The organism is Haloarchaeobius amylolyticus, assembly GCF_042678045.1.
In the GTDB taxonomy this organism is placed as follows: domain Archaea; phylum Halobacteriota; class Halobacteria; order Halobacteriales; family Natrialbaceae; genus Natrinema; species Natrinema amylolyticus_A.
In genome coordinates, this window is record NZ_JBHUDI010000008.1 from 1 (window position 1) to 113,060 (window position 113,060).

Consider the following 113,060-nt stretch of genomic DNA (forward strand, 5'->3'; position numbering starts at 1 on the left):
CGACGGTTATACGAGTACGTCTCCTACAAGGCCCCTGAGAAGGGCGTCTCCGTGAAACAAGTCGAGCCGAATCACACGTCTCAACGCTGTTCTCGAACGGACTGTGGGTTCACGCACGACGGTAACCGACACGGAGAACACTTCTGTTGCCAGAAGTGTGGGTACGAGGTGAACGCGGATTACAACGCCGCGAAGAACATCGGGACGCGGTACGCTCGGAAGCGGACACACAGACTCCGTTCCTCGCCCAAGTCGGGGAGCGGAGACGCACCAGTAGACGTGCGTATAAATGGTGGGACGTTGAACGGCGAGAGTTACCAGCGTATTGCTGGGGACTGATTGCCGGGAGTCCACATCAAAGCCCCACCCTCAAGGACCGAGGCGCTGAGCGCCGAGGGAGTAGGGTGGGGTAGTTTACAAGTGAAGGACGTGAGCGGTCAATCCGGAGTACCCGTGCTCGTCGATCCCGAAAACGGCGTGACGGGAATGACAGAAAGCGCCGATATCGTTGCAGATCTCGAACGAACGTACGGCTGAACGTGCTCTATCGGACAACAGCGGTTTGACAGCCAGTGAGATCGACGGCGACTGCAACGAACGCGATCGAAGAGCCGACAAGGTCGGATTAGTGACCGTCGAGAGTGACGCCCGTTTTTCCGGTACGGTCTCTCGTATCAAACGGAAAGCGAGCAATAGGAGTCACTACTCGTCGGAGAGATCGACCACGCCGAAAATGCAGCGGCGATGGATCGGTTGCTTTCGTCAATAACTGTTCGCTTTTCGACCGTTCGTCGATGATACACGACCGAGAATCCGTTTTAACCCATCAAATTGGTGCCCTAGTGAGGATAGACTACATGACGAAACGGAATCTCTCTCGGATTGTCCGCGGTGTCTCGAGACGAACCGTGTTGACGACTGCAACTGCCATTAGCGTCGGAACCGTCGCAGGCTGTCTAGGCGGTACAAATGAAAAGGAAGATGAGGATATTGAGAACGATATCAGTGAGGTGGACAGGAGACTCGCTGCGGAGATGGCCGAAACCATCGACGATGACCTCTCGGTCACGGGGTGGGAGCTACCCGGAATGTTCATCCCGGAGTATACAGACAGCCGCGGAGTAGAAGTTGACGCCACGATCCTCGGAAACGCGTATGCTGATATCGTCGATCAGGGGTTCGATCGTCGAGCGATGCCGACCGCGCTTACCGACGATGGGGATGTGTATTTCATGGTTTTCATCGAACCCGAGTGGGCCAACGCGTATCTCGAGGGAGACTGGTCGCAAGAAGCGTACGACACGGAGATCGAAGACTCCGCACACTGATCTCGGATACGAGCTTCCGATACCACCACCGTGGTAATGGCGGCCACCCGAATCACTACTGAGCGACTCGATTCTCCCCTCGTTGATCGACCCCGGCTGATCACGCCATCGTGAGCGCGTCGATCCAGTCATCCGACTGAATCCAGGCGTCTTCCTCCTGTTCGTCGTAAACGATCAGCTGGTCGGTTTCCGTCTGGACAGCCGAGTAGCGCTCGAGCGGGGCGGCATCGACGCCGATCGTTGGCTGCTGGTTGGGGTGTGTCGTGTCTGTGGACATGGGATCTCTCCTCGAATACTTACCTTACACTACTAGGTAACACTTGGTAACGTATAAGCACTCGCGAACCACATCGTTAGGAGGTTACGTTGAAGAAAGTCAGTGGTCCATAGCCGTCGACTCTTCGGCCAGCGCCGAGTCGGAAATCGAGTAGAGAGATTGTCCCGCATCGCGAAAATACATGCGTTCACGAAGGATGTCGGCATCCCGAAGCGCATCGAGTGCAGACCGAACGGTCCGTTTGTTCAGTCGAGTTTCGGTTGCGATTTGGCTCTGCGTCAGCTCACCATTGATATCGAGAACTTTCAACACGAGTTTGCCACTCGGAGGAAGGTCGTAGATTCGGTCTGGGACGCGAGTCATGATCCCATCGTTGCTCGTGTCGTCACATACGTTTTCAGCGTCGATGCAACGACTATGCACGACCGTGACGATCACACCTAAGCAAGCACATAGTTTATTTGAAAATAATAGAACTTGATTGTTGGTCGGTTACTAAAATCAACTGAACCACACGGAACAACGCGTGTGAAAGTCGTCACCGGCACATTCAGGTGGGTCGTCCCGTTCCGGAGTGGCGACCCGAGTGTCTCGTTGTGGACGTGGGCGGTTACTCGAGGAAGTTCGAGAGGTTGTCGACGAACGCCGTCGAGCGATCCTCCGGAACCCAGTGATTCGCGTCGAGTCGGGCAATACCTGCGGTGTTCTCGAGGTCGTCGTTCAGCCGTTCTGCGAACTGGATCGGCTGGAACTCGTCGTTCTCGCCCCAGATGAAGTACGTCTCCGCTGTGATCGCGCCGTAGTCGATTTCAGTCGTGTGACTCGTGTTCGTCGCGATCGCGTTCCGGCTGAGGGAAATCCGACCCTCATCACTCCTGAAGCGAGAGACCATCGCCTCCACGAACTCGTCATCCGGATCGATGAGCGTCGTTTGGAACGTTTGAGTGAGTTGTTCGTCGACGTCATCGACGGACATGTCGTTGATTGTCGCAGGAAGCCCGAGATCGACGATGAACTGTATCGGCCACGAGTCGTACGCAATCGCGTTCGAAAGCACGAGTTTTCCGACCGCGTCCGAGTTGTGTGCCGCGTAGCGAAGCGCGACGCCACCACCGATGTCGTGGGCGACGAGGTCGATCTGGTCGACCTCGAGTCGCGCTAGTAGCCCGTCGAGGACCTGCTCCTGGGCGCGGATGGACCGATCGAAGCCATCGTGCATCGCGGAGTTCCCGTATCCGACGAAGTCCGGAGCGATCACCCGTCGATCGTCTTCAAAGGCCGGTGCGACACCACGCCAGAGGTACGACCACGTCGGAATCCCATGGAGGAACACGAGCGGGGTTTCGGCTGCATCGGTATTGCCCTCGTCGTAATACGACACGGTCAGGTCGTGTCTGTCGACCGAAATCGTTGTCTCTTCTTGTGCGTCCGTCCATTCCTGATGGGTCGGTTCGTTCGTCATCGAATGAGCAATCACCGCCCCGCTATTTGTAACTTTGTGTGTTACAATAGGCTGCTATCGACGCACACCCACATCGATAGCGCCACCGCTCTTCTCACCACTCATGGAAAAGGACAGCAGCCGTCGAGACGCGATCGAGGGATGAACCCGTTTTGTCCGGCAGTATCAGTCGCCGAGATCGGCGCTTTCGACGCTTTCGATCGGTGTCGATGACTGCTCGAGAATCTGCTGGCTGAGATCGGCGATAGTGATCGTTTTGAGTTCGTCTTTCAGAGCGGCCTCCGCCGGTTGCAGCGTCTCGGTGAGGACTGTCTGGATGTTCTCGCCAACGGGGCACGCTTCGTTCGGGTCGTTCGGATGGAACGTAAAGACCGACTCCACCTCGAGCGCTTCGTAGACATCGTACAGCGTCACGTCGTCCGGACTCCGGGCCAGTGCGAACCCCCCGTTCGGTCCCCGCTTGGACGTAACGAGGTCTGCATCCCGAAGCGATCCGAGTAAACGACGGACGACGACGGGGTTAGTATCGAGACTCCAGGCGAGCTTCTCCGAGGAGAGGCGTTCATCACGAACGACAGCGAGCACCGTTAGCACGTGCGTCGCGACGACGAGCCGACTACTCCCGTTCATATTCGAAACTAGACGATCTGGTGTGTAACGTCTTCCGATCTCTCACCCCGGAAAACAGTATCCGATCGTACGAGTAGGCTGCGAAAGAATCGGTTCTTTGGAAGTGTCCCCCGAGTCGATAGATCCTCGAAACGAGATCACATACAACAGTCACGATCTCGTTGCGTCGATTCTGATGGCAAACTTGTGATCGAACGGAGGCGTATACGGAATCTCGAGCGTCTCGTAAACGGCGGCGGGGACGCTAATATCTCCAAGAATCAACTTGCCCGCTGTTTCGAGTAATCCAGTTTTCGGAAGGGCGAGTGTGAACGTCCGTATTGGATGGATTGTGTCACCGGACGCGCCACCCGTCGTCGCATCGATACCAGACGGAACGTCCAGAGACAGAATCTTGGCCTCCGTGTTTTCGGCCCACCACACGAGCTCCCGGGGCGGGCCACGCAACGGTTCCTGAAGGCCGTATCCGACGAGTGCATCAACTACAACCGCCGGTATCTCGACGGTCGATACGTCGGTTCGGATCGAAATTCCCATGCGATCGAGCAGTTCGTACTGGCTCGCGACGACACCTGTGAGTTCTGTCGGTTGTCGATCGAGGACAACGGTAACTGGAATCTCGCGGTTAGCGAGGTGGCGGGCGCACGCGAGTCCGCCGCCTCCGTTCCCACCTCCACCGGCGAGGACGACGACCGGTCCGTCTCGGGAGAGATCCAGTACCTCGCAGGCGAGTCCACGACCGGCCTGCTCCATCATCTGGAGCAGGGACAACCCGTACTCCTCGACGGCAACCCGATCGACGTCGCGCATTTCCTCGGCAGTGACTGCAGTCACATTGTGGCCGGTCGCTGTTCGAAACGCGTCGAGATCCATATGCACCATACAGTGACACGGGCAAACAGCCTTCGGACAGGACTCTCTCCTTCGATACGAATCGACGTTACTGCTTGGTAATGCCATTACCTCTAGCTTATAATTATGTGGGGCGGCCGCAAACGAAGTTACTGAAGGTAACCTACACTGACGACTAGGGCGAGTAGCGTATGAGTGTGTTTGTGTCGTATCACACTTACTCGGGGAACGTACCGTGAGCAGGTCGTATCGACCGATAAAGGATAGTACTGACTAGTAACCTAGTTACAACACGTAACTATATACCGCTCCAGCACGAGTGGACAGATATGAGCGAGTCAACAGAGCAACTGGAAGTGTGGTGTGCAGGCGAAGACTGGTGTCCCGTCACCTCCACGGCGACGTTGATCGGCAAGAAATGGCATACCGTTATCCTCCATCGGTTGCTTGCCAACGGACCGCTTGGATTCAACGCACTGAAAAAAGAAGTCGGCGGGATCTCGAGCAAAGTCCTCTCGGACTCGCTCGAGGATCTCGAAGCCAAACAGCTGGTCGAACGGTCGATCATCAGCGAAAAACCGGTCCGGGTCGAGTATTCGTTGACCGAACACGGGAAATCGCTGGAGCCAGTGATTCAGGAGATGGCCAAGTGGGGACAGGAACACCTGACGGCTGCAGTGGACAAGGAAAGCTCGATCGCTTGATACGGTCTGCTGTAAGTCATTGCCGGTGCAACCGTAGCACGGTCGCGGTTGCACCGGTAAATCGTTACAGTAGACCATATGAGCGCCTGATAGCGTCGCAATCGTTCCAGTCGAGGTCACGTCGTTCGAGCGCTTTCGTCTCGCGTGCTTACCATCATCTCCGATTTTCGGACGACCTCGAGGCACTCGCCTTGCTGATCTATAAATCGAGAGAGGTATTGTGACTGACTTGCACTCCTGCCGAACTCATAAGAGACAATATCTATAATGTACGGGGAGTGAACTCCCATGACAAGCGCTTCTCACGACTCATCACGACCCGAGGGAACGAGAGAGACGGTTCGTTCTGCGAACGGCGGTCGTTCCCAGCCGGCTTCCGGAATGCAACGATTTGACGTCTCGAGCCCACATAGCACGGAATCTAACGCGATCCTGAACGGCGTTCAGGAACCAGTCTACGGACCAGACTGGAGCCGTGGCGGGAGTTACGTGAGGGGCCGTACGCGAGGTCAATTAGACTCGAGGAGGAGCCATTATGTGCAAGAGCCAATCTAAGCGGAGGGAACGAACTACTATTTCTTTCTCTGTGAACTCCATCGAGAGTGAACGGATGAGAACGTCCGTACAGCCCAACGTACCGCCACAGCCGGTGTGTACCGCGCTGCGAGCGTTATGGCAGTAACGAGACGAGAGGTACTCGAGCACCTCGCGACAGCCAGCGATGGCGAGACGCGAGAAACGACGATCGAAGCACTTGCAGCGGCACTCGAGGCCGACGAACGCACGATTGAATCCCACCTCCACGGGTTGGCGGACTGCGAACTGGCTCGAATACGATCGGATGGGAGCGCTCGAGTGACGATCACTGGTGAAGAACTGCTCGAACTCGAACTCGACGAGCTAGTGATCGTTGATCCAGAGACAATGAATCCGAACGAATGAGGGGAGTTAGTATTTAGCAAGAGCCTGTCTAACTGTGTACTATATGGAGGCATTGGAAGCGAATGTCTAATGGCGAGACAACTGACCCCGAAGGACCCCAAGAGATCCAGTACGATCCATCATCCAGCCAGTACGACCTCTTCGAGTGTCCCGACTGTGATAACGTCGTTCTCGTCCTCGGTCGCGACGATCCGCCGATGTCGTGTCACGACAAACCGATGGAACGCGTGACTGACCTGGAAATGAGCGTCAAGCCACCGGACGTCAGGCAGGTACTACTCCAGGCCTTCGGGCTCCCCAAGGCCGGACTGGATATCTGTCTATGCGTCATTGGCGAGGGGCCACTGTCGGCGAACGAAGTGGCCGAGACGCTCGGATACGACCGAAGTACGGTCACCCGGTATCTGAACAAACTGGTCGAACTCGGACTCCTGCGTCGGTCAGAACTGAACCGGGAAGCGGGTGGCGTCGTCAACGTCTATCACTCGGTCGATCTCGAGCGGATGCGCCGCGAGACGCTGATCGGCTTCTACGTCTGGGCTGGCGAGGCTGCTGCCCTCATCGAAGATGCGAACCTGACCAAACAGGACTATCTCGAAGAAAATCCCGATCAAAAGCTCCCAGACGTGTTCTGGGAATCGTTTCCGGAACGTGACGGCTGACAGAGACAGCACACGACGAACCGAGGATTATCGGTTGCCCTCGAGTACCTTCGCTGCGGTCAACACGGGATCCCAGGTCGTGTTGAACGGCGGCGCGTACGCGAGGTCGTAGTTGGAGAGTTCGCCGACGGTGATTCCTTCGGTAACCGGCCCGACGAGCGCGTGGCTTCGGTGGACAGCACCTTCGCCGTACTCGGAAACGAGACTGCCTCCCAGCACGCGTCCGGATGGACGGTCGGCAGTGAGCGTCACTCGCACTGTTCCACCCTCGGGGTAGTAGCCAGCGCGAGATTTCGCGTCGATCGTCTCCGTAATCGGGTCGAAGCCAGCCTCGCGGGCCTCGTGATCGAGTAGTCCGGTTCGAGCTGCCTCAACGTCGAAGGCTTTGACCGCAGCCGTCCCCGCGATACGGCCTCCCTCGGTCGGATCGCCAGCGACCGTCTGGCCGATCGCTCGGCCGTGTCGGTTGGCAGTCAACGCAAGGGGAACGTACACCGGCTCACCTGTAACGACATGCTCGGCCTCCGCGCAGTCGCCCGCTGCGTAGACGTCCGGCAGGTTCGTCTCCCGATATCGGTCGGTCGCGATCGCGCCCGTCTTGCCGAGTTCAATTCCAGCAGCTTCGGCTAGCGTCGTCCGTGGACGAACACCGGTTCCAACGAGCACCATCTCGACGGGGACTCGCTCGTCGGTCGTCACGACCGCCTCGACCGCCTCGTTGCCGTCGAGTGCTTGGACTTCCGTGTCGAGGTAGACCGCGACGTCTTGCTCCTCGAGATGTGCAAGCACGGTCTCGCTCGTGGCTTCGCTAAACTGTTTCAGAACGCGATCGCCACGCTGGAAGAGGTGGACCTCGAAATCGTTCGCAGCTAACGCTTCGGCCATCTCGACGCCGATGTATCCTCCGCCGACGATTCCGACGGGGCCAGTGCACGTTTCGAGGAACTGGCAGGCGGGCCCGCTGTCGGGCTGTTGGAGGTCCTCCTCGCGACGCGCCCGAGCGACGTATTCACGGATTTCCGTCCCGTCAGACATCGATCCGAGCGTGTAGACGCCCGGACGATCGACCCCATCGATCAGCGGCGTGACTGCGGTCGCGCCGGTCGCCACGAGCAAGTGGTCGTACTCCTGGACGATCTCGTCGCCGTCGGCGCGGGCCGTCACGGTTCGAGTCGTCGGATCGATATTGATGACATCGTGGCCGGTTCTGAGGTCGATATCACGCTGCTCGCGGAACTGCTCGGGCGTGACCGAGACGAGGTCGTCGAGCGACTGTATCTCGCCTTTGATGTAGTACGGGAGGCCACACGCCCCGTACGAGACCCATTGCCCTCGTTCGAACACGACGACGTCGAGGTCCGGGTCGTCGCGCTTTGCTTTGCTTGCTGCCGACATCCCTGCGGCGTCACCGCCAACGACAACGAACGTGCTCACGGATCGAACTTTGCGGGAAAGCGTATAAACTCGGCTCGAGTGTGCGCTTTGGTTCCCAACCCACCTCCATGGTCGTGCAACCGAACTGAACCGGCGCACGGGGTTCTTTACCACAGCTACTGTTCAGTACTGTACCTATGGCTGATTTCGACGTCATCGTCGTCGGCGGAGGAACCGGGAATAACGTCGCTGCGGCCGCCGCCGACGCTGGGCTCGACACCGCACTGGTCGAACCGGGACCGTTGGGCGGAACGTGTTTGAATCGGGGCTGTAACCCCTCGAAGATGCTGATTCAGGCGGCAAACGCTGTAAATAGCGTCCGGGACGCCGAACGGTTCCACGTCGATGCCACCCTCAATGGAATCGATCACGCCGCTGTCGTCGACGAGATGGACGACCTGCTCGGCGGGATTGCCGAGGACATGAAAGATCGGTACCACGAAAAGAACCACCTCACGCTGTTTACGGAGTACACCGAGTTCGTCGATGAGCGAACGCTCGAGCTGGAGGGCGAGACCGTCACCGCCGAGAAGGTCGTCGTGGCTACGGGAAGCCGACCGATCGTCCCACCGATCGACGGCCTCGACGAGATCGACTACCTCACCAGTCAGGAGGCACTCTATCTCCACAAGCCGCCCGAGAGCCTCGTTATACTCGGTGGCGGGTACATCGCAGTGGAACTGGGATACGTGTTCCAGTCGCTGGGTACCGAAGTCACGATCGTGGAGATGATGGACTCGCTCGTGCCGCGGGAAGACGCCGATGTCGCCACAGCGTTCACCGAGCTCGCCGCCGAGCGCCACAACGTCCACACCGGCCACCGCGTGACCGCCGTCGAAGAGCACGGTGATGGCCACGCTGTCCACGCAGAGACGGAGGACGGTGGAAAACTGACGGTCGAGGGCAGCGAGGTGCTCGTTGCACTCGGCCGACAGCCGAACAGCGACGAGCTGGGGCTCGAGGCGGTGGGCATCGAGATCGACGACCGCGGATTTATCGAGACGAACGAGTATCTCGAGACGACCGCCGAGAACGTGTGGGCACAGGGCGATGTCGCCGGGAACGCATTGTTCAAACACTCCGGCGACTACGAGACCCGCTACACAGTCGCGAACGTCGTCCACGAAGAGCGAACGGCAATCGACCTCTCGGCGATGCCCCATACAATCTTCACCAACCCCCAGATCGCCGGCGTCGGGGCGACCGAGGCGGACCTTCAGGACGACGATACGGAGTACGTCGTGGGCCGGGCCGACTACAGCGACTCGGCGATGGGACGGGCGAAGAAACTCGAGCACGGATTCGTGAAGGTGCTTGCCGCCCCGGACGGCGAGATTCTGGGCGCCCATGCCATCGGCTACGAGGCATCGACGCTGCTCCACGAGGCAGTTCTCGCGATGCGACACGATCTGTCGGTCGACGACGTGGCCGGGACGATCCACGCACATCCGACGCTGAGCAAGATCCTCGAGGCCGCATTTCGAGAGGTGACACGGCAATGAGCGAGGAATCGCCGTCTACGGAATACGAGGTGATCGTCGTTGGTGGTGGTCCTGCAGGGATGACGGCGGCGCTGTACAGCACGCGACTGGGTCATCGGACGGCGGTCGTCAGTCGTGGCGGCGGTCGGGCGGCGATGATGCAGGAAGTCCATAACCTGCTGGGCGTTCGTGAGGAAACCAGCGGCACCGAATTCCTCGGTATCGGGCGGGAACAACTCGAAGCGTACGGCTGTGACTTCTACCAGGATATGGTCACCTCGTGTTCCCGCGAGGAGAGGGAGGGGGAGGGTGAGGGGAGACTGATCCGACTATCGGGAAACAATGACGACTACGAAGCAGAGGTCGTGATCCTCGCGACGGGATTCAACGACGTCCGCCCGGAACCGCCGCTGCCGCGAACCGGTCGCGGCCTCCACTACTGTCTACACTGTGATGCACACATGTTCGTCGACAAGCCGGTCTACGTGATGGGCCACTCGGAGAGTGCGGCCCACGTCGCAGGAATTATGCTGAATTTCACCGACGAGGTCGACTTGCTCACCCGCGGCGACGATCCCGAGTGGAGCGACGAGACGACCGCCATGCTCGAGCGCCACCCCATCGACATCGTCCACGAAGATATCACAGGCGTTCAGAACGGGAACGATGGCTGGTTGAAAGCGCTCGAATTCGAGGATGGGGTCGTCCGGGAGTACAAGGGCGGGTTCGCCATGTACGGCGCCGAGTACAACAACGGACTGGCCCGGGAACTCGGCTGTGAGATCAACGACGACGGGACCATCGAGGTCGGCGATCACGGCCAGACCTCCGTCGAGGGCATCTACGCCGTTGGCGACTGCACGCCGGGCCACAACCAGCTTCCAATCGGAATGGGCCAAGGCGCGAAAGCGGGGGTCGACGTGCACTTCCAGTTGCGGGACTTCCCGCGTGACTCTGACATCCTCGACGAACAGGGCCCGGTCCGCTCGGAAGAAGTCCCGGGGATACCGGACGAACTGCTCGAGCAGGCGGTCGACTTCCACACCTACGAGTGATATGGTCCCCCTTACTGGTTTCCGGCACACCCGCATGGAGGGGTGCGAGCCCTCCGGTGCTGACTTGCAGGAGTCCGTATGAGGGGGAGACGAGTCGGCTCCGCGGCTCGAGCACCGCTATGATCCGTCTTCTTTCTCAGCTCGACGCGTTCGCGACGTCAACCTTCCCGGCGACGTACACCAGACTGGCAAGCATCAGCACCACTCCGAGCGGCAACAGCCAGGCGAACATCGTCAACAGGAGGCCGCTCGCCTGTATCCCGAGTGCGATCAGGACGACGGGTCCACAGCAGACCGTTCCGGACAGCAGGGCCGGCACCGACGCAAGCAACCCCGAGCCAGCTCCGATCCCGCAGGCCGCCGGTTGTACGACCGCGAGGTAGGTCAGTCCGAGGTTGAGGCCGACGAGGCCAGCTATCGCGAGCCCGATCGCGATGTCGATCGGCGACACCAGAAATCTGATGACACCAGTGTCGAGCAGCGCAACGGCCTCGAACGACGCGGGGCCGATCCGTTGGAACATCCGGACCAGCGGGTCGTCGACGACGATCAGGTTCGGGGCCGCGCCGGGTCGCATCGCGAGGTCGCCGATAGCCCAGAGGAAGGCCGCGAGGTAGCCGATCCCGACGAGGATGGCGACCGCCAGTGAATCGCGGCGTCTGACGACGAGTGTCGTTGCGGCGATCGTCTCGGCGATCCGCCGCCTCGGCGCCGGGTCGAACTGAGTCCAGGTGCTCATCCATGAACCTCCGTCGAGGGGTAGAAGCCGTACCAGGCGAACCACATCGCGTCGAATCCGATCACGCGTTCGAGGGGGAGCGCATCCGGTTCGTACTCGTCGTCGTCGACGGTGAGTGCACTGCTCTCGAACTCGACCGACCGGTCGTCGGGGTTGCGGTAGACGTAGCCCGTATCGAGTTCCTCGTCGTAGGCGGTCGCATAGGGAACGTCGCCCACTGAGCCGACGACGGCCCCACGCTCCCGGAGCGTCGACTTGGGGACGGCCAGCGCTCCGTCACCGGTCCGGGCCCCGACGACGGTTTTCTTCGGGGGGAATCGCTCATCGCTCGCCAGCGGGTCGAACAGCAAGCTCTCGTCGTCGTAGTAGCCGGTCCGAGGATTGTACTGCCCGTAGGGATCGCCACCGTAATCCCGGACGTGGCCGGTATTCTCGGTCAACACGGCCGTCTCCGGATGTCGCTCGCGCCACCGTCCCCACGTCGTCCACGTCACCTGAAACTCCGACAGGTACGCCCCTTCGTGTGGGCCGCGGATCCCCCGTGCGAGCACCTGCGACCACCACGTATCGCTCCCGCGGTCGTACATGATGAGATTACTGTTGACGAGGCGCCCGGAGACGCCGAGCTCGCTTGCTCCGCGGTAGAACCCCTGTGCCGTTCCGGTCAGCGGACAGTACGTTACCGCGACAGACTCCTCACCCACGACATCGTTGACGATTTCGTGCCACACGAGAACGTACCGGGGGTACGCCTTCGCGTCGCCGTTCAGTTCGACGCCGAAAACTAGATCGTTGGCCGACAGTCTCGAGGGCGGATCGTCGGCTGCGGCGAACTCTGGCTCGTCGATCGAGGGGATGCCGTCCTTGCCCGGGCCGCCGGAGAGACTCGCCTCGTCGAGTTCGTCGGTCGCGTACTCCTCGGGGAGCGACCGGTCGACCGTGGGCGGAGCGCTTGTGATCGCTCCCCCATCATCGCCCGCGATGGGCACGAAGGAGCCGTCCAGACAGCCAGCGAGCGCAGCGAGGCCGACACCGCTGGCCGCGCCGAGGAAACGCCGCCGGGAGACGCCCGCATTCTCGTGTCCATCAGGCATATCCGTCGGTTGGTTCGCGACACGCATAACCGAGCGTCAGTCGTGTGTGACTGACACACAGCAGCGTTCTCGCCGAACGGGACGTTCCGGGCGACCGCCTCGGCGGTGAAGGACGATTTCGAGTGGCCACCGACGAACCAGGACCGCGCCACTACTACTGCGAACCGCACGCCGGCGTCACGTTCGGAACGCTCGAGGTGAAGTGATCGAGACCGGCCTCGTCACGAGCCCGGTCGCGAGTCGAGAAACTCGCGGGCTCGCTGGGTGCCCAGGGCCCGGAGTTCGTCGAGGAACGCGGGGTCGCGGTCGACCTTCGTCGCGCAGGGAAACCGCTTGCCCATCTGAATGCGGTGGATGTCCGTCTGCTGAAACTCGTCGGCGGGGAGTTTCCCGTCTGCAACCCACTCGTTGACGCGCTCGATGAATCCGAGCTCCTGATTGAGGGAGATGTTTCCCGACAGTTCGTTGCGCCGGTCGGCAATGACGTCCAGCGTGTCGGGTTCGCCCTCGAACTCTTGGGAGTTGATCTGTACGATCCACAACTCCTCTGGTTTACGTGCCGGTGGAAGCCGCATCAAGTCATTAACTGGTGGGTTCTGCGAGAACAGCCCGTCCCAGTGGAGGTGCCCGTGGATTTCGACGGCCTCGAACAGGTTCGGAACCGCTGCCGAGGCGAGCACGGCGTCGACGGTGACGTCCTCGTTGACGAACGTCTCGAAGACACCGGCATTGATGTCGACCGTTCCAATCACGAGCTCCGGTGCTTGCTTCTGACAGAGGTCCGGGATCGCGTCGAAGTCGATGTGTCGTTCGAGCACCTCTCTGATACGCTGTTTCCCGACTTCCGGTCCGAGTACCTGATACGGACTGATAGAGGGGAGGGGAAAACCGGCACTCTCCATGCGCGAGAGCGTGGTCACCAGGGAATTCGTCCAGCGGTCCTGTACCCCGTCAGCCGCCAGATCCGTCCACAGCCCGTCGAGGATCGCACGCGCCCGGTCGGCATCGCCAGTGACGAGCCCGTACCACGTCCCAAGGGCGTTGAACGCGCCACCGGACGTGCCGCTGATGCCGACGAGTTCGTACTCGTCGTCCCACTCCTCGAGCAGCGTCCGAAGGACACCCGCAGTGAACGCGGTGTGGCTGCCACCGCCCTGACAGGCGATGGCGACGCGCGTCGGGTCGCCCTCACTCATACGTCGTCGTGTAGCCGCCGTCCCAGAGCAGGTCGCCACCGTTGAGATGTTTGCTGTGCCGGGAGAACCCGAACACGAAGAGGTTCGCCACCTCGGCCGGCGTCATCAGCTCCTTCGTGCGGGCCTGTCCGAGCATCACGTCCTCGACGACTTCCCGCTCGGAGATGCCACGTTCCGTGGCCGTGTCCTCGATCTGGTTTACCATGAGCGGCGTGAGGACGTACCCGACGCTGACCGAGAATCCCCGAAGCGTTCCCTCACCCTCGGCGGCGATTGCTCGAGTAAGTCCCTTCAGCCCGTGTTTCGCAGTAATATAGGCGGGCTTGTCCTGGGTCGCGTAGTGCCCGTGGACTGAGGACATGTTGCCGATGGCACCGACGCCGTCGTCGGTGTCACGAACGTGAGCCATGGCGTGCTTTGCCGTCAAGAACGGCGCCCGCAACATGATGTCCAGCAGCAGGTCGTACTTTTCTATCGGAAACTTCGGGAGCGACGCGATGTGTTGCATCCCCGCAATGTTCGCGACGTATCGGAGCTCGCCTTCCTCGGCTGCGATGTCGATCATCGTTTCGACGTCGGCGTCGTCTGTGAGATCGGTCGGGACCGAATAGACCTCGCCCGATGCGTCGACATCGTCAGCGATGTCGATCGTCTCCTGGAGCCCTGCGTCGTCGATGTCGGCACCGATGACCGAGAGCCCGTTCGCTGCGAGGGCGACTGCAGTCGCCTGTCCGATGCCCGATGCGGCCCCCGTCACGACGGCCGTGGTTTCGGGACCGAAGTGTGGATCCTCGAGAACGAGCAGGTCGTCGGATGTAAGCGTCGGTTCGGCGAGATCGAACTCGTCGGGTGACATACGCGCTGGGCTACGTGGACAGGACGTATAGTGTTATAACGGGTATGCACCGAAGACACACGGTGATGGTCTGCAGCTCGCTCGAGCTGACACGGCTCAGGCGAGTAGCTCGCTCCCGAGCACGATCACGCCCACGATCGCAAACACAACCCCGAGTGCCGGTTCCATGATCTCGCTCGGGACGTACTTGCCGACGCGCGTCCCGACGGTGCCGCCGATCAGGACGCCAAGTATCGACCAGGCCACGACGTACCACACCGGCGTAGCAGCGAGCGCGTGGACGGCCGCCCCGGCGATCGCGGCGAGCGCAAGCACGAACACGCTCGTCGCGATCGCCACCCTGGGCGGGAGTCGACACCGCATGATCAACTGTGTGGTCGTGATCTCGGGAAGCCCGGCACTAATCAGGCCGGTGATGAGCCCACCGACGGTCGCAAGACCGAGGCCGGGCGGTCGCCAGCAGGTATCGTACCTGAACGTCTCGCCGTCAGTCGTCTCGATGACGGTTTCGCCACGAGCCGTATTCTTCCGTTTCAGGAATGCTCCTTCTCCCTCACCTGGGACACACTTCTCGGGCGGATCGTAGTAGACGAGAAAAACTCCCAGAATGAGCAACCCGACACCGAAGGCGATCGTGAGCAACGCTGTCGGCACCGAGTGGGCCACGAGCGCTCCGACGACGACGGCCGGTATCGCGCCGAGCAAGAGCCACTTCGCCGTCGCGTAGTCGACGGTTCGCTGGCGAACGTAGTTCAGCAGTCCGTTCCCCATCCCGAACACTTCCGTCAAGAGTCCAGCACCGATCGCTTGCGAGGGCGAGAGACCCACGACCAGCATGAAGAATGGACTAAAGAACAGTGCTCCGGAGACACCAGCGGAGAGTGCGACCAGCGAAAAGAGAATCGACGCCGGGAACACCCACCAATGAGCGAGGAACTGCTCGACTGGGAAATCGGCCGGGATGGGAACCGATTGCGCCAGGAGTACCGGTACGGTCGTCATGTGCTCCCGACAGACTCGCCGAAGCGTTCCACTATCGACTCCTCGTCCGGGATCCAACCGACGAACTCATCGCCCTCGAACGGCAGGTCGACGGCGGCGACGTAGTTACACAGGCCGACGTAGAAATCGACGAGGAGGCCGAGTGCGACGATCTCTGCCGGCGAATACTGTCGCGAGAGCGCCTCGTGGATCTGGTCGGTGACGGTTCCGGATTCGACGGCCCGGGTGTACTGGAGCAACACGAACTCGGCATCGTCAAACCCCGAGAGATCACCGCCGCCGATCGCTCGCATCTCCTCGACCGTGACGCCCTTGTCACGGGCGATGTCGACGTGTTGGTGCCACTCGTATCGAGCATCCCGGGCTCGAGCGACGGTGAGGATGACCAGCTCCTTGCGTCGATCTCCGAGCTGGTCGTACAGGGTGTTCAGATACTCCAGCGTGGCCTCGAGTACCTCGGGGTTGTGCGCCCACACGCGAAAGATGTGGCGGTCGCCGAGGTAGTCATCGGTGAACAGGTGGTGGTACTCCTCCGGAACGTCGTTCAGTTCGAGCAGGGGGAGTCGTGACATGTGTCTCACTCTCTTATGCGATGAGTCCGGCCCCGAGGAAGGCGCCCAGAACGATCCCGTAGACGACGTGGACCGTCCCGAAAGTCGTCAGCATGTCGCGGTCGGGCTCGATCCCGATGACCGCCCGCATCCAGAACGCCATCCCACCGATCATGAGGACGATTCCGTAACCGAGCCCGAGGCCCGCGCCAACGGCAATCGAGCTGAGCTCGAGACCAAGTAACGGGACGCCGACGGCAAAGACGACGCCTGCTCCGATGCCGTAAATCATGTGCAGCGCCATCCCAGGCATCGCGTGGTCTTCGGGAGCGCCACCAGCGAACTTCGAGACGAGCCGCGCCGTTGGTGGTGGCCCACCGTCCCCCATCGCCATCATCAATGCAGTCATACTGATCGTTGCAACGACGCCGCCGGCCAGACCGGCAAGTGCGCTTGTCATACTCTCTCAGATGCACGACAGCTATTAAGCCGCGGTGCGGTCGGTTAACTCAGTCGCACACCCGTCCACAACCCGTATACACGGCCGTTCCGTTACTCGTCGGCCCTCGAGCAACACGTCGATAATACGGTAGCCACTCAACGTCACTGCACATCCGAGCGCACGACTGCTGTGCGATCGGTTCAGCTGTTACTATAGCTCCGAGTGGGTTGGTAACGGAACTACACAGCCGCAGTTAGTTATTCTACGTGCGGGGTTGAGGAACTGAACATGGACGAAGTCGATTTTCTGGTGATCGGTTCAGGGTCCGGACTCGACGTCGCAAACGCGGCCGCGAATCGCGGCCAGTCTGTCGCGATCGTCGAAAAAGGACCGCTCGGGGGGACCTGTCTCAACCGCGGGTGCATTCCCTCGAAGATGTTGCTCTACCACGCGGACGTACTGGAGACAGTCGAACGAGCCGACGAGTTCCACATCGATGCGGCGGTACGCGATGTCGAGTTCTCGGAAATCGTCCGTGAAGTCACCGAGGACGTCGAGGCTGACGCCGAGTCGATTCGTCGTGGGTTACGCTCCTCCTCGAAGCACGAGCTGTACGAGGGCGAAGGGCGATTCGTCGACGACCGGACGGTCGAACTCGTCAGCGGTGCCGACGAAGGCGCTCGTATTCGGGCCGAGACCGTCCTGATCGCTGCCGGTACGCGGCCATCGATCCCGGATATCGACGGTATCGACCAGGTGGCGTACCTGACCAGTACCGAAGCACTCCAGTTGGAGACGCCACCGGACCATCTCGTCATCGTCGGCGGCGGGTACATCGCAGCCGAACTCGGCCATTTCTTCGGGACGTTCGGAAGCGACGTGACCATCATCGGCCGTCGGCCGAATCTGCTTCCGGAGGCCGACGAGGAAGTGGCCGAGGCGTTCACCGAGCGATACGCCGACCGGTTCTCGGTCCATACCGGCTATGCAGCCACCGCTGTCTCGGAGACTGCTGGAACCATAACCGTCGAAGCACACCCATACGAGTACGGCGCGGACGGCGGAATCCTCGAGGACGATACTGTGACCGTGACCGGCGACACGCTACTCGTCGCCGCCGGCCGCACCCCAAACACGGACACGCTCGATCTCGACGCGGCAGGCGTCGAAACGGACGAGCAGGGCTTCGTCGAGACCGACGAGTACCTGCGGACGACTGCTGAGGGCGTGTGGGCGCTCGGAGACATCGTCGGCGAGTACCTGCTGAAACACAGCGCGAACCACGAGGCACAGGCCGTCGCCCGGAACCTCTTTGGAGCCGATCTCCAGCCGATCGACTACACGGCGATGCCGTTTGCGGTGTTCGCTTCTCCAGAAGTGGCCGGTGTCGGCGCACACGAGGAAGAACTCCGGAACGCCGGTCGAGAGTACGCGACGCGAACGTACCAATATGACCAGACCGCTCGAGGCAGCGCGATGCACGCCGACGGCTTCGTGAAGGTTATTATCGATCTGGACGGCACGATCCTCGGCTGCCACATCATCGGGCCAGAGGCCGCCGACCTCATTCAGGAGGTCGTCGTGGCAATGAAAGCGGGGTCGGGGACGGTACAGGACATCCGCGAATCGGTCCATATCCATCCTGCCCTCTCCGAGGTCGTCCAGCGAGCGTTCGCTGGACAGTTCTCCCGTGGCGAAGACAGTGGCCACTCGCACTGATAACGACAGTCAACTGGTTTCCGAGGGGAGTCTTGATTCACTATAGTAACAATTGAACCGATTGACACACCGATCGTACAGCCCTCGTGCGATCGGATGTGCAGTGACGTTCAGTGGCTACTATAGTCCACTCGGGACTGTGAACTCGGAGCGTTGAATACGATATCTGTCAGAGACGGTCTGCTGGATACAGCCTCTGTATCCAGCAGACGGATAACGAGCGCTCTACAGGCGGTGCAAGGCGAGTGCCTCGGGGCTTGACCCCGAGGCGGTTCACGCAGATCCTCAGTGTGTCTCACGGTCGCTAAGCTCCTCGTAAAGCGCTTCTAGAAACGCTTGGGGTCGTTCGAGTTTCGGATCGTCACCGGCATCGTCGATTACGTAGAGTGGCCAGCCGTATCGAGTACTCGCGCTCTTGGCGATGTCGAGCCGTATGGCACGGTCGTCCCGGCCCCAGATCAAGCTCGTCGGAACCGTGATCCCCTCCAAGTCCTCTGCCGGGATCCTCGGTATCCCGACCTCCTTCATCAGGGTTTGCATAGCGGCTTTCACACTCGGCGTGCGTGCACGGTCGAGATTGTACGCCAGGAACGGCTCCCAGTTATCGCCCATCTGGTGAATCAAGCCATCCCGATCAACCAGACATTGATCGAGAAAACTGTCGTATGCGTGGTCCGTCGGCCGTACAAGGAAGCGGACTAACCCGAACGCAAATCGCGGGGATGGCAGAAACCGTCCAAGACCGAGTGAATCTACGAGTGTCAGCCGTGTGATCTGTACATTCTGGGTACCCGCGAAGCGGGCTGCGATGGCGCCACCGAGCAAATGTCCAACCAGCGTCGGTGGTGCTGAGCATGTCTGCTCTATCAGTTCACCGAGCCACCGCATCACAGCGGGGACGTTTAGCGCGTTGTCAATTACTTCCGACGCACCGTGACCGGGCAGATCGGGAACGATTACGCGATGGGTCGTCACCAAGTCCGGGATCACCCGCATCCACCACAACGCAGATTCGCCAGGGCCGTGTAACAGAACGATCGGGGAGCCATCACCCCCCTCAAGCACGGCGGTCGAAACGCCAGCTAGCGTCAGTTGTTGTTCCGTCACGGGGAGATCAGCGAGCAACCGCCCCCGGACTTCCTCAATTCGTTGTTTCTTTATTGTCATCGTCTTTATCTGTTGGATTAGCTCACTTTGTCCCGATAGCGATGTTAACCGTGTTGTTCACCACAGCAGGACCGCGTTCCCCGGACCGCTCGCGCAGCCTGTCATCTAGCGCCATCTGTGCCGCGGCCATCTGTTCGGCCGTCAGATCAGTGACCATCTCCGCCCCGATCGGATTGCTGGCGGTCACCCAGTCCCACATCTGCGTGCCGGACTCGAACTCCAACCGATGGTTCGCCGTCTCAACGCAGATATCCGCCAGCCCAGCGTCAGCCAGCTTCTCGCGCAGTGCCGCTGGGTCCGACACCTGAAAGGGTAACGGCGGTGGATCCATCGGAAGGCCGGTGAATCCAGGGACGACGGATTCGACCGCCTCGAGAAAGAGCCCGAGGAACTCGATCTCGGACGGCGGTCCCATTGTGACCAGCAACACGCGGCCACCGGGCCTGGTAACGCGCGCCAGTTCACTCAGTCCTTGCTGCAGGCCGGGGAACAGCATAACGCCGAACTGCGAGCCGGCGATGTCGAAGGTATCGTCCTCGAGCGCGAGGTCGTGGCCATCCATAATACGAACCTCCAAGGTGGTGAGCCCCTCCTCACGTGCCCGTGCCTCGAGTCGGTCGACCATGGCAGGGGAGATGTCCGTCCCCAGCACCTCTGCGCCCGCGCGCGCTGCGGGGAGGCTCAACGCACCACTGCCAGCCGCGACGTCCAGCATCCGCATCGCCGGGCTGATCCCTGCCCGCTGGAGGGCCACCTCCGCGATAGCTACGTTCGCCGGGGTAACGAACTCGTCGTACTCCGGTGCGATCTCGGTCCATGCGTTCTGGATCTCGGTTTGTTCGGCCATGAGACCTCAAATCCCGATACGCCCGCTACTCGTATGTAAACTCCTAGTGAAATATTTCACGCCGTGAAGAAGGTGTTGGTTCTCCAATAGAAGGGTGATCCAGTCTGATGCAATGGATTGTCGCTGGTGTCGGATTTGGTCCTGGCCCCCGGCGGTATTGCGACTGCTGGTAGTCGAACGTACGCTCACGATCCACGGACGGCCTTCACGAGCGAAGGTCCGACGAGACGAGCGTCTCGAACACCTGTGGCTCGACCGATTTCGCCTCATCACGGACGCGCTCGAAGGTTGAAATGGCCCATTCTCGGGCCGCCGGGGCGTCCGTATCGATGACGGCTGTCAGGGCCCCAGTCTCAGGATCGTGGCAGCAAATGCCAGCACGGTCGTCGACGATGCCGAGCCCGCATCGAGACCGATCGGGGAGTGCATCGTGGACGTACACGTGGCAGTTATCACGGGAGGCGGCCTCCATGACACGGTCCGGATTCCAGGCGAACGTCTTCTCGAGTGCTGTCGGCGAATAGACGTACTCGAGTTCCATCCCGTCGATAACGGCCTGGCAGACCGTCTCGTTGTTGATCGATTTGAACACGATGCTGTCGAACCCGCGCATTCGAGAGGTCCCCTCGATAAGGTGGGTGAGACGCTCGATCGGTTCGTATGGGTAGCCAGGTCCGGGATACGAGACCACCGCATCGGAGAAGAGGTCGACGGAGAATCCCTCCATCTCCCGGGGAAGCCACTGCCAGACGGCGCGTAGCTTGCGTTCGATCGCCATTGCGTCGCGGAGTTCGAGGAACCGCTCTGCGACGAACTCCCCTAGCGGCGTCAGTTCGTAGGTCGGTCCGCTCCGTTCGACCCACCGGCGGTCTTCGAAGTCGGTAAGAATTCGACTCATCGTCGGTGTCGAGGCACCCGTTGCAGCGCGTAGCTCCCGTCGTTCACGGGCGCCACCGGTCAGTTCCTCTATGACACCAACGCGGTGGCTCGACCGGGCGAGAAAATCGATCTCTTCGAGGGGCGCGTTCATGGTATGTGTAGACGTACCACTATATTACGTATGTCGGTCACCCAATTCTCATCGGCTTATCAGGGTCCTTTTATTCGTCACGGCTCCGTCAACATCTATGGTATGTGATGAAATTATCAGCGATAAAGTAAATTCGGGTCTCCGAGAAACGGTTTGGCGTAGCGGTTCAACCGAATACAAATAAATAGCCGCCGGACGCGCATGTAGTCTGCACACCCGCAGCTGGGCTATATGCTGCCGGCTGCTATCAGAGACTGTAATGTCCAAAGCAGCAGTTATCATCCTCGCAGGTACTGACGGCCACGCTAACCTCGGCCGTCTCGTAAACGGCCTCGAAACGGCCAAAGAGTTCGCCGAGAACGACGACGATGAAGTGGAACTCATCTTCGACGGTGCCGGGACCCAGTGGATTCCCGAACTCGAAGACGAGAGTAATGATCATCACGACCTCTATCGGGCCGTTCGTGACGATGCGTCGGCCTGCGATTACTGTTCGGGAGCGTTTGGCGTCGACGATGCAGTGAACGACGCCGGTATCGTCCGTCTCGACGATCACGATGGACACCCCAGCGTCCGATCCCTCGTCGACGACGGCTACGAAGTCCTCACATTCTAACCACTCGGTCTCGACGTGCGCTCATCCGGCATCCGGGCTCTGCGTTCGCTGACGGTGCGTTGTGCGTCAGGACCGTCGACGCCGAAGCGCCTCGCACAACCCGGAGACGCGGTCCCGCTGGTAACCGTCTCCCCAGAGACCGAAAACGACAATCCATCTTATTGCTGTTGCTATCGTAGCTCGACAGGGAAATGTCACGAACCGAGTTCGGCTACCTGTCTCCGGAGACTCTCCCCCTGTTCACCGACCTGTACGAGTTGCGGATGATGCAGGCCTACTACAGGCAGGATCACAATCCAACCGCGACGTTCAGTCTCTTTACGCGTAGCCTGCCGTCGAACCGGGGATACATGCTCGCTGCCGGCCTCGAGCAGGCGATCCACTACATCGAAAACGTCTCGTTCGGCGACCGCGCCATCGAGTACCTGACCGAACTGGGGTTCGACGAGGAGTTCCTCGACTATCTCGAGAACTTCGAGTTCACTGGAGCGGTGCGGGCGCTCCCGGAGGGCACTCCCGTGTTCGAAAACGAGCCGCTGCTCGAGGTGACAGCGCCAATCGCGGAGGCCCAGCTGTTCGAGACGGCAGTCATCAATCAGATCGGGTTCCAGACGTTGATCGCGACGAAAGCGGCCCGAATGCGGGACGTAATCGACCGCGACGGGGACGATCAGCGACTCGTCGACTTCGGATCGCGGCGCTCGCACGGCACCGACGCGGGCATCAAGGCGGCACGTGCCGCATACGTCGGCGGGTTCAACGGTACCTCGAACGTCGCCGCAGGCGAGGCGTTCGACGTGCCGGTCTTCGGGACGATGGCCCACTCGTGGGTCCAGAGCTTCGAGCACGAACGCGACTCGTTCGAGACGTTCGTCGACGAGTACGGCGACGAGAGCGTGTTGTTGATCGATACGTACGACACGGTCGCGGGAGCCGAAACCGCACGCGACGTAGCCGACACAAAGGACGTCGAGCTCCGTGGCGTTCGACTCGACTCGGGTGATCTGGCAGCGCTCTCGACGGCGGTCGACGAAGTCGTTCCCGACGTCGACGAGTTCATTTCGTCGGGAATCGACGAGTACGCCATCACGGAGTTCTTCGAACGCGACGGCGTTGCTGCCGGGTTCGGGCCAGGGACTGCACTGGTGACGAGTACCGATTCGCCGAAAGTCGAGGGTGTCTACAAACTCGTGGCAGTCGAACGCGACAGCACGATGGAGCCGACGATGAAGCTCTCGAAGGGAAAAGTGACCTATCCAGGGGCCAAGAGCGTCTGTCGAACCGAGGTAGACGGCGAGTACGCCGGCGACGTCGTCGGGCTCCGCGAAGAAGGCACAGCCCTCCCGGGCGACGAACTACTCGAGACCGTCATCGAGGACGGGGAGCGTGTCGTCGACCTCCCGACTCTCGAGGAGATTCGCGACCGAGCGAGTGCCCTGCGCCGAAAGCTCCCCGTGGAACACCGGGCGATCGACGATCCCGACCCCTACGACGTCCGGATCAGCGACCGGCTCGAAGCCGAGACCGAAGAACTGCGACGGGAACTTGAGGCGCGAATGGACGTCTGACCTCGAGACACGCGGGAGCGATCGCCAGTCCTCGAATCGAGTTCCGACTCTGAACAAGCGACAATAGTATCAATAGATACAATCAGTTCGATCTACACAATAGAAGCAGTAGTTACAATAGTCGCAAGAGGTACAATAGGTCTCAGTCGTTGGCCGGCCCGTGGTGGTCGCCGAAGATCCGTTCGAGGTCCGCATCGTCGTAGTTGACCAGCAGTCGATCCTCGTCTTTGAACGTCCGGAGGACGATGTTCGTCGTCGAGTTGTCCACGCCCTCAGTCTGGATGATCTCTTCCATCAGTTTCTGAAGGTGTTCGTGATCACGGACGCGGGAGAACACGTAGAACGACATCTCGCCGAGCATGAAAAAGACCCGCTGAACGCCGGAGAGCCCGGCGATCTTCTCCGCGACTTCCTCGTATCCGGGGCCGTCGTAGTCGGCGTTGATCTCCGTGATCGCCGTCAGCTCGAGGCCGAGCTGCTGGGGGTCGAGCTGGGTGATTTCCCCCTGGATGATGTCCTTTTCACGGTAGTTCTCCATCCGATAGTAGATCGTGGAGGTGCTGACGTCGAGTTCCTCACTCAGTTCGTCGACGTCGATGTCGCCGTTCTCGTCCAATCGGCGGAGAATCTGGAAGTCGACCTCGTCGAGGGTTACCTGTGGCATCGATTGAGTGTTGGTCATTCGTTCGTTAATAGGTTTGTTTCGTTGCAATCGATCTGGGAAGGTACTAGATCGGTTTCGAGCAGTCGGAGGAACGGCTGCTATCGTACCGTGTCGCGTCGACATCAGTTTCCGGCCGATCCGTCCGCATGGGATTGCGTGCCCGTTCGGCCGCAACCACACCAGGGTCGAGCGTAACCGCGACCTGACCAGCACCGGCTCCCATCTCGACAACCGTCGTCCCGTCGGGTTCGATCATCGTGCTGTGCCCACAGAACGTGGTTCCGGCCTCCGTACCGGCGCGGTTACAGCCGATCACGTACGCACCCTGTTCGACTGCACGCGCGGGCAACAGCGTGTGCCAGTCGCGCTCCATCCGGACCGACCAGGCCGAGATGTTGATCACGATGTCACACTCGGCGCGCGCGAGGGCAGCACTCGCCGCCGGGAAGTTCAGATCGTAGCAGATCTGGATACCGACCCGGCCAAATGGGGCGTCAACGACAGCGTACGAATCGCCAGCCGAATACGCGGTCGCCTCGTCGCCCCAGAGGTGGCGCTTGTCGTAGCGCGCACGCACGTCACCGTCGGCATCGATCCAGACCGCACAGTTGTACACGTCGTCCCCGTCCCGAGCGGGCATTCCGAACAGCACTTCGGTCCCGGCGTCGGCGGCAGCCGCACCTAACACCTCCGTCGTCGGCCCGGGGACAGGCTCTGCCACCTCGAGGACCTCGTCGAAGACGTGGTAGCCGGTCGTCGCGAGTTCGGGAAAGACGACCAGGTCCGCATCAGCGGCGGCGATCGTTTCGGCCATCCGATCGAGCGTTCCGTCGGCGGCCGGTCCCAGGGTGCTCTCGAACTGAACGATGGAGATCGTACACCGCTTCATCGTCCTTCGAACTCCGGTTCTCGGTCGTCCTGGAAGGCGGCGACCGCTTCCGCGTGATCGCGGGTCTGCGAGCAGATCCGCTGTGCCCGCGTGGCGTCGGCGAGCGCGCGGTCGATACCCACGTCGAAGCTCCCGTTGACAAGGCGCTTGCTCTGGGCGAGCGCGATCGGCGGCTGATCGGCCAACTGCGCGGCGAACTCGGCTGCAGCAGTAAGCAGGTCGTCCGCGGCGACCTGTTCACGCGCGAGATCCCACTCGACGATTTCCTCGCCTTCGAGTTTCCGGCCGGTAAAGATGAGTTCCTTCGCGCGTGCCTCGCCGATCAGTCGCGGCAGGAGGAACGCGCCGCCGTCGCCGGGGACGAACCCGACGTCGATGAACGTCTCTCCGATAACGGCCTCGTCGCTGACGATCCGGAAGTCACAGGCCAGTGCCGTATCACAGCCAGCACCGAGCGCGTAGCCATTGACTGCCGCGATGACCGGCGTGTCGATCCCCCGGATAGTCCGGACGACGTTCTGGAACAGACCGAGCCCTGTCTCGTACTCGGCGAACTCCATCTCCGGAGTCAGCGGCATGTCCCTCAGGTCGACGCCGGCACAGAACGCGTCGCCGGCACCCGTCAGGACGATCGCACGGACCTCATCGCGCTCGTCGAGTCGCTCGAACACCTCGACCGCACCCCGAAGCAGCGGTTCGTTGTACGCGTTCATCGCGTCGGGGCGGTCGTAGGTAACGCGAGCGACATGGTCGTCCGGTCGTTCGACTCGCAGTGGCGCGTCGATCTCAATCATCGGTGGTCCCTCCTGATGCGACAAGCTCGCTGTCGACCGGCACGGCTGGATCGGTATCGAGCGTGATCGCGGCATCGACGACCTCGACGCCGTCTTCGGTCGCGAAGACGGGATTCAGGTCCAGTTCGGATACCGACGGATTGTCCTCGACAAATTCGGAGACCGCGACCAGTAGCTCCACGACGGCGTCGTGGTCGACCGGTGGGTTCCCGCGTGCGCCCTCGAGCAACTCCTGGGCGTCGATGTCCGACAGCAGCGATCGGGCGTCGGCTTCGGTAAGCGGCAGCGCCCGGAATGCGACATCTTCCAAGACCTCGACGAAGACACCGCCAAGGCCACACATGACCACGGGGCCGAACTGCTCGTCGTCGACGACACCCACGATGAGTTCGACGCCGGCGTCGGCCATCGGCGACACGAGCACGCCGTCGAGCTGGGCGTCGAGATCATAGTCGCGGGCCGCAGCGAGCAGGTCGTCGTAGGTGTCGCCGGCCTCGTCAGCGTCAACCCCCAGTGCGACGCCACTGGCATCGGACTTGTGGACGATATCGGGCGAGACGATCTTCATCGCGACCGGCCCGTCGAACGCGGCTGCGAGGTCACGCGCTTCGTCCGGGCTCGTCGCCAGTTCGAACGGCGTGATCGGGAGGTTGGCGTCCGAGAGGACGCGCTTGGACTCAAGTTCCGAGAGCTGCGTCCGCCCACGCGAGAGCAGGTCGGTAATCGTCTCAGTCGCATCAGTGTCGCCCGTCAGGAGGAAGTCGCTGCTCTCGTCTGCAGCCGCGACGCGCTCGCCGTACGTGGCCAGGGCCTCGAGGCTCGCAGTCGCGACGTCGAGCGATTCGACGACCGGAACCCCATTCTCACGCAGGACGGCGTGGGGTTCCGTATCGAAGCCTTCGTAGGCACTCTGGACGACCAGCGGCTTGCCGTGTTCGTCGGCGAGGTCAGCCAGATCGTGTGCGGCCTCGATCTCGACCTCGGTGTACTGGTCGGCGAAGCGGATGCCGTACCCGCCGAACAGCCCAGAGAGCACGAGCGCATCCACGTTCGGGTCGGCGATGATGGCCGCCGCACAGTCGACGAACACGGACTGGTCGTCGTCAGTGCCGCCCGCGACGTCGACCGGATTGACGACGCTGGCCGCGTCCGGAAGAACGGCCTTGAGTTTCGCTTGTGTCTCCTCAGTGAGTTGCGGGACGGAGAGTCCTCGCTCGGCGAGGGCGTCGGCCGCGAGCGTCGCGTGCCCACCCCCGTCCGCGAGGATCGCGACGTTGTCCCCGTCGGCGCTGGGCAGCGACGACAGCGCGCTCGCGACCGACAGGAGTTCGTCCGAGCGCTCGACGCTGACGACGCCCGCCTGCTCGAGGACGGCATCGGTCACTGCGGCGTCACCGGCCAGCGACCCGGTGTGGGACGACGCCGAGCGCTTGCCGACGTCCGAGCGGCCGCTTTTCAGGACGGCGATCGGCGTGTCGGTCGTCACCTCGCGCGCTTGCTCGAGGAACGCCCGGCCGTCGCTCATGCCCTCGACATAGCAGACGACCGCGTCCGTTTGGGGATCGGCGTCGAAAAACGACAGGTACTCGTGGAACTGCAGGTCGGCCTCGTTGCCGACGCCGACGTAGTGGCTGAAGCCGACGCCGTCTCGCGTGGCGGCCTCGGTGAACAGCGAGATGGCCATGTTCCCGCTCTGACAGAGCAACGCGAGGTTCCCCTCGGGGACCGTGTCCGCGCCGACGAGGTTTAGCCCCTGGTGGACGTTGATCATCCCGGAAGTGTTCGGACCGACGAGTCTGACGCCGTGTTCGTTCGCGAGGCGAACGATCTCGTCTTCGAGTGCCTGGCCGTCCTCGCCGGCTTCGCCGAAGCCAACGGCGACGACCACCGCACCCGCGAGGTCGGTGTCCGCACAGTCTTCGAGGATCTGGGGGACGATCGGTGCCGGGGTAACAATGAGCGCGAGGTCGACACGGCCGGGAATCGCGGAGACGGTCGGATAGACCTCGAGGCCGCGGATCTCCTCGGCCGAGGGATTGACCGGGTAGATCTCGCCCTCGTACCCACCCTTCTGGAGTGTTTTGATGGCCTGGTAGCCCCGTTTGGTCTCGTCGGTGGACGCGCCGACGATCGCGACCGAATCGGGGTCCATGATGCGGTCGATGTCGGCCGAACGATCCGTCACGGTTAGACCCCCTCGAACGACGGCTCGCGGTCCTCGGCGAACGCGTCGACCCCTTCTTGCCAGTCATCGGTCGCCATGCAGGCCAGCAGCGCTTCTGCCTCGGCCGTCAGCATGTCGTCCCGGGTCGCCTGGCCGACGCGTCCGAACTGTTCTTTGGCGAACTCCATCGGAATCGGAGCGTTGTCGGCAAGCTCCGCGGCCAGCTCGTCAACGGCGTCCTCGAGTTCTGCTTCGGGGTGGGCGCTCGTCACGACACCTTCGTCGGCTGCTTCCGCGCCAGTCAGTGACGCCGCCGAGAGGACGAGTTCCTTCGCACGGGCCTGCCCGACGCGCGCCGCCAGCGTGTACGTGACACCGCCGCCGATGTACGTGCCGATCGAGACCTCCGGGAACCGGATCTCCGCGTCCTCGCCCATGAGTACGAAATCCCCACTCAGCGCGAGTTCCGCGCCTGCGCCGATGGCGTACCCGTGGACCTTCGCGATGACCGGTTGCGGATGGGTCTGGACTGCTTTGGCCGCCTCCTGTGCCTGCCAGACGTACTCACGGCGTTCCTTCTGGGTGCGGTCAGTCTCGTCGTGGTTCTCCATGTCCGCACCCACACAGAAGGCCCGGCCTTCGCCCTCGAGAACGACGACGCGGGCATCTTCATCGGCTGCCCGCTCGAGACCATCGCGGAGCCCCTCGTACAACTCGGGGGTTACTGCATTGAGGCTATCCGGCCGATTCAGGCAGACGCGTGCGACGTCCCCAGTACGTTCATAACGAGTTGGTTCCTCCGTCACTGTGTCTGTGGTAGTCATGGGCAAGTCACTACGTAGACTCATATCAGATACCAACATAAATGTTTGCTTGCTCCTAATTGTAGAGCTTGTATTAGGAATAGTCACAAAGAAGATCCATATATCTGGGAAAGATTATTATAGTGTTGTGTAATAGAAGCTCATGGCAATGACACACAAGGGCACGCCAAATCGACGGGACGTACTGGCAACGGCAGGGATCGGAGCGCTGACTGGACTCGCGGGCTGTACATCGCTGCTCGGTTCCAGTTCGGGAGACCAACTCCGATTCCTCGGGTTCGGCGGTAATACACAGGAGGCACAGATGTCCGTGTTCGAGGGCTGGGATTCGGAGATGGGTGTCGAAGGAACGTCGGCCGGCGGGACGACCGAGATGATCTCGCTGATCAAGCAAAACCCCGGCTCGTTCGACGTCGTCGCGCTCAACGACACCGGGATGGCACGCGCCCAGCAGGAAGACATCCTCGAGCCGATCGATCTCTCGCAAGTCCCGAACTACGAGGAGAACATTAGAGAGTCGGCACGGACGCTGTCGTTCAACATGAACGGCGAGGACACGATGGGCCTCATCCGCGAGAACGGCGCGACGGGTTTTGCATACAATACGGACAAGGTCGACAGCGAACTCACATCGTGGGACGCACTTCTTGACCCTGCATACGACGGAAAGGTCTCGCTTATCGACCGGACGATCGACCGGCTTTCGAACGCGGCGGCCGCAGCGGGGCTCGACGTCAATGACGTCCCGGACGACGAAGAAAAAACAGACACGATGTTCGAACAGGCGCGTGAGGAGAACGGAAACGTCTTCGCCTACTGGGGTGATGGCGCGACGTCGATTCGCTACCTCCGACAGGAGAACGCCTGGATCTGTGAGGCGTGGGGCGGTCGGGTGCTCGCGCTCCAGAACGAGGGCTACGACAACATCGAGTACGTCATCCCCGAGGAGGGTGCGATGGGGTGGTCCGACAACCTCGCGATCGTCAAAGGGTCGGAAAACACGGAGGCAGCCCACGAGTTGCTCAATCACACCTACCAGCGGGAGAACCTCCTAACGCTCTCCGAGGAGATGAACTACACCGTTCAGGTCAAGAACCCGCCGAGCTCGATGCAAGAGCTCCCCGACTACGCGCCCGCGGAGGATCTGGCCTTCCGGGACTGGGATGCGGTGCTGCCGAAAGAGGACGAGTGGACGCAGCGACTCGACAGCATCAAACAGAACTAACTCCAATGCTCGAAGTAGAAAACTTCACGAAGTACTACGACGATCTCTGCGCTGTCGACGACCTCTCCTTTCGAATCGAGGAGGGTGAGTTCGTCACGTTGCTCGGCCCCTCCGGCTGTGGGAAGTCGACGACACTACACGCGATCGCCGGTCTCGTCGAACCGACCGATGGGCGCATCCGCCTTCGCGGGACGGACGTGACGGACCTCCCACCCGAGAAGCGCAACATCGGGATGGCGTTCCAGTCGACGGCGCTGTTTCCCCACATGACCGTCCGGGAGAACATCGCCTACGGGCTGAAAATGCACGGCTACTCGGCGGCCGATGTCGAAGAGCGAGTCGAGGAATCACTCGAGCTCGTCGATATGCCCGACCACGGCGATCACAAGCCAGGCGAACTCTCCGGCGGGCAACAACAGCGCGTCTCACTAGCTCGCTCGCTGGCCTACGAGCCCGATATCCTCCTGCTCGACGAACCCCTTACGGGTCTCGATCGGGTCCTCCGTGAAGAGATGCGCGGCTGGCTCAATCGCATCCAGCGCGAGGTCAACGTCACGACGCTGTACGTCACGCACGATCAGGAGGACGCGCTGTCGATGTCGGACAAGGTTGTCGTCCTCAACGATGGCCAGGCCCAGCAGATCGACAGCCCCGAGCGAATCTACGAGTCTCCGGCCACCCCGTTCGTCGCGGAGTTCGTCGGCAAATCCACGCAGTTCACCGGCACCGTCACCCACGAGGGTGGACAGGCTGTCGTCTATAACGACGCCAAGCGGATCACACTCCCCGACTCGAGCATCGACGACGACCAGTCCGTCTCACTGTACGTCCGTCCGGAAGACATCGAGGTGTGCCTCGAGCCGATGGGGGCCGACAACGAGTTCCGTGCGGCCGTGACCGATATCGCGAACCTCGGAAACCGTGCGGAGGTGTCGGCCGAACTCGAAGACGGATCGACGGCGCTCGCACACACCACACGTTTCCCGGACATCGACGTCGATGACGACGTCTACCTCAGGTTCCCGGCCGAGCGGGTGATCGTCCTATGAGCGTCCAACGAGGGGGACTTGGAAGAGTAACACATCTTATCGGCGAGGGACTCGAGGGACGGATCGCCAATCGCCACCTGGCACTGTTCGGGCTCGGATTCGTCGGCCTGTTCTTCGTCCTGCCGATCCTGCTGTTGATCCCAGAGAGTCTGAACCTCGGCTCGTCGACGCCGTTCGAATCCTATCGGCGTGTGACGAACGGCATTTACGTGGACGCGTTCGTCCGGTCGTTCCTCTACGGGTTCGTCACGACCGCTGTCACGCTCGCGTTGGCGTACATGCTGTCGTACTTCCTCGCGTTCAGCACCGAGCGCGCCCGCGCAGCGATGATTCTCATCATCGTTCCGCTGTGGATCGCGTACATCGTTCGGTACTTCGGCATCCTGTTGTTCCTGTCACCGGCCGGTCCGCTGGCCGACTTGACCGGGTTCGAAACGGATCTGCTGTTTACCACGCCGGCCGTCATCATCGGCCTCGCGAACGTCTACCTGCCGTTCGCCGTGTTGCCGATCTACAACTCGTTGAACGCCATCGACGAGGAACTGGTCAACGCCTCGCGCGTCCTCGGCGCCGGAAAGTGGCGAACCATCGCCAGAGTTATTTTCCCGCTGAGTCTGCCGGGACTGGTCGCCGCTGGGCTCATCGTGTTCATCCTCGCGGCCGGATCGTTCCTCGGTCCGGCTGTGCTGGGTGGGCCGAATCAGACCATGATCGCGAACGTCATCGCCCAGGCGTTCCTGGAGAACTTCAACATCCAGTTCGCCTCGGCACTGGCGATCGCGTACACGGTCTTGCTCGTCGGGCTCTTGATCATGTTCAACATGCTGTTCGACCTCCAGGAGGTGCTCGGGAATATATGAGCACGAGCACGTCGGAGCGCGTCCAAGGGCTCACGTTCCGCGCGCTCATCGCGGTCGTATTCGCCTTCCTCCTGTTGCCGGTCCTGATCGTGGTTCTGACATCGTTTACACCACAGAACTTTCCGACGATTCCACAGGAGGGCATCTCGTTCACGTGGTACACGGAACTGCTGGCCGACCAGCGACTGCTCAACGCGCTTACGGTGAGCCTGGTCGTCGCGACGGTGTCGGCGATCCTCTCGGCGATCATCGGGACGATCGCCGCCATTGGCTTCGTCCGCGGAGAGTTCCCCTACAAGGAACAGATCTCGACGATCATGCTCCTCCCGATGATCATCTCGCCCGTCATCACGGGGATCGCGCTCGTCCGCTACTTCAGTACCATCCAGCTGCCGTCGGGCTTTCCGGCGCTCATCCTTGGACACACGGTGCTCTCGCTTCCATACGTCTTCTTGCTGGTGCGTTCGGAACTGCTCACCTACGACCGGGACCTCGAGCGTGCCTCGCGCGTCCTCGGTGCCGACCCTGTGACGACGTTCCGGCACGTGACCGGTCCCATCATCTCGCCAGCGATCCTCGCTGGCGCGTTCATCGCGTTCGTCGTCTCGTTCGGCGAGTTCACCGCGACGCAGTTTCTCATCTCGCCGGGTACCAGCACCGTTCCGGTCGTCATCTACACGATGCTTCGGACCGGGCTGACCCCGACGATCAACGCACTCTCGGTCGTGCTCATCGTCGTCATGCTCGTCCTCGCGCTTGCCAGTCGAAAGATTTCCTCTGCCTGATATTTTCCACACGGATAAAGCCGGTGGGCTTTCGCCTCGCTACCACTGTGATTCGTATCCTCTTGCCAATAAGACAGCTGCGATCGGTGAGATAGCTATTCGACCACGAGAGCGGGACGTCTCACACGAAAGCATGAGTCGGACCAGATCCCAGAGAATATATCACGTGCGGTACGGGAAGCCTCGCCGTTATCGGACTTTGTCCGACTGTCTGAGGGATCTCCGAACCCTCTCTGTTTACCACGAGCAAGGCGAATGTCTCGGCCGAATCCCCGAAGCGATTCAGGTCATATCGGGTTTGACGAGGATTTTGACGTGGTCGCTCTCGGGATCGATGAGTCGGTCGAACCCATTGGCGACGATCTCATCGAGACCGATTCGATCGGTGATGAACGGTTCCGGGTCGAGGCGACCGTCAGCAAGCATCTCGATCACCATTCCGTACTCTTCGTCAGACCGCGGGCCGCCGAGATAGGCGAGTGTCCCAGTTACGGTCCGTTCGCCGAGGACGAGGGTATTCGGATGCGTGCTCACCTCCTCCTCCCAGATGCTCACAATGGTTGTACTGCCGCCCGGCGCCGTGCTCTCGACGGCCGCGTTGAACGAGGGTTCGACGCCTGCGACCTCGAACGTGACGTCGGCGCCGCCATCCGTCTGTGACTGGATGTACTCGACGGGGTCGGTCGTCGACGGGTCGATGAGTTCCGCAGCACCGCAGTCCGCTGCACGTTCGCGCCTGGCGTCGCGCGGTTCGGAGACGAAAATAGTTCCCGCGCCAGCCACGCGAGCACACTGGATTACCGCCAGGCCGATGGGTCCACTCCCGAACACTGCGACAGCGTCGCCGGCCTGGAGTCCGGATCGACGCACCGCGTGCAGTCCGACGCTCAGCGGTTCGACCAGTGCGCCGTGTTCCACTGGGACGTCTTCCCCGAGCGGGACGGCGTGCTCTGCATCAATGACTGCGCTCTCGGCGAACCCACCGCTCCCGCCGGAGAGTCCGATGAACCCGACCGAATCACAGATGTGGTAGTTCCCCTCCCGGCACTGTCGGCACTCCCCACAGTAGAGGATGGGGTTGACTGCGACGGCGTCACCGACAGCCAGGTCCGTCACGGACTCGCCGACCTCCGCGATGGTGCCACTGTACTCGTGACCCATCCTGATCGGTGCTGTCTCCCCAGATACGGGATGGGGGTCGTCTTCCGGGACGAAAATCGGGCCGGCGGTGTATTCGTGGAGATCAGACCCACAGATACCGCAGGAATCGATGTCGATTCGGACCTCGTCTGCTTCGACTCCTCCCTCTTCTACCTCCTCGACACGGATGTCCTTCTGGCCGTGGTATGTTGCTGCTTGCATAGCGATCTATAATAGTCGTCCATTATAATTAACCTCTATTCTCCCCGGTTGATAGTTCGTCCTCCCCATTGACCTCCCCCACGGCAAGAAGGTCGTGGAATTCCGAATCAAGCGAAGGTTTGAATCCGCGCGAAGGTAATCGGACCGAGAGGAGAGAACCGCTATCGATCGCCGAGGGAGTGCGGGTCGGTACGAAACTGGTGGCAGAAACGACTACACGTTCGACTTCCAATCGTCCCACGCGATTGATCCCTCGTCGACGATTCGCGACGAGTCAGGCAACGGAAGGTCTTGATTGTCGGATTCTTCGGCCGGACCGCCAGGTTCGCCGACGACGATCCGCCCGACCATTCCAACCATCTTGTGTGGAATACAGTAGTAGTCGTGGGTGCCTTCCGTCTCGAACGTAACGTTATGGAGCGTGTCGGTTTCTTCGACGACTGTCGTATCCCAGGCCGGTGCGTCCTCCGGAATACGGCGGTTCAGGGCGTTCTCATTGTCAGGATGGTAAGCGGTCGCCGAGTGGGCACCGCTTACCAGTTCGAACGAGACGGTCTCACCCGGTTCGACATGGAGCCCAACCGGGTCGTAGTACAGGTCCGTGTACATCCCCACGGTGTAGTCTCCGGGCTCGTCGGATCCTGTATCGCTCGAGGAGTTCGTCTCGTTAGAGTCGGGATCCTCGGTATCATTGGACGGAGCGCTCTCGCCAGTGTTCGTACAACCGGCGAGACCGATCGTCGTCGATGCAATAGCCAGCCGTTTGAGTGCAGTTCGTCTGGTCGGTTTCATGTTTTGGCGTGATATCGGTAGTCGACAGTGCGTTTTGCCTTACGACTCGACGGAGCGTTATCGCGAAGTGGTGAACGTGACATTGATACAGTCCAAGGTCGGCCGAGGGAGATTTTACAGACCGTATTACTCAGTAATTTTCGGCCTGCATCGTGAACCGGAATGCGAAGGGTTCGGTCGTCGCGTGAGTCCCCTCACCCGTGTCGCGCGAGGAATACATCCGGAGGTAGACGCGCTCTCCATCGAGTGACCGATCTTGCAGGTAGTTCTCAGGATCCAGGTACTGTTTGTCCTCGATCATCTCGCCTGTAACGCCCTCGAGCGTCTGGTCGTATTCAATGGTTTCCGGGTCGTACTGGAGCGCGTAGTTTTGCTGTCCTGGTCTGGAGATGACCAGTTGTTCGGGACCGTCTGCGCTCTCCACACGCAGCCGTTCGATGTCACCGCGGTCGAATCGTGACTCCGACGACACCGTACTCCAGCCCGACCCATCGTCGACGCTGACAGTCGCGGCGTCATATGCCGGTTCGACGGCGAAGTGGAACGTGTACTTCGGATACCCGTTGGTCGTCCGGAAGCCGGTCGTGGGGTGGCGCGAGGTGACATCGACAGTCCCGTCCTCGTGGAAGTTCCAGTCGATCAAGTAGCGATACGGTGCCCAGTTCTGTCCGAACCGCCACTCCCAGTGGTCGAGCGAGCCGGTGTGGTAAGAGCCGCGGATCCGGAAGCCGTCGCTCAGATCGTGTTTCTCGATGACGCCAGGGCCGGTGAAGCCGAGCGTGTCCCAGAAATGCCAGTTGCGGCGCCCAGAGGGAGCGCCCGGCCCTGCCATACCGAATGGCTCGTAGTCGCTCAGCATCCAGGGGACTTTGGACTCGTCGCCGAACACAGGCTTCCCGTTGTAACTTGCCTCGACGCGGTAAGCGTCGTGGAGGGTATTCTCCCAGGAAATCGTCCAGTTGTTCTGCTCGATGGTTTGAGATGGACGGCGAATCTCCCAGTCGGTATCGTCCATCTCACCCGGTACCTCGATCGCTCCTTCCTGATAGTCACCGGGATCGTTACCATCGACTTCGGAGACGATTCCCGAGAGTGGGTCAGGCGACTCCTGTGCCGGCTGATAGATGTCGAGAACCTCGTTTTCCGTTGCGACGTCGTTGAGCGTCGTCGTTGTCACGGCGGCGCCAATGGCTCGCCTGTCATCTCCCTTGTCGTTCCAGTTGAAGATGACTGGTGTTACCACGCCAATGGGATACTCTTCAGAGTAGGCCGTGATAATGGAGTAGTCCGCCGCAAGGACATACCAGTCTTTGTCCTCAAGTACACTCGAGATCGTATCGTTCTCGAGTGCTGCAGTTACTGTGTTGGTATTGAGTTCCTCGTTCGATCTCTCGATAACGTGTGCCTCTCGCGTCTGGATGTCGAGTTGCACCAGCTGATCGTTCTCGCGATCAACCAGCGCGCGGATCTGCTTGATGTCGCTGAACTCGAGTTCCTGTGTCTCATCCTCGTAGCTTCCCGAGACCGTCATCTCGTGGGGTGCCAGTATTTCGACGAAATCGTACTCGCTAAAGATGCGGTGGTAAGCCGTTGAGGAGACGGCATCGGACACCAGCTGTCCGGCTTCCTCGACCGCGAGTACTTTCTCGAGTGCAGCCAGCTTTCGTTCCTCAACGAGTGCATCGAAGTCGTCTGCCTCTCGAGGAGCCAGATACGTCAGATCGTCGGCCGACAGCAGGTCGGCGTCACTTGACTGGCCGCTACAGCCTGCTACTCCGATGGCCGCACCGACGCCGAGTGTCTGCAAGAACGCCCGACGTCGGGACGACACCGAAGAAAGTGATTCGTTATCATCTGACATTGAAATACGATAGCGATCCACACTATATGGCCATATATACATTTCGGTGGTTTAGACTGTCTTATTCAGATATGAATTAAACCGCGAGATATCTCGTTATCTGATAATAATAGCTGTGAATCTTTACCGCCGCAACCGCCGGCCGCCGTGCGGGTGCGCCGGGAAACAGTAACAACAAACCGTATGAAAGCGAGTAGCGTCCGTCCCGGTCGGTGATTCCCGCTTGACCGTTGCCACTCGAGCCTTCGAATCAAAGCGTCTTAGTTGTACCACTCGATGGTATCGTCTATGAATCCAGAGAACTGGCGAACGTACCTGGTAACGCAGGAATCGGTCTCCAGGGGGAAACGTACCGTCGAAGTGGTCTCGGCCGCGATCGACGGTGGCGTCGACGTCGTTCAGCTCCGGGAGAAAGATACTGACGCCCGCTGGCGCTACGAACTCGGTCGTGAGTTGCGTGAGCGCACTGCCGAGGCGGGCGTTGCCCTGCTCGTCAACGACAGGGTCGATATCGCACAGGCGATCGACGCCGACGGCGTCCACCTCGGCCAGTCCGATCTTCCCGTCGCAGTCGCCCGCGAACTGCTCGGACCCGAGGCCGTCATCGGCTGTTCGACTTCGACGGTCGAGGAGGCCATCGAGGCCGAAGCGGCTGGCGCGGACTATCTCGGCGTTGGTGCCATCTACGGTACTGACTCGAAAAAAGACGTTCCCGAGGAGAAAAACGGAACCGGCCTCGAGCTCGTCTCCGAGATCGCCGCAGCCGTCTCGATTCCCGTCATCGGGATCGGCGGCGTCACCGCTTCGAACGCGCCACCGGTCCTCGAAGCAGGCGCGACCGGCGTCGCCGTGATCAGCGAGATCAGCGCAGCAGATGATCCGGAAACCGCAGCGGGAGAGTTAGACGCCGCCGTCTCCGAGGGGGTGGGCAGCGATGACTGACGAGATCGAAGTCACCGGCGAGGCGCTGGCGGACTCGCTCACGGCGATCCGTGACCGCGAGCCCCTGGTCCAGCAGTTGACGAACGAGGTGACGAAAAACGATCTGGCGAACGTCACCCTCAGTTGGGGCGCGTTACCGGTGATGGCGGATGCGCCCGGCGAAGCACCCGAGATGGCCGAACTCGCGGGTGCGATACTGCTCAACACCGGCCGAATGACCGACTCGAACATCGAGGCGTTACACGCCGCGGGTCGAGCAGCCAACGAGTTGGCTGTCCCAGTCGTCCTCGACCCAGTCGGTGCAGGGACGACGCCGACCCGAGAGGAGGTCCACACGAGTTTACTCGAGGAGGTCGAGTTCGACGTTATCAAGGGTAACTACGGAGAAATAACACATCTGGCGGGGGCGAAGGCCGAAGTGAAAGGCGTCGAGTCCGTCGGCGAGTACGAGGAAATTACGGAGTCGGCGCAGGCGCTTGCGGCGACGACCGGCGCTGCGGTCGTCGCCTCGGGTGACGAAGACGTCGTCGCCGGACCCGACCGGATCTATCGCGTACGCGCCGGTGACGAGATGCTCTCGAGGGTCGTCGGGACGGGCTGTATGCTCGGGGCAACCCTCGCGGCTTTCTCCGGCAGTCTCGAGAACGGCCTTCTCGCTGCCTTACACGGGACCCTCGCCTACGGACTCGCTGGCGAGCGTGCGACAGATCTCGAGTACAACGGACCGGCCAGTTACCGGGTGAATTTCCTCGACAGTATCGCCGGCCTCACCCCGGAAGTCGCGGCGGAACTCGAGCCGACAGACCGGATCGAGCGCGTTCGGTGAGCAGTCGACCGTGTCCCCATACGGATCTAGGACACTGAATAAACTTCACGTCGGTGGCTGTTCGCTCGTCGTCGCCTCAAACACGACTCGAGCGTGCGAAAGCGATTGCCGGACCAGCCGGAACAAATCCTGACGACGAGGTACTCGAGCGATGACGACGGATGAACGGTCATACTCCGGATTTGAAGGTGAGATAGTATTACCACCCAGTTCAGTCGCCCTTATTGTCGATACCCTGTTAATATTGATCCTCCCCCCTCGAATTTGGTTTGTTAACTGTTAACCCAGTTCAGAACGTAGCGTTACTGACGACAACTGCCATGGCTGAAGAATGGATCGAGGAGGCGTTATCGGACCTCCCGCCGAGTGCGGACCTCGTCTACAAGGTCCTCGAGTACAACGGACGCCTGTCACAGAAGCGGCTTGTCGAGGAGACCAGACTCTCGTCGCGGACGCTGCACTATGCCATCAGACAACTGGAGGACGCCGGCCTCATCGAGTCCCACCCGGCCCATTACGATGCCAGACAGACCTGCTACACCCTCGTCAGGGACTCGGGGTGCTCGAGGTACTCACGTGACGCCCTCGTCAATCCGGACTGGGTTCGCGAGCAGCTCTCGTCGTTCCAGCAAGACGATCCGTCCGCACGACTCGTCTACGTTGGGGCGGACGACTCCAGCAGTGCGTTCATCCCAGGATCGATTGTCCTGGACCCGGAGTCGGACCTGCTCGATCCCAACCGCCAGCGGCTTCCCGACCGGAAGACGCTCGAAGAACTGCTCGGCAGTCGCGGTACGGCCGAGGACACCAGCCTCGTTCTCTACGACGATGGGGAGGGCTATCACGCCGCCTACGTGTACTGGCTCCTTGCCTACTACGGACATCGCGACCAGCGACTGCTCGACGGCGGCCTCGAGCACTGGATCACAAAAGGATGTCCCACGACCGACGTTGCAGGTTCGTTTCCCGCGGCTGAGTACACCGCCAGTGGACCGTTCGATCACGTGCGTGCGTACCGCGACGACGTCGTCCGCGCAATCGCCCAAGATACTGTGCTGCTCGATGTCCGAAAGTCGTCCGAATACCACGGTGAGTTCGACGACGGAAATGATCTGTCGGCGTCGACGCCCATCCAGGGACACGTCCCTGGGGCCACCAACATCCCGTTGGACCGACTGTTCGACGGCCCCCGGTTCGCTCCCAGAAGCGGTGTTGAGGACGTTTTGGCCGCCGCCGACGTCACTCGAGACCGAAAGATCATCGTGTACTGCGGCGTGGGAGCACGCTCGGCGCTCGCGTGGTTCGTTCTCTCGGAACTGCTGGGGTACCCCGAAGTGATGAACTACGACGGCTCCTGGACCGAGTGGGGAAGCCTCGTGGATGTCCCCGTGGAAACGGAGTGAGCGTTCTGTCCGGACTTTACTGTCGACGAAGGACGCGAGCGCTTCTGGCCTCCCTCAACTCATAGAATTGGGCGTCGGTTCGCCCCGACTATAGTAGCCACTGAAAGTCACTGCACATCTGATCGCACGGCTGAGTTGTAATCAGTGTGTAAATCGTTTCAGTGGCTACTATAGAGGCGGTGTCCGCGTTCGCCGATGACATTGCCACCACTCGAAACGAGCATCACTCCGGAACCATTCCAGATCGAAATCAGCAATTGTTGCGGCAATCGTGCCACGGATCGGGTCAGTTCCGGTAATTACTCCCATCGCCATCTTTGTGACATTGCTTCACTTGACCATAGAGAGGGAATGACACACATAGCAATTCTCGGCGCTGGAGCAGGCGGCGCGATGACTGCCAACATCCTGCGTCGGAAACTCGACCGAAACGAGGCGACGATCACCCTCGTCGACAAGAGTGTAGAACACTTCTATCAGCCGTCGTTCTACCTCGTCCCGTTCGGCTATCTGGAGCCGGACCAGTCTCGGGACGTCCGCGACCTCGTCCACAGCGACGTCGAGTTCGTCCACGACGCGGTAACGGGTGTCAACCCCGACGACCAAGTCGTGCACCTCGAAGAGGCTGACGAGGATCTGCCCTACGACTACCTGGTGGTGGCCACGGGCCACCGGCTCGCCCCGGAGACGACCCCAGGGATGGTCGAGGGCTGGGAGGAGACCGACACGGTGTACCCGTTCTACCACTACGAGGCGGCCCTCGAGATGCGTGAGGGACTCCAGAACTTCGACGGCGGCACCTTCGTCGTCACGATCCCGGATACACCGTTCAAGTGTCCGGGTGCGCCGCTGAAGATGGCGATGCTCGCCGAGGACTACGCCCGGCGACAGGGGTTCCGCGACGACGCCGAGTTCATCATGACCCGGAACGCAGACCACCACTTCGGCGTCCAGCCCTATCGGGACAAACTCTACGAGATCTGGAACGAACGCGACATTGAGTTCAAGGCTAACACGTCGGTCACCGAGATCGACCCGGACGCGCAGGTCATCCACACGGACAACGGCCAGATCGAGTACGACTTCTGCGCACCCGTCTCGCCGCAGTACGGTCAGCAAGCCATCACCGACAACTCGCCACTGACCGAGGGTGACGACGAACACGACGGCGAGTACGTCACGGTCGACAAGCACACCCTGCAACACGACGAGTACGATACCGTCTTCGCGCTGGGTGACTGCGAGAACGCACCGCACTCCAAGACTGCAGCAGCCGCCCGCAAGGAGTCCCACGTCGTAGCAGAGAACGTCGTCCGCGCGATGAACGGCCGAGAGCTCAAGCCGGGATACGACGGCTACGCCGCATGTCCCCTGCTGACCCAGAAAGGCAAGGCGATGATAGCAGAGTTCGACTACGAGGAAAGCATCTCCGCGCCCGTCGAGACCCGCTCCAACTGGATCATGGACGTCAACGTCCTGCCGTCGGTGTATTGGGATCTCTGGATGCGTGGCTACGACCCGCTCCCGGTGTAACCCATGAGCAAGACAGACACGAGTGGCGCGGCCGAAGCGGCTCTCAGCGACGAGGAGGTGGCGGAACTCGCCGCGACACTCAACGAGAACGCCGACGAACTGCGAGAATTGCTCGAGTTGCTGAGCGCGCTCCACGAGACGGCAGCGGACCTCGCTCCCGAGATGCGGACAGCTGTCCGGGAGAACCGCGAGCCGCTCCGTGAGTTGCGGATGGCCTTCGAGCGCGAGGAGACCGTCGTTCTCCTCCGGCAACTCGGCGAACACTCCGAGGACCTGACCGAACTGCTCGGCCTGCTGGATGCCACCGAAGGGCTGGCCTCGGATCTGGCACCGGAACTCCGTCTCGCCGTCCGCGAGAACCGTGACGTTCTCAGCCGACTCCGAATGGCCGTCGAGAGCGAAGACATGGTCGTCCTCATCGAGCGACTGGGCGAGAACGCGGACGTACTCGCCGAGACACTCGATTTGCTGGATGCGACGGAGGGACTGGTCGAAGACCTCATTCCGGAACTCCAGGACGCCAGCGGCGACATGCGGCCGATGATCCGACAATCCCGCCTCGTCGCGGCCGGATTAGTCGACGCGACTGCCGAGTACGACATCGATCCATACGAACTCGGACAGAACCTGGGACACATGATGTGGCTCACACAGCGGATCGGCGATCCCCAGGTCCTCAAGACGCTCGATGCTGGCCTGGGCGCATTCGCCGAGGAGGAGCCCAAAGAGATGGGGATCCTGGGATTGCTCGGCGCGCTCCGAAATCGGAACGTCCGGCGTGGCATCGGCCGTATCGTCGATTTCCTCCGACGGGTGGGGGCGCGATGACGACCCCCTCTCTCGCGGCGACATGTCGTCTCAGCCGAGAGTGCGCCTCACCCAGCCCGCAGCGGTTCTGGCAGCTATTGGCGGCTCATCTCGATGCGTACCACGGTAGCGATGGACACTGGCAATCCGTTACGGGAAACAGTACTCACATCGACCCATGACAGATACAATCACGGCAGACGAGCTCAAGGAAAAGATCGACCGAGACGAAGACTTCGTTCTCTTCGACAACCGGAGCCCCGAGGACTACGAGAACTGGCACATCGCGGCGGCCGAGAACATGGAGTACTCGGCCACGGACGAGGAACTCCGGGGCGATTTCGATGCGGTTCGAGGCGAACTCGACGAAGACACCGAGATCATCACCATCTGTGCCGTCGGCCGGGCCTCCAAGGCGTTCGGCGAGTGGCTCGAGGAACGGGACTACGAGAACGTATCCTCGGTCGAAGGCGGCATGGAGGCCTGGAGCCGAGTGTACGACGTCGTCCCCATTGCGACGCGGGACGACGACATAGAGATCCTCCAGCTCCAGCGCCGCGCGAAAGGGTGTCTCGGCTACATCGTCGGGTGCCGACGCACCGGCAAGGCGGCGATCATCGACTCGTCGCGGCACACCCAACAGTTCCTCGAGGCAGCCCGGGACCGCGGCTTCGACGTGACGGCGATCTTCGAGACGCACATCCACGCCGACCACCTGATGACCGGCGGGAAGCGTCTGCGCGACGAACTGGACGTGCCCTACTACCTCGGGAGCGAGATCGAGACGCGGGACCCGCAGTTCGAATACGATCCCGTCGCCCCCAACGACACCGTCGACATCGGCGAGGTCACACTGAAGGGCGTCCACACGCCCGGACACACCACTGGCTCGACGAGCTGGCTGGTCGAAGACGAAGCGCTCATGACCGGCGATACCCTGTTCGTCGAGTCCGTGGGCCGGACCGAACTCCAGTTCGAAGGTGGCGACGCCGAGGAGGCGTCGGCGGTACTCTACGAGACACTACAGAAGCTAATGGCCGAACCGGACACCGTGACAGTCCTTCCAGGGCATTTCAACGTCACTGACGACGGCGAGTACATCGGTGTCACGCCTGGGCTGCCGATGCAGTCGACTATCGGCCACATCCGAACGCACAACGAGATGATCCAGATGGACAAAGCGGAGTACGTCAAAGCCGCGTTCGAGACCATCCCGGAGAAGCCCCCGAACTACGAGGACGTCATCGCGACGAACGAGGGCAAACGCGACCTGGAAAGCGAGGAAGAGGCCGACGAACTCGAACTGGGACCGAACCGGTGTGCCGCCACCGAGGAGAGCGTCGTCGGCGACGACTGATACGGTCCGCGGCTGCGGTTCTGGTTTCCCGGTACAGCCGTGAGCAATCCTGCGAGTGCCCCGAACCTGACTGACTGGTGGCTGTATGACGAACTACGTGTTCCCGGATCGATCGAGATGAGTGATGCCATCCAGCCGTCGATCTCTCCGTCGAAGCGAGTCATTCGAGTCGCGTCACGAACGACAAACTCGAGTGTCGAAACTGGGTTCGCTGGGACATCGGTCGCGAACGAGCGGTCACGGCGCGTCGGTTCCAGTCAACTGTGTCTGAGCGACGATATGGCCGTTTTACCTCTCGAAAGACATCGGAACGTGAATAGTATTCGAAAGCTGGGGTTCAGCAAGATAGAACTGAATACTGAGCGTCATCAACAGCCGCGGTGTTGCTTCTCGCTCCACAAAATCCGAGTCGCGTTTATTGACACACCAGCCTTGCGGACGCGAAGGTGACTGTTGAACAAAACCACTATCGGCGTCCCTGCGAAAGATCTAGTGAATGGACCGACGAGCCGCTGTCCGACGCGTCGGTATCGTCGTGCTTGCTGTAAATCTCCTGCTGGCCGTCGCGAAGGGCGCAGTGTGGTGGACGACCGGAAGCTACGCCGTCGGCTCGGAGGCGGTCAACAGTATCGCCGACACGGTCTACAGCGTCGTCATGCTCGCCGGGCTGTACGCTACCACTCAACCGCCGGACTTCGAACACCCCCACGGCCACGAGCGCATCGAGCCGTTCGTCTCGCTGTTCGTCGCCGCCGGCGTGTTCACCGCGGGCGGGACCGTCCTCTACCAATCGGTCACGACGATCATTGCGGGTGACTACGCTGTGTTCGCTGGTCCGTGGGCAGTCGGCGTGCTCGTCACGAGCGCGGTGGTAAAATACGGGCTCTATCGGTACTGTCTCGAGGTCGCGAACGCGCACAACTCGCCGGCGACGACCGCGACAGCGCTCGACAACCGCAACGATATCCTCACCGCGACTGCGGCATTGGTGGGCGTACTGGGTGCCGATGCAGGGTACGAACTCCTCGACCCCCTTGCCGGCGCCGTGGTCGCGCTGGGGATCCTCTATACGGGCTACGATATCGTCAGTGAGAACGTCGATTACCTCGTCGGTGCGGCACCACCACCCGAACTCCGCGAGGAGATACGCGAGCGGGCACTCGCCCATCCAGAGGTCTACGGTGCCCACGACGTCGTCGCCCACTACGTCGGCCCGGAAGTCGACGTCAGCTTGCACATCGAGGTAGCGAGCGACCTGACGCTCCAGCAAGCCCACGACATCGAGTCGACGATCGCGGCGGACATCCGTGAACTTCCCGAGGTCGACGACGTGTTCGTCCACGTCGACCCGCGTGAACTCGGCGAGTGGAAGGAGAACGAGTAGTCGGCGGGATACTCAACTCGAGGTTTCCTGCGGTCCGGCGGTACTGTACCGGCGGACGGTCCATACAACAACTGCGAGGACACCTGCAACGGCTGCAGGCCAGCGATCGGTGCTGAGATACAGGTCCAGAGATGGTGGCCGATACGTACTCATCGGGAAGAACACGGCGTACGCTTCGCCGGTAATCGTGAACAGCGCGACATCGAAGGCGTGGTGGGACACTGCGCCGATGGTAGTCAGCGCAATCGCTTGTCGTCTGTATTCAGGAGCAACCAAAAGCGATCCCAGGACGACGACGAGCAGGCTCCCTCCGAGCGTATGCAACGGTGTCCACGAGACGGGACTGCCGGTCACCGTCTGGAGTATGCTATTCGGGCTCACGAGTGCGATTTTTCTCAAATCAGGCGACAGCGCACCAGCCATCACGAGCGTGACCTGTGGCGCGCGGATCCGCTCGTATCGAACCGAGAGTAGCGTCCCGATACTGTAGCCGACCAGCACGTGCGTGAGGAGATCGGGCATCACCGATCACGTTCCCCTCAGTGTCGATCAGTCGTCGAGCGGTCTCGGCGTGGCTCACGCGAGCCGTCGTCCGATGAGCCATCTCCTCGCGACGGATTGGCGTCGGAACCGCGTTCGCCACCGGTCGACGCCGTAGTTCGAGGAACGAGTGCAACTCGACTCCGATCAACGCGCCAGCCACGGACAAGCCGTGCGAGAACCCAGCACCCGGCGACGAATGAGATGACGACCATATAAAGCGATTCCCACAGGGCAGTGGAGATAGCTCGATCTGCCTCGAGCGTCGACGCATCCTCGAGGGTGCCGAAGACTGTCACATGATCACCCGTCTCGAGAGGGCCGGTCGAACGCTCGAGGCTGCCGGTGGTATGTACCACGGTGAACCTGCCATCCCCGTTCGGCTGCGTCGCGATTACGAGCGGGTCGGTCGCGACGACAGACCCGCCGAGAACGACACGGTCACCGATGTAAGCGCTCCGATCCGATGTCACGTCGGCTTCGTTCGGATACTCGCTTTCCAGCGGATCGACGGCGGCCGTGCCTGTCCAGAACAAGAGACCGAAGAGAGCGATGAGAAGGGAGATCCCGGCCAGAAGACGGTCAGGCTGGCCGAACGGTTCACGTGTGGACATTCACTCGCATGACTATGGCCCGAAACATAGCCGTTGTGCAGGAAAAGAGATCTGACGTGTCTCAGACGGGTGAATGGTGTTGCAGTGGAATGCAAATACAATCCTTATGCGACGCAAACGGCTCAACATTCGCTAGTGCCAGCACCAACTTCTCCCGAATGGAACGGGCACCGCTCCCGGACGACTGTCGAAACCGTTCCACTCGGAATCAACTCGAGCAACTGTGCTACCAGTCAGGATGTGGCTCCTGGTGACAGATGATCATGTCCGCCGTAGCCCTTTCACTAGCGACTGAACTGTTCCCACGAGGGATCAGTCAGTATCTCGTTGGTGGACTCTTTGTCGGCCTCGGAATCGCAGTGATCTATCTCGGGACGGGAATCATCGCGGGGAACAGCACGTTTTTGGAAACGACGCTATCGTACGTTTCTGATCTCCCACGATTCCAGCGTGAAAAGTATGTCAGTTCGCGCGACTGGCGGGTTGTCTTTGCAGTCAGCATCGTCATCGGTGCAGCCCTCTATGGACTCGTTCTCACCAGAGAGGTCTTCATCACTGAGGTCCAGTGGTGGCGGTTACTGGGCGGCGGTATCCTCGTCGGGATCGGAACGCGCATCGGCAAAGGCTGTACGTCGGGTCACGGTGTCTCCGGAATCGCATCGCTGTCTCGAACGTCACTCGTGAACACCGTCCTGTTCGTCGGCATCGCCATCTTCACTGCACTCGTGGTTGCCGCACTGGGGGTGTCTCCCTAATGAGCGACAGTACTCGCCATCCTCTCTTCACGGGACTGATCATCGTCGGCGGACTCCTCCACGGATTCGGATTGGCATACAGTGGGATGGCCCGTCCTGAGATCGTGTTGGATTTCCTCCAGCTCGAGGATCTCGGATTGCTCTTCGTGATGGGTGGTGCCGCGCTCGTCATGGGTTTTGCAATCCAGGTTGCAACGCACGTGCTTCAGACGGCCCCACTGACTGGGAGGGGCTACGCTCGCCGCGAGAAACGCTTCGACAAGAAGGTCATCATCGGCGGTATCATCTTCGGTGTTGGCTGGGGACTCTCAGGGATCTGCCCCGGGGCCGGCTACGCGAGTCTGGGGATTGGGAACTACAAAATCCTCTGGGCCATCGCGGGGATGTTTATCGGCGCGTACGCCCAGGGACTCTGGCGGGCCCACCGAAGCGACACAGTCCGTGAGACACCAGCTACTGGTGATTGACGACACAGGACCGCGTTTGCCCTGTCGCAGCGTACCGGACACGGCTTTGTTAGAACCCTTAGCAGTTGATAGTGAATGCATGCTCAATACAGAGATGCATCTTTCACTGAGGCCCCGTTTGTTTCACTCCTTCTTTATTAAACTAAATTCGAAGAGGGGCGTACGTAGTGATTATTGACTCTCCCAAATAGTACATTACTGATGGTCTCTGGAATCTCTGTTACCGAGTTCCGCGACGATCACCCGGCGTTTCAGAATACCGAATCCTGCAGCGATGAGTACGAAACCTGCGATTGCCGGCTGCGGGAGGGTCTCGCCGAACAGTATGTACCCCGCCACGATTGTAACGACCGGGAAGAGATAGTGGACCAAGTTGATTTCCACGGCAGATCGCCGGTTGAGCAGTGTGAAGTAGACGGTATATGCGAGCGCGGTCGAGACCACCGTCAGGTACCCGACCGCGAGCACTACTGTGGCGTTTATTGTTACGTCCGACAGCGACTCGCCGATAGCGGGGCTGAGCACGTGCATAAGTCCGGCACCGAGAAGCATCGACCACGCGGTCACCGCAGGGGTGGAGATTCTGTTCTCCGCCCGTCGGATCAGGACACTCCCGAGCGCGGTCCCGATTGCCGAAACGAATATCAATAGCTTCCCGAGGATGCCCTGGCTGAACAGCGGGGTGGCCCCGGGAATCAGGACAAGGAGCACGCCCGCGAACCCGATGCTGAGTCCCGCGAGACTCTCCCCCGTCACCCGGTCTTCGGGGACGAGAATCCACGACCACACAGCAGTGAAAAGCGGCATGAGGCTGGCCATCAATCCGGAAAGAGCGCTCGTAGTGAGCTCCTGACCGATGTACCAGATACCTTGACCGACCGGGACAAACAGGATTCCCCCTCCCACGATAGCGAGGATGTCACCACGGGTGGACGGTTGCCAACTCTCGGTCGCCATAAGCGCATATCCCAGCATAAACAATCCGACGAGGTCAAACCGGACGGCCGCGATCAGCAGCGGGGGCATATAGGACAGGGCTGCCTCCACGGCAGGAAACGCCGTTCCCCACATTAACGCCAGGCCGATAAATAACACGAAATCGCGGTACTGGGTCGAATCCACAATCGATCCGTGACTTCGTGTCGCCATTTAAAGAAAAGCCGTGCGCAGTATGACTGGTGTTTAAATACTCGCTGCTACAGTTGTTGTTCCGTGTCTAAAAAGTCGAGACGCGCCCTGTCTTCAGCAAGACCTGATCGAAATACCGAGGCACTGTTAAGTCCGACGTGCTGAATACAGAGGGTGAGTTCAGCGCGATAGATTCGTTTGGTTCACGTAGAACAGAGTGATGCAGATGCTCTTTAACTTGCGAACATACTGTTAATCAATCTGCCAGTACCGGCAGATATTCCCACCGCCGTGTAAGGTAGCAGTTTTCATCTGACAAGTTAGTTGATAGGTAGTCTTTGGTTGATGGGATGTGTTATTGACAGCAATCGAAGGGGACAGGTGTTTCCTTGGTGGGGTCCCCACACGATGTAATGACGGACCGAATCGAAACTGAACGGTTGCAGGCGTACAAGCGGCGGTTCGACGAACTAGACATGCGGATCGCCTCGGCGATGAAACAGTGGAGTATTCCGATACTTCGCGTCTCCCTTGCGGTCGTGTTCATATGGTTTGGTGCGTTGAAAGTGTTCGAGATCAGTCCGGCGGCAGACCTTGTTGCGGCGACTGTATACGTTATCTCTCCAGAGGTGTTTGTTCCTGTGCTTGGCGTTTGGGAAGTGCTCATCGGCATCTGTCTGTTGTATCGACCGCTGATCCGCGTCGGCATTTTCTTGTTGTTCCTTCAGCTTCCAGGCACCTTTCTCCCGCTCGTTCTCCTCCCAGAGGTTGTCTACACGACCGTTCCGTACGCCCTAACTGTCGAGGGACAGTACATCATCAAGAACCTCGTCATCATCGGCGCTGCACTCGCAATCGGCAGTACCGTTCGGAGCGAAGCGGAACAATAGCACGTTCCTACCCTGCTTCTGCATCTTGTCCGAGCCTTCTCCTGGTATGGTAGCTTGCCACAGTCCAAGGCGTTCCATCCCCTGTACTGAGCGATCGCCATCTTCGCAAAGCGAGCCGAATCTCGTGCGACGTTTGCGCTCTGTATTCAGCACGACTATTGAAACCTATCATCGGTTGAGGGTTTCAACAGGACCCCGGACACTGCTTTTCGGCGCCGCTTGCCACCGACCCTCTCGAATCGTATTTGATCCACTGTAGTCCGTCTGTCGTACGGGTGAAATTTCTTGCGAACTGCCGGGACCAACACTATACGTGCCGGTATCGAACGGTTGCTGGTATGGCCGACGATGCCAACGGCCCCGTCTATTACGTGATCAGTGACCTCCATATCGGCGGCGACGAGCAACTCGCGAAGGTGGACTTTCTCGACGAGTTGCTCGAGTTTCTCGAGCGCCTGGAGACGACCGATGAGGACGCAGAGTTACTGATCAACGGCGACGCGTTCGGACTGTGGGAGTTCACCGAGATCGACGGACTGGCGAAATTCGATGTCTTGACTGAAACGTACCCCGAGCTGTTCGAGCAGTTACGCGCGACCGGTGAATCAATCCCGATTACGCTGTTGCCGGGCAACCACGACAGCGAACTTGCCGCATATGACGAGTACGTCGAGCGGTTAGCCGAATACAACGTCGACCTCGTCCAGGCCGAGTCGATCACCCGACCAGTCGGCGATCGGACGATCTGGTTCGAACATGGACACCAGCAGGACCCGAACAACCGATTCGAGGACTTCGGCAACCCGTACGAGACACCGCTGGGGTACTTTTACAACACTCAGGTAACGAGCCGAGCAGGCCAGCTGTCAGAGAGAGGGCGGTACAACTGGCTGAAAGACGTGCAAGCAGTCACGCCGACCGAGCGTGTGCCACACTGGCTCCTCTCGAAGTACTTCTACCGCGAGATGAACCCCGTCTTGCGGTATGCTATACTCCCGTTTCTGTTGCTATTCAATATCAGCGTCGTTCTCGCAGTGCTGGCGGGGTTAGATGTGGCTGGCATCTGGACGATGCCAGTCGAGACGGTGGATGCGATCCTCGCTCAATTGGGCCTGGTTGGGGAGGCCGTTCACTTCGTCCTCGTCGTCAACGCAATGGTCGCCGGCGTGATCCTTCTCGTGGGTATCCCTGTGTATTTCATCCTTCGAGACGTCGGAGAGACCGTCGATCGATTCGGGATTTCCGAGACGGACCTTACCGTCGACCCCGACGAGCCGTACAAGAACGCTGCCCGCGAAGTGTTCGCTGACCGGCCGGAGACAGCAGTCTTCTGTTACGGGCACACCCACCGCCCGACGATGAACGAGGTTGACGGCAGGTTGCTCGTCAACACCGGAACGTGGCTCAAGCGCCTCCATCGCCGGGACGTCGTCGCTGGGGTACTCCCGCCGGTGTTCTACCCGTCGTATCAGCTGTGTGTCGTTCGCATCACAGCTGCGCCAGAGGGCGTGGTAGTCGAGTACGAGGAGATCGAGAAACAGAGCCCCAGCGCAGACGAAATTACCCGTACCGAGCGCCTTCTCACGCTGGGTCGCGAACCGAGAACGGAGTTGCCGGATCGATCGATTGTCACCGACGGGACACCGGAATCTGTTTTCAATGCGGGTGAATGAGTAGATGTTCTGTCCGGCAGTATCAGCAGGCCAGCTCTGACCGGGCTGGTTTAAATCGAAAACATATGTCAAGGTGTGTCGTGGTCCGTCATCTTTGTCCACCCACATTCGTGATAATCACTAACTTACCACACAGTATTGGAGACGTCGATGGCAAGTTCAGAAGACAATCCCTCAGAGCACAACGCGGAGACACTGTCGATCGACGCTGGAGGGACGTTGACCGACACGTTCCTCATGGACGCGAACGGAGAGTTTACCGTCGGCAAAGCGAAGACGACCCCCGACGATGAATCACGGGGGTTCATCAAATCGTCCAAAGACGCACTAGATTCTTGGGATCTGGACGTGGACGATGCGTTCCCGAATCTCGTTTCGACGGTTTACTCGGGGACGGCGATGCTCAATCGACTAGTCGAGCGCGAAAGTGAAGTCGACGTTGGCATCCTCACTACCGGAGGGATGGAAGACACGCTCCGGATGGGGCGTGGCCGGCAGTCGTATACCGGTTTTTCGTACTCGGATCGCCTGCATGTTAATACGCACAAACATCCCGAACCGCTGATTCCCCGGAACCGTATTCGGGGCGTTCGAGAACGTATCGACGTCAAAGGGAACGAACTGATCCCTCTTGAAGAGTACGAAGATGACATCAGGGAGGGTGTTAACGACCTTCTCGATCAAGGCGTCGACGAGATCGCGGTGATGTTCCTTCACTCCTACCAAGAAGACAAACACGAGCAACGGACGAAGGAGGTCGCCGAGGAGGTCATCGAAGAACGGGGCGCGGACACGACGGTTATGCTGTCCAGCGAATACTATCCCACCCTGAAGGAACTCCCCCGGCTGAACACACTCGTTGCGGAAGCGTTCGCCGCGGAGCCATCACGGGAACAGCTGACGAAGGTTCAACAGTCCGTTGACGACCACGGTGGCGAAGTCGGCGTCCGGGTCATGGCGAGTCATGGTGGGACGATCGACATCTACGCAAACGAGCTGGCGCGGACGCTGATCTCCGGTCCCATCGGTGGGATGATCGGAGCAAACTACTTCGGCAAAGAACTCGGCTACGAGAACCTCGTCTGTACCGACATCGGTGGGACGAGCTTCGACATGGGGATCATCATCGACAACGACTGGAAAATCGATTACAGTCCGGAGATGGCTCGGCTTCTCCTGTCGTTGCCGATGGTCAATATGGAGAGTGTCGGGTCGGGGACCGGTAGTTACGTCCGGGTGAATCCGACGTTCGACAAAATCGAACTCGGTCCGGAGAGCGCGGGTGACCAGGTCGGCGTCTGTGCAACCGAAACCGACGTCGAGACGGTAACAGTAACCGACTGCCACGTTGCGCTGGGCTGGATCGACCCCGAAAACTTCCTCGGTGGTGACATGCCCATCAGTCGTGAAGTCGCCGAAGAAGCGATCGAAGAACAGATCGCGGATAAGCTGGACATGGGCGTCTACGAGGCTGCGGAAGGGGTTATCAAAATTCTCGAGAACAAGCTGCAAAACGACCTCGAGGCCGTCGTGACCGGCGAGGGATACGCACCGTCGAACTTCAAGTGTCTCTCCTACGGTGGGGGCGGACCGGTTCACACGGCTGGATACACCAAAAGCCTCGGCTTCGACGAGGTCCTTATTCCGGAGTGGGCGGCTGGGTTCTCCGCGTTCGGCTGTGGTGCAGCCGACTACGAATACCGGTACGATCAGACGACCAGTATCGACATCGACGCCGATCTGTCGATAGAAGAAGCGGCCCAAACCGCCGGGGAAGAACTAACGCAGGTCTGGAAGAACCTCGAGGGCAAGGTGGAAGACGAGTTCGCCAAAAGCGACATCGGACTAGAGGAAGTCGAGTTCCAGTACAACATCCTCGGACAGTACCAGGGACAGCTCAACAGTATCGACATCCGGTCGCCCGTTGACCGAGTCGATACCCCGGAAAAACTGGAGGAGCTGATCGACACGTTCGAAGAAGGCTACCGGCGGCAGTACTCCGAAGAAGCGCGTTCCCCGGAGCTCGGACACACGATCACGCAGGCGTCTGTCCGTGGCGTCCGAGACGTGGTCAAGCCCGAAATACCGACAGAAGAAGTGCAGGGTGCCGAGCCCCCCGAGGACGCCCACAAGGGGTCTCGCGAGGCCTACTGGGACGGCGTGTGGATCAAGACGGACGTCTACGATCTCCACGCACTCAACCCCGGGAACGAGCTCAGCGGTCCCGCCGTTCTCGAGGGTGAGGCAACGACGTACATCGTTCCACCGCACTACGAGACGTGGCTCGACGAGCACCGCGTCCACCACCTCACACGGGAGGAATAGAGAGAGCGCCCTCTCGCCTTTCGTGTAGACATGCATCTACCACACTGTGGGTATCGCAGGCACTGTGATAACCCGGGAGTGGGGTGGGTGCACTGCACCAGCCTACATCTGGCTGTAGACAGATGAAGATGTCATACAGGCAAATATGAGTTCAGAACAACATCCGTCGGACGCATCAGGAGAGAAAGAGTACGAACAGAGCGGAGAGAGCTTTCCTCGAATGCAGGAGGAAAAACGGAAAGTCAAAACGAAGCTAGAAAACGGCGAAGGTATCGGCTGGGAAGGACAGAGCCTTCGCGAACAGTTCGAAGATCTCGAAGAAAAGACCGAGGAGACAGGCCACTACGCTGGATTCGAGAAACTCTCGTTAAAAGACGAGAACCCGATCGAATACGAGCAGATGTTCGCCCAGCTGCGTGGCGAACTGGTCAACGCGCGAGAAACCTCGAAGGAGGTCGCCGCAACCCCGATCGTCGAACAGGAAGGTGAGCTATGTTATGGCCTGTTCACACCGGAGGGTGACTCGATCGCCATCTCGACTGGGATCATCGTGCACATCCACACGATGAGCGAGGCGATCAAGTACATGATCAATCACGATTACGAGGAGAGTCCCGGGATCGAACCGGGGGACATCTTCGTCAACAACGACACACACGTGGGTAACGTCCACCCCTGTGACATCGCGACGCTCATCCCCATCTTCCACGAGGGCGAACTTATCGCTTGGGCTGGCGGTGTCAACCACGTCATCGACACGGGTGCGGTCGGCCCCGGTAGTATGAACGTCTCACAGGCCTCCCGCTTCGGTGACGGGGCCTACTACACCGCTCGAAAAATCGGAGAAGAACTCGAGATATACAACTCTTGGAAAAATGATTTCCCGGACAAGACCAGAACGCCGGACTTCCTGAAGCTCGACGAACGGACGCGGATGACCGGCTGTCTGATGATCCGCGATGCCGTAAACAATCTCATCGACGATTACGGTATCGAGAAATTCAAGCAGCTCTCTCGTGAGGCGATCGAGGACGGCCGCCGGGGCTTCCGAAGTCGTATCCAGAAGACGATGCTGCCCGGTACCTACCGCGGTGCATCCTTCGTCGACGCACTCTACGAGGGTCAGAAGAACCTTTCGCGAGCGTATGCGAGTGAGAACCACCTCATGCACGCTCCTTCGGAGCTGCACGTCCGCGAGGATGGCTCCTTCCAGGTGTCCTTCGAGGGGGCAAACAAGTGGGGATGGCATCCGTATAACTGTACGCCAGCCGCCATTCAGGGTGGTATCTGGGTGATGCTTACCCAAACGGTCATCCCGAACAAACTGGTCAACGACGGTGCCTACTACAGCTGTGACTTCCACTTACCGGAGGGTTCATGGGCGAACACACAGAACACGGAGACAGCACACGCATATGCGTGGCACTTCCTCGTCTCCGCGTGGGCCCCGCTCTGGCAGCACCTCTCACGAGGGTACTTCTCCCGCGGGTTCCGCGAGGAGATCAACTCCGGGAATGCCAACACCTCGAACTGGCTGCAGGGCGGCGGTATCGACCAGTTCGACAAGCTTCACGCGGTCAACTCCTTCGAAGCGGCGTGTGAAGGTACCGGTGCCCGCTACGTCGACGACGGCGAGCCCCACGCCGCGGCGATCTGGAATCCCGAAGGCGACATGGGTGACGCCGAAGTCTGGGAGATGACCGAACCACTGCCGTTCCTCGGACGGAACGTCAAGCCCAACACGGGTGGCGCAGGCCGACGGACGGGCGGCGCAGGCTTCGAGTCGATGCGAACGATCAAGGACGTGAGCCGATGGTTGCTCTACGAGATGGGCAACGGCTACATGTCGAGTGACAGTGGCCTCTTCGGCGGCTATCCCGCCGCCTCGGGCTACATCCTCAACGCCCAGGACACCGACCTCAAGGAGCGCTTCGAGAACGGTGAGGACTATCCCCAATCCGACCTTGACCCCGAAAGCGGCGACTTCGAATCCAAGATCGAAGGCGAGGTCACCCGTCGTCCCGAGGGTATCAGTACGCCCAAGGAGTTCGACGACTACGACATGTACCTGAATTACCTCCGTGGTGGTTCGGGCCTCGGCGACCCGCTGGAGCGGGAACCCGAGAAGGTCGTCGAGGACATTCACGACGGATACGTCCTGCCCCGTCACGCCAAGGACGCCTACGCCGTCGTCGTCAACAAAGTCGACGACGAGGCCAAACACAACTCCGCCGTGCAGGGAGAGTGGGAACTTGACGAGGAAGCGACCGAAGAACTCCGCGAAGAGCGGATGGAAGAACGCGAAGAGAAAGCCCAGCCGGTCTCCGAGTGGTACGAGGACGAACGCCTGCGCATTCGTGACGACGAGGATCTGATCGAGGACGTGAAAAAGACCTACGAGAGCAGCATGCGAATGAGCAAGCAGTTCACCGAGTTCTACTGCGACTTCTGGGAGCTGCCGGACGACTTCCGGTTCTCGCTGAGTGAGGACGCCGAAAAGTCACTCGAAAACCGGTTCAAGACCGGCATGAAAAAGAAGTGGAAGAACCCGACGAAGAGCCACGAAACCTGGCTCGGGGTCGGTCGAGACGACGAGCCCGAGGTGCCCTACACGTGGACCAGTGAGAGATCGATTCAGGATCTGTCGGGCCCCGATGCATCGTTCGAGACACCGTCGAAGGAACCAGCAACGGACGACGACTAATACAGAGGTGAATACAAATGCCAGAATCATACCCACGCGAACACATTGAGGACCTGGTCGACGACAACCTAGAGTGGAGCGAGTTGCACAACATGATGAGCGACTTCAAGGACGCAGACCGGTTCCAGCAGGTCCGTGACGTCCTTCAGGAACGGGTCGATTGGGACGACCCGATCGTCATCCCGTATGCGGACCACCTGTACGTCGTCGCGAAGTCGGAGGACCGATGGGTCATCAAGTGCGACTGTGGCCACGAGTTCTGTGAACACGACGAGAACTGGAAGCATGACGCACTGATCAACGTCCGGGATACGGAAGAGGAGTACCTCGAGATCTATCCGGAAGACATGCATCCCCATCCGGATTACATGGAGCTTCGGGAGTACTTCTGCCCGGGCTGTCAGACGCTGCTCGAAGTGACCAACGTCATGCCGGGATACCCCATCATCCACGAGTTCGAACCGGACATCGAGACCTTCTACGAGGACTGGATCGGCGAGCCGATTCCGACACCGGAGACGCAGTCGGCGTAAGTTCTCGAGAGACCGCTTTCCCGTCTTTATGCGATCAAACTAACCATGTCAGAACAGAGTATACCGACGCTGAAACATCTCTACGAGTCAGTTCTCAGCCGCTATGAGACTGCGCCAGCCATCACCTTCGAAAACGAGACGCTGACCTACGGCGACCTCGACGACGATTCCTCGCGTCTCGCCAGTGCACTCGTCGATCTCGGCCTCCAGACGGAGGAACGTGTGGGGATTTTGATGTCGAACCGCCTCGAGTACGCCGTCGTCGACATCGCGCTCGCCCGTGCAGGTCTCGCGAGGGTCCCGCTGAACGACATGCTGTCGGCAGCGGACGTCGAGTACATGCTGAACAACAGCAAAGCCAGTACGCTCGTCGTGGGTCCGGGGCTTATCGAGACTGCCCGGACAGTCGCTCCAAACGTGTCGACACTAGATCGAGTCATCACGATCGATGCGTCACCCAGTGCTGAACTGGAGGGCAATTACGACGTCGAATCGTTCGAACGTTTGCTTAAAACGGGTGATTCGGACCCCCCGGATGTCTCCGTCTCGAGTTCTACGCTCGCTGGTATCTTTCATACGGGCGGGACGACCGGCGATCCGAAGGGCGTGAAACACACCCAAGAGAACCTCGCACTGAACGCGCTCGCACACGCAATCGAACTCGACATCAAACCACGGGACCGGCTCCTGTTGATGACACCACTGCCCCACTCGGCCGGCCTTATCATGGCTGGCGGGTTGACTCAAGGGAGTACCCACGTAATCACACAGGGGTTCGACGCCGAGCATGCGCTCACCCTCATCGAACAGGAGGAGATCTCCTGGACGTTCATGGTCCCGACGATGGTATATCGCGTCCTCGACCTGCTCGACGAACAGGAGTACGACACCTCGTCGCTCGAGACGCTCGTCTACGGTGCAGCACCGATGAAGCCGGATCGACTTCGCGAGGGACTCGACAAACTCGGGAACGTCTTCCTGCAGTTGTACGGCCAGTACGAGACGCCGGACCTCATCACCGTCTTGCCGAAGGGCGCACACGACCCCGACGACGAGCAACGACTCTCCTCGTGTGGCCTCCCGACCACGATGTGTGAGGTGATGATCGTCGACGACGACGGCGAGCAGGTCCCGCCCGGCCAGCCGGGCGAAATTCTCGCCCGCGGCGCCTACTCCATGGAAGGGTACTACAAGATGCCCGAAAAGACCGCAGAAACGATGGACAACGGGTGGGTCCACACCGGTGACATCGGCAAAACGGACGAGGACGGCTTCGTCTACATCGTCGACCGAGATTCGGACGTCATCGTCAGCGGCGGTATGAACGTCTACTCTGTCACCGTCGAAGAGGTCATCCAGCAACACGACCAGGTCGCAAACGTCGCCGTCATCGGCGTTCCGGACGACGAGTGGGGTGAAGCGGTCAAGGCCGTCGTCGTCCCGAAAGACGACACGATCGACCGGAACGAACTGAAGACGTTCTGTGTGGATCGACTCGCCAACTACGAGGTGCCGAAATCGTTCGATGCCGTCGCGGAACTCCCGACGACACCCTACGGGAAGATCGACAAAAAACAACTCCGTGAACCCTACTGGAAAGACGAGTCACGTCAGATCAGCTAACCCATGGTCTCCAAGATCGATCACCTCGGTATCCTCGTCGACGACATCGACCGGAACCGGACGCTGTTCGAACGCCTCGGCCTCGAGGTCGGAGCGGTCGAACGAGTCCCGGCGTTCGGCGTCGAGATCGCCTTCATCAAGGTCGGCGAGAGTCTGGTCGAACTCGTCGAACCAGTCGATCCGGATTCCGGTCTCGCTGCCGATCTCGAGACAGCAACACGGTCGGCGGTGTTGCACCATGTTGCGTTCCGCGTCGACGACCTCGAAGAGCAACTCGCGGCGTTGCACACGGCTGGCGTGCCACTCGCAGACGAGGTGCCACGTCAGGGCGCGGGAGACGCGTCCGTCGCCTTTCTCGAGCGACGAGCAGCCAACGGCGTCCGTATCGAACTCGTCGAGCGACCCACTGGCAGTCCCCTCAGGTAACAGATTTGAAAACAGCATGGGTTTTTATGATCGGATAGAGTATGTCAGCTACACCCGTGATAATTATCGACAAATTAGGTTATATTAGCTCGACTACTAATGGCGTCGTGACGGAGCTGATCTGACGACAATCAATGTCTACACAGTTCCGTGAATTCCCAACAGTGGGGGCCGATGGGGGGAAAACAGCGTTCACAGCAGTAGGTTGTAAGGGGGTGTGCTGAACGATGCTTAGAATCGAATTTCAGATCGGGTTAGCGGGGATTTCGGCCCGCCTATTTAACATCGAAGAACAGGTCACGAGTATCGAAATTGACAACGCGCTACCAGCTTTCGGTGATAAGGTCTTTCTCTTTTTATCAGTTCGGTTCGACTCCGAGATCTCAGCGGAACAGCTATCAGACCAATTACCATCGATGCAGATCGTCGACGTAGCGCAGGCAGAGCTGAATCGGCACATCTACTATCTCGGTGTGATGGTAGACCGTTCTGAAGCATCCGTTCTATCGCTGTTGACTCAAAATCAGGCGATTCCACACCGGATCGTCGGAAAGAACGCTCACCTCGAGGTGATGGCGTCCGTCCGTGACTGGAACCATCTCAAGGAAGTCGCTGACGCGATCGAAACGGAACACGGATCGCTCGAGTTGCTCGGCACGACGCAGACTGAAAGTATCGGATTTCCACTCGGGAGCAACAAAATCAAACAGAGCATGTCCGGGAAGTTGTCCAAAGAGCAGTTGGAGGTGCTCGAGACGGCCTACCAGATGGGCTATTTCAAGGTTCCACAGGAAGTGACAGCGGAGGAGATCGCAAGCGAATTGGATATTAGCAGGTCGACGCTTTCCGCACGCCTTCGCCGCGTCGAGCACAACTTCTGTGCACTACTTTTTGGCCCACAAGAATGACGACGATCATCATTATCAAATCGGTCGAACACGACGCGTGCGTGAGGGAAATCCTCGGGTCCGTCGTTGACAAGAGTGAACGGGTTCATTTTCTCCGACTGCCGACTGTCCGGTGTCTCGGTCCGCTCATTCAGGAAGTAAACCCCATGATCAACTACGGGGTAGACTACACGATCACCCCGCTCCCGAAGGGATACGACGTCTCCACGCTCGTAGAGTTTGCGACTAAATTCGATGCAGATCGCATCTGCATCGGTATCTCCGACCGGACGCTGACCGGCAAAGCACGGATCGATGATCTGACCCAGTCGATTCTGCTTCACGACGACATCTCGGGCGACTTCGTGGTCGGCGAACACGCGATCATTCTGGAGGAACTCGAATATGGTACGTAATCGCGCGCGACAGTCGCGAACTCGAGTCGCCCGTCGACTAGACTGTCCGGCAACAGTCAGCAACCGCTTGATCGCATCCCGAGATCCATTGCAGCAGTTACCAACCGCTCGAGTGCGACCGTCCTGTGAGCCGAGTTGTCCGACAGTCTCCCAGCCCGTCAAAACCGAGTCCCACAAAACAAACCATGAGTCCATCTGATCGAACCGACGACCGACGTGTAGAAGCACGACGAGAAAAAGAAGCAGTTCGAGAGAAGCGAAAGCGAAGGGAAGGGATCGGCTGGAACGGTCGGACGCTCCGCGAGCAGTTGGCCGAACTCGAGGACAAGACGGAAGCGACGGGTCACTACTGTGGCCTCTCCGAACTGACGTTGAAAAACGGGGATCCGATCCGATACGAGCAGTTGTACGCGCGCCTCCGTGGCGACCTCGTGACGGCACGCGAGACGTCGAAGGAAGTGTCCGCAACGCCGATCGTCGAGCAGGAGGGTGAGCTGTGCTACGGCCTCTTTACGCCGGAGGGCGACTCGATCGCCGTCTCGACGGGGATCATCGTGCACGTCCATACGATGAGCGAAGCGATCAAGTTCATGATCAACCACGATTACGAGGAGAGTCCCGGTATCGAGCCCGGCGACATCTTCGTCAACAACGATCCTCACGTCGGCGACGTGCACCCGTGTGACCTCATGACGATCATGCCGATCTTCCACGAGGGAGAACTCATTGCCTGGGTCGGTGGCGTGAATCATGTCATCGATACCGGGGCAATCGGCCCGGGAAGCATGAACGTCTCGCAGGCGTCTCGCTTCGGCGACGGGGCGTATTATACGGCTCGCAAGATCGGCGAGAACTTCGAGCTCTACAACTCCTGGAAGAAGGAATACCCCGCCAAGACGCGGACGCCGGATTTCCTGAAACTCGACGAGCGGACGCGGATGACTGGCTGTCTGATGGTCCGACAGTCGGTCAAAGCGATGATCGACGAACACGGCGTCGAGACGTTCAAACAACTCGCTCGAGAGGCCGTCGAGGACGGTCGCCGTGGCTTCCGAAGCCGTATCAAGCGAACGATGCTTCCCGGCACGTACCGCGGTGCCTCGTTCGTCGACGCGCTCTACGAAGGCCAGGAAAACGTCACCCGCGAGTACGCCCAGGAGAACCACATCATGCACGCTCCGTCGGAACTCCACATTCGAGAAGACGGGACGTTTCAGGTCTCCTTCGAAGGTGCCAACAAGTGGGGCTGGCACCCCTTCAACTGTACGCCGGCCGCGATCCAGGGTGGCATTTGGGTGATGCTCACGCAGACGGTCATCCCGAACGAGTTGGTCAACGACGGTGCCTACTACGCCTGTGATTTCCACCTGCCGGTCGGTTCATGGGCCAACACCCAGAACACGGAGACTGCCCACGCCTACGCCTGGCACTTCCTGGTGTCGGCGTGGGCACCGCTCTGGCAACATCTCTCGCGGGGATACTTCGCCCGCGGCTTCTGGGAGGAAATCAACGCCGGGAACGCAAACACGTCGAACTGGCTCCAGGGCGGCGGTATCGACCAGTTCGACAAACTCCATGCCGTCAACTCCTTCGAATCGGCTTGTGAAGGTACCGGTGCCCGCTACGTCGAGGACGGCGAGCCACACGCGTCGGCTGTCTGGAATCCCGAAGGCGACATGGGCGACGCTGAAGCGTGGGAAATGGTCGAACCGCTGCCGTTCCTTGGACGGGCGGTCAAACCGAATACCGGCGGTGTGGGGCGCCGGGCAGGCGGGGCCGGCTTCGAATCCATGCGCACGGTCAAGGACGTCAGCAGGTGGCTCCTCTACGAAATGGGCAACGGCTACATGACCAGCGACGGCGGTCTCTTCGGTGGCTACCCCGCCGCGTCAGGGTACATCCTCAACGCCCAGAACACCGATCTCGAGGAGCGCTTCGAGAATCAGGACGACTACCCACAGCACGACCTCGATCCCGAGAGTGGCGACTTCGAGTCGAAGATCGACGGCGAGATCACCCGCCGACCGGAGGGGATCAGCACGCCCAAGGAGTTCGACGACTACGACATGTACCTGAACTACCTCCGCGGTGGCTCGGGACTGGGCGATCCACTGGAACGCAACCCTGACGATGTCCTCGAAGACATCCACGATGGCTACGTCCTTCCTCGACACGCGGAAGACGCCTATGGCGTCGTCGTCGAGAAAGTCGACGACGAAGCCCGACATAACTCTGCTGTCCAGGGCGAGTGGGAACTCGACGCGGAAGCGACCGAAGCGCGTCGCCAGGAGATGCGCACAGAGCGAACTGAAAAGGCCCAGCCAGTCTCCGAATGGTATGACGAAGAACGGGAGCGCATTCGAAACGAGGACGACCTCATCGACGACGTGAAAAAGACCTACGAGAGTAGTATGCGAATGAGCGAACAGTTCGCCACGTTCTTCCGCGATTTCTGGAACCTCTCGGATGAATTTCAGTTCGACCTCAGCGAGAAAGCGCAGAAATCGCTCGACAACCGGTTCGACTCCGGCCTCCGGCCGATGTGGGACAGCTATACGCGGGGCCACAAAACGTGGCTTGAGGTCGACGACGAACCGTACGTCCCGTATACGTGGACCGACCGCTCCATTCGGGATCTCTCCGGCCCGGAATCGACGTTTGCCGACCGGAAACAAGTGAGCGACGATGATTGAGATGACCTGCGGTCACGAGTGCTCGGCACGACCACGAACGGCTCGACGTGGCCGCCGGGCGTGACTGGCAGGAGCACGTCAGTTGGCCGATCAAATAGGTTCGATGCTCACGTCCGTCGGCGTCGGATTCCCGATATTGTCGCCAACGGGACAGCGTTCTTCGACCGTCTCGCTCAACGCATCCAGGGCATCCTGGCCGGCATCGGACTCGACGGAGATCGTCACGTCGAGTTCCTGGTAGCCCGCTCGGACGTCCTCGGCCGCACCGAGGAATTTGCGCGGATCGAGAGTGCCCTGAATCTCGAGTTCGACGTTCTCGAGGTCGATTCCACGCTCTTCGGCGACGGTATGGACGACAACGTTGAGGCAGCCAGCCCACGCGCCGATAAGGTACTCGACGGGGTTGGGACCGGCGTTCGTACCACCGAGTGCCGAAGGCTCGTCAACGACGAACTCGAAGTCCCGCGCCTTAACGACCGTTTTCGTCTCGCTCTCGCTTGCTGCCGAAACTGCGAATCGTTCAGTGTGGGTTGACTCACTCACGAGTCAGTTGATGGGGCAACATCCAATCAAGCGCCCGGTTGAGGGCAGATACACCGTCCTCTGTGACGTTCGTGTGCCGCTTCGTTCCAGCAGAGAGGTTCCGAAGTCCCCAGCCGCCGCGGATCGTGATCGTGGTGCGGTATTGTCTATGGCGGCAAGTCTTTCGACAAGAGTGACCTCCTCCTCACCGTAAACGGCGAGGCTTCCCACGGCACCGCACCGCTGGGTTGGGATATTTGCTGGTTTACGACTCGTCGGTATGACGGGCCGATGGCGGGGCCACACCGCCGTTACTCCTATCCCCGGCACGGGGACTCGGAGTTATCCTGTTGACCGAGACACCACAGCGGTTCGAGAGGGTGGCTCGAACGTTCTGGGTCTCGGAGTCCCGATATTGTCCGATTAGGTGGGCGGACGTGCCGCCTCGGTGTATGTCATACTGTGCCTCGACTGCACTTAAATACCCGTATTGCTACCGAACGGGGACTGTGTAAGCGTTGTCGGATTCACGCCCGGCGTAAACAGTAGACGCCGAACCTAATTTACGACACTGCTGGTAGGTTGTCTATGGTGAAGACAACCGAAGCAAAACAGGTCTGTCAAGCTGCATCAGCCCTTCTTTATCCAAAACTTGACTTTGAGATCAAACCCTGTGGGATGTACACGAGAGAGGACTTTCTCGAAGTCCTCTCTCGTATCGCTTTCGAGCAGGAATTCGCCAACACAGGCGGAAAAACACACCAGTTGAGCCAAGATGAGCCGGTTGATGTCACATCCACAGCTCGGAACCCACTTGCAAAATCGCTCCTCTACCACTTGCGGAATCTGGACGCGGACGCCATCGACGATCAGTTCGATGGTGTCCGCGACAATCTCTTCGAAGTTCTTCGGAAACGTCGGCTGTTACCAAGCTGTGTCGACGTTGCGATCGACCTTCACGAATGGCGATTCTATGGCTCAGCCGAGACAGACCACGTTCTCATCACCTATCCCGACCAGGGAACGACTCGGACGTATTGTTTTGCGACACTGTGTATCGTGGCACCTGGAACACGGTTTACGCTTGCAGTGCTCCCGCTCGAAGAGAACGGCTTCCGCGCCAAGCGCGAAGCCGTTCGAACCCTGTTAGAGACTGCCCAGAAGTATGTCTCGCTTAGACACGTCTATCTTGACCGTGGCTTCTATCAGGTTCACGTCGTCGCGGAACTGGAACAACTCGGTGTCGATTACATCGTTCGTGCGCGTCCAAGCAAAGGCATGAAAGACCGTCTCAGCGCCGACGCTGAGACGGTCGTCGATGACTATCTCATGCAACGAAAGCGAACACCGACTGCGTCGGTGGCTGTAACAGTCTTTGCTGTCCCACACCGCTCGAAAGAGGATGAACACGTGTGGTTTGTCACAAACCGAGAGATAGCGCCTGATGCAGCACGAGCGTACGCGGCGGCGTTCCGCCGCCGCTGGGGGATCGAAACCTCATACCGGCAGATCGGTGACTTTCTTCCGAGAACGTCATCGCCGACGTTCTCGGTGCGGTTATTCTACTTTCTGTTTGCAGTCGCGCTGTACAACCTCTGGGTTCTAGCGAACGTCCTCGTCACCGATGGCACAATTCCTGGGAAGCCACCACTCTCGACGAAAATCTTCCGTGAATTTGTGCTTCCAACTGACTACGGGTAGAATTCCACTCCAGACGACCGAGCTACTCGGTTAGGAAGCAACCACTGAGTGATAACGCTTCGGAGCGCCGTCGAACGGCGCTCCTTCGCTCTCTCAATCGGTCCTCCACTCTCTGGACCGATTGCTACCGTCACAGATAGTAACGAAACAATTAATTTCAGCTTGTGTTCTACACCTTGGTTCGGCAACGACTGTAAACGCCGGGATTCTCTCCTTGAAGAAAGATAGCAGAATCAAAGTCGAGCAACGGGTCACTTGTGATGGTGGATCCAGTTAGTGAACTTGATAAACGAGGACTCACCACATCCACCACACGATTCCGGTGGCTCGAACGTGTGCTCACCACCGGACTGGTGGATCGGTGTGCCAGCATGGGTTATCTGACAGTTCTCACAGACGTATTGGACGGGTTTCTCTGGAGCGTGCGCCATGCCACTATTGGCGACGATATAACACATAGACCTGTCGGCGCCACGTACAACGGCAGATGAATACAGGGCCCCCGTTTCCGTTTGGAACGAGTGATACTGTCGGACAACACGGATCACACAGCGATCGAACGCGAAACGCTGTCGTGGGCGGTGACAGGCGTCGAGACACGATCGAGTGTTCATTGACTGTGTCCGACAATATGAACAGTGGGCTGGGATAGCGAGAGACCGGTTTCAGCCGCTCTCGAGCCAGCCAGCGTCGGCAGCGATGGCGTACACTTCGTAAGCGAACACGATCGCAACGCCGAGTAGTGCACCCCACAGCAACACGGCAAACAGCGTCGGACCGAGGACGGCCATCAGTCCCTCACCTCCCCGCCGTCGGTCGCCGTCTCGTCAAGTCGCCGGATTTCGGTCGTGAGTTCGCCGTGGTCGTACTCGCCGGCGAAGAGTCGAGCTGCAACCAGCGTCGTGGCGGTCGAGACGATGAAGGCGCCACCGAAGGCGGTCAGATAGAGCGGGTCCGCGGCCGGCAGGAGCTCACCCAGCACCGGAATCGACCGCAAGAGGCCACTGAAGTCGGGGAAGTACGCCAGCCCGACTGCGAGTCCCGCTACGCTACTGACGAGTGCGCCCGCGCCGGTGAGTCGTCTCGAGTAGAGCCCGTACAGAAGCGGGAACGCGACCGCTGCGCCGAGCAGATCGGCCAGGAAGAACAACCGGAGGACGCTCCGGGCTCGGAGGCTGACGTAGATCGCGCTGACGGCGACGATGATGGTGAGCAGTCGTGCGCCGAGTTTGAGCGACCGGTCGTCCGGATCGGACAGCAGCCGAGGCAGATCCGCAGTGACGATGCTCGAGAGCGCGTTGAACAGCGTGTCGACGGAGCTCATAACCAGCAAGAGTGCGAGGAGGACGACCGTGAGGACGATCCACTCGGGGAAGGCGGTCTGCAAGAGGACGAAGAAGGCGATATCGGCATTGTATGCCGAACTCGTCACGTCGGTCACGATGTCGGCGCTGCCGGCCGCGACGAGGCCGAAGAGTCCTGCGAGGAAGACGATGAGACCGTTCGCGACGGTAGCGTTGCGAAAGCCGCGCTCGACCGTCTGTCCGTCCTCGGCGGCGTAGATCCGCTGCCACCACGTCTGGTTGATCAACTCGGCCCCGAGAATAGCGAAGGCGAGTGCGAGCCCGAACTGCAGCCCCGGGACGAAGCCAGGGTCGAGCAGTGATGGGTTCGTGGACGCGATGCCGCTGTGGATCTCCCCGGCACCGCCGAGCGAGACGATCGCACCTGCGAAGGCAACGACTAGCAGTGGCAGAACGAGCAACGCCTGGATCGAGTCGGTGAAGATCGACGCCCGGAGCCCACCATAGCTCGTATACAACAGGACGAACCCGCCGACGAGGACGGCGGTCTGCCACTGAGGGACGCCGGCCACGAGCGAGAGCGCACCGGCGATTCCGGTCAGTTCGGCGGCCAGGAAGACGAACATGTACAGCCCGCTCACGAGCAAGATGAACGCGTACATCGCCGTGCCGTAGCGAGCGTGAGCGTACTCCGTCAGCGAGTGGCCGTTCGGAATTACCTCGCGAATGCGTGGCCCGACTCTCGAGTAGGCGAGCATCGGGAGCGCCTCGCCGATCGCGTAGCCGACGACGGCAGCGATCCCGAAACTCGCGCCAGCCTCCGGCGCTGCCAGCAGAATCCAGACGCCCATCACGGAGGCGACGAGCGTTGCCGTCGTCCGGCCGGTTCCGGTCGAGTTCCGAGCCGTAATCAGATCTTCGACAGTTCCGACTGTTCGTCGTGAGTACCAGAGACCGACGGCGGTGAACCCGACGAGCACTGCGACGGTCAGGCCGAGCGCCATGGCCGTACTCACCACTGTCCATCACCGTCCGGGGCGGCATCGGCCGTCTTATCCGGCGTGTCGAACGCGGTATCGAAGAAGGCGACTTCCAGTTCGACCGTTCGGTCGAAGAGTCGCGCCAGTCGCTGCTGTCGCCGGTTCGATGCGGCCGCGCCCTCTCGATCCAGTTCCGTCCGGAGCCAGGCGACGAACTCGTCGAACGCAGGGTTGTCATGAATGGTAACCCACTCGGTGAGGTAGTCCCGCGCTGGGAGTTCCGTTCCCATGCCTGCCCACGAGCGATAGATCCACTCTGCCGGGACGAGAACCGCAAGCGTTTCTGCATAGCCGCCCTCTCGCGCGGCTCGCTCGAGGAGGTCCTGTAACGCTCGCGTCACCGGCGTCAGCGTGGGATCGGTTCGCTCGGCTGCCGAGACCTCCAGTGCGTCGAAAGATCGCTCGAAGTAATCGTCCTCATCGTCGGTGAGCGTCCCGAGGAAGTCGGCAAGCCGGGACTTGGCGGCCATCGAGGGTGCATCGCCGAGCGCGTGGCCGAACGTCCCGACCAGCGTCTCGAGGAAGGCGTAGTCCTGAACGAGATACCGGCAGAACACCGCGTCGTCTATCGTTCCGGCATGTAGTTCCTCGGTGAATCGGTGTTCGGTCGCTGCAGTCCAGTCAGGTTCGGACCGCGCTCGACACCACTCGGTAAACCGCGGTTCGTCGCCGTCCGCGTCATCGCTGGCTTCGGACGCGACGGTCGCAGCGTATTCGTCGAACGTGTCGGCGACGGAATCGTGGGTGCTCATATGGACCATTCCTCCTGTCGCCAGGCAGCGTCCCAGAACCGGTACTCGTAGCGCGCTGAGGTCCGGAACAGTTCGCAGTAACGGTCGCGTTCGTCGGCGGTCGACTCGGCCCACACCTCGTTCATCAGGTCCTTGCACCACTCGGTGAGTTCCGTGAACTCCTCGCCGGCGTACATGTCGATCCACTCAGCGTACCCCTCGTGGTCGGGCCGGCCCTGCTCGGCCAGCCGCCGTCCGGTGACGTTGAAGCCCCACATGCACGGCAGCAGTGCGGCGATCAGGTCACCGAAGGTCCCCGTTGCTGCGGTCCGAACGAGGAAATCGGTGTACCCCTGCGTCGTCGGCGAGGGATCGGTCGCTTCGAGTTCGGCCTCGCTGATCCCGAACTGCTCGGCGTAGGATCGATGCAGGTCCATTTCGGTATTGATCGTCGAATCCAGCAACTCGGCAAAGGTCCCCATCCGCTCGAGGTCCGGTGCCATCGCCGCGCCATGGGCGAACACGCGGGCGTACTCGATCAGGTAGACGTAGTCCTGGCGGACCCAGTAGCGGAAGGGCTCCTCATCGAGGGTTCCCGCACCGAGTTGGGTGACCATCGGGTGCTCGAGGATCGCCTCCCAGATCGGCTCGCCGATCGGAGACAGTTCGTCGGTGGCGCTCATACATGCTGATGGGCGCTTCGTCGTCTTATAACTTGATAATATAGGCCGGTTATTGCACGCCAGAACATCCGGACAATCGTCATCTCGGCGGTTTGCTGTCTGTGTCGGGACGTGAGCACGACATGCTATCCGATCACGAAAGTAGGCCGATACGGCCGAGGGTGAGAGCAGGCGGCGTCGACATCGCTGACGAAGACGCGGGTGTGGGATTCGGTCTATTTCCCCTGTTCCAACTATTACACACATTGTGAAATTTAGAGCTATTGTACCTATTGTTCAGAGTTAGAACCGCTCGTGCGTCAGCGATCCAGTCATAGTAGCCACTGGACGTCACTGCATACTCGATCGCGGTGTCGACTGGCACTTTATTAATAACTCGAGTTAGCTAGCACCCAATTATAAATAATATAGCCGCTATAGTTAATAATAGATGGATCGAGAGACGATTCCCGTCACCGTGCTGAGTGGCACTCTTGGCGCGGGCAAGACGACCGTGTTGAATAACCTACTGAACACGCGTGCGGAGCTTGACATCGCGGTGCTCGTCAACGATATGGGGGAGGTAAACGTCGATGCCGACCGCGTTGCCGAACACTCCGACATTTCGGAGGACGACGAGGAACTGGTGGAGTTGTCGAACGGCTGTATCTGCTGTGAACTCCGTGGTGACTTGCTCGACGCGCTCGCAAAGCTCGCACAGGCACGCGACTTCGACTACCTCGTCGTCGAATCCACCGGGGTCGCCGAACCGCTTCCGGTCGCCCAGACGCTCACGATGGGGTTCGACCAGTCGGATCTCGACCCGACCGAGTTCTACGAGGAGACCGGCATCGAAGTGATGGACTACTACGACCTCGACACGACGGTCACCGTCGTCGACGCTCACCAGTTCTGGACGACGTTCGACTCCACGGAGTCGCTCATGGACGGCGACACCGAGAAGGACCTCGGGAACCTGCTCGTCGAACAGATCGAGTTCTGTGACGTGCTCCTGTTGAACAAGTGTGACCTCGTCGACGAGGAGACGCTCGAGGAAATCGAGACGATGCTCGAGGTGCTCCAGCCGCGGGCGGAGATCGTTCGGACCGAACACGGGAACGTCGACCCGGAACTCGTCCTGGATACAGGTCGGTTCGACCTCGAGGAAGCGAGCCAGTCAGCTGGCTGGCTGCAGGAGCTGCGAGAACCCCACGAATCTGCCGAAGAAGAACACGGCGTCACCTCGTTCGTCTACTCGTCACGGCGTCCGTTCCATCCAGAACGGTTCGCTGACGTGCTCGATTCGTTCCCCACGAACGTCGTTCGGTCGAAGGGACACTTCTGGCTGGCGGGACGAGAGGAGATCGCACTGGGATTGAACGTTGCCGGACAGTCGATCCGAATCACGCCAGCTGGCAGGTGGATTGCGGCCCTTCCAGCCGAGGAGCGCGAGGCATACGTCGACGCGAATCCGGAGCTCGCGGAGGTCTGGGACGAGACGTGGGGCGACAGGGGGACCCAACTCGTTCTCATCGGCACCGAGATGGACCACGAGATGCTCCGTAGTGACCTCGACGACGCGACGCTGACCGACGAGGAGATGGACGCCGACTGGGAGTCCTTCGAGGACCGCTTCCCGACGTTCGGTGGCGACGAAGCGGCTGCGGAAGCGACCGAACAGGACGATCAGCCGAGCGAGGATCAAGCCGAAGAGATCGGCCTGTCGGGCTAACGATGCCGTCGCCACACTCGCTCTTTCGGACGGTCGTCGATGCAAACGTACCGCGTCAGACCCGAAAGACTGCCATCGATGAGCTTGCCACGGCGGAGGCAACGACGCAACTCCGGGTCATCGCAGTCACGAGCGGGCTCGCCGGCCCGTATCGCCGGCAGGCGCTGTCCGCACTCGGCCAGTGTGGGGCAACCGATATGCTCGAGCGACTCGCTGACGACTCGAGCCTTCACCGCTCTCTTCGGAAACAGGCCAAAGTGTTAGCGTAGTCATACTTACTGCGACTTTCTTTTGTCGTGTCGTAGCTGGTTAGTCTGCAGACAGCATTCGCTGCACCGCCACAGCCGAGAGAACACGTGAGGTAATACTGCCGGACAAAACGGTTCATACATCGATCGCACTCGAGACGCTGTCGCCGACGGCGACAGCCGCCGGGACGCGATCGAGCATTCACTGACTTTTGTCCGGTAGTATACGCATCACTGACACAGCGTCACCCGAGATGTGCAGGTTCAGATGCGGTTCGGCGCTGCCCCCGCGACTCTGAACAGCCGGTGAGGAGTCGCTCAGCAACTCGCCGCGCACCGATGACGTTCCGAGCCAGGGGTCCGACCGTCGTCTCCGCGAGCATTCCCGAGACAGACACCCTCGAGTCGGCACCGTCAGTTCGTCGCCAGGCGAGTGTCCGATCGTTGAGGACGGGAAAGCCGTTTGCACCGCGCTCGAGACCGAGCGTCTCGGCGACCTGGCTGACCAGCGGATGATCGGGTGCCGGCTCGAGGCCCGTCGCGAGCAGGACCTGGACGGTCGCTGTGGACCGCCCATCGGCAAACCGGACGAGCAAGCCATCACCGGTGGCGTGAGCACACGAAATCTCGCCGATTCGAACCGCGAGGTCGCCACGGTTGCAGGCATCGGTCAGTCGGTCCATGACGTAGGGAGGAATCGTCGCGTCGTTCCTGACGTTCCGAATTCGGTCGTGTCGCGCCTGAGAACCAGCCGGGAGCGTGTGGATATGGGTCTCGATATGACCCCAGTTAATCCACTGGGGGTCGGCCTCCGGGAGTGCTGTCTCCAGGTCGTGGCGAGAGAGCAGCGTGACGTGTGTCTGTTCCGCGAAGCGACACGCGAGCTGTGCAGCCGTAATGCCGCCACCGACGACGATCGTCCGGCCATCAAACGCTGTCGCCGCCGTCGGATCGAACCCTTCCTCCCAGACGTGGGTGAGGGCCGCGTCGTCTGGCATGGGAGTCGTCCACTCCGGGTACGTCGGTTGCGGGCCGAGACCGAGAGCAAGAACGACACGACGAGTGTCAAACGCCCTCTCGTCCGTCTCGACCCGCAGGGACTCCCCGTGGTCCGGCTCCGTAATCGCACTCACTGTTCCCTGAACGTGACAGTCCGCAAGGTCGCGACGGTCGATGACGTATCTGGCATGATCGAGAAAGAGCTCGAGGGTGGGCCGGTTCGGATAGTCCTCAGTTGCGACGAGTTCGTCCCCCCGACCGTGTCCCGTTGCGAACGTCTCGAGCGAGAACGGTTCGGTGTCGATGTGATGGACGAACGACGACCGGAGCGTCCGCATGCCACACTGTCGTGCTTTGGTGGCAAACGATGCGAGCAACGCATCGCGGGGATCGACGATCCGGAGTTCGTCGTGGGTGTAGCCGCCGCTATCGATGAGGTAGTTTGCGAGACAGGTGCCGTGAACGCCGCCGCCGACGATGACGTATTCGTACATTCGATTTCGTCCAATGATCGGTGGATCGTCTGTGTGCTACTGTTCCTCCTCGCCGCCGTCAGCCTCGAGGGCATCCCTGGAACGGTCGGCTCGACATCGATTCGACGCCCTCAGCGCACGAAACGGAGCGTCAGCAGGGAGCTTTCGAGCAATGAGGACGACTGCATACACCGCAATCGCCGTGACGACGATCGAGCCGCCAGCGGCGATACCGTAGACGTACGAGAGGGTGACGCCGGCAACTGCCGCGAACTCGGCAGCGAGTATTGCGAGGAGAATCGAGTGCGTGAAACTCCGGGCGACGAGCGCCGCGGCGGCAACCGGAACGACAAGCATCGCTGCCACGAGGATGACGCCCATTATCTGCATCGCACTGACCACGACCAGCGCCGTGAGAACGACCATGAGTCGTTTGTAGCGTCTGACACCGAGTCTCGCCGCACGGGCAGCCGTGGCGTCGAAGGTGACGTACAGCAGTGGCCGGTACGCCAGCGTGACAACCCCGCCGACGAGGAGACACATGAAGACGAGATACCCGACGTCTCCTTTCGACACGGTCGCTAGACTCCCGAACAGGTAGGCGTCGATCCCGACGGCGATACCGCCGTCGGTCGCCGTGATGAGAATGCTTCCGACTGCGAACCCGCCGGTCAATACGATCGCCAGCGACGTGTCGGTGTACGCACCGGCGTATTCGATCAGTAACTCGACGAGCAGTGCCGTGACGACCGCGACGACGAACGCGGTGAGCAGCGGCGACAGCGACAGCGCGAACGTCGCGTTGAGGAACAGGCCGACGGCGACGCCGGCGAAGGCGGTGTGTGCGAGCGTATCGCCGATCATCGAGATCTCTCGATGCACGAGGAAGGTGCCGACGAGCGGCCCGATCACGGCGACACAGACGGCGGCGAGGTACGCTCGCTGCATGTAGGGATAGCCGAGCATCGGGATGCCGAGGCTCTCAGCGAGGACGTCCATCACTGCGCCGTAGCCGTCCTCGAGGAACCACTCGAAGAGGCCACTCAGTTCCCCGAGGAGCCAGCCGAGCGTTGCCGTACTCTCGACCGTCATCTCAGGGATGGGAGATGGTTGTGGGGTCATGGTCAGTGGTCGTGGTGGACGACGTGCTGGTCAGTGCCGTACGCTGCCGCAAGGGCATCGGTCGCGACGAAGTCGTCCGGATCGCCGTCGAAATACAGCCGGCGATTGAGACATGCGATCTCGGTCGCGTACGTCGTAACGACACCGATGTCGTGTTCGATGAGGATGATCGTCAGCCCGGTCGCGTTGAGCGTATGAAGGAGATGATAGAACTCCTCCCGGGACTCCGCGTCCACGCCGACGGTCGGCTCGTCGAGGACCAAGAGATCTGCCTCCGAAGCCAGCGCACGGGCGATGAAAACCCGCTGGCGCTGGCCACCGGAGAGCCGGCCGACGCGCCGCGAGGCGAGATCCGTGATGCCGACCCGGTCCATCGCTTCGTCGATCGCGCGGCGGTCCGCCCCCGAAAACCGGCCGACGAGTCGATGGGGGTATCGCCCCATCGCGACCGCTTCGCGCACCGTCACCGGCATATCGCGTGCCGTCTCGGTGACGTTCTGTGCGACGTATCCGAGTCGCTCGCCGTCGGCGAACTCGTGTGCCGGGTCGCCGAAGAGCGTTACCGATCCTGTCTCCGGCCGTTTGAGGCCGAGCATCAGCTCGAGAAGTGTACTCTTGCCGCTCCCGTTCGGGCCGACCAGGCCGAGAAACGTTCCCGGTTCGACGTCGATCGAGACGTCCTCGAGGACCGGCCGCTCACCGTAGCGAAACGTCACCCCGTCGACGCTAATGATCGGATCTGCTGGGTGCCGTTCGGTCGCTGTGTCGGGTGTCATCGCATTTCCTCGAGATCGACGAACGACTCGCCGTGTGCCGTTATCCATGCTGTCGTCCGATACGGGACGGCCACATCAGGGGGAAAGATGGTACAGGCTGCCTGCGCTCCTGATCCGACGACGACCGCCAGCAGTCCCGAGCGCGACGGATCGATCGCGCCCGGTGCTGCCGAGCCGGTCCACTTCGGTTCGTGGTCGGTCGAGATTGGGTCACTCATCGCGCGTCGAGAGCCTCCGTCAGCGTTTCGAGATTGATGTTCTCCATGATTTCGACGTACCCCCAGCCGTCATCGGCCCACTCCTGGGTCTGGCCGGGGATCGGCGTCAGTGGGAGCACGTCGGTCGCATCCGTCTCTTCGACGAGTTGCTCCGCTGCCGTCTGTGATTCGAGCGGGTCCGCACAGACGTACTCGAGATCGTGGTCGGCGATGATCTCCTGGGCCCGCTCGATGTCCCGTGGTGTGGGCTGGTCGTCCGGGGAGAGACCGGTGAGCGTCTGCACGTCGAAGCCGTATCGCTGTCCGAGATACTGGAAGGCGTCGTGCCCGGCGACGAACACGACGTCTTTGGACACGTCCTGCAGTTCGGACTGGAACGTCTCGTCGAGTTCGTCCAGTCTGGCGCTGTACGCGTCGGCGTTTTCGGTGTACGCCGAGGCATTGTCACTATCGACGTCAGCGAAGCTGTCACGGACGGTCTCGACCGCCTGCTTGGCTCGCGTCGGGTCGAGCCAGAAGTGCGGATCGCGACCGCCAGCGTGGTCGTGATCGTGACCGTCATCGTCGTCTGCGTGTGCTTCCTCGTCATCACCGGCGTGGTCGTGGTCGTCCTCGGTTCCGTGCTCGTGGTCGTGCTCGCCGTCATCACGAGAGACACCCTCCGCTAGCACTGTGACAGACGACCCGGTGTCACCGGTAAGCTCGAGCGTGACAGTCCCGGTTTCGGTGTGAACCACGTCGTACGCCTCGATACCGTCGCAGTTCTCGACGCCGTGTGCTTCGTGAACTACGGAGCCAGAAACCGGGCGGACCGCGTCGTGGGTATCCGTAAAGAACGCATACTCACCGCCCCCATCGGCTTCGAAGGCAACGTAGCCGGTCGCTTCGGGAAGCTCGACGGCGTACGGCTGGTGAGTTTGTGAGAACGTCGCCGCGTCCGCTGCAGACGGCGCCGCGGTGAGTGGGTCCATGTCGTCGTCTTCCATGTGGCCACACGCGTGAGAGACTGCGTGACTGTCGAGGGGGTCGTCACTGTGTGCTTCGTCGTGGTCGTGGTCCGCTTCTTCCTCGTGGTCGTGACCGCCCTCGGCGAGGGTTATCCCCTCGCCAACGGCCACCGTTTGCACGTCGGCACCATCGTCTCGAAGGCTCTGGACGAGGTCGTCAGCCCAGGGCTGGAACCCCTCCGTCCCGTGGATGAACAGATCGGACTCGAGAACCGTCCCCTGAACCTTCGGGCCCGGTTCCCACCCGTGTCCGTGCTGTCCGATCGGGACGAGCGTCTCTGCGGTAGCAGTGTCGCCCGCGACCTCGTTCGCAAAATCACCGAACACGAAAAACGATGACTGGGCTACCGTCCCGTCACTACCGGAATTATCCGAGAGACATCCTGCGATCGTCCCAAACGTGGCTGCTCCAAGGCCCGTTGCAATAACTCGTCGGCGGGTATGTTGCGACATCTGTTGCTAAATCTTTGGCCATAGCTAATAATAGCTATGATAGTGTATAGTCGACTTAATAAAATTGGCCAGTATTAGTTGCCGAGTTATCAACAGAGGTGTAAGCCATTGTTACCTTCTTTCGTCGGAGAACTGGTGACCGCCTCGACAGCATCGGGTTCGGCCTCGCTGCGTTACTGACAAGCCTACCAGCACTCAAACCCGACTGCGATCCACTGGTCAAGAGACATCCCAACGATTGTGATGGTGAGACAGAACGGTCAGCAGACGCAGTCGACAGCTCGCCGCTCACGCTGTGGACTAACTCGGGGTGTGACAGTTGGAGACACGACGATAACGGTTGTTAATACCACAACGGGGGTGTCGTCATACTCAGGACTCTTGGTCCGGGCTGACGAAAAGAGAGACAATGCGAACGAGTTTCAATATTCCAGATGAGCTTCTCGAAGAGTTCGACCAGGTCTGGCAGGACGAAGGGATCGACAATCGGTCACGGGCAGTCCGGGAAGCGATGCAGGAGTACATCGAGTCGCATTCGCAGCTCGAAGAGTTGACCGGAAACGTGGTTGCACTCGTGGCCTTCGATTATCGGCATCACGAGGTCATAAAGGACCTCCACAGTGTTCAACACGAATATCAAGACGTGATTCTCAATACGAGCCATACCCATCAAGGTGAGTGGTGTCTCGAATCCCTATTCTGTCGAGGCACCGTGGAGCGGGTTCGAGAGCTGAGTTATCAGCTTCGGGACTTCGATGGAGTGCATCGGGTGAAACTCATGGTTCTCCGGGACAGCAATAGGTGAATTCCCACTCGAGACCAATCTGTCACCGGAACGGCCATCTACCGGCCGTATCGTATCACGCCGGATTCCGTTGTGTCGTGGTCACTTCAAATCGTGCGCCCCCATCCTCGCTTTCGGTCACATCGACCCTCCAGCCATGGGCTTCGGCGATGCCTTTGACGATTGCGAGGCCAAAACCCGTTCCGTCACTCGTCGTCGAGTAGCCGTGATCGAATATTGCCTCGCGTATCGCACGTGGGATCCCAGGTCCGTCATCGGCGACGTAAAACCCGTCACGGCCCTCGAGCCGGCCGATACGGATCGTCACGTCGTCGCCGCCGTGGACCAGCGCGTTCGAGAGGAGATTCTCGACCAACTGCCGCAGCCGAGCCTCGTCGCCATCGACGCGATAGTCCGCGAGCGCGATGTCGATGGTCGCGTGGTCACTCGGAATCGTCTCACAGACCGACTCGAGTAGCGTCCGCAAGACGATCGGCTGAGTCTCGTCGACCTGCTGGCCGTTGCGTGCGAGCATCAGCAGATCGTCGATGAGCGCGTTCATCCGTTTGTGAGCAGCCTCGACACGATCGAAATCGTCCGATGCACCGCTCTCACGGCCAAGTTCGAGCGCGGCCTGGGCGACTGTCAGTGGGTTCCGGAGGTCGTGACTGACGACGGAGGCGAACTCCTCGAGACGAGCGTTGGACCGCTGGAGTTCGCGTTCGCGTTCTTTGCGCTCTGTGATGTCCTGAAACGCGCCGCGGGCACCGATAAGAGTGCCATCGTCGTCTTCCCACGGCGTTCCCAGCGTTCGAACCCAGCGTTGCTCATCAGTGACCGTGACGATCCGTAGCTCCAGATCGTAGCCCTCTCCTGTCGTCTGCAATCGTTCGAACGCTTCGGTGATCGTCGCTCTGTCACGCGGGTGATAGAAGTCGATGCCGTCCTCGGTCGTCGGCTCGTACTCGGCTGGCAGTCCGTGAATGCGATAGACTTCGTCCGTCCATCGCATCGTCTCCGTCCGGAAATCGACTTCCCAGCCGCCGATATCCGCGACGGTCTGGATCTGTCTGAGAAACTCCCGCTTTTGCTCGAGTTCCTGGGCTCGCCGTTTGTGTTCGGTGATGTTTCGTCCTTCGGTGACGAGTAGGACGACCTCGTCCCGTTCGTCCGTGATCGGTCGAATCGAGAAGTCGATGATAACGGTTTCATCGGCACCCTGTACTTCGACGTCGTAGCGGACGAACTCGCCAGTTGCAGCCGACCTGACGGCGTCTTTCAGCTGCGTCTGCGTGCGCTCGTCTAACTGCCACCAGTACGTGTCCCATATCGGCTGGCCGATGACCGCCTCACGCTCGAGCCCGCCGAATTCGAGCGCGGATTCGTTGGCCTCGAGCAGTATCCCGTCGGTGTCCATCAACCCGATATACTGGTACGTCTGGTTGAATATGGCGTCGTACCGGCGTTCACGATCTCTCTGCGCGGAGATATTACGCGTCGCTCCGACGAGTTTCTCGACGGAGCCATCGATGATAACGGGGGCAATCCGCGTCTCCCAGTAGGGCCCTTCGTTGGGAACCGAGACGAGTTCTTCGTATTCGATCGGTTCACGCCGGGCGACACACTCGCGGTACTTCTCGAGAATCATCGCCCCCTCTTCGAGACCGAAGACGTCTCGTAACCCCCGTCCACTGAGTTCGTCGCTGGTAAGCCCCGTATGGCGTTCGTAGGCAGGATTGACGCGTTCGAGCCGGAACTCGTCTTCGCCCTCGTCGAGATCGATGAGAAAGAGCGCATCCTGTGTGTTCTCGAACAACGTTTCCGCGAGTTCGACTCGTTCCTCGTGTACCTTGCGCGCAGTGATTTCGCGGGCAAGTATCGTGAGACCGTCCCCAGCGGCGTACATAGTCACTTCGATCCACACGTCGACCGGCTCGCGGAGTCGCGTTTCGAACGAGTGTGTGTCCTGTGTTTCGATGGCGTCCCGGCAGTGTGACTCGAACGCGGCCCCGCGAAAAGCTTGAACGGCGTCCCACACGATTTCACCTTCGATGTCAGCGGCTGAGATGCCAGTCCACTCAGCTATCCGTTCGTTCCAGTACGTAACGCGTCCCTCGGTATCCACTGCACAGCACGCATCCGAGATCCGCTCGATCAGGTGCTCGTATTTCGCTCGGTCATCAATCATGTAAACTACCCCGACCTACTCGCTCCCTCCCACCTTGCGGCGGTCGGTCACTCCTTGAGGACGGGACTTTACCGCAACGACATTGTGCCCCGTGACCCCATGCGTGGACGCGGCCCGGCTTCCTTTTACCATCCACGGAGTGGGCAACGGGCCGGAGTCGTTGCTGCGGCCCGCACTTACCGAACCCGTTTCGTGGATTGTCCCGCCGATTTAATTCCCGGTGTTCTCTCGCTCTACCCCAAAATGGGGACGGAGAGGCCAGTGGCGTCACGTTCGCGGTCGTCGTTCCCGAGTATAGGGTACGGTACTCCCGCACCACAGGAGCCAGTTTACTGGTGGCTCCTATCGCCCCCGACGTGTGCAAGGGCGACAGTAACACGGGGAACGTTGCCGAGTGTATTAATCTTGTACGAACGCGCTTCCTCTCCTCCCTACTCGCGTCTCCGACGCTCGTTGAGGAAGGAGTCTCCGCGCTACAGCGTGCTGAATAGTGTCGTCCGACGGCGTTTTCGAGACATCGTGGTGGAACTGCGTTCCGGCCGGTTCCGGGCGATCGGTGGAAAACGGTCGCACCCCATGTGGCGGCGCCGGCGATCTGCTTGTCGTCTTTGATTCGTGCAACCGACTTGAAACGGACATCGTCGGTCACACAGCGATCAGAAACTGCACGTTCACGAGAGGGCGCGAACATACGCTTTCGGGACGCGTTTTCGGCGTGCATTCGTGACTGAAAGATCGTCTTGCTAGCGAGCCGGGATAGCCGATCCGCGACCGGCTGACGCGCCCGGTTCGAGTAGGCGACGGCGTTAGTCGTCAGCGACTGCCTTGCGGATCCGTGCTGCCAGCTCGTCATACCGTTCGGTATCCGGTCCTTTCTGAACATAGTCAGTAACGCCAGTCTCGATCGCCTGGCTCGCAACTGTTTCACTCCCTTTCGCTGTGAACACAATGAAGGGAACGGTCGCGTCCTCTTCACGGACGGCTTTTAAAAAGTCGAGTCCGCTAATCGCCGGCATCTGATAGTCACTCACGATACAATCGAACGGCGCTTCCTCGAGTCGGGTCACCGCTTCGAGGGGACTCGTCGCAGTGGTGACGGTCATATCGTCGTTCTCGCGTTCGATGTAGGCACCGATCGCTTCGGGGAGTCCCGGTTCGTCGTCGACGAGCAATACGTGAATCTCCGTACGCCCGTCGAGTTGCTGTGTTTCGCGCACGCTCTCGAGTTGGAGCTGGTGGCGAACTGCGAGGTCGAGCCACTCGCCGATCTGGCCGTGAACGTCCGTAGACTCGGCTATCTGCTGTTCCGGATCGTACGTTATGAGCCCGGCGTTGACGAGTGTGGGAAACTGACTGTGATGTAACGACGCGCGCAACTGTTCGCGATTGGGCACCTGAGACTCGTCTCCGCTGATCTCTGTGATTACGTCAGTGAGTTCGTCGACTGTCGCCGCTCTGTGCTGGCGAAGGTGAAATAGCACGGTTCGCCGATTCGCGTTGGCGAGGACGTGAAACAACTCATCGCTCGAGAGATCGGCGTGATCACGTCTACGCGGAGTACTATTGGTTCCCATATCTGGTAGAGATGACCACACAATCATAAGCATTATTTACAATTCTAAGATATTACAAAAATGGCCGATAGTCCGGCTATGTGGACGCCCTCTGAAGATAGCAGGTTCCCGTATCGGGGAGTACGAACGCCGGTATCGGTTTCGTTATACGGCTGGCGGGAAAACGGAAACGGCTAGCTGGCTCTACGTGGTCGGCTTGATATTCTGGTTCAGGCTGAAGAGGTTCGTCGGGTCATACTCATTTTTCAACGCGCTCAAGCGTTCGTACGTCGCCCCGAACGTGGTTTCCATGGTTTCATCGTTGTCCTCCAAGAAGCCCGGGAAGTTCAGGTAGACTGAACCGTCGGAGAACTGCCGCATGTCGTCCAGACAGTCCCGGACCCACTCCACGTTGGCACTGTCCATCTGGGGGTCCTCCCAGTTCGCCTCGACACCGAGGAGGTACGGTGCGTGCCGGCCGGCGAACGCACTCTCTTCGACGCCGATGTCGGTAATTGCGCCGCCTATCTGCCAGATATCGACCGTCGAGAGCGGTGATGGAGCCGCGTCGGCCCAGTACGTGATCCGATCGATTGCCGACTCGGTGATTCCATCCAGATACAGTGATTTCCAGTAGTAACGCATTCCGTCAGGGTAGTCTTCGTCGAGGATCCGCTGGAAGTCGGCATAGGGCATCACCCCGCTGAAGTCCGCGAGCGGATCGGCGAGTCCTCGTAACGGCGCCAGCTCCCCTGTGCCGACCTCGACGCCCCCGGAGTGACACCCCATGATGGCGAACTTCGGCTCGTAGAGAACGTCGGCGCCGAACAGTTCTTCATCGGGAAGTTCACCAGCGAAGACGAGAGTGCTAACCTCGCGGGAAGCGGAATCGACGTACTCACGGTAAGCCGACAGGACGTCCGCCAAGTCGTCGCCGTGGTAGAACACCAGACAGGTTGCAACGTCCGGCCCGACCGGGTGGAGATCGAACTCGAAGCCGGTCACCACACCGAAGTTGCCGCCGCCACCGCGAAGTCCCCAGAAGAGCTCCTCGTTTTCCTCCTCGCTGGCGGTCAGAAACTCGCCGTCAGCTGTGACGAGATCTACGGAAACGAGGTTGTCACTTGTCAAGCCGTATTTACACCGAAGATGCCCGATACCGCCGCCGAGCGTGAGTCCGGCGACGCCCGTGTCCGAGACGACACCGCCGGGCGTCGCCAGGCCGAACGACTGGGTTTCGTGATCGACGTCGGCCCACGTGGCACCACCCTGGACCCACGCCCGCTGTGCGTCAGGATCGACCCACACGCCCCGCATCTCCGAGAGGTCGATCACGAGGCCATCGTCACAGACGGCAGTCCCGGCGACGTTGTGGCCACCGCCCCGAACAGCCACGGGAAGGTCGGTCTCGCGGGCGAATTCGACAGCCTGGATGACGTCCGCCGCGCCTCGACACCGCGCAATCAGCTCTGGATACTTGTCGATCATCCCGTTCCAGACTGCGCGGGCGTCGTCGTAGTCGGCGTCGTCGGGCCGAATGAGGTCGCCGTGCAGCGTTGCTTCGAACTGTTCGATCTGTTTGTCTTCGATCGTCGGTTGTGCCATATCTGCTCTGTCGGTTGCGTGGCTGTTAGCCTCATTCACGGAGAGACGTTCGACGGAATACGCACTGTTTCAGGATGTGAGAGGACTCTCATCTCGCGCACAAGATGGGTGTCTATTGAATTCCCAGTACTCAGCATAGGGATGTAGGTGGCGACGGTGATTTTGACCCCCTCTCTCCTTCGCTTCGTAGCAAGACCGCGTGGAGAAATAGGAGTTGTATCCAGCAGAACAAAATCGGCACGAGAGTGTAATTGCTTCGTGCCGGTTGGTTTAGTCGTCCGCGGCGGCCTCCTCTTGTTCGCTGACGTACTCAACGATCTCGTCTGTCTCGGCGACGAACTCGTCATGGTCGTACTCGTTCCCGTGCAAGATTGTTGAGAAATACTGCGTATTGCTGGCAACGGTGATCGTTTCTTCGATTTCTTCCTCCGTCACGTCGGTCAACCGTGCTTCCTCTTTGTGGAAGTAGGTGCAGTAGGGACACTTCGTCACGGCCGCTGCACTAAGCCCGACGAGCGCTTTCTCCCGTGCGGACAGTTCGGTCTCCCCGAGGACGAGGTCTCGAAAGAGGCCCCAGCTGTGGTCGCTTGCTGGCTCTGCAAGAGGCTCCATGAAGCCTGGTACCTGTCCGAGCGCTTCTTCCATCTCCTGTATTGTTCGTTCTGATGCCATTTTGGAACACCCCCGCGAAGTAATTATATGACTGAGAGGAATCAAATAGCTACCTCATGAAATTCTCGCACTGTCTGCCGTCAACGCAGCCGCTGAAGATCAGTCCGTATATCCAAGCGGAAACTCCCGATCACATCGGTTGAATGCAGCCCTTTATTGCTATTATTTCCTAATTGAAGGGTTCTAACTAACGGGTTTCGACATCAGCAGGACAGACTTTTCACCCGTGGCACTCTCTGCCAAACTAGTGGGTCCTATGGAGTTCCACGAACGATCACTCGATGACGGACATCCGCCACCTGGGTCACCGATCCTAGAGGCCATCCTGGAAAATGCGCGGAACCAACAGTATCTCGGCGAACGACTTGATGCAGCAGGCGAGCGTGTTGACACTGACCTGCTGGGGGACATCGTGCGACATGGACCCGTCTTGGAAGCGCTCCGCACGGAGTCGCTCGATCGTCGCGAGATCGAAGAGCACTTAGACGTCTCGCGGGCGACGAGTCACCGCTTCACGCAGTGGCTCGATGAACAGGGCTTCGTCGAAAAAATCGACGGCCGGTTCCAGTTGACCGGGGCCGGTGAGGCCGTTGCCGACGAGGTCCTCCGGTTCGAGGCGAACGTGCGTACTGTCCGCCGATTGTCACCGCTGTTGGACGTCATCTGTAAGGACCACCAGGAGTTCGTTCTCGAACCGTTTGTGGACGCGACGGTCACGCTCGCTGAACCGGACGATCCCTACCAGCCGGTCGAACGGTTTCTCTCGTTACTCAGCGACTCCGAGACCTTCCGGGGGTTCAACACGACGCACATGGCACCGCTCGTGCTGGGTGAGTTCCACCACCAGATCTTCGAAGAGACCGACACCGAAATCGTCTATCTGCCCACTATCGTCGAAAAACTGTTCGAGACGTACCCGGAGCGCGCCCGAGAGGCGATCGATCGCGGGCACCTGACCCTCCGGACACGTGATGAGCTCCCGTATGGTCTGGCTATTTTCGATGACCGCGTCGGAATCGGCGGCTACGACGAGTCCACTGGACTCATGCAGGTGTTCGTCGATACGGATGCACCGATCGCGTGTGAGTGGGCCGACCGAATCTACGCGTCGGTTAGAGCAGATTCTGCACCACTCGACAAGCAAACAGAGCTAATCGGGTGATATCAGTACCTTCGTATTTTCCGGAAGTTTGCACCCGTCGGGGTATATGGGGTGACCCTGCCGTTCGGCGTCACCATCCCGGACTTCAGGGTACCGCTCGAAAATCGCGCTGCGGTTTTTGAACGTAGGCAAAATGCAGGCGACGGAGGCACACCCGGAGATGTGCGCTTGAATCGCGGGCCGCTGAACGTAAGCGGGGAATACGTGCCTTCTGCCTCTGCATAGAACAGGGTGTGTGAACAGTTTCAGTTGTTACTATCGGTTCGATCGGAGGACCGACCCGCCGCAGTCGGGCGATTACATCTCCGAAAAGATGGGCGCTGTCTGAACCGAACCGGTCCGCACTGCCACGACTCTCATACGGTCTGCTGCCACGAGTTGCCGGCGCGTCCGCAGGACGGCGTGCGGCCGCACCGGTACTGACCGACAGGAGTCCATATCAGGCGGACTCGTTTTGATCGAGTAACTGCCCCCGGTACAGCTCGGCGATGTCTCGGTCGAACTCATCGATGGAGACGACGTCACTGTCGTCGAGATCGTCGTACTGCTCGACGTACGTCGTCGCGTCCGTCTCGTCGCCGAACGGCAACGGGTTTAGCCGCATCGGATCCTCGACCCGGTCGGAATCGGTCTCGAGCACGAACCTCGCCTGGAACGCGTCGATCAGTTCACGGGTCTCGAAATCGTTCACCCACGCCCCCGTGATCGACGCATCGGTCGCGGCGAACTGCTCGGGGACGACGTAATACGTGGCCAGACAGCCGGGCGTGCAGAAGTACGCGCGCTCGCTGTCCTCGTGGACGAGTTGTGCGTTCCAGTCGGGGTACTCCGCAGGAACCATGTTACAGACCGCACAGTTCGCATCCGATGGCACGTCGGTCGGCTCGACCGCATCGTCCGCGTCCGATCCCCCGTCGTGCAGTGCAGCGGCGACGTCCTCGGTCCGGACGAGCTGGCCCCTGATCTCGCCTGCAGGGTGCGTTTCGGTGTGAACGTTCACGTACGTGTTTTCGTTCCTGATCTCGTCGACGAGAGCCTCGAGGCTCTCTCCCTCGAGGTCGCCGGTGAGATGCTCTTCGGTGATCGTTCCGGTCGCGAGGATGCCGTCGAACCGTCCGTCCTGCAGTTCGGGCTCGTCGGCGTCGGGACCGGGATAGAGCCACACCACGACGGGGCCCTCCTCGCCGGACGAGCCGAGGTGGATGTGTGCCTGGTTAGTGTCTTCGATGGCAGTAACCAATAACGCGTACTCGAGTTCACTCCCATCTTCGCTTAGACTGACCACTGCACCGCCAGTCGCTGTTGTCTCGACCGGCTCGAGCTGTTGATCGCCGGTCAATGCACCCACGAAAAGCCCGCTCGAGTCTTCTGAGTCGTCTTCGGCGGGAGAAGACGATTGTGCGGCCCCGGTCGCCCCGAGTCCGGTTCCAAGCGCCGTCGCTGTGCCGAGAGCCATGAGTGTGCGCCTGTGGATGCCGAGAGCGTTTCGCGCCGTTGATCGTGAGTCATCGTCGGTCATACCACCTTCCACACGAGTATCGACGGTAAAGTCAGCACTTGCAATGCCATCGCGAGTTAATCCGCGCACGTGTATCGTGTGGCGGTTGCTGATAAATAATTGAATAGCAACCGACCTGAAGTCATCACGATGGCCGATCCGGTCGGCGACCGGATCGAGTCGGCACTCGACTCGATGGTTCCCATCGTTGAGTGGGTATCCAGCAGAGAAACATACTCAGTTACATGACCTTACAGCGGTGTATCTCTTGGATAACAAATATCGAATCAACTGAACACCTGTGACATGGATGACCTCACGGGGTTTCAACGCGACCTGCTGTATGTGATCGCCGGGTTCGATCGCCCATCCGGACAGGACGTCAAGGAAGAGATCGAGGGCTACTACAGCAGCGAGATCAACCACGGTCGATTGTATCCGAATCTCGACACCATCGTCAACAAAGGCCTCGTCGAAAAAGGGGAACTCGACAGACGAACGAACTATTATACGATTACAGCGGACGGCGAGCAAGCGATTGTGGAACGACAGGAGTGGAAATCACAGTACATCGACTATAGTAGCTACTGAACGTCGTTGCATGGCTAAAACCCGCTCGGATGGGCCTGGGGTGATAGCCGCCGAGCGGAGCCAGGGCAGGAACAGAGACGAATAGTTGATTGGATCTGCCTATGTCGCGCATGTGGGGTACGCGACAGCGGATATGTTCGGCGTTGGTATTATCAACTTCATTCCGATTCTCACTCACTCGGAACCGTCCCGGAGACACACCTGCCTCGAAGACGGAACTGATCTGTTCGCGGACCCTGGGATGACAGTCTCGGTGTGCCGGCCTCTGCACGCTGTACGACGATCGTTTCGGAGAGTTCACTGTTCGGCGTCGTCCCGCTAGAACGGGTCGACTCGAGTCAGGAACGATACTAACAACTGAAACGATTTACACACTGATCGCACAGCGGTCGTGCGATCAGGTGTGCACTGACTGTCAGTGGCACGAACGTCTCACAGAGATTCGGTACAACGAGTTGTGACGGCGGCCCGGGTTTGCTCGTTCACCGAGATCCGTTCAGGATCACTCACTGCGAAGTTGCGATAGATTCAACAAATCCCTTGCCATACGATAGCATGGCTGCCAGGGCAGCCAACGAGGACAGTCGTTTGCCGCAACTCGAGGGTGAGGCTGGTGTCCCTCCCAACACTACTCGCCCTCTCCTGTGACTCTCGTTACTCGCCGTAGCGTCAGGTAGCAGACTCGGGACGAGCGGTCATCACCTCGAGCCAGTGACGAACGTGTCGTCTAACACAGCTATTTGATCGTTGGCTGTCAATCGATGACCGATGCAGCCAGGGATCGGCATGGAGTGTCAGTCTTCGGACGGCGAGAGCAGTGACGACGATAGCTGCGACAACTGTGGGGCCACACTAGAATGGACGCTCGACCCTGATGGTGTCCAACGCTTGGAATGCCCAGCCTGCGGTTCCCGATCAACCTGAGGCGAACCACGCGCGTACTGCCGGTTGTCCGTCGGTTCCGAGGCAACTGCGCGCGACTCGCTGTCACGAGGTCATACTCGGAGGCGAAACCGAGCGACCGGTGAGAGATGGGCGAGCGTTCGGTGTCCGATCGCTCCACGATAGACCCCGAGTTGGTAGCCGAGGTGATCGGTGAGGTAGTACTGTCCGTACCGGAGCGGCGAGACCGCCGGCCGGTGGACGGCGTACTCGACGGCAGCAGGGAGGGCGACAACGACCGACAGCGCGAGGGCGACCGCCGTCCCGACCGACGTAGGGACGAGTACAACGGCGAGGAGTGCGACCGGAATCGCGTAGTAGCGCGTCACCTCCCTCGAGAGCGCGTACACCGTCGACAGCGTACTTCGGAGCAGGCTCCGGACGACGGCACCCGTCTCGACAGCGGTCCGCAGTCGACGAGCAGTCCGGACGACCGCGAGCGTCGAGTAGCCGACGACGGCAGCGCCGATCACGCCGCCAGCGAGGAGGGTCGTCCCGCCGATAGCCGCTGCGACGGCCGAGAGGGCGACGAGGACGAGCCAGATCGGGAGCCCGACGGCGTCGCCGTGGCCGTACGTGCGAGCGAGCAGCGCTTCCGAGGAGCCGTAGTCCGCCCGTCGGGACGCGAACGATCGGATGCTGGTCCGATATGCGTGTTCGACGACGCCCATCGGCGTGTAGACGACGTCGTAGCCGTCCTCGAGGGCGCGCCAGCAGACATCGACGTCCTCGGCGACGTTTCGGTCCGGGAACGGAACCGATTCGAAAACCTCGCGCCTGCCGACGAGGTTTGCCGTCGGAAGATACGGCGTCTGGCCGTCCCGCCTGATGCGCGCCGCGTACGCGCCCATGTCGAGCGAGGAGTTGACGCCCTCGTAGACGTCCGCTGGCGTCTCCCCCGCAGGTCGGATTCGGCCGCCGACGAGGTCGTGGGCGGCAAGAACGGGAACGAGTTCGGCGAGCCACGTCTCCCTCGGCCGGCAGTCGGCGTCGGTGAAGGCGATCACGTCGTAGCTCGTCGCCTCGACGCCGTGGTTGCGAGACGCGCCGATCCCGAGCGGGTCGGTCGCCGAGCCGACCGAGACGTACTCGAGTCGGCCCGCATCCGCGAGCGAGTGTGAACGCGCCAGTGCTGCTGTGCCGTCGGTTGAGCCGTCGTCGACCACGACCACCTCGTACTCATCGTACGCGAGTGTCGCTAGCGCGTCGAGACACACCTGCAGGTTCGCGCGGTCGTTCCTGACAGTGACGACGACCGAGACCGGGGGACGATGCGCTGCGTCGCGTGCGGGCGCCCACTCGAGAAAGCCCCGCTGGTGAAGCCCGTCGAGGATGCGAGCGACCGCCGATCGGTCGTAGCCGGTCGCCGCTGCGATCGCTGTGGGGGAGGTAAATGCCGTCGTCTCGAGTTCGGAAACGACGTCGACGGCGCTCTCGTTCAGCGTCGTCACGGCGAGTGGCCGCCTCGAGACGAACACGCCGGAGCGAAGCGAGACACCGTCCCACAGCCGATACCGACCGAGCGCGTCGCGTGAGGCGTCCCCCATCCGTTAGTCGTCCGAAAGGATCGCCCGGAGCTGGGGGTCCTCGCCGCTGGGATCGGAACTTCCCATCGCGACCGCAGGACACCCCTCGTGGCCGTCGATCTGGCTCCGGAGCGACGCGATGTTGCTCCAGGCGGCTGCGAATCCATCTTCGGTGACGTTGCCCGCGGCGAGGTCATCCCACTGGGTGAACGCACACGGGTAGACATCGCCGACGGGATCGACGAGACACGTGAGCGAGCCGGCACCGCACTGTTTGAGCGTCTCGTTTCGAACCTCGCCGAGCGCGTTGAGATAGAAAAACGAGTCGCCAGTCCTGACGTCGGGCCTGTCCTCGAGCCAGCCGTGGAGAAACCGGATCTGGTCGGGCTCGAGTCGGAACCGGTCCCAGGCGTCTTCACCGCGGCCGCTCGGACGGAACCGGTTGAGTCGAAGGCCGGCACCGTGTGCGTCGGCCAGCTCGTAGATCTCGGGCAGGTCGGCGACGTTCTGTGACGTGACGACCGTGTTCACCGTCGTTCCGATGTCGCGGTCCGCGAGTCGCTCGAGCGCGTCGACGACGGTGTCGTAAACGCCCTCGCCACGGATCGCGTCGTTCTCCGCGCGGAGCCCGTCGAGGCTCACCTGCAGGAACAGCGGATCCATCGCCTCGAGTGTGTCGAGGGTCTCCGCGTCGAGTTGCGTGCCGTTCGTGCTCACACACGTCGAGATATCCCGGTCGGTGAGTTCCGCGAGCAACTCGAGCATGTCGGGGCGGACGAACGGTTCGCCGCCGCCGATGTTGACCTGAAAGACGTCCAGTTCGTCGAGTTCGTCGATGAACGCCTTCGCTTCCCCGGTCGTCAGTTCGTTCGGTCGCTGGTGGCCGGGGCCGCTGCCCGAAAGACAGTGGTCACAGTGGAGGTTACAGCCGAGACTTACTTCCCACGTGATCGTCACCGGTGCCGAAAGCGGTTCAGTGTGCATCGAGGACACCCCGCTCGAGCAGCGAGTCGACGATCGACTCGGAGAAGGCCGACTCGACCGCCGCTCGCGGTCTGCCGTCGCCGACGAACTCGAGGACGTCGATGACGTCCTCGCGGACGACGTACAACGAGGCGTCCTCGTAACCGTAGTTCTCGTGGTCGTAGACGAGTCCACCGTCCGCTTCACGACGGAATTTGATGTGATCGGGACAGGCGACAGTGTGCGTCATGGCTCAGTAGACGCCGCAGATCCCGTCGATTCGAAGCTCCTCTTCGAACAGGTCCGCTTCGATCTCCGGCTGCTCGTCGGAGTCGGTTTCGGCTTCGTCGTGAGACTGGGCCGTTTCCGCGTGCACCCCCTCCGGGTCGTCGTTTGCTACTCGTGACATGTGTTACCAACCATACAGTAGAGACTCATATACGTTGCGGCGAGGACAGGAGGTCGTGCTCGCTGCGGAACGTCAATGAACGGGGCGTTCGTGAGAGGAGCCATGGACAGCGTACTGCTCGCCGAATTGACGTGGACCGAGGTCGAAGCCGCGTTCGAGCACGAGCCCGCCACAGTCCTCGTTCCGCTGGGCGCGACCGAACAGCACGGACCGCACCTGCCACTCGGTACCGATACAACAATCGCGACCGCGCTCGCGCGTCGTGTCGCCCAGCGACTCGAGAACGCACTGGTCGCTCCACCGATTCCGGTCGGGCCGTCCACGGAGCACGACTCGTTCCCGGGGACGCTCTCGATCCCGTCGCGGCTGCTCGAGGACCTCCTCGCGGAGCACGTCGACTCGCTCGCCTCGCACGCCGTCGATCGGATCGTGCTTCTGCCGGCCCACGGCGGCTCGTTCGCCGCCGTCAACGCGGTCGTGCCGACGCTCGCCGCCGAGACCGACGCTGATCTCGTTGGCGTTTCTAACCTCGAGCAGTACATGGAGCTGCTCGCCGAGGGGCTCGCGGAGAGCGGGATCGACGTCGACGAGCCGGTCGTTCACGCCGGTGCGACGGAGACATCGATGCTACTCGCGCTCGATCGCGAGGCAGTCCGCGAAGACGAGCTGGTCGTCGGCTACGAGGACGCCGTTTCACCGGCCCGCCTGTTCAACCGGGGGATCGACGTCTACTCGAGTGAGGGCGTTCTCGGCGACTCGCGAAAGGCCACAGCCGACGCCGGTGACGAGATCGTCGACCGCGTCGTCGACGCCTACGTTGGACTCATTCGAGAGGAGTTTCGGGCGCTCGAAGACGAATGAGCGGCGAAGCGTCGTGACCTCGATGAGGTCCACGAGACAGTCTCACAACAGGTCGGCCTCACGGAGCGCATCGACGGCTCGCTGTGCCGCTTCGTCCGGTGGGACGTCGATCACGTCGCCACTGCCGCGCTCCTCGCTGCCGCGGCCGAGCATGCGGTAGATCCGCTCTTCGACGCCGCCCTCGCGGGGTGGCTGTCCGTGGCCCCACCGCTCGTTGGCTCGCACGTGCTCGACAGTCGCGTTCCCGACGCTCATCGAGAACCGGGTTTCGTCGGGGACGACGTCTTCGAGGGCGATCGTGCGGATCGCCGCCCGGCGACCGGCCATCGCAGTCTGCAGTGACGACCGACGTGGATTGGCGAAGCCGCTGTCGATCCCGAACACCGCCGGCGGCGAGACTGCGAGCAGTTCCTGGCGTCCCGTCGCGAGCTTTCGCTGCACAGCGAGTTCGTCCGCCTCGAGCTCAGCGTCGGCCACCTCATCGGCGTCGAACGCCGTGACGTGACTCGCGGTCGGCCACCCGAGGGTCTCGCCCGCGAGCCCCGCGACTTCGGGGCCCATGAGTGGGGCGGACTCGCCGACGAAGAGCGCGTCGGCCGACTCGCGGGCAGCCACACGCGCGAGCACGGTCGCGTACTTCTCGGCGGCGAGTTCCTCGATCGGATCGAACGAGACGAGCAGGCCCTCGTCGACGCCGGCCTCGAGTGCGGACCGAACACAGTCACGGGCCGCATCGCCACCGATGCCGACGGCGACGGTCGTCTCCGCCTGCTGCAGTGCCGCCTCGAGCGCGACCCGGTCCTCGAGTCCGAGGTGCCACCGGTAGGGTTCGGCGACACCGTCGTCGTCGACGACGCGGTGGGGTGCCGGCCGTACGCCGATGATCGCTTTCATCGCGCCGTGATCCCTCCGCCGACCGGGATCGTTGCACCCGCGATAACGGCCACGTCGCCGCCGGTTACGATCACCGTCTGCGAATCCAGTCGCATCGGATCACCCGAAGTCGAACTCGACGCCCTTGCCGCCCTCGGTCTTCGACCAGGAGACGGCGCCTTTCTCGGGGTCGTTTCCACAGAAGACCATACACGCACCACATTCGATGCAGGGTTCGTAGGCGAAGTAGATGCCACCCTTCTGGTCTTCCTGATAGTCGAAACACTGTGCCGGACAGAGGTGCAGGCAGGGTTTGTCCTCGCAGGTCACACAGCGGTCGTTATCGACCGTGATGTGTGCCTCCTCGCTGACATCCCAGTTGACCGTCTCGAGGTCGTCCTGAACGCTCATGCTGGCACCTCGTCGTCACCGTTAGTTCGTGTTGTGTGTGAACGCATTGCAGTAGTTGCCATCGTGTGTCGATATCGCTCTTTGGGTCGATCCGCGAGCGAGTCGTCCGTGTGAGTCGTGGTCGAATCGATCGTCATAGTGATCTGAACGCACGGTAGCCGTCTTTGAGCAGGTCGATGACGCCCGCGTCACTCCGGCGGAACGCCCGGTAGGCCTGTTTCCAGGTCAATCCCGCCGCGTCGGCACTCGAGGAGTACATCCCCTGCAGCACGGCCGCCGCCACGCCCGGATAGGCACCGTACATCCGCTCGTTCTCGAGGAACTCCGGCAGGTGGCGGTGCTGTTTCATGTCCTTGAGGACGTAGGATCGTTCGAGGCGGTCGTCGTAGCCCGCGCCAAAGGCGTCCCAGTTCCCACTCGCGTGGCACTCGAGTGCGCTATCGGCCGCGGCGAGGCCGCTCGTCACGCCGTAGTCGAGCCCGCGGAAGGTGTAACCCTTGTTGAGGACGAGCCCAGCGGCGTCGCCGACGAGCGCGATCCGGCGATCGTACCGCTCGGGCAGCGAATCGTAGGAGTGCTCGGGGACGAGGATGCCCTGGTACTCCTCGACGACGTCGCCGGCGACGTACGGCCGCACCGCGTCGAGTTCCATGAACTCCTCGAGCAGCCCGTACAGCGGCGTGCCGGTCTCGCCGTAGCCCTCGTCGCCGAGCCAGCGCAGTGTCTCCAGGCCGCCGACCGCGCCGACCGAGATGTAGTCCTCGAACGTGTAGATGAAGTAGCCGATCGTCGGTGCGCCTTCGGGGTAGCCGGTGTAGATGTACGCGGCCCCCTCGTCGCCCTCGAGTGCGAACCGCTCGTTGATGCGGTCGCGCCCGAGTTTGATCACTTTCTTCACCGACAGCGCCCGGTCCTCGTTGCGCATGGTCCGCTGGATCCCGGTCGCGCGCCCGACGGTCGTGTTGACCCCGTCCGCGCCGATCACGGCCCGGCACGTGAGGTCGCCGTCCTCGCGGTCGGTGTGGACGACGACCTGGTCGCGCTGCTGTGTGACGTCGGTGACCGTGGTTTCGGGCAGGAACAGTGCTCCCTGTTCTTCGGCCTTCTCGACGAACCACCGGTCGAACTTGCCGAGCATCAAGGTGTAGTTCGGCTCTTCGCGCAGTTCGTGGTCGCGGTAGCCGACCGAAACCTCGGCGTCGCCGTGGAGCAACTTGATGTTGTGCTCGACGACGTGGCGCTCGAGGGGTGCCTCCTCGGGGAACTCGGGAACGAGTTTCGCAAGGACGTCACCGTAGAGCACGCCGCCGGTAATGTTCTTCATACCGGGCTGTTTTGCCCGCTCGAGGATCGCGACGTCGAGGCCCTCAGACGCCAGTCTGTAGGCCGCTGCGGTGCCGGCACGGCCCGAGCCGACGACAGCGACGTCGACGTCGGTCATTGAGGCACCTCCTCGGACGCCTCGAGCTCGTCGTCAGCGGTCGCCTCCCTGATCGCCGCAGCCAGCGCCGGGCCGTACTCGTAGACGTCGCCGACGATTCCGAGGTCGGCGGCGTTGAAGATCTGTGCACTCGGGTCGGTATTGATCGCCAGCAGGAACTCGGCGTTCACCGCCCGCATGTGGTAGGGATCGCCGGAGATAGCACACGGGACGTACAGTTCCGTGTCGATCTCCTTGCCGGTGACGCCGATCTGGCGGTCGTAGGGGACCCACTCCTCGTCGGCCGGCGGCCGTGACGCACCGATGGCGGCCCCGAGCGCGTCGGCTACCTCCTCGATCACTTCGAAGCCGTCGGGGTCGCCGAGCCCGTAGCCGCCGGCGACGATGCGCCGCGCTTTCGCGAGATCCGACTCGGGCACCTCGCGTTCGCCGAGCGATCGGAGTCGATCGTCGTCTCCGACCGTCACCTCGTAGGTTCGTTCGCGTATCGACTCGCTCGGCGCTGATTCGGGCGTGCCGAGTGCATCGACGTTCAGGGTGACGACGGGGGGGCCGCGTTCGAAAGAGAGTTCCGCGTACGCGCGCTCGCTGTATGCCGGCCGGCCGGCGCGTACCTCGCCCGCTCGAACTCGGAGCAGGCAGTCAGTCACACAGCCACCCCGGAGCCTGCGAGCCGTCGCCGCGGCCAGATCGGCGGTATCGGGACTCTCCGGCAAGGCAACGACGAGCGGCTCGACGTCCCTCGCAAGTGTCGCGAGCGCAGCAGCGCGTGACGACACTGCCGCAGCCCCTCTCGCGAACGTCCCGTCCTCGCGAACGACGTGGACGATCGCGTCCGGCCGCCCTGCGGTCAGCGCCTCGGGATCGATGATCCCATCGAGCGCAACCGCGAGAACGTCTGGGCGGCGCTCACCGTCGGCCTCGAGCGCCTCCGCGAGCCGGTGTGCTTCCGCGAGTAGCGCTCCGTCGTCGGTGTCGGGGACCGTCACTATCGGCCCAGTCATGTCGAGAGCTCCCGGGCGAGCATCTCGCCGTCGTAGATCGCGGTGTCGATCAGTCGCGGTGCGACGCAGTCGCCGATCCGGTGGACAGAGTCGTCATCGAACCGGTCACGCAAGGCCGCCGCGAGGCCGTTTCGGGACTCACGGCGTTCGGCGACGACGAGCGCATCCGCCGCTCGCGGTTCGACGTCCTGTGAGTAGACGTTCAGGAGCTGTGCCGTGTCGCCGTCGAAGCCGACGATCGTCGTGTGAGTCAACAGCTCGACGTCGTGTTCGTACAGCGACTCGAGGAAGGGCGGGACGTTCGTCCCCTCCATCCGGTCGCCGGGATGGTAGGCGGTCGTCACGAAGGTCACGTCGTGACCCTCGACGGCCAGTTGCTCGGCGACGCCGACGCCGGCGGCGTGGTTGTTGTTGTCGAGGACGATCACGCGTTCGCCCACGTCGTCGCCGCGCAAGACGTCCCACGACCGGTAGACGTTTTCGCCCTCGAGCGGCGGCGGGCGCTCGCGTGCGCCGGTGGCGACAACGATCTCGTCCCAGGCCTCGCGATCGACGTCCGCGGGCGTGACCTCGACACCGGTCTCGACGGTCACGTCCCGGTTGTTCAACTGGTTGCGAAGGTTACGGACGGCGTCGCCGAACTCCTGGCGGGAGTCGACCTCGGTGGCGATGTTCGACTGGCCACCGAGGACGGCCTCGCGCTCTCGGATCGTCACCCGATGACCGAAGTCGGCCGCGGTGACGGCAAAAGAGAGGCCGGCGGGGCCGCCGCCCACGACGAGGATGCGCTTGGCCGTCGGTGCGTCCTCGAGGTCTTCGACGTGAGGGATCTTCGTCTCCCGGCCCGATCGGGGCGTCTGGATGCAGCCGACGTGTCCTTTGGTGTGGATCCCGCCGAGACAGTTCTGATTGCAGGCGATACAGTGAGTGACCTCGTCGTCGTCGCCCGCGCGAACCTTCCGGACGGTATCGGCGTCGCAGATGAGCTGGCGACACATCCCGATGAAGTCCGCCTGCCCCTCCTCTAAGAGGTCGTTGGCCTTCGTCATGTCGTTGATCCGCCCGGCGGCGATGACCGGCACGTCGAGCTCCGCTCGAGCGGCCCCGTAGTACTCCGAGGTGTAGCCGAGCGGTGCGTGCATCGGCGCGTCCGTGATGTACAGCTTCGAGATGGTCGCGATGTCCGAATCGAGAAAGTCGAGGCTGGGGTGGAGGTGACGAAGGACGTCGACGGCGTAGTCGTAGTCGTAACCGCCGTCTTCCATCTCGTCTAGCGTAAACCGAATGCCGATGGGGAACTCCTCGCCGACCCGATTGCGGATCGCTTCGACGACCTCGTTGACGAGCCGGACGCGGTTCTCGGTCGACCCGCCGTACCGGTCGTCGCGGTGGTTGTACTTCGGCGAGATGAACTGCCGCAAGATGCCGTCGTGGCCGGCTTTCAACTCGATGCCGTCGAGGCCGCCGCGCTTGACGTGTTCGGCCGTCTTCGCGAAGCCGAGTTTGATCTCCTCGATGTCCTCGATTTCCATTCGCTTTGGCATCTCGTAGCCGAAGTCGGTCGGGACCGCCGAGGGAGCCCACGTCTCGTGCATCGCGAACTCGCCTGAATCCTCGCCGCCGGTGTGTTGTAACTGTGCGAACACCTTCGTCCCGTACTCGTGACAGGCGTCGGCGATGGTCCGCAGCCGGGGAACGACCTCGGGGTCGTATCCCGACGCGTACATCGGGTTCGACGCGCTCGGGTGGACGAGCATGCTCGAGGGACCCACGATGAGACCGACGCCACCCCGTGCGCGGGCTCTGTAGTAGGCCGCGTCACGTTCCGTCGGCAACCCGTTCTCGGCGAACCCCGTCTCGTGGGCGAGAAACACCGTCCGGTTCGGGATCGTGACGGACCCGATCGATTTCGGTGTGAAAAGCATCTCTGTCATGGCAATTTATGTCGTATGTTCTCTAGAACCATGGTAGGAATCAACAGGTAAAGGTGTACCGACGACCGGAACGTTCTTGTTTTGTGAGGGTGTGTATGACACACATACTCACTCGAGCTGTGATACCGTGGTAGCTCCGTATCCCTTCAGCGCGATCGTCGATCAACGAGCGATGAAGCGGGCGCTCATGATAGCAGCCGTCAATCACGACGTCAGGGGCGTTCTACTCCGTGGAGAACGTGGGACGGCGAAGTCAACGGCCGTTCGCGCGCTGACGGAGATTCTGCCGACACAGGAGGTCGTCGAAGACTGTCGGTTTCGGTGTGAGCCGTCGGACGAGGGCCGACTGTGCGAGGAGTGTCAGCGTCGGGCCGACGACCGAGACACGCTCCCGACGGCCCGCCATCGAATGGGTGTCGTCGATCTACCCCTGAACGCCTCAGAAGACCGCGTCGTCGGGAGTATCGACCTCGAGCGAGCGGTTTCCGAGGGGGCGAACTACTTCGAACCGGGAATCCTGGCAGCAGCCAACCGAAACGTCCTCTACGTCGACGAGGTGAACCTGCTCGACGATCACATCGTCGACGTCCTGTTGGACGCCGCGGCGATGGGAGAGAACATCGTCGAGCGCGAGGGCGTCTCCGTTCGCCATCCGGCGAATTTCATCCTCGTCGGGACGATGAATCCCGAAGAAGGCGAGCTTCGCCCGCAGCTGCTCGATCGGTTCGACCTCGTCGTCGATGTCGAGGCGAGCGACGACGTCGACGAGCGCGTTCGGATCGCCGAACGCCGTGAGGCGTTCGACGACGACCCGGAGGGCTTTCGCCGCGCCTACGCCGACGAGCAAGACGCGCTCCGCGCGCAACTCCGTGCCGCCCGCGATCGACTCCCCGACGTGTCGATCGACGAGTCGATCCTCGAGGACGTCTCCTACCAGGCCGTCCGCCAGCGCGCCCACGGGATGCGAGCGGACGTCGCGGTCCACCGGATCGCCCGCGCCATCGCCGCACTCGAGGAAGCCGACGACGTCACTAAGGCCCACGCCCGCGAAGCCCAGTACTTTGCGTTCCCACACCGCGTCGAGGGCGTCCCGGAGATGAACTTTGGCAAGGGCGTCCTCGGAAGCGAGGCCGAGGGCGACGTCGAAGGTGACGACGACGAGCAGGAGACGGAGGGTGATCAGGATATCGACGGCGCTGCCGGCGGCATGCCGATCGCCGAGGGAGAGGAGTCCTATCCGGTCGACCGAACCGCCATCCAGCCGCCGAAAGACCGCACCATGCGCGACCGGCTGGCACGACGGACACCGTCGACGGTCGACGTCAAATCCGGTCGGTACGTCGATGCACGAACCGCAGAGACGGTCGACGACGTCGCGATCGATTCGACGGTCCGGGCGGCGGCCCCCCACCAGTCGACACGTGTACCGGACGACGATCGCGCGATCGTCGTCGAACCACGGGATCTGCGTCAGAAGATCCGCCAGCGGACGGCTCGAGCGCTCGTGGTCTTCGTCGTCGACGCGAGCGGCAGCGTCATGAGCGGCCAACAGATGATGGAGACCAAACGCGGGATCCTCTCGTTGATCGAAGACGCATATCGGGCACGTGATCGCGTCGCCGTCGTCGTCTTCCGGGGCGAGGGGGCCTTTACCCTCGTGGAGCCGACGCGGAACCTGCAGGCCGCCCGCCGGTCGGTCTCGAACCTGACTGTCGGTGGGAACACACCGCTGGCACACGGCCTCGTCGAGGCCTACCGTCTCGTCACCCGCGAGAAACGCCGTGACGAGGACCTCTACCCGCTCGTAGTCCTGTTCTCGGACGGGCAAACGAATGTCGAGTATCGCGAGGACGGCGACCCGAAAGACGACGCCTTCGAGGCCGCCGCGCTGTTCGCCGATGACGATATTCCGTCCGTGTTCGTCGATACCGGCTACGAGATCGACACGACACCCGACGAGATCTGGACACACCGCAAGGCAGAACGGATCAAGCGCAAACGCCTCGAGCGAAACCTCACGTACGCCGAGACGATGGGTGCCGACTACCTGCCGCTGGTCGACCTACCCCGGGAGACACAGCTCCCGATCGAGCCCACGGAGGAAGCCGTATGACGAATAACGAACCAGCTACGCCGACGGTATCGACCGGAGGAAGCGACGAGCCCGCCGCGGGAGAGCGCTCCCGTACGTTCCCGTTTACCGCGATCGTCGACCAATCCGAGATGAAACGCGCGCTCGTTCTCAACGCGATCAATCCGGACATCGGCGGCGTACTCATCCGTGGCGAGCGCGGGACCGCCAAGTCGACGGCCGTCCGGGCGCTCGCCGACGTCCTCCCGGACGTGACCGTCGTCGCCGACTGTCCCTATCGCTGTCCGCCGACGGATCCCGACCGGATGTGTGACTCCTGTCGGGAACGCTACGAAAGCGACGAGGAACTCCCCGTCGAAGAGCAGCCGATGCGCGTAGTCGATCTCCCATTGAACGCCTCGGAGGACCGCGTCGTCGGGAGTATCGATCTCGAGCGTGCAGTCAGGGAGGGCGAGCGGGAGTTCGAGCCCGGCATTCTGGCGGCGGCCAATCGAAACATCCTCTACGTGGACGAGGTGAACCTGCTCGACGACCACATCGTCGACGTCCTGTTGGACGCCGCGGCGATGGGCGTCAACGTCGTCGAACGCGAAGGCGTCTCCGTCCGCCACCCCGCGGAGTTCATCCTCGTCGGGACGATGAACCCGGAGGAAGGCGACCTCCGCCCGCAACTACTCGACCGGTTCGGGCTCGTCGTCGACGTCGAGGGAGTCAGCGAGGTCGACGACCGCGTCGAGATCAGCACGCGCCGGGCCGCCTTCGACGACGATCCCGACGCGTTCGCCGCCACCTACGCCGACGAGCAACAACACCTCCGAGAGCGGATCGTCGAGGCGCGGGCTCGACTCGAGGCCGTCACGCTCCCCGACGACATCGCCCGGCTCATCGCCGGAATGAACATCGAACTCGAGGTAGACGGCCACCGCGGCGACATTACGCTCCGGCGGGCTGCACGGACGCTGGCGGCGTTCGAAGGAGCGGATGCCGTGACAGCACGCACCGTCCGCCGCGTCGCCCGGCTGGCCCTGAACCACCGGCTCAAGCGGCTCCCGTTCGAGGAAGAAGAAGCGGACGTAATGAGTGCGTTCCACGACGTCCGGGATCGGCTGGATCTCGAGGATTGAGACGGATCGCTGTCAGTGCCAGAGCAACCGCAGTATCACAGTTTTTTTACTGATTTGATATCCACCCCACGCTGAAGCGCGAAGATTCCGTCGAAGGAGAGCACGTCTGTCGTGTGTCCCCGAAGGAACACCAACCGAGACCATCGGGGCCTCCGGCTGTGTGGATAGGTACTCATTCGTCGGCGTCATCCTCCCAGAAACGACGAGGCTTTCGCCTTGTCTTTCCATCAGACGACGCGATGTCGTTGGTAGAAGCGTCGTGTCCGGTCCTCTGCCAGGAGCGGCCGATGCACCTGAAGCGATGCCACACCCGGATAACTATTAGCCTCGATGATCTTGAACTCGCCCTTGCTGGTGACGACGAGGTCCCAGCCGACATATGGCAGGTGTGAGAACGTACCGGCAATCTCGAGCAGTCGCTCGCGAATTGCATCCCAGCCAGGGATCGCCGTGCCTTCAATACGAGCACCGGTTTCAGGGTGGTTGTCATGCCAGTCGACGGTGCCATCGTGCGGATATTCAGCGCCGGCACTGAGTCGTCCTGTTTCCCGATCGACCTCTGCACTTAACCCACCGTTCGAAAAGTTATCGACGGGGACAGAGTCGCTGCTCCCGATCCGGTGGATCGCGATGGGAATAAACGCGTCCTGTGTCCGCTCATCAAACATCGTGAGGACCCGCACCGTGTTTGTCGTCTCAGGAAACAGTTCATCCGCGTAGTCAGCTTGGTCGACAAACTCACAGACGAGGTAGTCGTCGAGGGATCCGACTATATCTGCGAGTTCGGCGTCGGTTTTCGCAGTTCCGTCGTACAGGTACGAACCGTCTCGCCGTTCGAGAAAGTGGACGTTGTTTCCGCCACCGCCGCTGAACCACTTCAGCACAAGTCGATCCCCGTCCGAGAGAGCAGTGTCAAACCACTCGAGCGGATCCATGGTTGGGTGTGCGGTGTCGGGAGCGGTCCGATACTCGAGTTCGCTCCCACCGTCGCTCACAACTGTCCTGTTGTCGTCCGGGTCGAAGAGATGGAAGCGTCCGTTCTTGAGGAGCCCATACACCGACGGTCGGTGCGAGGGAAACTCGCCAAGGACCCGATGAAACGCGAGCTTGTTATCGATGAGGGCGTTCCAGTGGCCGTTGATCCGGCTCGATCGAACGAACCGCTGATAGTCACTGAGATAGGCGCTGGGATCGTAGGTCTCGAAATCGTAAATGACACCTGATTTGCTCAAAAATCCATGCCTGTAGTGCCGAAGTCGGTCACGAGGTGAGACATCGAAGGTGGGACCGGATCGCCGCTCTTCTCGGATGAGTTTTCGAACCTGATTTACGGTCTGGTATGCCTCTCGGATCATCGATAGCCGCTATACACCTGCAGTACATACTTATATTCAGAGTAGTCTCTGCTAAAACACTCAAATCAGGAATCAGGATCCGTATGATCAGACGCAGCGGATTTAGTGAAGACATATCTTCTTATGATTCAGAACAAAGCACTCATACGGTCTGCTGTACCGAGTCCCCGGCGGGACCGCAGGACGTGTCGCAGTTGCACCGACACTGACTAACAGGAATCCGTATCAAGGAGCGCTGGAAGGAAACCGCTCCCCGTACCTACAGGCGGAGCAGGCCGCGTGCCTCGAGACGGTTCACTGCTATCTGTGGTTATCATCAATCAGGTTGGATATTGATGAGTATGGCGGAATCAGATATCACGATCACAACGACGGACAGCCTCGAGGGACGAGAAGTTAGGAGTATCTCGGTGTGGTCTCGGGCGAAGACATAATCGGCGCGAACGTCATGAGCGACATCGCCGCCGGGATCCGAGACGTTGTCGGGGGACGGAGCGGATCGTACGAAAAGAAGATCGAGAACGGGCGGACGGAAGCGATCAACGATATCCAGGCGGACGCACGAGAACGGGGTGCTGACGCTGTAATTGGTGCGACGTTCGATTACGAGGAGATGGGAGAGGGCATGCTCTGGGGCAACCTCTCAGGAACTGCAGTCAAAACACAGAGCAGAACGTCGGGTTGATCGCGGAAGCTGTCTGTGACAGCGACCGTGTTCGGCGTTACCGTACGAACTCGATCACGTCGGTTCTGCGACCGTATCGTGCATCTCGATCGGCAAAGGAGTAAGTGTTCGGGGCGACGGTCGCCCCGCATCGCACACCGACACCGTGTCACACAGGTGTCTGACTGACATTTTTAGACGACAGTCTGGTTGCAACGGTTATGGCGACGTCAGACCCAACCCCTGCCCGAACGGACACCGGTCCACAGTCCGCCAGCGACGCCCTCCTATCGACACGACCCGCAACGACCGTAGTTCGCCTCGTTGCGTACCTGAAACGATGGCCGGCGTATCTCTTGGCGGTGTGCTGGCCAGGTGCCGGCCACCTCTACCGGCGCCACTGGGCACGCGGCTGCAGTTGGGCAGCACTGTACGGAACCACACTCCTATTTCTTAGTTCCGGCACAATCCTCGCCGCGGGTTCGGTCACCGACCCACTCCTCGTTACTGCACTCCGCCTCGAGACAGTCGCATTCGGCGATGTGGCCATGCCGCTCACCGTGCTCGTCTGCAGTGTGTTTGACCTCTCCACGCGTGACATGCTCGACAAATTGAACTAGCGGACTGTGAGCCGATACGTATCGTGGATTTCAGAGCGACTTTCCACCACACAGACACCCTCGACTACGGAGTATCCGGCCCGTTGCTGGGTACGCGCAAGTCGGACCAAATGCCATCCACGTTGACTGTGGCCTCTCACTCGATCTTGTACTCAGAAATCGTGTCGGCATTGCACCGAGGACAGCGGGTGGCCGACGCTGAGACCTCGGTCCCACACCGGCGACACTCACGGACGGTGGTCGGCTCCGTCGTCCCGAAGAACAATGACCTGACCAGTTCTTTTATTGTTCTCACTCTATGAGAGTAACGTCAGACACACATAAATATCCATATCACTTTATCAATATCAGATGGATAAGTGTATAGCGGTTGTCAGGGAGCATGTTTGAGACTCGTGCGGGTGCCGTATCCCCGCCGTACTCGCTCTCTCCGATCGCTCCGTGAGGGCGGGGGCTTGGCACCCTCAACGCCACCGCTAACGATCAACACAGAGGAAGCAGGTAACGATACCTAGGCGATCAGACGTCCGGGATCGGTGGCGCCTTGAGTATGATACGATCAGTCGTAGACCTTTAGAGCTGGAAGCCCACGGGACAGACGATGGCTACCGAGGCTACGTTCGCGGTTCCGTCAGACCAATTCCCCTTGGGGACAGTGTTCAACCAACTGCCGAACGTAACGGTCGAGTTGGAGCGACTGATCCCCGCTCGGGACGTGGTGATCCCCTACTTCTGGGTACGGGGAACCGAAGTCACCGACATCGAGAGCACATTCACCGAGCACCCGGGCGTGAAGGAGATTCTGTTCGTTGACTCCGTTGAGGACGAGTACCTGTTACGCGTCGAGTGGGCGCTGGACCACGACGACGTGCTGACCATATTGACGGAGACAGAAGTGCCGCTCATTAGGGCTATTGGCACGAATCAGCAGTGGACGTTCGAAATCCGCGGCGACGATCGAACCGACGTCGCAAACTTTCAACGACGGTGTCGAGAACTGGACATCCCAATCACATTGACTGAGTTGAATGCGCTCACACCGGTTGAAACGGAGACTGAAGCTGCTCTCACCGACACCCAGCAAGAGGCACTGATCCTCGCCTACGAGCGCGGCTACTTCGAGTCCCCACGACAGGTCACGTTGGAAGAACTCGGCGAGGAACTCGGCATCTCACAGCAGGCCGTCGGTTCCCGGCTCCGGGGAGGGATCAACCACGTCCTCGGGAGTACGCTCTCGGCTGTCGCAGACCGATCCTGATCGATTGTAAAAAGCAGTTTGTGTATGAAAAAGCGAACGTGATTGCCGTCGAGCGCTTGCACTATATTTAATGACTGGGTCATCTGCCGCCTTCGACTCGGTGCTCGACCTGTGTCAACACCAGCATCGTCGGGTCGTACTTGGAATACTCGCAGAGGAACAGCGGTCGTTGACGGTTGATGACCTCACACAGGCTATCCTCAAGTACAATCATCAAACCCCAATTACAGAGGCGCCTGAAGACGTGATAGCAGAGACTCGTCTCTCACTCCATCATATTCACCTCCCAAAGTTGGCCGCAGAAGGGTTCGCCACCTATTATTCAGACCGGCATCTAGTGGAACCAACTGAACAGTTCGAGCAGGTACAACCGACCGTGTCCACGATCATTGGTGCAGACCCCACACTTGAAACGCCGATCGAACTCTAGTGTCGATCAACCGTCCACCCTTCTCGGCTTTATCTTCATTTTGTGCTAGATCATTTCATTGAGGGAATAAGGACGACGAACAGTACGCAGGTGAAGTGACAGTAGTTTCTCGAAAATAGCTATCTAAAGAAGAGGAATTCAACAGAGCCTGATTTATGTAAAGAGCCGATCTTCTCACCAGGAGATGGCACGCAGAGACGATGTAGCCAGAGTTCTCTCGAAGTGCAAATCCTGTGCAGCCGTATACACAGCCTACTACTGGCCAAATGGAGATATCAAAGCGGTCGGTCGAGAAAATTGCCGTTGCCGCTCTATTGAGTATATCACTCTCGAAGAGTCAGATGACTCTGATTCGATATCCTCCAGTAGCTGATCATCGATTTTCCCGTACTGATCGGAGGATTACCGCGGAGAGATACGTGAACTGTCCTCTGATACCCTCGCTTCGGTTTTGTTAAACCTCGCCATCAGAGGAGTTATCGGGTGCTAAGTACACGCGATTTCTTACTGGTTCCACAGCTATTAGTCAGTTCACCAGAATGTACAAGAGAAATCTGATTGCTACTCGTCTTGAAGCGAAGCAGCAATCGATTTGAGTTCCTCCTTGCGGAAAGGATTCCCTGCCTTGTCTGGGTCGTCTTCCTCTAACACACCGATTTTCCAGAGGATTCCCGCCCGCATCTGTGGCTTGGACGGAAGACGATTCGTGTCTATCTCGTAGTCCACAGCATCACAAATTGCAGCGAGAGCCTCTTTGGTGAAAGCAGTGGATTCCTGCCGTTCGTATCGACCCACGGCCAGCCGAATCTCGTTTCGCAGATCGTCAACAGTTCGTGTCATACTGATAAAAAGGGTGGACTCGACCTGTATATTTCGGCTATGCGTCGAACGCCTGGCTCTCCAGCACGACGGAAAATCTCCTCGAGAGGAGATGTCACCTGATGTGTATTCGTTGCCACCAGCTGCGAGCCACCCATCACTTCAGATTGAACGTATGCTCTCGAGTCGCATCACAACTGGGGCAGACGTGACGATACACGAGTTGCTGGCCGTCCGTTCGGCTCTCCCAGTTACCCTCCTCGTCCACGTACCCACAGTCTGGACATTTCTTCTCCGTCGTTTCGTAGCGCCGCCGAAGGCGCTCGAGCACTGTTGTCATATAGCATGCTACCACCGCTGGAAGTAAAAATGAGGTGGTCCCTCATGACCATCTCTTCTGCTATCGTCTGAGAATTTTTCGTAGCACCGTTCTGGGGCGTGTTTTAATATCACTACAATAGATAAGTGACGCATGTCTGATCGCAGACGATCCGGCCTGCATAAGACACCCACTATGTGTCCACTCCGTGGCCGCCGGACGAAATGGCCACACGCTACCCCCCACTAATGTACTACTTTGGCGTGTATCATTGGCGGCGTCGACTGCGCCGGCTAATGATCGGCTTCACGATCGGGTTTGGAGCGATATTGATTGGTCGGCAGACGACCTCAAGGTGGCTGCACCACGTCGCCGTCGCGGCAGGGCTCACGACAGCCGCTATTACCACGTACCAAAGTCGGACTCTCTTCTCGCCACCGCCCTGGGTCATTCGCGAGAAGAAGTACGCGGCACTGGCGACACGACTCCCGCTCGCGGACGCGACCACAGTGCTCGATGTCGGTTGCGGAACAGGGCGGTCACTGGTCGGCATCGCACCGTTCGTCCCGGAAACCTGTTCGGTTATCGGCCTCGACGTGTTCGATGACCGCGTCATTCTCGGGAACAGTCCAGCCCTCGCCATCCGCAACGGCCGCGCCGCCGGTCTCGATGTAACTGCCGTCGCCGGTGACGCGACACGACTGCCCATTGCGAGCGATACCCAGGACGTGGTAACCGCCTGCCGGGTGCTCCACGACCTGCCCGCCACAGACCAGCCGAAAGCGCTCGAGGAACTGCACCGCGTCTGTGCACCCGACGGGACACTCGGAGTCCTCGAGCTCCCACTGACACCGGCGGCGACCAGTGCCGATCCGGAATCATACTGGCGACAACAGCTCACCGATGCCGGCTTCGCAGTTAAGGTGTGTCACCAGGTCGATAGCCCTCATCGAACGGACCCGTACCACGTGTTCATCGCAACACCATCAGCGAAAGCAGAGTGCGGGGCTTAATCTCAACGTCAGTTCAAGGAGAGTCCTTGAGTTAAAGTGACTCCCGAGTAAGCGCGAACAATACACACCTACGCATGCAACTCTGAACGCGGTCTTCGATCCATTCAAGCACAGCGAAGAGGACATTTAGCTGATGCTCAGACTTGAATGGAGAAGACACCACCACTGAGGATGCGTCTGGCGGGGGATGGAAATGTTCTCGAGGCACCTCTGGCTTTGGATGGCGATCCCAGCGACACTGCAGGCCTAGATTATTCGGCGTGACAATCCTTGATTTCGGACGGTTGAGTTGTTTTAGTAGTCAGTTCGGGATAGGCAGTACTCGGGGCTCGTGCGGTTCGCTTGACCGGAGACGATCAACCATGAGTCTCGAGCCAGAACGCAGGCGGGCTCTTCAACGGCGTCATCGGTGGGCGCTCCGGCTCGAAATGCGTGACCAGACGCGTCTTCGTCTCACCATCCGTCCGATGAGTGAGTTCGAACACGTACCCGTCGGCCAGGACGTCTCGCACCTCGTCCGCTGACTCGACTCTACTGTCTGGAACCAGATCGTTTGATGACGGCACCGGGACTTCGATTTCGCCGTCTCGGACGAGTTCAACCAAGTCCAATGCGTGGTAATGATCCCACCCGTCAACGTGACTCAAGTCGAGATCACCGACGACGACATATTCAGTTTCGTCGGGCAACAGCTCAGCGAGTATTCGAAGCCTCTCTTTACGGTCCGGCCACCACTCGTAGTTCCCGAATTCGTCCCGATTACCTAACGCGTCGATATCCCCGTCACGCTGCCGAACGGACTCGACCGGTCGTCCAAGCGCATCCCCACACGCCAACCCCAGCAGAACACCGCGGGCACGAACCGAATCCATACCCTATCCAACAAATACGTTCAAGAAAAATGTATGGTCGCGGTCACTCCTTGGACTTCGTTCCCGTTCGGAGATTCTCCAGAACGGCATTTATGTCCGTGAATGCAGCTATTCGTCCCGGAGCATCTCTACGTCAAATTCCGTTTCCCACCGCGGGCGTTCTGGCCCCGGCATCTCATCAGCAAGATCTCGCAGCTCGGCCATCGTCGTCCAGGGGTAGCACTGGTTCATCGCCTCAAACCGTTTGAAGAAGCTCAGATGGACCCAGCTGTATTCGGCGGGCGGCTCATCGATGTCATTTTGACGTTCTTTGATGAGGTCAGTGAGTTCTCGCTCGGTGATCTCGATGCCTTCCTCTTGCGCTGCTGTCAGCAGTGATGCGATTTCTTCTTTCTTCGTCTCGGCGACTCGCTGCTCACTCTCAATATGATCGAAGTCAGCGTAGTACACCGCCAGAGCAGCCTGAATGACGTCTTCTCGTGTCTCTAGGCTATCGCGGGTAAGGCCAGTATAGTCGCGCGGGAACACGAATGCCTTATTCACGAAGAGTGCTCTGACAACCCCGAGTTCCGGGCTCTCACCACCGCTTTCCTTCTCATAGACGCCAGCGATGTAATCTGCTGCCTCACCGAGGAGGTTGATCTTGACGTCGAATTCGGGGACAACCGCAGTATCCAAGTCGATCGTATCCCCGAGAACGATTGATTCAGCGTTCGTTGGCATGTTGAGGCAGTTCGCGAACTCTCGAAGGCGTCGTCCGTACGCGTCGCGGTAGCTGCCAAGTACCAGGTAGCTACTATCGGCTTGCTCGAACCGGGGGAGTTCTTCGTTCATATATCGGACGACTTCGTGGTAGTCACCCTGTGGTGGAGAGCTAATTCCTTCGAAAATACGGCTGACAGCCCGGTAGATGGCGTGTGAATTTCGTGGAACCCGTGGCCCGCTCATGTTTCTGACTACAGAAGTGTTTGGCTTAAATGTTCATATACGGGTTGGGATAATAGCTATTATTCCAACCTGCCTATCCCGAACAGTTACATGAGTGGGGACGGAACAGACACGTATGAGCAATAGTGCAGGGAGCCCACGAAATCCGGTCGACAGCGAAGCAGACCCATTCGGGGGTGACGACATTCTGCCGATCGAGAAACAGCGGCGGGCACACCGATTCCTCACGCAAGAAACCCGCTACCACATCATTCAAGCCGTGCTTGGACATCCAAGGTACCTGGCGACACTCGACGAACTCGAATACCTAGTGCCCAAGAATCGCTCCACCATCCGGGAGCACCTTGACCGGCTTGCAGAGAGGCAGGTGATGGCGAAGTACAAATACCGTGGCGATGAGGCCGAACAGAATGATCCACGGGAATTCTGGGGATTCACCAGCTACGGGATCACCCTCTTAGATGAGTACAGTTACCTCCGGTATGTCCCGGTTCTGCGCGCCTTACAGGAAAATCTCTATCTCACCAAGAAAATCAAACGGCATCAGGATGCGCCGCGACCAGACCTGCCAGAAGACGTTAGTGAAGCCCTCAAAATTCCAGAAATAGACGACGAAACAGAGGAGATTATCGATGACGCGCTCGCTGCCCGAGAACACGGTGGCGGCCGACTCTTTGATGCTCCCCCTATTGAGCCAGATGAAGACGTTGAGACCGAAGACGGTGCAGACCGCCCTCTCGACGAACTCTTCTAGCCCTCTGTCGGAGAAAAATGTATGGGAAGTAACTCATCAGGCATCGTTCCCGTTCGGAGATTCTCCCGATACTCGCTCCACGCCTGATACATCTCCACTCGCTCATCTTCCGTCATTGTCTCGTGTTCCGTGTCGTCGTAGAACGGGAGTTCGTCTTTCTCCGGCATGTCCATCAGACGGCCAGGCGGGTAGAGCTCCTCATAATCTGTAGTAGGGAATCAAAATTCGATGTATTGTTCCTCCCATCCACGCCGTTCCTGGATCTGCTCACGCCCGGCGTCCGTAATCGCGTAATAGTTTGTCCGGCGGTCTAACTGCCCTTTTTCGACCAGTTCCTTGTTAACAAGCGTATCCAGATTCGGATACAGCCGGCCATGATTGATCTCGGAGCTGTAGTACTGCTCGACTTCCTCCTTTACATCTTGGCCGGATGGCTGGTCGGCTCCTGCGATCACGTACAAGAGATCGCGTTGAAAGCCAGTCAAATCGTGCATACACTGTTCACGATAAACAGCGTATTTGTTACCCTGCTTGTATATGCAACTCATCAATCTTATAGCCAGCTAAACACATCCTAAACGTAGCTCTCATCCCTGTCTCAATTCCCGGTTTCCACAAATTCACACATTCATGTCTTTTTCCAGATAGGAAGGCCTATACTGAGGTGTTCGAATTACGGAGTATGACACGCACCAACGGCAAAACCGCATCCAGCGAGTCAAACACGGAGCAACTGCCGAACCGAATTACTGTTGTCGGACGCGGCGTCCCGTCGAACTTCGAGTTCTCCGTTGCCGGTGACATCGAAATGATGAGCGAAGATCCTGTAGAAGAGGCGACCGTCGTTACGAAGAACGCTGTCGAGGGTTCGATCGAGGTCGGTGTTCAACGCTTCCGATTCTCCGGCGAGTTAGCAAACATCCACGTTGCCGATTGGAACGGCATGGAAGGTGGAGAATCCCCGAGCACACCAACCATTCACGTCGATTACGGCGTCTCTGACCGGTAGCACCCCGTCTATTGGCCAGTGTTAGGTCGCCTCCGATTGCTGTTATGCTGTTCAAGTACTCACAGAGCAGGTATCAGAACAATTCTACGGCTCCCTTAGAGTGGTTGTGAAGCAACACTTGACGACGTTACCGGTAGGCTTCGACCGAGTCGTCAAACGCGTCGCCGAGTGTCTGTACGAGGTCGGAATTGTCAACGACGAACTCAACGAACGCGTCGTTTAGCGCTGCGGTATACGCTTCGAAGAACCCGTCGTGCTCGTCAACTCGGATCGGGTACGTTCCTCTAATCATGGTTCGTTTCTCTCCTGTCGTCGCGGCGTTCGTTGATTCAAGGCAGTCTTCGATGCTGCGTACCCGCTTGTCGAATTCTTCGTTGTAAATGTCTCTGAACGCCGTAGGGTTCGAACCCATACACCGGAAGTTGAACCGCAGTTCCCGGTCCTGGACTGCCGTGTCTCTGTTGCTGTTGTCCCCCATTCGATGGTAGAACCCGATTCTGAGGTCGTTCCTGTTACTTGCTCGTTGTACCAGTACTTCGTCTTCCTGTTCTCGCCGCCGCCATCCATACTTGAAGACGTGCTGCCAGTCACCACCGTTGTCGTAGAAAATCCAGCGCTCGTCCTCGTTCGCACCTCGATCCACGATACGTCAGTGTAGTCCTCGTTGTTCAGTGACCCGGGCCTGACACGGTCATGTTCGGGCAGTGGGCCAAGTGGTCCCCGGTCGCTCTCTCAGGGTGAATCAACTGTTGGACTCTCGTCGGTTACTACTGGGGACAGTGGTCGCAAAATGTATCCTGATATATAGGTTTTACAGTTGTCCGTCTATTTCGCTGGCAGTATCGTAACCCTCATACGCTAACTGACTAATCAACCACTACCCAATGCGTCTCTTTTTTCCATTACCTGACATCAAACGCAGACAGTCCGCACCGCGTGCTTACGCTTCGGAATCCGTCCGATTGTCATCGCAACGGGTTACAACACTAAACCGATCAAGAGGTGGCTAACTGACAGATTATGACATCTGGTAAACCAATTTCGAACGTCGTACTCATCACGGTTGACTCGCTTCGGGCGGACGCAATCAATCCGTACGACGATGGCCGACACACGCCGGTGCTGGAATCGCTTGCGGATCGTGGGACCGTATTCGATCGTGCCTTTGCGACCGGGAACTGGACCCCGTTTTCGTTCCCGTCGATGTTAGCGTCACGACCCGTATTCGCCGACGGCGGTAGAATCGGTATCGAGGACTCGCCGACGCTTGCTCGGGCGCTCTCGGAGGCCGGCATTTCTACTGGCGGGTTCAACGCCGCGAACGGATTTCTGACCTCACACTGGGGTTACGACGACGGGTTCAACGAATTCGAATCGTTCGTCACGGATGTCGGCTCGAACGTCTACAGCCGGTACCTGGCGACACATCCGACGGTCGAGGCATGGCTACAGTTAGCGACATCACCGCTTCGGCGTGCCAAGTCGTGGCTCCAGCGAGAGACCGACGACCGGCCGTTTTTGGACACATCGCGGATGTTCGACGTTGAGCACGCCGCACGATCATTTATGCAGGAGACGGAGTCGCCGTTTTTCCTCTGGGTCCACTACATGGATGTCCACACACCATACGTTCCCGCACCTCGCTATATCCGTGAGGTGTCGTCAAACCTCGTCGGCACACACCGGATGTTGCTCGCCCACACGCGGACTGGTCTCGGCTGGGACGTCAGCGAGCGAACGCTCGAGGACCTTCGGACGCTCTATCAGGCGGCCGTTCGGCAAGTCGACGCAAGCATCGGGCGACTCCTCGAGACGCTTTCGGAGACCGGCCTCGACGACGACACAGCCGTTATCGTCGCGGGCGACCACGGCGAGGAGTTTCAGGAACATGGCCATCTCGCGCATTACCCGAAGCTGTATGATGAACTGATTCGGGTACCATTGCTCGTCGACATCCCCGGAACGGAGAGCCGACGGGTTGAACAACAGGTTGGCCTCGACGCGCTTCCGCCGACGGTCACGGACTTACTCGATGTCCAGCCACCGGACGCGTGGACGGGAACGTCACTGCTACCGAGCGTTTGCAGCGATAAGCCGCCGGCTGACGAGCCCGTCGTCTCGGTCACCGTTCGGGACGAGGACGTGACGTCACAACCGATCCCGCGGTCGCTCGAAGACGGTGACCTCCTCGTCAGTGCCCGAACCCGGGACTGGACCTACATCGAGAACGTAGCGACTGACGACTGCGAACTCTACCACCGGCAGAACGATCCACTCCAACAAACGAATCTCGCGACCGACCCGAGGCCCGACCAACAGGACGTGATCGAAGAACTCGTACCAATCGTTACCGAGCACGCCAATATGCTCCAGAAAGCGGATACGACGGCAGATGAAGACGATGATAACGGACCCGACGACAATCTTGAAGCCCGACTGCAGGCACTTGGCTACAGATGATCCAGCGGTTCCTCCGCAATCTCATTAGCAGTCCGATCGCACCGCAGCTGCGACGGTTCGTTGCTGTCGGAATCATCGCCGCTGGGGTACAGATGATGTTGCTCTGGGTGTTCGTCGACAAAATCGGTCTGTATTACCTGATTGGTGGACTGATCGCTATCGAGATCACCATCGTTCTCTCGTACGTCCTCAACAACCTCTGGACCTTCCGAGCGAGCCGGAACACCGGCACCAGAGAATATTTCGTTGGCCTCCTCAAGACGAACGTCGTCCGCGGGACAGCGATCCCGATCCAGCTCGCGATTCTCTTGCTGCTCGTCGAGTTGGGTAGCATCCCATATCTTCTGGGCAATGCAGTGGCAATCGCACTCAGCGGGATCTATCGGTACGTACTCGACGCACGGTGGACGTGGGGGTGAGCCGGCTCGAACGGACGCCGGCCATCGACGGGTCCCGTGGGCTATTGGCCTCAACTGAGTGCAAGGAATACGCATAGCGTCGCGAACTTGAGTCAGAACGATCAGCAGCGGCCGATTCTGAATGTGTTGAAATCGAAGGGGGTTGATAACGATGTCGACGAATATACTCATTGTCACGTTCATACCCGCGCGACATGGGCAGATCCAATCATTTATTCATCTCTGTCTCTCCCCTCTTGGCGGCCATCACCCAGCCCGCCCAAGTGATTTGAGATCCTTCCGGGGACCGTCCTACTGAGAGGTGTCTATCCAATCCCGAGGGTGTCGACGGCCTCGAGTGGAATGCCGCCGTCATGCTCGAGGAGACCAGCAGCTATGTAACACGCTATACATCAGCTCCTTGCCTCGAATGCGACCGAACAGGCTGTCGACGACTGCACGTCCATCTATGATCTCGAGGACGAGCCCGCAACCCGATTGACCGATCGGTACTCTCAGCGGTCAGTGACTGAAACCGTGAACTCCGCAATCAAGCGCTCGCTCGGCTACGCCATGCGAGCGCGTACCTGGTATCGAGAGTTCCGTGAAATCACCCTGATGTGTGTTGTCTATAACATCGAACGGACCATCAAACAGTGAAATCCACCGCC

At 60.3% G+C, this 113,060-nt stretch carries 108 protein-coding genes and 6 pseudogenes; 53 read left to right on the top strand and 61 right to left on the bottom strand.

What is annotated here, in order from left to right:
- The 3 genes and pseudogenes from ACFR99_RS13055 to ACFR99_RS13065 all read left to right on the top strand — a co-directional run.
- On the top strand, positions 1-339 hold a 339-nt coding region (locus ACFR99_RS13055; protein ID WP_390288043.1), incomplete at its 5' end, for a zinc ribbon domain-containing protein.
- Between the two features lie 78 nt (positions 340-417).
- Positions 418-537, top strand: a pseudogene (locus ACFR99_RS13060) (thioredoxin domain-containing protein); the annotation flags it as partial.
- A 257-nt stretch (positions 538-794) separates the two neighbouring features.
- Positions 795-1,328 carry a DUF8159 domain-containing protein gene (locus tag ACFR99_RS13065; RefSeq protein WP_390288045.1) on the top strand — a complete coding sequence of 178 codons (534 nt, stop codon included), beginning with the start codon at positions 795-797 and terminating at the stop codon, positions 1,326-1,328.
- A 100-nt stretch (positions 1,329-1,428) separates the two neighbouring features.
- On the opposite strand, the gene ACFR99_RS13070 is transcribed toward ACFR99_RS13065, so the two are convergent.
- The 5 genes from ACFR99_RS13070 to ACFR99_RS13090 all read right to left on the bottom strand — a co-directional run bounded on the left by ACFR99_RS13070 (position 1,429) and on the right by ACFR99_RS13090 (position 4,570).
- Complete coding sequence (locus ACFR99_RS13070; protein ID WP_390288047.1) at positions 1,429-1,605, bottom strand: hypothetical protein; 177 nt, start codon at positions 1,603-1,605, stop codon at positions 1,429-1,431.
- A gap of 99 nt (positions 1,606-1,704) precedes the next feature.
- Positions 1,705-2,043, bottom strand: a complete 339-nt coding sequence (locus ACFR99_RS13075) for a MarR family transcriptional regulator (protein WP_390288049.1) — start codon at positions 2,041-2,043, stop codon at positions 1,705-1,707.
- Between the two features lie 172 nt (positions 2,044-2,215).
- On the bottom strand, positions 2,216-3,067 hold the full coding sequence (locus tag ACFR99_RS13080; RefSeq protein ID WP_390288051.1) for an alpha/beta fold hydrolase: 852 nt from the start codon (positions 3,065-3,067) through the stop codon (positions 2,216-2,218).
- Between the two features lie 165 nt (positions 3,068-3,232).
- Positions 3,233-3,697, bottom strand: coding sequence for an Rrf2 family transcriptional regulator (locus ACFR99_RS13085; protein WP_390288053.1), 465 nt, complete (start codon positions 3,695-3,697; stop codon positions 3,233-3,235).
- A gap of 150 nt (positions 3,698-3,847) precedes the next feature.
- The gene (locus ACFR99_RS13090) at positions 3,848-4,570 is read right to left on the bottom strand and encodes an NAD(P)H-hydrate epimerase (protein ID WP_390288055.1); all 723 of its coding nucleotides are present in this window, start codon (positions 4,568-4,570) and stop codon (positions 3,848-3,850) included.
- Positions 4,571-4,878: 308 nt separating this feature from the next.
- Here ACFR99_RS13090 and ACFR99_RS13095 point away from each other — a divergent pair, with 308 nt between their 5' ends.
- The 3 genes from ACFR99_RS13095 to ACFR99_RS13105 all read left to right on the top strand — a co-directional run bounded on the left by ACFR99_RS13095 (position 4,879) and on the right by ACFR99_RS13105 (position 6,857).
- Positions 4,879-5,253: a winged helix-turn-helix transcriptional regulator gene (locus ACFR99_RS13095; protein WP_390288057.1), complete on the top strand. Its 375-nt coding sequence runs from the start codon at positions 4,879-4,881 to the stop codon at positions 5,251-5,253.
- A 672-nt stretch (positions 5,254-5,925) separates the two neighbouring features.
- The gene (locus ACFR99_RS13100) at positions 5,926-6,195 is read left to right on the top strand and encodes a hypothetical protein (protein WP_390288059.1); all 270 of its coding nucleotides are present in this window, start codon (positions 5,926-5,928) and stop codon (positions 6,193-6,195) included.
- A 62-nt stretch (positions 6,196-6,257) separates the two neighbouring features.
- A complete protein-coding gene (locus ACFR99_RS13105) occupies positions 6,258-6,857 on the top strand; it encodes a helix-turn-helix domain-containing protein (protein WP_390288061.1) in 600 nt (199 codons plus the stop codon).
- Between the two features lie 27 nt (positions 6,858-6,884).
- Here the strand turns inward: ACFR99_RS13105 and ACFR99_RS13110 are convergent, their stop codons facing one another.
- Positions 6,885-8,291, bottom strand: coding sequence for an FAD-dependent oxidoreductase (locus ACFR99_RS13110; protein ID WP_390288063.1), 1,407 nt, complete (start codon positions 8,289-8,291; stop codon positions 6,885-6,887).
- Between the two features lie 137 nt (positions 8,292-8,428).
- On the opposite strand from ACFR99_RS13110, the gene ACFR99_RS13115 reads away from it, so the two are divergent.
- Both ACFR99_RS13115 and ACFR99_RS13120 read left to right on the top strand, forming a co-directional pair.
- A complete protein-coding gene (locus ACFR99_RS13115; protein ID WP_390288065.1) occupies positions 8,429-9,793 on the top strand; it encodes a dihydrolipoyl dehydrogenase family protein in 1,365 nt (454 codons plus the stop codon).
- Positions 9,790-10,827, top strand: a complete 1,038-nt coding sequence (locus ACFR99_RS13120; RefSeq protein WP_390288067.1) for an NAD(P)/FAD-dependent oxidoreductase — start codon at positions 9,790-9,792, stop codon at positions 10,825-10,827. The genes ACFR99_RS13115 and ACFR99_RS13120 overlap by 4 nt, the downstream gene beginning before the upstream one ends.
- Positions 10,828-10,963: 136 nt before the next feature.
- On the opposite strand, the gene ACFR99_RS13125 is transcribed toward ACFR99_RS13120, so the two are convergent.
- From ACFR99_RS13125 to ACFR99_RS13155, 7 genes are all read right to left on the bottom strand, one after another.
- Positions 10,964-11,566 carry a hypothetical protein gene (locus ACFR99_RS13125; RefSeq protein ID WP_390288069.1) on the bottom strand — a complete coding sequence of 201 codons (603 nt, stop codon included), beginning with the start codon at positions 11,564-11,566 and terminating at the stop codon, positions 10,964-10,966.
- Positions 11,563-12,660, bottom strand: coding sequence for a DUF3179 domain-containing protein (locus ACFR99_RS13130; protein ID WP_390288071.1), 1,098 nt, complete (start codon positions 12,658-12,660; stop codon positions 11,563-11,565). Before ACFR99_RS13130 ends, ACFR99_RS13125 begins: the two co-directional genes overlap by 4 nt.
- A gap of 221 nt (positions 12,661-12,881) precedes the next feature.
- Positions 12,882-13,856 carry a patatin-like phospholipase family protein gene (locus ACFR99_RS13135; protein ID WP_390288073.1) on the bottom strand — a complete coding sequence of 325 codons (975 nt, stop codon included), beginning with the start codon at positions 13,854-13,856 and terminating at the stop codon, positions 12,882-12,884.
- Entirely contained in the window at positions 13,849-14,712 is an 864-nt protein-coding gene (locus tag ACFR99_RS13140) for an SDR family oxidoreductase (RefSeq protein WP_390288075.1), read from the bottom strand. Before ACFR99_RS13140 ends, ACFR99_RS13135 begins: the two co-directional genes overlap by 8 nt.
- A gap of 96 nt (positions 14,713-14,808) precedes the next feature.
- A complete protein-coding gene (locus ACFR99_RS13145; RefSeq protein WP_390288077.1) occupies positions 14,809-15,714 on the bottom strand; it encodes a sulfite exporter TauE/SafE family protein in 906 nt (301 codons plus the stop codon).
- Entirely contained in the window at positions 15,711-16,286 is a 576-nt protein-coding gene (locus ACFR99_RS13150; protein ID WP_390288079.1) for a carboxymuconolactone decarboxylase family protein, read from the bottom strand. The genes ACFR99_RS13145 and ACFR99_RS13150 overlap by 4 nt, the downstream gene beginning before the upstream one ends.
- 13 nt (positions 16,287-16,299) lie before the next feature.
- On the bottom strand, positions 16,300-16,725 hold the full coding sequence (locus ACFR99_RS13155) for a hypothetical protein (protein ID WP_390288081.1): 426 nt from the start codon (positions 16,723-16,725) through the stop codon (positions 16,300-16,302).
- 270 nt (positions 16,726-16,995) lie between these two features.
- Here ACFR99_RS13155 and ACFR99_RS13160 point away from each other — a divergent pair, with 270 nt between their 5' ends.
- Positions 16,996-18,426, top strand: a complete 1,431-nt coding sequence (locus ACFR99_RS13160) for a dihydrolipoyl dehydrogenase (RefSeq protein WP_390288083.1) — start codon at positions 16,996-16,998, stop codon at positions 18,424-18,426.
- Between the two features lie 285 nt (positions 18,427-18,711).
- On the opposite strand, the gene ACFR99_RS13165 is transcribed toward ACFR99_RS13160, so the two are convergent.
- The 3 genes from ACFR99_RS13165 to ACFR99_RS13175 form a co-directional block, all read right to left on the bottom strand.
- A complete protein-coding gene (locus ACFR99_RS13165; RefSeq protein WP_390288085.1) occupies positions 18,712-19,593 on the bottom strand; it encodes an alpha/beta fold hydrolase in 882 nt (293 codons plus the stop codon).
- 22 nt (positions 19,594-19,615) lie between these two features.
- On the bottom strand, positions 19,616-20,440 hold the full coding sequence (locus tag ACFR99_RS13170) for a class I SAM-dependent methyltransferase (protein WP_390288087.1): 825 nt from the start codon (positions 20,438-20,440) through the stop codon (positions 19,616-19,618).
- A 205-nt stretch (positions 20,441-20,645) separates the two neighbouring features.
- Positions 20,646-21,470, bottom strand: a complete 825-nt coding sequence (locus ACFR99_RS13175) for a helix-turn-helix transcriptional regulator (protein WP_390288089.1) — start codon at positions 21,468-21,470, stop codon at positions 20,646-20,648.
- A 259-nt stretch (positions 21,471-21,729) separates the two neighbouring features.
- Here ACFR99_RS13175 and ACFR99_RS13180 point away from each other — a divergent pair, with 259 nt between their 5' ends.
- Together ACFR99_RS13180 and ACFR99_RS13185 are read left to right on the top strand one after the other, a co-directional pair.
- Positions 21,730-22,086, top strand: coding sequence for a hypothetical protein (locus tag ACFR99_RS13180; protein WP_390288091.1), 357 nt, complete (start codon positions 21,730-21,732; stop codon positions 22,084-22,086).
- A 191-nt stretch (positions 22,087-22,277) separates the two neighbouring features.
- Positions 22,278-23,654 (top strand): nicotinate phosphoribosyltransferase, encoded by a 1,377-nt coding sequence (locus ACFR99_RS13185; RefSeq protein ID WP_390288093.1) that lies wholly within the window; start codon positions 22,278-22,280, stop codon positions 23,652-23,654.
- A gap of 142 nt (positions 23,655-23,796) precedes the next feature.
- Here the strand turns inward: ACFR99_RS13185 and ACFR99_RS13190 are convergent, their stop codons facing one another.
- The 5 genes from ACFR99_RS13190 to ACFR99_RS13210 form a co-directional block, all read right to left on the bottom strand.
- Positions 23,797-24,318, bottom strand: a complete 522-nt coding sequence (locus tag ACFR99_RS13190; RefSeq protein ID WP_390288095.1) for an Lrp/AsnC family transcriptional regulator — start codon at positions 24,316-24,318, stop codon at positions 23,797-23,799.
- 64 nt (positions 24,319-24,382) lie between these two features.
- Positions 24,383-25,207, bottom strand: coding sequence for a carbon-nitrogen hydrolase family protein (locus ACFR99_RS13195; protein WP_390288097.1), 825 nt, complete (start codon positions 25,205-25,207; stop codon positions 24,383-24,385).
- Positions 25,204-26,001 (bottom strand): enoyl-CoA hydratase/isomerase family protein, encoded by a 798-nt coding sequence (locus ACFR99_RS13200; protein ID WP_390288099.1) that lies wholly within the window; start codon positions 25,999-26,001, stop codon positions 25,204-25,206. The genes ACFR99_RS13195 and ACFR99_RS13200 overlap by 4 nt, the downstream gene beginning before the upstream one ends.
- Positions 25,994-28,186, bottom strand: coding sequence for an acetate--CoA ligase family protein (locus tag ACFR99_RS13205; protein WP_390288101.1), 2,193 nt, complete (start codon positions 28,184-28,186; stop codon positions 25,994-25,996). Before ACFR99_RS13205 ends, ACFR99_RS13200 begins: the two co-directional genes overlap by 8 nt.
- 2 nt (positions 28,187-28,188) lie before the next feature.
- Entirely contained in the window at positions 28,189-28,989 is an 801-nt protein-coding gene (locus ACFR99_RS13210; RefSeq protein ID WP_390288103.1) for an enoyl-CoA hydratase/isomerase family protein, read from the bottom strand.
- Between the two features lie 142 nt (positions 28,990-29,131).
- Between ACFR99_RS13210 and ACFR99_RS13215 the strand changes: the two genes are divergently transcribed.
- The 4 genes from ACFR99_RS13215 to ACFR99_RS13230 are packed head-to-tail and all read left to right on the top strand — an operon-like array spanning position 29,132 to position 32,908.
- On the top strand, positions 29,132-30,214 hold the full coding sequence (locus ACFR99_RS13215) for an ABC transporter substrate-binding protein (RefSeq protein WP_390288105.1): 1,083 nt from the start codon (positions 29,132-29,134) through the stop codon (positions 30,212-30,214).
- 5 nt (positions 30,215-30,219) lie between these two features.
- Positions 30,220-31,263 (top strand): ABC transporter ATP-binding protein, encoded by a 1,044-nt coding sequence (locus ACFR99_RS13220; RefSeq protein ID WP_390288107.1) that lies wholly within the window; start codon positions 30,220-30,222, stop codon positions 31,261-31,263.
- Entirely contained in the window at positions 31,260-32,123 is an 864-nt protein-coding gene (locus tag ACFR99_RS13225; RefSeq protein ID WP_390288109.1) for an ABC transporter permease, read from the top strand. Before ACFR99_RS13220 ends, ACFR99_RS13225 begins: the two co-directional genes overlap by 4 nt.
- The gene (locus ACFR99_RS13230; protein WP_390288111.1) at positions 32,120-32,908 is read left to right on the top strand and encodes an ABC transporter permease; all 789 of its coding nucleotides are present in this window, start codon (positions 32,120-32,122) and stop codon (positions 32,906-32,908) included. The genes ACFR99_RS13225 and ACFR99_RS13230 overlap by 4 nt, the downstream gene beginning before the upstream one ends.
- A gap of 282 nt (positions 32,909-33,190) precedes the next feature.
- On the opposite strand, the gene ACFR99_RS13235 is transcribed toward ACFR99_RS13230, so the two are convergent.
- The 3 genes from ACFR99_RS13235 to ACFR99_RS13245 all read right to left on the bottom strand — a co-directional run bounded on the left by ACFR99_RS13235 (position 33,191) and on the right by ACFR99_RS13245 (position 36,923).
- Entirely contained in the window at positions 33,191-34,270 is a 1,080-nt protein-coding gene (locus tag ACFR99_RS13235; protein ID WP_390288113.1) for a 2,3-butanediol dehydrogenase, read from the bottom strand.
- 213 nt (positions 34,271-34,483) lie between these two features.
- Positions 34,484-35,062 (bottom strand): plastocyanin/azurin family copper-binding protein, encoded by a 579-nt coding sequence (locus tag ACFR99_RS13240; protein ID WP_390288115.1) that lies wholly within the window; start codon positions 35,060-35,062, stop codon positions 34,484-34,486.
- Between the two features lie 130 nt (positions 35,063-35,192).
- A complete protein-coding gene (locus ACFR99_RS13245; protein WP_390288117.1) occupies positions 35,193-36,923 on the bottom strand; it encodes a hypothetical protein in 1,731 nt (576 codons plus the stop codon).
- 288 nt (positions 36,924-37,211) lie between these two features.
- Between ACFR99_RS13245 and thiE the strand changes: the two genes are divergently transcribed.
- The 6 genes from thiE to ACFR99_RS13275 all read left to right on the top strand — a co-directional run bounded on the left by thiE (position 37,212) and on the right by ACFR99_RS13275 (position 43,791).
- Positions 37,212-37,865, top strand: coding sequence for a thiamine phosphate synthase (gene thiE, locus ACFR99_RS13250; RefSeq protein ID WP_390288119.1), 654 nt, complete (start codon positions 37,212-37,214; stop codon positions 37,863-37,865).
- Positions 37,858-38,691 (top strand): hydroxyethylthiazole kinase, encoded by an 834-nt coding sequence (gene thiM / locus ACFR99_RS13255; protein ID WP_390288121.1) that lies wholly within the window; start codon positions 37,858-37,860, stop codon positions 38,689-38,691. The genes thiE and thiM overlap by 8 nt, the downstream gene beginning before the upstream one ends.
- 320 nt (positions 38,692-39,011) lie before the next feature.
- Positions 39,012-40,094, top strand: a complete 1,083-nt coding sequence (locus tag ACFR99_RS13260; protein WP_390288123.1) for a rhodanese-like domain-containing protein — start codon at positions 39,012-39,014, stop codon at positions 40,092-40,094.
- Positions 40,095-40,445: 351 nt separating this feature from the next.
- The gene (locus ACFR99_RS13265; RefSeq protein WP_390288125.1) at positions 40,446-41,627 is read left to right on the top strand and encodes an NAD(P)/FAD-dependent oxidoreductase; all 1,182 of its coding nucleotides are present in this window, start codon (positions 40,446-40,448) and stop codon (positions 41,625-41,627) included.
- A 3-nt stretch (positions 41,628-41,630) separates the two neighbouring features.
- Positions 41,631-42,455: a DUF1641 domain-containing protein gene (locus tag ACFR99_RS13270; protein WP_390288127.1), complete on the top strand. Its 825-nt coding sequence runs from the start codon at positions 41,631-41,633 to the stop codon at positions 42,453-42,455.
- A 157-nt stretch (positions 42,456-42,612) separates the two neighbouring features.
- The gene (locus ACFR99_RS13275) at positions 42,613-43,791 is read left to right on the top strand and encodes an MBL fold metallo-hydrolase (RefSeq protein WP_390288129.1); all 1,179 of its coding nucleotides are present in this window, start codon (positions 42,613-42,615) and stop codon (positions 43,789-43,791) included.
- A gap of 309 nt (positions 43,792-44,100) precedes the next feature.
- Here the strand turns inward: ACFR99_RS13275 and ACFR99_RS13280 are convergent.
- Positions 44,101-44,190: pseudogene (locus tag ACFR99_RS13280) on the bottom strand (IS6 family transposase); the annotation flags it as partial.
- Between the two features lie 97 nt (positions 44,191-44,287).
- Between ACFR99_RS13280 and ACFR99_RS13285 the strand changes: the two are divergent.
- Positions 44,288-45,175 carry a cation diffusion facilitator family transporter gene (locus tag ACFR99_RS13285; RefSeq protein WP_390288131.1) on the top strand — a complete coding sequence of 296 codons (888 nt, stop codon included), beginning with the start codon at positions 44,288-44,290 and terminating at the stop codon, positions 45,173-45,175.
- Between the two features lie 12 nt (positions 45,176-45,187).
- Here the strand turns inward: ACFR99_RS13285 and ACFR99_RS13290 are convergent, their stop codons facing one another.
- Entirely contained in the window at positions 45,188-45,697 is a 510-nt protein-coding gene (locus ACFR99_RS13290; RefSeq protein WP_390288133.1) for a metal-dependent hydrolase, read from the bottom strand.
- 17 nt (positions 45,698-45,714) lie between these two features.
- Positions 45,715-46,329, bottom strand: coding sequence for an OB-like fold-containing membrane protein (locus ACFR99_RS20380; protein WP_465260901.1), 615 nt, complete (start codon positions 46,327-46,329; stop codon positions 45,715-45,717).
- A gap of 257 nt (positions 46,330-46,586) precedes the next feature.
- Between ACFR99_RS20380 and ACFR99_RS13300 the strand changes: the two genes are divergently transcribed.
- Positions 46,587-47,084 (top strand): YeeE/YedE family protein, encoded by a 498-nt coding sequence (locus tag ACFR99_RS13300; RefSeq protein WP_390288137.1) that lies wholly within the window; start codon positions 46,587-46,589, stop codon positions 47,082-47,084.
- Entirely contained in the window at positions 47,084-47,551 is a 468-nt protein-coding gene (locus ACFR99_RS13305) for a DUF6691 family protein (protein ID WP_390288139.1), read from the top strand. Before ACFR99_RS13300 ends, ACFR99_RS13305 begins: the two co-directional genes overlap by 1 nt.
- Before the next feature lie 195 nt (positions 47,552-47,746).
- On the opposite strand, the gene ACFR99_RS13310 is transcribed toward ACFR99_RS13305, so the two are convergent.
- On the bottom strand, positions 47,747-48,673 hold the full coding sequence (locus ACFR99_RS13310; RefSeq protein WP_390288141.1) for a DMT family transporter: 927 nt from the start codon (positions 48,671-48,673) through the stop codon (positions 47,747-47,749).
- Positions 48,674-49,092: 419 nt separating this feature from the next.
- On the opposite strand from ACFR99_RS13310, the gene ACFR99_RS13315 reads away from it, so the two are divergent.
- The 10 genes from ACFR99_RS13315 to ACFR99_RS13360 all read left to right on the top strand — a co-directional run bounded on the left by ACFR99_RS13315 (position 49,093) and on the right by ACFR99_RS13360 (position 62,849).
- Positions 49,093-49,569, top strand: coding sequence for a hypothetical protein (locus ACFR99_RS13315; RefSeq protein WP_390288143.1), 477 nt, complete (start codon positions 49,093-49,095; stop codon positions 49,567-49,569).
- A gap of 338 nt (positions 49,570-49,907) precedes the next feature.
- Positions 49,908-51,242 carry a metallophosphoesterase gene (locus ACFR99_RS13320; RefSeq protein ID WP_390288145.1) on the top strand — a complete coding sequence of 445 codons (1,335 nt, stop codon included), beginning with the start codon at positions 49,908-49,910 and terminating at the stop codon, positions 51,240-51,242.
- Positions 51,243-51,392: 150 nt separating this feature from the next.
- Positions 51,393-53,567, top strand: coding sequence for a hydantoinase/oxoprolinase family protein (locus tag ACFR99_RS13325; protein WP_390288147.1), 2,175 nt, complete (start codon positions 51,393-51,395; stop codon positions 53,565-53,567).
- Positions 53,568-53,787: 220 nt separating this feature from the next.
- Entirely contained in the window at positions 53,788-56,271 is a 2,484-nt protein-coding gene (locus ACFR99_RS13330; RefSeq protein ID WP_390288149.1) for a hydantoinase B/oxoprolinase family protein, read from the top strand.
- Positions 56,272-56,288: 17 nt separating this feature from the next.
- Positions 56,289-56,804, top strand: coding sequence for an acetone carboxylase subunit gamma (locus ACFR99_RS13335; RefSeq protein WP_373619767.1), 516 nt, complete (start codon positions 56,289-56,291; stop codon positions 56,802-56,804).
- A 45-nt stretch (positions 56,805-56,849) separates the two neighbouring features.
- Positions 56,850-58,427, top strand: coding sequence for a long-chain-fatty-acid--CoA ligase (locus tag ACFR99_RS13340; protein ID WP_390288151.1), 1,578 nt, complete (start codon positions 56,850-56,852; stop codon positions 58,425-58,427).
- Between the two features lie 3 nt (positions 58,428-58,430).
- Entirely contained in the window at positions 58,431-58,853 is a 423-nt protein-coding gene (locus ACFR99_RS13345; protein ID WP_390288153.1) for a VOC family protein, read from the top strand.
- 476 nt (positions 58,854-59,329) lie between these two features.
- Entirely contained in the window at positions 59,330-59,761 is a 432-nt protein-coding gene (locus ACFR99_RS13350; protein ID WP_390288155.1) for a helix-turn-helix domain-containing protein, read from the top strand.
- Entirely contained in the window at positions 59,758-60,156 is a 399-nt protein-coding gene (locus ACFR99_RS13355) for a hypothetical protein (protein ID WP_390288156.1), read from the top strand. Before ACFR99_RS13350 ends, ACFR99_RS13355 begins: the two co-directional genes overlap by 4 nt.
- Positions 60,157-60,341: 185 nt before the next feature.
- The gene (locus ACFR99_RS13360) at positions 60,342-62,849 is read left to right on the top strand and encodes a hydantoinase B/oxoprolinase family protein (RefSeq protein WP_390288158.1); all 2,508 of its coding nucleotides are present in this window, start codon (positions 60,342-60,344) and stop codon (positions 62,847-62,849) included.
- Positions 62,850-62,939: 90 nt separating this feature from the next.
- Here the strand turns inward: ACFR99_RS13360 and ACFR99_RS13365 are convergent, their stop codons facing one another.
- A complete protein-coding gene (locus ACFR99_RS13365; RefSeq protein WP_390288160.1) occupies positions 62,940-63,392 on the bottom strand; it encodes an OsmC family protein in 453 nt (150 codons plus the stop codon).
- A 567-nt stretch (positions 63,393-63,959) separates the two neighbouring features.
- Here ACFR99_RS13365 and ACFR99_RS13370 point away from each other — a divergent pair.
- Positions 63,960-65,072 carry a transposase gene (locus ACFR99_RS13370; RefSeq protein ID WP_390288162.1) on the top strand — a complete coding sequence of 371 codons (1,113 nt, stop codon included), beginning with the start codon at positions 63,960-63,962 and terminating at the stop codon, positions 65,070-65,072.
- Between the two features lie 665 nt (positions 65,073-65,737).
- Here ACFR99_RS13370 and ACFR99_RS13375 read toward each other — a convergent pair.
- From ACFR99_RS13375 to tenA, 4 genes are read right to left on the bottom strand one after another with little or no spacing between them, the layout of a single operon-like run.
- On the bottom strand, positions 65,738-65,863 hold the full coding sequence (locus tag ACFR99_RS13375; protein ID WP_390288164.1) for a hypothetical protein: 126 nt from the start codon (positions 65,861-65,863) through the stop codon (positions 65,738-65,740).
- A complete protein-coding gene (locus tag ACFR99_RS13380; RefSeq protein ID WP_390288166.1) occupies positions 65,863-67,395 on the bottom strand; it encodes a sodium:solute symporter family transporter in 1,533 nt (510 codons plus the stop codon). Before ACFR99_RS13380 ends, ACFR99_RS13375 begins: the two co-directional genes overlap by 1 nt.
- The gene (locus ACFR99_RS13385) at positions 67,389-68,168 is read right to left on the bottom strand and encodes a TenA family protein (RefSeq protein WP_390288168.1); all 780 of its coding nucleotides are present in this window, start codon (positions 68,166-68,168) and stop codon (positions 67,389-67,391) included. The genes ACFR99_RS13380 and ACFR99_RS13385 overlap by 7 nt, the downstream gene beginning before the upstream one ends.
- Positions 68,165-68,830: a thiaminase II gene (gene tenA, locus ACFR99_RS13390; RefSeq protein ID WP_390288170.1), complete on the bottom strand. Its 666-nt coding sequence runs from the start codon at positions 68,828-68,830 to the stop codon at positions 68,165-68,167. The genes ACFR99_RS13385 and tenA overlap by 4 nt, the downstream gene beginning before the upstream one ends.
- 430 nt (positions 68,831-69,260) lie before the next feature.
- Here tenA and ACFR99_RS13395 point away from each other — a divergent pair, with 430 nt between their 5' ends.
- Both ACFR99_RS13395 and ACFR99_RS13400 read left to right on the top strand, forming a co-directional pair.
- On the top strand, positions 69,261-70,541 hold the full coding sequence (locus ACFR99_RS13395) for a GTP-binding protein (RefSeq protein ID WP_390288172.1): 1,281 nt from the start codon (positions 69,261-69,263) through the stop codon (positions 70,539-70,541).
- Between the two features lie 2 nt (positions 70,542-70,543).
- A complete protein-coding gene (locus tag ACFR99_RS13400; RefSeq protein WP_390288174.1) occupies positions 70,544-70,810 on the top strand; it encodes a hypothetical protein in 267 nt (88 codons plus the stop codon).
- Between the two features lie 224 nt (positions 70,811-71,034).
- On the opposite strand, the gene ACFR99_RS13405 is transcribed toward ACFR99_RS13400, so the two are convergent.
- Genes ACFR99_RS13405 through ACFR99_RS13425 form a run of 5 tightly spaced genes read right to left on the bottom strand, consistent with a single transcriptional unit; the run spans position 71,035 to position 75,837 of the window.
- Positions 71,035-72,282, bottom strand: coding sequence for an FAD/NAD(P)-binding protein (locus tag ACFR99_RS13405; protein WP_390288176.1), 1,248 nt, complete (start codon positions 72,280-72,282; stop codon positions 71,035-71,037).
- Between the two features lie 36 nt (positions 72,283-72,318).
- A complete protein-coding gene (locus ACFR99_RS13410) occupies positions 72,319-73,353 on the bottom strand; it encodes a metal ABC transporter permease (RefSeq protein WP_390288178.1) in 1,035 nt (344 codons plus the stop codon).
- Positions 73,354-73,385: 32 nt separating this feature from the next.
- Positions 73,386-74,159, bottom strand: coding sequence for a metal ABC transporter ATP-binding protein (locus tag ACFR99_RS13415; RefSeq protein WP_390288180.1), 774 nt, complete (start codon positions 74,157-74,159; stop codon positions 73,386-73,388).
- Positions 74,156-74,377 (bottom strand): DUF7511 domain-containing protein, encoded by a 222-nt coding sequence (locus ACFR99_RS13420; protein ID WP_390288182.1) that lies wholly within the window; start codon positions 74,375-74,377, stop codon positions 74,156-74,158. The genes ACFR99_RS13415 and ACFR99_RS13420 overlap by 4 nt, the downstream gene beginning before the upstream one ends.
- Complete coding sequence (locus tag ACFR99_RS13425) at positions 74,374-75,837, bottom strand: metal ABC transporter substrate-binding protein (RefSeq protein WP_390288184.1); 1,464 nt, start codon at positions 75,835-75,837, stop codon at positions 74,374-74,376. The genes ACFR99_RS13420 and ACFR99_RS13425 overlap by 4 nt, the downstream gene beginning before the upstream one ends.
- Positions 75,838-76,246: 409 nt before the next feature.
- On the opposite strand from ACFR99_RS13425, the gene ACFR99_RS13430 reads away from it, so the two are divergent.
- Complete coding sequence (locus ACFR99_RS13430; RefSeq protein ID WP_390288186.1) at positions 76,247-76,642, top strand: CopG family ribbon-helix-helix protein; 396 nt, start codon at positions 76,247-76,249, stop codon at positions 76,640-76,642.
- Positions 76,643-76,697: 55 nt separating this feature from the next.
- On the opposite strand, the gene ACFR99_RS13435 is transcribed toward ACFR99_RS13430, so the two are convergent.
- The 4 genes from ACFR99_RS13435 to ACFR99_RS13450 all read right to left on the bottom strand — a co-directional run bounded on the left by ACFR99_RS13435 (position 76,698) and on the right by ACFR99_RS13450 (position 82,612).
- Complete coding sequence (locus ACFR99_RS13435; RefSeq protein ID WP_390288188.1) at positions 76,698-78,809, bottom strand: PAS domain-containing sensor histidine kinase; 2,112 nt, start codon at positions 78,807-78,809, stop codon at positions 76,698-76,700.
- Positions 78,810-79,615: 806 nt separating this feature from the next.
- A complete protein-coding gene (locus ACFR99_RS13440) occupies positions 79,616-80,383 on the bottom strand; it encodes a response regulator (protein ID WP_390288190.1) in 768 nt (255 codons plus the stop codon).
- Positions 80,384-80,566: 183 nt separating this feature from the next.
- Positions 80,567-81,967, bottom strand: a complete 1,401-nt coding sequence (locus tag ACFR99_RS13445; protein ID WP_390288192.1) for an FAD-binding oxidoreductase — start codon at positions 81,965-81,967, stop codon at positions 80,567-80,569.
- 270 nt (positions 81,968-82,237) lie between these two features.
- Complete coding sequence (locus ACFR99_RS13450; protein WP_390288279.1) at positions 82,238-82,612, bottom strand: carboxymuconolactone decarboxylase family protein; 375 nt, start codon at positions 82,610-82,612, stop codon at positions 82,238-82,240.
- A 283-nt stretch (positions 82,613-82,895) separates the two neighbouring features.
- Here ACFR99_RS13450 and ACFR99_RS13455 point away from each other — a divergent pair, with 283 nt between their 5' ends.
- A complete protein-coding gene (locus tag ACFR99_RS13455; RefSeq protein ID WP_390288194.1) occupies positions 82,896-83,801 on the top strand; it encodes a helix-turn-helix transcriptional regulator in 906 nt (301 codons plus the stop codon).
- Between the two features lie 123 nt (positions 83,802-83,924).
- A pseudogene (locus tag ACFR99_RS13460) lies at positions 83,925-84,026 on the top strand (RNA-guided endonuclease InsQ/TnpB family protein); the annotation flags it as partial.
- Between the two features lie 214 nt (positions 84,027-84,240).
- Here the strand turns inward: ACFR99_RS13460 and ACFR99_RS13465 are convergent.
- Entirely contained in the window at positions 84,241-85,257 is a 1,017-nt protein-coding gene (locus ACFR99_RS13465; RefSeq protein ID WP_390288196.1) for a CHRD domain-containing protein, read from the bottom strand.
- A gap of 348 nt (positions 85,258-85,605) precedes the next feature.
- Between ACFR99_RS13465 and ACFR99_RS13470 the strand changes: the two genes are divergently transcribed.
- Positions 85,606-85,890, top strand: coding sequence for a PadR family transcriptional regulator (locus ACFR99_RS13470; RefSeq protein ID WP_390288198.1), 285 nt, complete (start codon positions 85,606-85,608; stop codon positions 85,888-85,890).
- 995 nt (positions 85,891-86,885) lie between these two features.
- Here the strand turns inward: ACFR99_RS13470 and mftF are convergent.
- Genes mftF through mftA form a run of 4 tightly spaced genes read right to left on the bottom strand, consistent with a single transcriptional unit; the run spans position 86,886 to position 89,697 of the window.
- Entirely contained in the window at positions 86,886-88,379 is a 1,494-nt protein-coding gene (gene mftF / locus ACFR99_RS13475; RefSeq protein WP_390288200.1) for a mycofactocin biosynthesis glycosyltransferase MftF, read from the bottom strand.
- Between the two features lie 3 nt (positions 88,380-88,382).
- Positions 88,383-89,342 (bottom strand): mycofactocin radical SAM maturase, encoded by a 960-nt coding sequence (gene mftC / locus ACFR99_RS13480; protein WP_390288202.1) that lies wholly within the window; start codon positions 89,340-89,342, stop codon positions 88,383-88,385.
- Positions 89,332-89,571 carry a mycofactocin biosynthesis chaperone MftB2 gene (mftB2, locus tag ACFR99_RS13485; RefSeq protein WP_390288204.1) on the bottom strand — a complete coding sequence of 80 codons (240 nt, stop codon included), beginning with the start codon at positions 89,569-89,571 and terminating at the stop codon, positions 89,332-89,334. The genes mftC and mftB2 overlap by 11 nt, the downstream gene beginning before the upstream one ends.
- 3 nt (positions 89,572-89,574) lie before the next feature.
- The gene (mftA, locus tag ACFR99_RS13490; RefSeq protein WP_390288281.1) at positions 89,575-89,697 is read right to left on the bottom strand and encodes a mycofactocin precursor MftA; all 123 of its coding nucleotides are present in this window, start codon (positions 89,695-89,697) and stop codon (positions 89,575-89,577) included.
- Positions 89,698-89,832: 135 nt separating this feature from the next.
- Here mftA and ACFR99_RS13495 point away from each other — a divergent pair, with 135 nt between their 5' ends.
- Complete coding sequence (locus ACFR99_RS13495; protein ID WP_390288206.1) at positions 89,833-90,591, top strand: creatininase family protein; 759 nt, start codon at positions 89,833-89,835, stop codon at positions 90,589-90,591.
- Positions 90,592-90,633: 42 nt separating this feature from the next.
- Here the strand turns inward: ACFR99_RS13495 and ACFR99_RS13500 are convergent, their stop codons facing one another.
- From ACFR99_RS13500 to ACFR99_RS13520, 5 genes are all read right to left on the bottom strand, one after another.
- Positions 90,634-91,485, bottom strand: coding sequence for an electron transfer flavoprotein subunit beta/FixA family protein (locus tag ACFR99_RS13500; RefSeq protein ID WP_390288208.1), 852 nt, complete (start codon positions 91,483-91,485; stop codon positions 90,634-90,636).
- A gap of 99 nt (positions 91,486-91,584) precedes the next feature.
- Entirely contained in the window at positions 91,585-91,875 is a 291-nt protein-coding gene (locus tag ACFR99_RS13505; RefSeq protein WP_390288210.1) for a ferredoxin family protein, read from the bottom strand.
- Positions 91,876-92,008: 133 nt separating this feature from the next.
- A complete protein-coding gene (locus tag ACFR99_RS13510; protein WP_390288212.1) occupies positions 92,009-93,316 on the bottom strand; it encodes an FAD-dependent oxidoreductase in 1,308 nt (435 codons plus the stop codon).
- The gene (locus ACFR99_RS13515) at positions 93,313-94,320 is read right to left on the bottom strand and encodes an electron transfer flavoprotein subunit alpha/FixB family protein (RefSeq protein ID WP_390288214.1); all 1,008 of its coding nucleotides are present in this window, start codon (positions 94,318-94,320) and stop codon (positions 93,313-93,315) included. Before ACFR99_RS13515 ends, ACFR99_RS13510 begins: the two co-directional genes overlap by 4 nt.
- The gene (locus ACFR99_RS13520) at positions 94,317-96,254 is read right to left on the bottom strand and encodes an oxidoreductase (protein WP_390288216.1); all 1,938 of its coding nucleotides are present in this window, start codon (positions 96,252-96,254) and stop codon (positions 94,317-94,319) included. Before ACFR99_RS13520 ends, ACFR99_RS13515 begins: the two co-directional genes overlap by 4 nt.
- Before the next feature lie 187 nt (positions 96,255-96,441).
- Here ACFR99_RS13520 and ACFR99_RS13525 point away from each other — a divergent pair, with 187 nt between their 5' ends.
- Positions 96,442-98,367 (top strand): VWA domain-containing protein, encoded by a 1,926-nt coding sequence (locus ACFR99_RS13525; RefSeq protein WP_390288218.1) that lies wholly within the window; start codon positions 96,442-96,444, stop codon positions 98,365-98,367.
- On the top strand, positions 98,364-99,470 hold the full coding sequence (gene bchI / locus ACFR99_RS13530; protein WP_390288220.1) for a magnesium chelatase ATPase subunit I: 1,107 nt from the start codon (positions 98,364-98,366) through the stop codon (positions 99,468-99,470). The genes ACFR99_RS13525 and bchI overlap by 4 nt, the downstream gene beginning before the upstream one ends.
- A 227-nt stretch (positions 99,471-99,697) precedes the next feature.
- On the opposite strand, the gene ACFR99_RS13535 is transcribed toward bchI, so the two are convergent.
- Positions 99,698-100,825 (bottom strand): sugar-transfer associated ATP-grasp domain-containing protein, encoded by a 1,128-nt coding sequence (locus ACFR99_RS13535; protein WP_390288222.1) that lies wholly within the window; start codon positions 100,823-100,825, stop codon positions 99,698-99,700.
- A gap of 341 nt (positions 100,826-101,166) precedes the next feature.
- Between ACFR99_RS13535 and ACFR99_RS13540 the strand changes: the two are divergent.
- The 3 genes and pseudogenes from ACFR99_RS13540 to ACFR99_RS13550 all read left to right on the top strand — a co-directional run bounded on the left by ACFR99_RS13540 (position 101,167) and on the right by ACFR99_RS13550 (position 103,797).
- Positions 101,167-101,510, top strand: a pseudogene (locus ACFR99_RS13540) (YbjQ family protein).
- Between the two features lie 1,200 nt (positions 101,511-102,710).
- Positions 102,711-103,367 carry a helix-turn-helix domain-containing protein gene (locus ACFR99_RS13545; RefSeq protein ID WP_390288224.1) on the top strand — a complete coding sequence of 219 codons (657 nt, stop codon included), beginning with the start codon at positions 102,711-102,713 and terminating at the stop codon, positions 103,365-103,367.
- Between the two features lie 70 nt (positions 103,368-103,437).
- Positions 103,438-103,797 carry a DUF7344 domain-containing protein gene (locus ACFR99_RS13550; RefSeq protein ID WP_390288226.1) on the top strand — a complete coding sequence of 120 codons (360 nt, stop codon included), beginning with the start codon at positions 103,438-103,440 and terminating at the stop codon, positions 103,795-103,797.
- 561 nt (positions 103,798-104,358) lie between these two features.
- Here the strand turns inward: ACFR99_RS13550 and ACFR99_RS13555 are convergent.
- Positions 104,359-104,637 (bottom strand): hypothetical protein, encoded by a 279-nt coding sequence (locus ACFR99_RS13555; protein WP_390288228.1) that lies wholly within the window; start codon positions 104,635-104,637, stop codon positions 104,359-104,361.
- A gap of 136 nt (positions 104,638-104,773) precedes the next feature.
- Positions 104,774-104,956 (bottom strand): HVO_0649 family zinc finger protein, encoded by a 183-nt coding sequence (locus tag ACFR99_RS13560; RefSeq protein WP_390288230.1) that lies wholly within the window; start codon positions 104,954-104,956, stop codon positions 104,774-104,776.
- A 275-nt stretch (positions 104,957-105,231) separates the two neighbouring features.
- Between ACFR99_RS13560 and ACFR99_RS13565 the strand changes: the two genes are divergently transcribed.
- Positions 105,232-105,948 (top strand): class I SAM-dependent methyltransferase, encoded by a 717-nt coding sequence (locus ACFR99_RS13565; RefSeq protein WP_390288232.1) that lies wholly within the window; start codon positions 105,232-105,234, stop codon positions 105,946-105,948.
- 31 nt (positions 105,949-105,979) lie between these two features.
- Here ACFR99_RS13565 and ACFR99_RS20385 read toward each other — a convergent pair whose 3' ends face one another.
- The 3 genes from ACFR99_RS20385 to ACFR99_RS13575 all read right to left on the bottom strand — a co-directional run bounded on the left by ACFR99_RS20385 (position 105,980) and on the right by ACFR99_RS13575 (position 107,768).
- Positions 105,980-106,216, bottom strand: coding sequence for a toxin-antitoxin system TumE family protein (locus ACFR99_RS20385; RefSeq protein WP_465260902.1), 237 nt, complete (start codon positions 106,214-106,216; stop codon positions 105,980-105,982).
- Positions 106,217-106,304: 88 nt separating this feature from the next.
- Positions 106,305-106,820 carry a hypothetical protein gene (locus tag ACFR99_RS13570; protein WP_390288283.1) on the bottom strand — a complete coding sequence of 172 codons (516 nt, stop codon included), beginning with the start codon at positions 106,818-106,820 and terminating at the stop codon, positions 106,305-106,307.
- Positions 106,821-106,928: 108 nt separating this feature from the next.
- A complete protein-coding gene (locus tag ACFR99_RS13575; protein WP_390288234.1) occupies positions 106,929-107,768 on the bottom strand; it encodes a DUF8170 family protein in 840 nt (279 codons plus the stop codon).
- A gap of 115 nt (positions 107,769-107,883) precedes the next feature.
- Here ACFR99_RS13575 and ACFR99_RS13580 point away from each other — a divergent pair, with 115 nt between their 5' ends.
- On the top strand, positions 107,884-108,522 hold the full coding sequence (locus ACFR99_RS13580; RefSeq protein WP_390288235.1) for a hypothetical protein: 639 nt from the start codon (positions 107,884-107,886) through the stop codon (positions 108,520-108,522).
- Here the strand turns inward: ACFR99_RS13580 and ACFR99_RS13585 are convergent.
- Positions 108,519-108,725: pseudogene (locus tag ACFR99_RS13585) on the bottom strand (DUF8110 family protein); the annotation flags it as partial. The gene ACFR99_RS13580 and the pseudogene ACFR99_RS13585 sit on opposite strands and share 4 nt — an antisense overlap.
- A 15-nt stretch (positions 108,726-108,740) precedes the next feature.
- A complete protein-coding gene (locus tag ACFR99_RS13590) occupies positions 108,741-109,016 on the bottom strand; it encodes a PadR family transcriptional regulator (RefSeq protein ID WP_390288237.1) in 276 nt (91 codons plus the stop codon).
- Positions 109,017-109,204: 188 nt separating this feature from the next.
- On the opposite strand from ACFR99_RS13590, the gene ACFR99_RS13595 reads away from it, so the two are divergent.
- On the top strand, positions 109,205-109,531 hold the full coding sequence (locus ACFR99_RS13595) for a hypothetical protein (protein ID WP_390288239.1): 327 nt from the start codon (positions 109,205-109,207) through the stop codon (positions 109,529-109,531).
- Between the two features lie 127 nt (positions 109,532-109,658).
- Here the strand turns inward: ACFR99_RS13595 and ACFR99_RS13600 are convergent, their stop codons facing one another.
- Positions 109,659-110,174 (bottom strand): hypothetical protein, encoded by a 516-nt coding sequence (locus ACFR99_RS13600; protein ID WP_390288241.1) that lies wholly within the window; start codon positions 110,172-110,174, stop codon positions 109,659-109,661.
- 377 nt (positions 110,175-110,551) lie between these two features.
- On the opposite strand from ACFR99_RS13600, the gene ACFR99_RS13605 reads away from it, so the two are divergent.
- The 3 genes and pseudogenes from ACFR99_RS13605 to ACFR99_RS13615 all read left to right on the top strand — a co-directional run.
- On the top strand, positions 110,552-111,991 hold the full coding sequence (locus tag ACFR99_RS13605; protein ID WP_390288243.1) for a sulfatase: 1,440 nt from the start codon (positions 110,552-110,554) through the stop codon (positions 111,989-111,991).
- Positions 111,988-112,410 carry a GtrA family protein gene (locus tag ACFR99_RS13610; protein WP_008014991.1) on the top strand — a complete coding sequence of 141 codons (423 nt, stop codon included), beginning with the start codon at positions 111,988-111,990 and terminating at the stop codon, positions 112,408-112,410. The genes ACFR99_RS13605 and ACFR99_RS13610 overlap by 4 nt, the downstream gene beginning before the upstream one ends.
- A gap of 486 nt (positions 112,411-112,896) precedes the next feature.
- A pseudogene (locus ACFR99_RS13615) lies at positions 112,897-113,049 on the top strand (IS5/IS1182 family transposase); the annotation flags it as partial.
- Between the last annotated feature and the right edge of the window lie 11 nt (positions 113,050-113,060).

What these genes read in the sequence shown, in the direction of transcription:
- ACFR99_RS13065 (WP_390288045.1), top strand. Translation starts at nt 795, where the DNA reads ATGATACACGACCGAGAATCCGTTTTAACCCATCAAATTGGTGCCCTA.
- ACFR99_RS13070 (WP_390288047.1), bottom strand. Translation starts at nt 1,605, where the DNA reads ATGTCCACAGACACGACACACCCCAACCAGCAGCCAACGATCGGCGTC.
- ACFR99_RS13080 (WP_390288051.1), bottom strand. Translation starts at nt 3,067, where the DNA reads ATGACGAACGAACCGACCCATCAGGAATGGACGGACGCACAAGAAGAG.
- ACFR99_RS13085 (WP_390288053.1), bottom strand. Translation starts at nt 3,697, where the DNA reads ATGAACGGGAGTAGTCGGCTCGTCGTCGCGACGCACGTGCTAACGGTG.
- ACFR99_RS13090 (WP_390288055.1), bottom strand. Translation starts at nt 4,570, where the DNA reads ATGGATCTCGACGCGTTTCGAACAGCGACCGGCCACAATGTGACTGCA.
- ACFR99_RS13095 (WP_390288057.1), top strand. Translation starts at nt 4,879, where the DNA reads ATGAGCGAGTCAACAGAGCAACTGGAAGTGTGGTGTGCAGGCGAAGAC.
- ACFR99_RS13100 (WP_390288059.1), top strand. Translation starts at nt 5,926, where the DNA reads ATGGCAGTAACGAGACGAGAGGTACTCGAGCACCTCGCGACAGCCAGC.
- ACFR99_RS13105 (WP_390288061.1), top strand. Translation starts at nt 6,258, where the DNA reads ATGTCTAATGGCGAGACAACTGACCCCGAAGGACCCCAAGAGATCCAG.
- ACFR99_RS13115 (WP_390288065.1), top strand. Translation starts at nt 8,429, where the DNA reads ATGGCTGATTTCGACGTCATCGTCGTCGGCGGAGGAACCGGGAATAAC.
- ACFR99_RS13120 (WP_390288067.1), top strand. Translation starts at nt 9,790, where the DNA reads ATGAGCGAGGAATCGCCGTCTACGGAATACGAGGTGATCGTCGTTGGT.
- ACFR99_RS13125 (WP_390288069.1), bottom strand. Translation starts at nt 11,566, where the DNA reads ATGAGCACCTGGACTCAGTTCGACCCGGCGCCGAGGCGGCGGATCGCC.
- ACFR99_RS13130 (WP_390288071.1), bottom strand. Translation starts at nt 12,660, where the DNA reads ATGCCTGATGGACACGAGAATGCGGGCGTCTCCCGGCGGCGTTTCCTC.
- ACFR99_RS13135 (WP_390288073.1), bottom strand. Translation starts at nt 13,856, where the DNA reads ATGAGTGAGGGCGACCCGACGCGCGTCGCCATCGCCTGTCAGGGCGGT.
- ACFR99_RS13140 (WP_390288075.1), bottom strand. Translation starts at nt 14,712, where the DNA reads ATGTCACCCGACGAGTTCGATCTCGCCGAACCGACGCTTACATCCGAC.
- ACFR99_RS13145 (WP_390288077.1), bottom strand. Translation starts at nt 15,714, where the DNA reads ATGACGACCGTACCGGTACTCCTGGCGCAATCGGTTCCCATCCCGGCC.
- ACFR99_RS13150 (WP_390288079.1), bottom strand. Translation starts at nt 16,286, where the DNA reads ATGTCACGACTCCCCCTGCTCGAACTGAACGACGTTCCGGAGGAGTAC.
- ACFR99_RS13155 (WP_390288081.1), bottom strand. Translation starts at nt 16,725, where the DNA reads ATGACAAGCGCACTTGCCGGTCTGGCCGGCGGCGTCGTTGCAACGATC.
- ACFR99_RS13160 (WP_390288083.1), top strand. Translation starts at nt 16,996, where the DNA reads ATGGACGAAGTCGATTTTCTGGTGATCGGTTCAGGGTCCGGACTCGAC.
- ACFR99_RS13165 (WP_390288085.1), bottom strand. Translation starts at nt 19,593, where the DNA reads ATGACAATAAAGAAACAACGAATTGAGGAAGTCCGGGGGCGGTTGCTC.
- ACFR99_RS13170 (WP_390288087.1), bottom strand. Translation starts at nt 20,440, where the DNA reads ATGGCCGAACAAACCGAGATCCAGAACGCATGGACCGAGATCGCACCG.
- ACFR99_RS13175 (WP_390288089.1), bottom strand. Translation starts at nt 21,470, where the DNA reads ATGAACGCGCCCCTCGAAGAGATCGATTTTCTCGCCCGGTCGAGCCAC.
- ACFR99_RS13180 (WP_390288091.1), top strand. Translation starts at nt 21,730, where the DNA reads ATGTCCAAAGCAGCAGTTATCATCCTCGCAGGTACTGACGGCCACGCT.
- ACFR99_RS13185 (WP_390288093.1), top strand. Translation starts at nt 22,278, where the DNA reads ATGTCACGAACCGAGTTCGGCTACCTGTCTCCGGAGACTCTCCCCCTG.
- ACFR99_RS13190 (WP_390288095.1), bottom strand. Translation starts at nt 24,318, where the DNA reads ATGCCACAGGTAACCCTCGACGAGGTCGACTTCCAGATTCTCCGCCGA.
- ACFR99_RS13195 (WP_390288097.1), bottom strand. Translation starts at nt 25,207, where the DNA reads ATGAAGCGGTGTACGATCTCCATCGTTCAGTTCGAGAGCACCCTGGGA.
- ACFR99_RS13200 (WP_390288099.1), bottom strand. Translation starts at nt 26,001, where the DNA reads ATGATTGAGATCGACGCGCCACTGCGAGTCGAACGACCGGACGACCAT.
- ACFR99_RS13210 (WP_390288103.1), bottom strand. Translation starts at nt 28,989, where the DNA reads ATGACTACCACAGACACAGTGACGGAGGAACCAACTCGTTATGAACGT.
- ACFR99_RS13215 (WP_390288105.1), top strand. Translation starts at nt 29,132, where the DNA reads ATGGCAATGACACACAAGGGCACGCCAAATCGACGGGACGTACTGGCA.
- ACFR99_RS13220 (WP_390288107.1), top strand. Translation starts at nt 30,220, where the DNA reads ATGCTCGAAGTAGAAAACTTCACGAAGTACTACGACGATCTCTGCGCT.
- ACFR99_RS13225 (WP_390288109.1), top strand. Translation starts at nt 31,260, where the DNA reads ATGAGCGTCCAACGAGGGGGACTTGGAAGAGTAACACATCTTATCGGC.
- ACFR99_RS13230 (WP_390288111.1), top strand. Translation starts at nt 32,120, where the DNA reads ATGAGCACGAGCACGTCGGAGCGCGTCCAAGGGCTCACGTTCCGCGCG.
- ACFR99_RS13235 (WP_390288113.1), bottom strand. Translation starts at nt 34,270, where the DNA reads ATGCAAGCAGCAACATACCACGGCCAGAAGGACATCCGTGTCGAGGAG.
- ACFR99_RS13240 (WP_390288115.1), bottom strand. Translation starts at nt 35,062, where the DNA reads ATGAAACCGACCAGACGAACTGCACTCAAACGGCTGGCTATTGCATCG.
- ACFR99_RS13245 (WP_390288117.1), bottom strand. Translation starts at nt 36,923, where the DNA reads ATGTCAGATGATAACGAATCACTTTCTTCGGTGTCGTCCCGACGTCGG.
- thiE (WP_390288119.1), top strand. Translation starts at nt 37,212, where the DNA reads ATGAATCCAGAGAACTGGCGAACGTACCTGGTAACGCAGGAATCGGTC.
- thiM (WP_390288121.1), top strand. Translation starts at nt 37,858, where the DNA reads ATGACTGACGAGATCGAAGTCACCGGCGAGGCGCTGGCGGACTCGCTC.
- ACFR99_RS13260 (WP_390288123.1), top strand. Translation starts at nt 39,012, where the DNA reads ATGGCTGAAGAATGGATCGAGGAGGCGTTATCGGACCTCCCGCCGAGT.
- ACFR99_RS13265 (WP_390288125.1), top strand. Translation starts at nt 40,446, where the DNA reads ATGACACACATAGCAATTCTCGGCGCTGGAGCAGGCGGCGCGATGACT.
- ACFR99_RS13270 (WP_390288127.1), top strand. Translation starts at nt 41,631, where the DNA reads ATGAGCAAGACAGACACGAGTGGCGCGGCCGAAGCGGCTCTCAGCGAC.
- ACFR99_RS13275 (WP_390288129.1), top strand. Translation starts at nt 42,613, where the DNA reads ATGACAGATACAATCACGGCAGACGAGCTCAAGGAAAAGATCGACCGA.
- ACFR99_RS13285 (WP_390288131.1), top strand. Translation starts at nt 44,288, where the DNA reads ATGGACCGACGAGCCGCTGTCCGACGCGTCGGTATCGTCGTGCTTGCT.
- ACFR99_RS13290 (WP_390288133.1), bottom strand. Translation starts at nt 45,697, where the DNA reads ATGCCCGATCTCCTCACGCACGTGCTGGTCGGCTACAGTATCGGGACG.
- ACFR99_RS20380 (WP_465260901.1), bottom strand. Translation starts at nt 46,329, where the DNA reads ATGTCCACACGTGAACCGTTCGGCCAGCCTGACCGTCTTCTGGCCGGG.
- ACFR99_RS13300 (WP_390288137.1), top strand. Translation starts at nt 46,587, where the DNA reads ATGATCATGTCCGCCGTAGCCCTTTCACTAGCGACTGAACTGTTCCCA.
- ACFR99_RS13305 (WP_390288139.1), top strand. Translation starts at nt 47,084, where the DNA reads ATGAGCGACAGTACTCGCCATCCTCTCTTCACGGGACTGATCATCGTC.
- ACFR99_RS13315 (WP_390288143.1), top strand. Translation starts at nt 49,093, where the DNA reads ATGACGGACCGAATCGAAACTGAACGGTTGCAGGCGTACAAGCGGCGG.
- ACFR99_RS13320 (WP_390288145.1), top strand. Translation starts at nt 49,908, where the DNA reads ATGGCCGACGATGCCAACGGCCCCGTCTATTACGTGATCAGTGACCTC.
- ACFR99_RS13325 (WP_390288147.1), top strand. Translation starts at nt 51,393, where the DNA reads ATGGCAAGTTCAGAAGACAATCCCTCAGAGCACAACGCGGAGACACTG.
- ACFR99_RS13330 (WP_390288149.1), top strand. Translation starts at nt 53,788, where the DNA reads ATGCAGGAGGAAAAACGGAAAGTCAAAACGAAGCTAGAAAACGGCGAA.
- ACFR99_RS13335 (WP_373619767.1), top strand. Translation starts at nt 56,289, where the DNA reads ATGCCAGAATCATACCCACGCGAACACATTGAGGACCTGGTCGACGAC.
- ACFR99_RS13340 (WP_390288151.1), top strand. Translation starts at nt 56,850, where the DNA reads ATGTCAGAACAGAGTATACCGACGCTGAAACATCTCTACGAGTCAGTT.
- ACFR99_RS13345 (WP_390288153.1), top strand. Translation starts at nt 58,431, where the DNA reads ATGGTCTCCAAGATCGATCACCTCGGTATCCTCGTCGACGACATCGAC.
- ACFR99_RS13350 (WP_390288155.1), top strand. Translation starts at nt 59,330, where the DNA reads ATGGTAGACCGTTCTGAAGCATCCGTTCTATCGCTGTTGACTCAAAAT.
- ACFR99_RS13355 (WP_390288156.1), top strand. Translation starts at nt 59,758, where the DNA reads ATGACGACGATCATCATTATCAAATCGGTCGAACACGACGCGTGCGTG.
- ACFR99_RS13360 (WP_390288158.1), top strand. Translation starts at nt 60,342, where the DNA reads ATGAGTCCATCTGATCGAACCGACGACCGACGTGTAGAAGCACGACGA.
- ACFR99_RS13370 (WP_390288162.1), top strand. Translation starts at nt 63,960, where the DNA reads ATGGTGAAGACAACCGAAGCAAAACAGGTCTGTCAAGCTGCATCAGCC.
- ACFR99_RS13375 (WP_390288164.1), bottom strand. Translation starts at nt 65,863, where the DNA reads ATGGCCGTCCTCGGTCCGACGCTGTTTGCCGTGTTGCTGTGGGGTGCA.
- ACFR99_RS13385 (WP_390288168.1), bottom strand. Translation starts at nt 68,168, where the DNA reads ATGAGCACCCACGATTCCGTCGCCGACACGTTCGACGAATACGCTGCG.
- tenA (WP_390288170.1), bottom strand. Translation starts at nt 68,830, where the DNA reads ATGAGCGCCACCGACGAACTGTCTCCGATCGGCGAGCCGATCTGGGAG.
- ACFR99_RS13395 (WP_390288172.1), top strand. Translation starts at nt 69,261, where the DNA reads ATGGATCGAGAGACGATTCCCGTCACCGTGCTGAGTGGCACTCTTGGC.
- ACFR99_RS13400 (WP_390288174.1), top strand. Translation starts at nt 70,544, where the DNA reads ATGCCGTCGCCACACTCGCTCTTTCGGACGGTCGTCGATGCAAACGTA.
- ACFR99_RS13405 (WP_390288176.1), bottom strand. Translation starts at nt 72,282, where the DNA reads ATGTACGAATACGTCATCGTCGGCGGCGGCGTTCACGGCACCTGTCTC.
- ACFR99_RS13410 (WP_390288178.1), bottom strand. Translation starts at nt 73,353, where the DNA reads ATGACGGTCGAGAGTACGGCAACGCTCGGCTGGCTCCTCGGGGAACTG.
- ACFR99_RS13415 (WP_390288180.1), bottom strand. Translation starts at nt 74,159, where the DNA reads ATGACACCCGACACAGCGACCGAACGGCACCCAGCAGATCCGATCATT.
- ACFR99_RS13420 (WP_390288182.1), bottom strand. Translation starts at nt 74,377, where the DNA reads ATGAGTGACCCAATCTCGACCGACCACGAACCGAAGTGGACCGGCTCG.
- ACFR99_RS13425 (WP_390288184.1), bottom strand. Translation starts at nt 75,837, where the DNA reads ATGTCGCAACATACCCGCCGACGAGTTATTGCAACGGGCCTTGGAGCA.
- ACFR99_RS13430 (WP_390288186.1), top strand. Translation starts at nt 76,247, where the DNA reads ATGCGAACGAGTTTCAATATTCCAGATGAGCTTCTCGAAGAGTTCGAC.
- ACFR99_RS13435 (WP_390288188.1), bottom strand. Translation starts at nt 78,809, where the DNA reads ATGATTGATGACCGAGCGAAATACGAGCACCTGATCGAGCGGATCTCG.
- ACFR99_RS13440 (WP_390288190.1), bottom strand. Translation starts at nt 80,383, where the DNA reads ATGGGAACCAATAGTACTCCGCGTAGACGTGATCACGCCGATCTCTCG.
- ACFR99_RS13445 (WP_390288192.1), bottom strand. Translation starts at nt 81,967, where the DNA reads ATGGCACAACCGACGATCGAAGACAAACAGATCGAACAGTTCGAAGCA.
- ACFR99_RS13450 (WP_390288279.1), bottom strand. Translation starts at nt 82,612, where the DNA reads ATGGAAGAAGCGCTCGGACAGGTACCAGGCTTCATGGAGCCTCTTGCA.
- ACFR99_RS13455 (WP_390288194.1), top strand. Translation starts at nt 82,896, where the DNA reads ATGGAGTTCCACGAACGATCACTCGATGACGGACATCCGCCACCTGGG.
- ACFR99_RS13465 (WP_390288196.1), bottom strand. Translation starts at nt 85,257, where the DNA reads ATGGCTCTCGGCACAGCGACGGCGCTTGGAACCGGACTCGGGGCGACC.
- ACFR99_RS13470 (WP_390288198.1), top strand. Translation starts at nt 85,606, where the DNA reads ATGGATGACCTCACGGGGTTTCAACGCGACCTGCTGTATGTGATCGCC.
- mftF (WP_390288200.1), bottom strand. Translation starts at nt 88,379, where the DNA reads ATGGGGGACGCCTCACGCGACGCGCTCGGTCGGTATCGGCTGTGGGAC.
- mftC (WP_390288202.1), bottom strand. Translation starts at nt 89,342, where the DNA reads ATGCACACTGAACCGCTTTCGGCACCGGTGACGATCACGTGGGAAGTA.
- mftB2 (WP_390288204.1), bottom strand. Translation starts at nt 89,571, where the DNA reads ATGACGCACACTGTCGCCTGTCCCGATCACATCAAATTCCGTCGTGAA.
- ACFR99_RS13495 (WP_390288206.1), top strand. Translation starts at nt 89,833, where the DNA reads ATGGACAGCGTACTGCTCGCCGAATTGACGTGGACCGAGGTCGAAGCC.
- ACFR99_RS13500 (WP_390288208.1), bottom strand. Translation starts at nt 91,485, where the DNA reads ATGAAAGCGATCATCGGCGTACGGCCGGCACCCCACCGCGTCGTCGAC.
- ACFR99_RS13505 (WP_390288210.1), bottom strand. Translation starts at nt 91,875, where the DNA reads ATGAGCGTTCAGGACGACCTCGAGACGGTCAACTGGGATGTCAGCGAG.
- ACFR99_RS13510 (WP_390288212.1), bottom strand. Translation starts at nt 93,316, where the DNA reads ATGACCGACGTCGACGTCGCTGTCGTCGGCTCGGGCCGTGCCGGCACC.
- ACFR99_RS13515 (WP_390288214.1), bottom strand. Translation starts at nt 94,320, where the DNA reads ATGACTGGGCCGATAGTGACGGTCCCCGACACCGACGACGGAGCGCTA.
- ACFR99_RS13520 (WP_390288216.1), bottom strand. Translation starts at nt 96,254, where the DNA reads ATGACAGAGATGCTTTTCACACCGAAATCGATCGGGTCCGTCACGATC.
- ACFR99_RS13525 (WP_390288218.1), top strand. Translation starts at nt 96,442, where the DNA reads ATGATAGCAGCCGTCAATCACGACGTCAGGGGCGTTCTACTCCGTGGA.
- bchI (WP_390288220.1), top strand. Translation starts at nt 98,364, where the DNA reads ATGACGAATAACGAACCAGCTACGCCGACGGTATCGACCGGAGGAAGC.
- ACFR99_RS13535 (WP_390288222.1), bottom strand. Translation starts at nt 100,825, where the DNA reads ATGATCCGAGAGGCATACCAGACCGTAAATCAGGTTCGAAAACTCATC.
- ACFR99_RS13545 (WP_390288224.1), top strand. Translation starts at nt 102,711, where the DNA reads ATGGCTACCGAGGCTACGTTCGCGGTTCCGTCAGACCAATTCCCCTTG.
- ACFR99_RS13550 (WP_390288226.1), top strand. Translation starts at nt 103,438, where the DNA reads ATGACTGGGTCATCTGCCGCCTTCGACTCGGTGCTCGACCTGTGTCAA.
- ACFR99_RS13555 (WP_390288228.1), bottom strand. Translation starts at nt 104,637, where the DNA reads ATGACACGAACTGTTGACGATCTGCGAAACGAGATTCGGCTGGCCGTG.
- ACFR99_RS13560 (WP_390288230.1), bottom strand. Translation starts at nt 104,956, where the DNA reads ATGACAACAGTGCTCGAGCGCCTTCGGCGGCGCTACGAAACGACGGAG.
- ACFR99_RS13565 (WP_390288232.1), top strand. Translation starts at nt 105,232, where the DNA reads ATGATCGGCTTCACGATCGGGTTTGGAGCGATATTGATTGGTCGGCAG.
- ACFR99_RS13570 (WP_390288283.1), bottom strand. Translation starts at nt 106,820, where the DNA reads ATGGATTCGGTTCGTGCCCGCGGTGTTCTGCTGGGGTTGGCGTGTGGG.
- ACFR99_RS13575 (WP_390288234.1), bottom strand. Translation starts at nt 107,768, where the DNA reads ATGAGCGGGCCACGGGTTCCACGAAATTCACACGCCATCTACCGGGCT.
- ACFR99_RS13580 (WP_390288235.1), top strand. Translation starts at nt 107,884, where the DNA reads ATGAGCAATAGTGCAGGGAGCCCACGAAATCCGGTCGACAGCGAAGCA.
- ACFR99_RS13590 (WP_390288237.1), bottom strand. Translation starts at nt 109,016, where the DNA reads ATGCACGATTTGACTGGCTTTCAACGCGATCTCTTGTACGTGATCGCA.
- ACFR99_RS13595 (WP_390288239.1), top strand. Translation starts at nt 109,205, where the DNA reads ATGACACGCACCAACGGCAAAACCGCATCCAGCGAGTCAAACACGGAG.
- ACFR99_RS13605 (WP_390288243.1), top strand. Translation starts at nt 110,552, where the DNA reads ATGACATCTGGTAAACCAATTTCGAACGTCGTACTCATCACGGTTGAC.
- ACFR99_RS13610 (WP_008014991.1), top strand. Translation starts at nt 111,988, where the DNA reads ATGATCCAGCGGTTCCTCCGCAATCTCATTAGCAGTCCGATCGCACCG.